At 42.2% G+C, this 115343-nt stretch carries 86 protein-coding genes and 1 tRNA gene (1 of these 87 only partly in view); 32 read left to right on the forward strand and 55 right to left on the reverse strand.

Features of this window, described 5'->3' with window-relative positions; genetic code table 11:
• Positions 1 to 519: 519 nt before the first annotated feature.
• Complete coding sequence (locus D0S24_RS08270; RefSeq protein ID WP_117019416.1) at positions 520 to 870, forward strand: helix-turn-helix domain-containing protein; 351 nt, start codon at positions 520 to 522, stop codon at positions 868 to 870.
• Positions 864 to 2180 carry a type II toxin-antitoxin system HipA family toxin gene (locus tag D0S24_RS08275; protein WP_117019417.1) on the forward strand — a complete coding sequence of 439 codons (1317 nt, stop codon included), beginning with the start codon at positions 864 to 866 and terminating at the stop codon, positions 2178 to 2180. The genes D0S24_RS08270 and D0S24_RS08275 overlap by 7 nt, the downstream gene beginning before the upstream one ends.
• Positions 2181 to 2614: 434 nt before the next feature.
• Here the strand turns inward: D0S24_RS08275 and D0S24_RS08285 are convergent, their stop codons facing one another.
• From D0S24_RS08285 to D0S24_RS08345, 13 genes are all read right to left on the reverse strand, one after another.
• Positions 2615 to 4867, reverse strand: a complete 2253-nt coding sequence (locus tag D0S24_RS08285) for a multicopper oxidase domain-containing protein (RefSeq protein ID WP_117019418.1) — start codon at positions 4865 to 4867, stop codon at positions 2615 to 2617.
• A gap of 1 nt (position 4868) precedes the next feature.
• Entirely contained in the window at positions 4869 to 6986 is a 2118-nt protein-coding gene (locus tag D0S24_RS08290; RefSeq protein ID WP_117019419.1) for a copper-translocating P-type ATPase, read from the reverse strand.
• Positions 6983 to 7537, reverse strand: a complete 555-nt coding sequence (locus tag D0S24_RS08295; protein WP_117019420.1) for a DUF2911 domain-containing protein — start codon at positions 7535 to 7537, stop codon at positions 6983 to 6985. Before D0S24_RS08295 ends, D0S24_RS08290 begins: the two co-directional genes overlap by 4 nt.
• 11 nt (positions 7538 to 7548) lie before the next feature.
• Entirely contained in the window at positions 7549 to 8262 is a 714-nt protein-coding gene (locus D0S24_RS08300; RefSeq protein WP_117019421.1) for a heavy-metal-associated domain-containing protein, read from the reverse strand.
• Positions 8263 to 8355: 93 nt separating this feature from the next.
• The gene (locus D0S24_RS08305) at positions 8356 to 8916 is read right to left on the reverse strand and encodes an AraC family transcriptional regulator (RefSeq protein WP_117019422.1); all 561 of its coding nucleotides are present in this window, start codon (positions 8914 to 8916) and stop codon (positions 8356 to 8358) included.
• Entirely contained in the window at positions 8917 to 9792 is an 876-nt protein-coding gene (locus D0S24_RS08310) for a DUF3347 domain-containing protein (RefSeq protein ID WP_117019423.1), read from the reverse strand.
• Between the two features lie 90 nt (positions 9793 to 9882).
• The gene (locus D0S24_RS08315) at positions 9883 to 10341 is read right to left on the reverse strand and encodes a hypothetical protein (RefSeq protein WP_251795752.1); all 459 of its coding nucleotides are present in this window, start codon (positions 10339 to 10341) and stop codon (positions 9883 to 9885) included.
• A 54-nt stretch (positions 10342 to 10395) separates the two neighbouring features.
• A complete protein-coding gene (locus D0S24_RS08320; protein ID WP_117019424.1) occupies positions 10396 to 11832 on the reverse strand; it encodes a type IV secretory system conjugative DNA transfer family protein in 1437 nt (478 codons plus the stop codon).
• The gene (mobB, locus tag D0S24_RS08325) at positions 11829 to 12863 is read right to left on the reverse strand and encodes a MobB family relaxase (protein ID WP_117019425.1); all 1035 of its coding nucleotides are present in this window, start codon (positions 12861 to 12863) and stop codon (positions 11829 to 11831) included. Before mobB ends, D0S24_RS08320 begins: the two co-directional genes overlap by 4 nt.
• A 1-nt stretch (position 12864) precedes the next feature.
• Positions 12865 to 13407, reverse strand: a complete 543-nt coding sequence (locus D0S24_RS08330) for a BfmA/BtgA family mobilization protein (RefSeq protein WP_117019426.1) — start codon at positions 13405 to 13407, stop codon at positions 12865 to 12867.
• A 393-nt stretch (positions 13408 to 13800) separates the two neighbouring features.
• Positions 13801 to 13998 (reverse strand): hypothetical protein, encoded by a 198-nt coding sequence (locus D0S24_RS08335; RefSeq protein ID WP_117019862.1) that lies wholly within the window; start codon positions 13996 to 13998, stop codon positions 13801 to 13803.
• Positions 13999 to 14112: 114 nt separating this feature from the next.
• Positions 14113 to 14493 (reverse strand): DUF6876 family protein, encoded by a 381-nt coding sequence (locus tag D0S24_RS08340; protein ID WP_117019427.1) that lies wholly within the window; start codon positions 14491 to 14493, stop codon positions 14113 to 14115.
• Between the two features lie 82 nt (positions 14494 to 14575).
• Positions 14576 to 14911 carry a single-stranded DNA-binding protein gene (locus D0S24_RS08345; protein ID WP_117019428.1) on the reverse strand — a complete coding sequence of 112 codons (336 nt, stop codon included), beginning with the start codon at positions 14909 to 14911 and terminating at the stop codon, positions 14576 to 14578.
• Between the two features lie 1370 nt (positions 14912 to 16281).
• Between D0S24_RS08345 and D0S24_RS08350 the strand changes: the two genes are divergently transcribed.
• A complete protein-coding gene (locus tag D0S24_RS08350) occupies positions 16282 to 16614 on the forward strand; it encodes a YegP family protein (protein ID WP_117019429.1) in 333 nt (110 codons plus the stop codon).
• 39 nt (positions 16615 to 16653) lie between these two features.
• On the opposite strand, the gene D0S24_RS08355 is transcribed toward D0S24_RS08350, so the two are convergent.
• Both D0S24_RS08355 and D0S24_RS08360 read right to left on the reverse strand, forming a co-directional pair.
• A complete protein-coding gene (locus D0S24_RS08355) occupies positions 16654 to 17196 on the reverse strand; it encodes a hypothetical protein (protein WP_117019430.1) in 543 nt (180 codons plus the stop codon).
• Between the two features lie 355 nt (positions 17197 to 17551).
• Complete coding sequence (locus D0S24_RS08360; RefSeq protein WP_117019431.1) at positions 17552 to 19354, reverse strand: ParB/RepB/Spo0J family partition protein; 1803 nt, start codon at positions 19352 to 19354, stop codon at positions 17552 to 17554.
• Positions 19355 to 19733: 379 nt separating this feature from the next.
• Here D0S24_RS08360 and D0S24_RS08365 point away from each other — a divergent pair, with 379 nt between their 5' ends.
• From D0S24_RS08365 to D0S24_RS08445, 16 genes are all read left to right on the forward strand, one after another.
• Positions 19734 to 20417: a response regulator transcription factor gene (locus tag D0S24_RS08365; protein WP_117019432.1), complete on the forward strand. Its 684-nt coding sequence runs from the start codon at positions 19734 to 19736 to the stop codon at positions 20415 to 20417.
• Positions 20414 to 21679, forward strand: a complete 1266-nt coding sequence (locus D0S24_RS08370; RefSeq protein ID WP_117019433.1) for a HAMP domain-containing sensor histidine kinase — start codon at positions 20414 to 20416, stop codon at positions 21677 to 21679. Before D0S24_RS08365 ends, D0S24_RS08370 begins: the two co-directional genes overlap by 4 nt.
• 114 nt (positions 21680 to 21793) lie before the next feature.
• Complete coding sequence (locus D0S24_RS08375) at positions 21794 to 23170, forward strand: TolC family protein (protein ID WP_117019434.1); 1377 nt, start codon at positions 21794 to 21796, stop codon at positions 23168 to 23170.
• Positions 23167 to 26310: an efflux RND transporter permease subunit gene (locus D0S24_RS08380; protein WP_117019435.1), complete on the forward strand. Its 3144-nt coding sequence runs from the start codon at positions 23167 to 23169 to the stop codon at positions 26308 to 26310. Before D0S24_RS08375 ends, D0S24_RS08380 begins: the two co-directional genes overlap by 4 nt.
• A gap of 12 nt (positions 26311 to 26322) precedes the next feature.
• Positions 26323 to 27408, forward strand: coding sequence for an efflux RND transporter periplasmic adaptor subunit (locus D0S24_RS08385; RefSeq protein ID WP_117019436.1), 1086 nt, complete (start codon positions 26323 to 26325; stop codon positions 27406 to 27408).
• Positions 27405 to 28130: a superoxide dismutase gene (locus D0S24_RS08390; RefSeq protein WP_117019437.1), complete on the forward strand. Its 726-nt coding sequence runs from the start codon at positions 27405 to 27407 to the stop codon at positions 28128 to 28130. Before D0S24_RS08385 ends, D0S24_RS08390 begins: the two co-directional genes overlap by 4 nt.
• A 68-nt stretch (positions 28131 to 28198) precedes the next feature.
• A complete protein-coding gene (gene chrA / locus D0S24_RS08395; protein WP_117019438.1) occupies positions 28199 to 29551 on the forward strand; it encodes a chromate efflux transporter in 1353 nt (450 codons plus the stop codon).
• A 64-nt stretch (positions 29552 to 29615) separates the two neighbouring features.
• Complete coding sequence (locus D0S24_RS08400; RefSeq protein WP_117019863.1) at positions 29616 to 31769, forward strand: DUF5916 domain-containing protein; 2154 nt, start codon at positions 29616 to 29618, stop codon at positions 31767 to 31769.
• 82 nt (positions 31770 to 31851) lie between these two features.
• The gene (locus D0S24_RS08405) at positions 31852 to 32859 is read left to right on the forward strand and encodes an extracellular solute-binding protein (RefSeq protein WP_220377740.1); all 1008 of its coding nucleotides are present in this window, start codon (positions 31852 to 31854) and stop codon (positions 32857 to 32859) included.
• The gene (locus D0S24_RS08410) at positions 32844 to 34400 is read left to right on the forward strand and encodes an iron ABC transporter permease (protein WP_117019440.1); all 1557 of its coding nucleotides are present in this window, start codon (positions 32844 to 32846) and stop codon (positions 34398 to 34400) included. The genes D0S24_RS08405 and D0S24_RS08410 overlap by 16 nt, the downstream gene beginning before the upstream one ends.
• Positions 34393 to 35109 carry an ABC transporter ATP-binding protein gene (locus D0S24_RS08415; protein WP_117019441.1) on the forward strand — a complete coding sequence of 239 codons (717 nt, stop codon included), beginning with the start codon at positions 34393 to 34395 and terminating at the stop codon, positions 35107 to 35109. The genes D0S24_RS08410 and D0S24_RS08415 overlap by 8 nt, the downstream gene beginning before the upstream one ends.
• Positions 35110 to 35114: 5 nt before the next feature.
• The gene (locus D0S24_RS08420; RefSeq protein WP_117019442.1) at positions 35115 to 35858 is read left to right on the forward strand and encodes a hypothetical protein; all 744 of its coding nucleotides are present in this window, start codon (positions 35115 to 35117) and stop codon (positions 35856 to 35858) included.
• A gap of 25 nt (positions 35859 to 35883) precedes the next feature.
• Complete coding sequence (locus tag D0S24_RS08425) at positions 35884 to 36855, forward strand: DUF1259 domain-containing protein (RefSeq protein ID WP_117019864.1); 972 nt, start codon at positions 35884 to 35886, stop codon at positions 36853 to 36855.
• A gap of 291 nt (positions 36856 to 37146) precedes the next feature.
• Positions 37147 to 37371 carry a hypothetical protein gene (locus D0S24_RS08435; RefSeq protein ID WP_117019444.1) on the forward strand — a complete coding sequence of 75 codons (225 nt, stop codon included), beginning with the start codon at positions 37147 to 37149 and terminating at the stop codon, positions 37369 to 37371.
• Between the two features lie 324 nt (positions 37372 to 37695).
• Positions 37696 to 38103, forward strand: a complete 408-nt coding sequence (locus tag D0S24_RS08440) for a hypothetical protein (protein ID WP_117019445.1) — start codon at positions 37696 to 37698, stop codon at positions 38101 to 38103.
• A 49-nt stretch (positions 38104 to 38152) separates the two neighbouring features.
• The gene (locus tag D0S24_RS08445) at positions 38153 to 38284 is read left to right on the forward strand and encodes a DUF1508 domain-containing protein (RefSeq protein WP_117019446.1); all 132 of its coding nucleotides are present in this window, start codon (positions 38153 to 38155) and stop codon (positions 38282 to 38284) included.
• 187 nt (positions 38285 to 38471) lie between these two features.
• On the opposite strand, the gene D0S24_RS08450 is transcribed toward D0S24_RS08445, so the two are convergent.
• From D0S24_RS08450 to D0S24_RS08555, 21 genes are all read right to left on the reverse strand, one after another.
• On the reverse strand, positions 38472 to 39083 hold the full coding sequence (locus tag D0S24_RS08450; RefSeq protein WP_117019447.1) for a thioredoxin domain-containing protein: 612 nt from the start codon (positions 39081 to 39083) through the stop codon (positions 38472 to 38474).
• Between the two features lie 244 nt (positions 39084 to 39327).
• Positions 39328 to 39409, reverse strand: a tRNA-Leu gene (locus D0S24_RS08455).
• A 178-nt stretch (positions 39410 to 39587) separates the two neighbouring features.
• The gene (locus D0S24_RS08460) at positions 39588 to 40931 is read right to left on the reverse strand and encodes a tyrosine-type recombinase/integrase (protein WP_117019448.1); all 1344 of its coding nucleotides are present in this window, start codon (positions 40929 to 40931) and stop codon (positions 39588 to 39590) included.
• Positions 40932 to 41606: 675 nt separating this feature from the next.
• Entirely contained in the window at positions 41607 to 43079 is a 1473-nt protein-coding gene (locus D0S24_RS08470; RefSeq protein WP_117019450.1) for a Fic family protein, read from the reverse strand.
• Positions 43080 to 43384: 305 nt separating this feature from the next.
• The gene (gene agaR, locus D0S24_RS08475) at positions 43385 to 44158 is read right to left on the reverse strand and encodes a transcriptional repressor AgaR (protein WP_117019451.1); all 774 of its coding nucleotides are present in this window, start codon (positions 44156 to 44158) and stop codon (positions 43385 to 43387) included.
• A gap of 153 nt (positions 44159 to 44311) precedes the next feature.
• Complete coding sequence (locus D0S24_RS08480; protein ID WP_117019452.1) at positions 44312 to 45262, reverse strand: glycosylase; 951 nt, start codon at positions 45260 to 45262, stop codon at positions 44312 to 44314.
• 16 nt (positions 45263 to 45278) lie between these two features.
• Positions 45279 to 47342, reverse strand: a complete 2064-nt coding sequence (locus tag D0S24_RS08485) for a S9 family peptidase (protein ID WP_117019453.1) — start codon at positions 47340 to 47342, stop codon at positions 45279 to 45281.
• A 23-nt stretch (positions 47343 to 47365) separates the two neighbouring features.
• Complete coding sequence (locus D0S24_RS08490; RefSeq protein ID WP_117019454.1) at positions 47366 to 48259, reverse strand: hypothetical protein; 894 nt, start codon at positions 48257 to 48259, stop codon at positions 47366 to 47368.
• A 46-nt stretch (positions 48260 to 48305) separates the two neighbouring features.
• The gene (locus tag D0S24_RS08495) at positions 48306 to 50432 is read right to left on the reverse strand and encodes an alpha-galactosidase (RefSeq protein ID WP_181938055.1); all 2127 of its coding nucleotides are present in this window, start codon (positions 50430 to 50432) and stop codon (positions 48306 to 48308) included.
• A gap of 44 nt (positions 50433 to 50476) precedes the next feature.
• A complete protein-coding gene (locus D0S24_RS08500) occupies positions 50477 to 51733 on the reverse strand; it encodes a hypothetical protein (protein ID WP_117019456.1) in 1257 nt (418 codons plus the stop codon).
• Positions 51726 to 52805: an amidohydrolase family protein gene (locus D0S24_RS08505; protein ID WP_117019457.1), complete on the reverse strand. Its 1080-nt coding sequence runs from the start codon at positions 52803 to 52805 to the stop codon at positions 51726 to 51728. Before D0S24_RS08505 ends, D0S24_RS08500 begins: the two co-directional genes overlap by 8 nt.
• A 152-nt stretch (positions 52806 to 52957) precedes the next feature.
• Positions 52958 to 55135 carry a beta-N-acetylhexosaminidase gene (locus D0S24_RS08510; RefSeq protein ID WP_147321442.1) on the reverse strand — a complete coding sequence of 726 codons (2178 nt, stop codon included), beginning with the start codon at positions 55133 to 55135 and terminating at the stop codon, positions 52958 to 52960.
• A 78-nt stretch (positions 55136 to 55213) separates the two neighbouring features.
• Complete coding sequence (locus tag D0S24_RS08515; RefSeq protein WP_181938056.1) at positions 55214 to 56023, reverse strand: PIG-L deacetylase family protein; 810 nt, start codon at positions 56021 to 56023, stop codon at positions 55214 to 55216.
• Between the two features lie 469 nt (positions 56024 to 56492).
• Positions 56493 to 58010, reverse strand: coding sequence for a SusD/RagB family nutrient-binding outer membrane lipoprotein (locus tag D0S24_RS08520; RefSeq protein WP_117019460.1), 1518 nt, complete (start codon positions 58008 to 58010; stop codon positions 56493 to 56495).
• 18 nt (positions 58011 to 58028) lie between these two features.
• Positions 58029 to 61166: a SusC/RagA family TonB-linked outer membrane protein gene (locus D0S24_RS08525; RefSeq protein WP_117019461.1), complete on the reverse strand. Its 3138-nt coding sequence runs from the start codon at positions 61164 to 61166 to the stop codon at positions 58029 to 58031.
• An 828-nt stretch (positions 61167 to 61994) separates the two neighbouring features.
• A complete protein-coding gene (locus D0S24_RS08530; RefSeq protein ID WP_117019462.1) occupies positions 61995 to 62909 on the reverse strand; it encodes a DMT family transporter in 915 nt (304 codons plus the stop codon).
• A gap of 91 nt (positions 62910 to 63000) precedes the next feature.
• Positions 63001 to 64056, reverse strand: coding sequence for a dihydrodipicolinate synthase family protein (locus D0S24_RS08535; RefSeq protein ID WP_117019463.1), 1056 nt, complete (start codon positions 64054 to 64056; stop codon positions 63001 to 63003).
• A 19-nt stretch (positions 64057 to 64075) separates the two neighbouring features.
• The gene (locus D0S24_RS08540; RefSeq protein WP_117019464.1) at positions 64076 to 65110 is read right to left on the reverse strand and encodes an NAD(P)-dependent oxidoreductase; all 1035 of its coding nucleotides are present in this window, start codon (positions 65108 to 65110) and stop codon (positions 64076 to 64078) included.
• 159 nt (positions 65111 to 65269) lie between these two features.
• Positions 65270 to 66094, reverse strand: coding sequence for a class II fructose-bisphosphate aldolase (locus tag D0S24_RS08545; RefSeq protein ID WP_117019465.1), 825 nt, complete (start codon positions 66092 to 66094; stop codon positions 65270 to 65272).
• Positions 66091 to 67047 (reverse strand): carbohydrate kinase family protein, encoded by a 957-nt coding sequence (locus D0S24_RS08550; protein ID WP_117019466.1) that lies wholly within the window; start codon positions 67045 to 67047, stop codon positions 66091 to 66093. The genes D0S24_RS08545 and D0S24_RS08550 overlap by 4 nt, the downstream gene beginning before the upstream one ends.
• 90 nt (positions 67048 to 67137) lie before the next feature.
• Complete coding sequence (locus D0S24_RS08555; RefSeq protein ID WP_117019467.1) at positions 67138 to 68292, reverse strand: SIS domain-containing protein; 1155 nt, start codon at positions 68290 to 68292, stop codon at positions 67138 to 67140.
• A gap of 269 nt (positions 68293 to 68561) precedes the next feature.
• Between D0S24_RS08555 and D0S24_RS08560 the strand changes: the two genes are divergently transcribed.
• The 4 genes from D0S24_RS08560 to D0S24_RS08575 all read left to right on the forward strand — a co-directional run bounded on the left by D0S24_RS08560 (position 68562) and on the right by D0S24_RS08575 (position 74652).
• Entirely contained in the window at positions 68562 to 69800 is a 1239-nt protein-coding gene (locus D0S24_RS08560) for an Nramp family divalent metal transporter (protein ID WP_117019468.1), read from the forward strand.
• A 304-nt stretch (positions 69801 to 70104) separates the two neighbouring features.
• Positions 70105 to 71418, forward strand: coding sequence for a Gfo/Idh/MocA family protein (locus D0S24_RS08565; RefSeq protein ID WP_117019469.1), 1314 nt, complete (start codon positions 70105 to 70107; stop codon positions 71416 to 71418).
• Positions 71419 to 71558: 140 nt separating this feature from the next.
• Positions 71559 to 72536 carry a D-cysteine desulfhydrase family protein gene (locus D0S24_RS08570; RefSeq protein WP_117019470.1) on the forward strand — a complete coding sequence of 326 codons (978 nt, stop codon included), beginning with the start codon at positions 71559 to 71561 and terminating at the stop codon, positions 72534 to 72536.
• A gap of 205 nt (positions 72537 to 72741) precedes the next feature.
• Positions 72742 to 74652, forward strand: a complete 1911-nt coding sequence (locus D0S24_RS08575; protein ID WP_181938057.1) for a PA14 domain-containing protein — start codon at positions 72742 to 72744, stop codon at positions 74650 to 74652.
• Positions 74653 to 74842: 190 nt separating this feature from the next.
• On the opposite strand, the gene D0S24_RS08580 is transcribed toward D0S24_RS08575, so the two are convergent.
• From D0S24_RS08580 to D0S24_RS08600, 5 genes are all read right to left on the reverse strand, one after another.
• Positions 74843 to 76576: an FAD-dependent oxidoreductase gene (locus D0S24_RS08580; protein ID WP_117019472.1), complete on the reverse strand. Its 1734-nt coding sequence runs from the start codon at positions 76574 to 76576 to the stop codon at positions 74843 to 74845.
• Positions 76577 to 77225: 649 nt separating this feature from the next.
• The gene (locus D0S24_RS08585; RefSeq protein WP_117019473.1) at positions 77226 to 78623 is read right to left on the reverse strand and encodes a sulfatase; all 1398 of its coding nucleotides are present in this window, start codon (positions 78621 to 78623) and stop codon (positions 77226 to 77228) included.
• A 235-nt stretch (positions 78624 to 78858) separates the two neighbouring features.
• On the reverse strand, positions 78859 to 80373 hold the full coding sequence (locus tag D0S24_RS08590) for a RagB/SusD family nutrient uptake outer membrane protein (RefSeq protein ID WP_117019474.1): 1515 nt from the start codon (positions 80371 to 80373) through the stop codon (positions 78859 to 78861).
• Between the two features lie 11 nt (positions 80374 to 80384).
• Complete coding sequence (locus tag D0S24_RS08595) at positions 80385 to 83852, reverse strand: TonB-dependent receptor (RefSeq protein WP_117019475.1); 3468 nt, start codon at positions 83850 to 83852, stop codon at positions 80385 to 80387.
• Between the two features lie 173 nt (positions 83853 to 84025).
• Positions 84026 to 85159 (reverse strand): FecR family protein, encoded by a 1134-nt coding sequence (locus tag D0S24_RS08600; RefSeq protein WP_251795753.1) that lies wholly within the window; start codon positions 85157 to 85159, stop codon positions 84026 to 84028.
• A gap of 168 nt (positions 85160 to 85327) precedes the next feature.
• On the opposite strand from D0S24_RS08600, the gene D0S24_RS08605 reads away from it, so the two are divergent.
• Positions 85328 to 85885 carry an RNA polymerase sigma factor gene (locus D0S24_RS08605; RefSeq protein ID WP_117019477.1) on the forward strand — a complete coding sequence of 186 codons (558 nt, stop codon included), beginning with the start codon at positions 85328 to 85330 and terminating at the stop codon, positions 85883 to 85885.
• Positions 85886 to 86081: 196 nt separating this feature from the next.
• On the opposite strand, the gene D0S24_RS08610 is transcribed toward D0S24_RS08605, so the two are convergent.
• The 5 genes from D0S24_RS08610 to D0S24_RS08630 form a co-directional block, all read right to left on the reverse strand.
• Positions 86082 to 86714: a bifunctional 2-polyprenyl-6-hydroxyphenol methylase/3-demethylubiquinol 3-O-methyltransferase UbiG gene (locus D0S24_RS08610; RefSeq protein WP_117019478.1), complete on the reverse strand. Its 633-nt coding sequence runs from the start codon at positions 86712 to 86714 to the stop codon at positions 86082 to 86084.
• Between the two features lie 13 nt (positions 86715 to 86727).
• The gene (locus tag D0S24_RS08615; protein WP_117019479.1) at positions 86728 to 86973 is read right to left on the reverse strand and encodes a hypothetical protein; all 246 of its coding nucleotides are present in this window, start codon (positions 86971 to 86973) and stop codon (positions 86728 to 86730) included.
• 83 nt (positions 86974 to 87056) lie between these two features.
• Positions 87057 to 87962: an NAD(P)/FAD-dependent oxidoreductase gene (locus D0S24_RS08620; RefSeq protein WP_117019480.1), complete on the reverse strand. Its 906-nt coding sequence runs from the start codon at positions 87960 to 87962 to the stop codon at positions 87057 to 87059.
• 52 nt (positions 87963 to 88014) lie between these two features.
• Positions 88015 to 88569, reverse strand: coding sequence for a TetR/AcrR family transcriptional regulator (locus tag D0S24_RS08625; RefSeq protein ID WP_117019481.1), 555 nt, complete (start codon positions 88567 to 88569; stop codon positions 88015 to 88017).
• 521 nt (positions 88570 to 89090) lie between these two features.
• On the reverse strand, positions 89091 to 89705 hold the full coding sequence (locus D0S24_RS08630; protein ID WP_117019482.1) for an NAD(P)H-dependent oxidoreductase: 615 nt from the start codon (positions 89703 to 89705) through the stop codon (positions 89091 to 89093).
• A 292-nt stretch (positions 89706 to 89997) separates the two neighbouring features.
• Here D0S24_RS08630 and D0S24_RS08635 point away from each other — a divergent pair, with 292 nt between their 5' ends.
• The gene (locus D0S24_RS08635) at positions 89998 to 90909 is read left to right on the forward strand and encodes a LysR family transcriptional regulator (protein WP_117019483.1); all 912 of its coding nucleotides are present in this window, start codon (positions 89998 to 90000) and stop codon (positions 90907 to 90909) included.
• Between the two features lie 161 nt (positions 90910 to 91070).
• Here the strand turns inward: D0S24_RS08635 and D0S24_RS08640 are convergent, their stop codons facing one another.
• Positions 91071 to 91313 (reverse strand): hypothetical protein, encoded by a 243-nt coding sequence (locus tag D0S24_RS08640; RefSeq protein ID WP_147321443.1) that lies wholly within the window; start codon positions 91311 to 91313, stop codon positions 91071 to 91073.
• A gap of 345 nt (positions 91314 to 91658) precedes the next feature.
• Here D0S24_RS08640 and D0S24_RS08645 point away from each other — a divergent pair, with 345 nt between their 5' ends.
• From D0S24_RS08645 to D0S24_RS08655, 3 genes are all read left to right on the forward strand, one after another.
• On the forward strand, positions 91659 to 94982 hold the full coding sequence (locus D0S24_RS08645) for an amidohydrolase family protein (protein WP_117019485.1): 3324 nt from the start codon (positions 91659 to 91661) through the stop codon (positions 94980 to 94982).
• A gap of 187 nt (positions 94983 to 95169) precedes the next feature.
• The gene (locus D0S24_RS08650) at positions 95170 to 95634 is read left to right on the forward strand and encodes a (2Fe-2S)-binding protein (RefSeq protein ID WP_117019486.1); all 465 of its coding nucleotides are present in this window, start codon (positions 95170 to 95172) and stop codon (positions 95632 to 95634) included.
• A 12-nt stretch (positions 95635 to 95646) separates the two neighbouring features.
• Positions 95647 to 97983, forward strand: a complete 2337-nt coding sequence (locus D0S24_RS08655; protein ID WP_117019487.1) for a molybdopterin cofactor-binding domain-containing protein — start codon at positions 95647 to 95649, stop codon at positions 97981 to 97983.
• A 133-nt stretch (positions 97984 to 98116) separates the two neighbouring features.
• Here the strand turns inward: D0S24_RS08655 and D0S24_RS08660 are convergent, their stop codons facing one another.
• The 5 genes from D0S24_RS08660 to D0S24_RS08680 all read right to left on the reverse strand — a co-directional run bounded on the left by D0S24_RS08660 (position 98117) and on the right by D0S24_RS08680 (position 106574).
• Positions 98117 to 99727 (reverse strand): sulfatase, encoded by a 1611-nt coding sequence (locus D0S24_RS08660; protein WP_117019488.1) that lies wholly within the window; start codon positions 99725 to 99727, stop codon positions 98117 to 98119.
• A gap of 354 nt (positions 99728 to 100081) precedes the next feature.
• Positions 100082 to 101536 carry a TolC family protein gene (locus D0S24_RS08665; RefSeq protein WP_181938058.1) on the reverse strand — a complete coding sequence of 485 codons (1455 nt, stop codon included), beginning with the start codon at positions 101534 to 101536 and terminating at the stop codon, positions 100082 to 100084.
• Complete coding sequence (locus D0S24_RS08670) at positions 101526 to 104771, reverse strand: efflux RND transporter permease subunit (protein ID WP_117019490.1); 3246 nt, start codon at positions 104769 to 104771, stop codon at positions 101526 to 101528. The genes D0S24_RS08665 and D0S24_RS08670 overlap by 11 nt, the downstream gene beginning before the upstream one ends.
• A gap of 128 nt (positions 104772 to 104899) precedes the next feature.
• On the reverse strand, positions 104900 to 105982 hold the full coding sequence (locus D0S24_RS08675; protein ID WP_117019491.1) for an efflux RND transporter periplasmic adaptor subunit: 1083 nt from the start codon (positions 105980 to 105982) through the stop codon (positions 104900 to 104902).
• Positions 105983 to 106136: 154 nt separating this feature from the next.
• Positions 106137 to 106574 carry a hypothetical protein gene (locus D0S24_RS08680; protein WP_117019492.1) on the reverse strand — a complete coding sequence of 146 codons (438 nt, stop codon included), beginning with the start codon at positions 106572 to 106574 and terminating at the stop codon, positions 106137 to 106139.
• 346 nt (positions 106575 to 106920) lie between these two features.
• Here D0S24_RS08680 and D0S24_RS08685 point away from each other — a divergent pair, with 346 nt between their 5' ends.
• Positions 106921 to 108798, forward strand: coding sequence for a sulfatase (locus D0S24_RS08685; RefSeq protein WP_117019493.1), 1878 nt, complete (start codon positions 106921 to 106923; stop codon positions 108796 to 108798).
• Between the two features lie 23 nt (positions 108799 to 108821).
• On the opposite strand, the gene D0S24_RS08690 is transcribed toward D0S24_RS08685, so the two are convergent.
• Complete coding sequence (locus tag D0S24_RS08690) at positions 108822 to 109670, reverse strand: ThuA domain-containing protein (RefSeq protein WP_181938059.1); 849 nt, start codon at positions 109668 to 109670, stop codon at positions 108822 to 108824.
• Between the two features lie 661 nt (positions 109671 to 110331).
• Here D0S24_RS08690 and D0S24_RS08695 point away from each other — a divergent pair.
• Entirely contained in the window at positions 110332 to 112476 is a 2145-nt protein-coding gene (locus D0S24_RS08695) for a beta-galactosidase (protein ID WP_117019495.1), read from the forward strand.
• 41 nt (positions 112477 to 112517) lie between these two features.
• On the opposite strand, the gene D0S24_RS08700 is transcribed toward D0S24_RS08695, so the two are convergent.
• Together D0S24_RS08700 and D0S24_RS08705 are read right to left on the reverse strand one after the other, a co-directional pair.
• Positions 112518 to 113867 carry a hypothetical protein gene (locus D0S24_RS08700; RefSeq protein ID WP_117019496.1) on the reverse strand — a complete coding sequence of 450 codons (1350 nt, stop codon included), beginning with the start codon at positions 113865 to 113867 and terminating at the stop codon, positions 112518 to 112520.
• Between the two features lie 281 nt (positions 113868 to 114148).
• Positions 114149 to 114430, reverse strand: a complete 282-nt coding sequence (locus D0S24_RS08705) for a pyrimidine/purine nucleoside phosphorylase (protein WP_117019497.1) — start codon at positions 114428 to 114430, stop codon at positions 114149 to 114151.
• A 176-nt stretch (positions 114431 to 114606) separates the two neighbouring features.
• Between D0S24_RS08705 and D0S24_RS08710 the strand changes: the two genes are divergently transcribed.
• Together D0S24_RS08710 and D0S24_RS08715 are read left to right on the forward strand one after the other, a co-directional pair.
• Positions 114607 to 115314: a GDSL-type esterase/lipase family protein gene (locus D0S24_RS08710; protein ID WP_117019498.1), complete on the forward strand. Its 708-nt coding sequence runs from the start codon at positions 114607 to 114609 to the stop codon at positions 115312 to 115314.
• Positions 115315 to 115342: 28 nt separating this feature from the next.
• Position 115343 carries a 1-nt sliver of a ThuA domain-containing protein gene (locus tag D0S24_RS08715; RefSeq protein ID WP_117019865.1) on the forward strand. Its footprint extends 848 nt past the window's final position, so just 1 of its 849 coding nucleotides falls inside the window; its start codon straddles the right edge of the window (only 1 of its three bases is visible, at position 115343); its stop codon lies off the right edge, out of view.

Genomic DNA, 115343 nt, shown 5'->3' on the forward strand with positions numbered 1-115343 from the left:
ACCCTTGCTTTAGGCTAACACTTCCCACTGCTAGAGCGTGTTCGGGACTTGCACCCTATAGATATCGCCCATGCTAGGCACACAAAAAAAAAGCCTCTCAAAACTGAGAGGCTTTTGACCACAAAAATAATTGTGATTAAGTACAGGCGGAGAGACTCGAACTCTCACGCCGCAAGGCACCAGATCCTAAGTCTTTCGTATTCAACCTACTTTAATTATTTTTTGAAACTTCTTCCGCAATTCTTCTGGTCAAAAAATCTGGTTTAAAAGTGATGTATCCTTTTTTGGCTAGCCTCAACTATGTTTATCTGCGATTCCGTTTTTGGACTCTTTGAATTATAATTAATACAGACCATTCACAAATCATTAATATTATCATTTTTTGAATGATAAATCATTCATTAAATACTCTTTAAGCATTTAACGCATGACATATCATAACCATATCATTTTTTTATATTATTCTTTTTTAATATATTTGAATGATAATTCATGCGTTAAATTCAAAATAACCGTATTATGAATGACAAATCAAACAAAAAATGGTATGCTAGCAGTGATAAAATGCTAAATGAGGCCGTAGGACAATTTATAAAACATCATCGCACGGAACAACAACTGACCCAGCAGGATGTGGCCAACAAAGCCAATATAAGCCGTTCCACCCTGAGTCTTTTAGAGCGGGGCGAAACGGTTACGGTAACCACTCTGCTCCAAGTGCTCAGGGTACTGAACTTATTATATATCATGGATGTGTTTACAGTACATAAAACCATAAGTCCCATTGCATTGGCTAAGGCTGAACAAGCAGAAAGACAAAGAGTGCGCGGTAAAAGCGTCCCAAATAGCAAAAAAGAATCAGAATGGTAAAAACAGCTTTTATAAAGATTTGGGGCGAAACAGTAGGTGCCGTTGCATGGGATGAACAGCAGGAACTTGGCATTTTTGAATACGACAGCACATTTTTAAAACAACAATGGGAACTCTCACCCCTTAAAATGCCAACGACTTTGGGATCAAGGATTTTTTCATTCCCGGAAAATAGGCCTACAAGAAATAGCGAATTCAACACTTTTAAAGGTCTACCGGGATTATTGGCAGATGCACTCCCTGATAAATACGGTAATCAATTGATCAACCTATACCTGGCACAGCAAGGCCGGCCGGAGAACAGTATGAACCCTGTTGAAGAATTATGTTTTATAGGCACCAGGGGGATTGGTGCTTTGGAATTTGAACCAGCTACTCTAAAAGCCAAAGCCAACGCAACAAAAATAGAAATTGACAATCTGGTAGAAATCGCCCAAAAGATGCTGCAAGATCGTGAAGCTTTCCGCACCAACTTAAAGAAAGACGAAGAGCAGGCCATTAAACAATTAATTACGATCGGCACATCAGCTGGTGGTGCGAGACCCAAGGCCGTAATAGCCTATAACGAAAAAACCAATGAGCTACGTTCCGGCCAAACCAAAGTCCCATTAGGTTTTGAGCATTGGCTTATTAAACTCGATGGCGTTAGCGACGTTCAGTTAGGTGATTCACATGGGTACGGACGTGTAGAAATGGCCTATTATCTGATGGCAAAAGAAGCCGGTATCAAAATGATGCCTTGCAAATTGTTGGAAGAAAACGGCAGGGCCCATTTTATGACCAAGCGCTTTGATAGGGACAACAATACCAAGCATCATGTTCAAACCTTCTGCGCTATAAAGCATTACGATTTTAACGAGGTCAACAGCTTCAGTTACGAACAGTTGTTTCAGACCATGAGGGAACTACGACTCCCTTATACAGATGCCGAAGAGCTTTATAGACGAATGGTGTTCAATGTACTGGCAAGGAATTGCGATGACCACACCAAGAATTTCTCCTTTCTTCTAAAAAAAGGGGGAGATTGGGAACTGGCACCCGCTTATGACATCTGCCACGCTTACCGTCCAGATAGTCAATGGGTAAGTCAACACGCGCTTAGTATCAATGGCAAACGGAAGAACATTCAGATCAGTGATTTTATAACCCTATCAAAATCCATGAATATTAAGAATGCAAAAAGGATACTTCAAGAGGTAGACCATGCAGTTTCGCAATGGGAATCATTTGCAAGGGAAGTACAGGTCGCTACCGCAAAACAGAAAGAAATCAAAAAGTCTTTGTTGCCATTGCAATCGCTTATGCCATAATGCCCTAAAAACCACTTGTATTTAACCACCCTTAATAATTGATCGGACCTCCCTATGGATCTGTTGAAAATGGAGGGATAGGTCTGCTTTCGAAAAGTAATTTTCTTTTTTTGGTTTGTCCTTTACAATAGGCTGCAATCTAAAGCATACCTTTTTATCCTTTCCATCTGCAAAAGCGATAAACTCACCTTGACTATAACTCAAATTGAATAATGGACAAAACAGGGAAAATCTACCTAAAAAACTTAAAATAAGAAATAGATATCGGATGATGTAATTGGCAACATTAACCTTTTCTCAAAAAGTTTTTATTTCCGGGCTTAGGTAGTTTTAAATAAATTTGTTCGGGCTAGACATTGAAAACTCTTTGCCAAAACCTTGGTCTACCTATTGGCTCACATGGCTTTGGCAAGTTGTTTGCTTTCATAGCACTGTCAATACATAAATGTCATTCCTGCGCCAAATCCCATATCACTGTCATAATGTGTCCTAATCCCAATATTTTTGGCAACAATATAATTCAATCCAAACATATACTCTTTGTCTGTATTTACCATAAATGCAGCTCTCATTCTTTTAGATACAGGGATGTCTTCACGCATCAAAGACAAGCGAACAATACCATCGTGGTACATTTCGGCTTGAAAGTTTACCAACATGGGAAGTGTGTACATAACCCCTAAACTCAAGGCCCCTCTCTGGTCTTTTTTGTTTGTTTGGCCAAAAAGGTTACGTTCCTGCTCATCCATTCCCATATTGCGATAACGCCAATCAAAACCAATAAAAGGCATCAACCACTGGTTCCTGCCAATATACCGCCCTATATGGGTTTCTGTTTCATATCCATGATGGTCATTGTAACCTAATCTCCATTCTGCGCCAAAACTCCACCGGGTATTTTGGAACATGGCTTCACCGTCATTACCATTTGTGGCAAAGTCATTTTGAAACATAAAGTGCAGCTCGTTACTTTCATTTTGAAGTTTTTTGTATGCCCATTGTTTATCTGGCAATAATGGATTGGGTGCTTGGTTTTCATAACTAAAAACCCGGTTCATTCCCGCCATCATGTGGTAGAGAATATGGCAATGAAAAAACCAGTCGCCCTCCAGATTGGCTTCAAATTCAATGATATTGGTCTCCATGGGCATAATATCTAGTACATTTTTGAGAGGGGCATAATCCCCTTGTCCATTGATAACCCTAAAATCGTGTCCGTGCAAGTGCATGGGGTGCCGCATCATAGAATTGTTGTACAAAGTTATTCTAACGATTTCGCCTTTTTTAATAAGAATTTTATCGGTCTCGGAAAGCACTTTATTGTCCATGCTCCAAACGTAGCGGTTCATATTCCCTGTTAGCTCAAACTTTAGTTCCCTAACAGGGGCATCTTTGGGCAATGTTGTAATGGTGGGTGATTTCAACATTGAATAATTAAGCGTTACAATGTCTGCATTTCCTAAACTGTGGTTGGAATGATCCATTTTATTCATATCCATTCCATCATCCATTTTTATTGCTTCTTTATCACCAGTAATTTCAGGGTACATCACGGTGTTCATATCCATTTGTTGTAAAGACATATCCATTCCCATATCGTTCATAGTACCATCCATGTTCATCATATCGTTCATCATTTTCATTCCTTCAAAGTACTTCAACTTTGGTAATGGGCTTACTAGTTGTTTGACCCCCTTACCAATATAAATGGACGCTGACTTTGTTCTGTCTTCAGGAGTCGCCAAAAATTCGTAGGATGTATTTTCTGCTGGAATAGTGACTATTACATCATATGTTTCTGAAACACCGATAATCAATCTATCCACTTCCACAGGCTCCACATCATTCCCATCGTTTGCTACGACAGTTATTTTTCCGCCTGCATAAGTGAGCCAAAAATAAGAAGACGCTCCTCCATTTGAAATTTGCAACCGCACCTTATCACCTGCCTTGAATTGTGAAAGTTGGTTTTCAGACGTGCCATTTATTAGAAATTTATCATAATATACATCACTTACATCCATTGCAAGCATCCGTTTCCATTCATTAGTGAGTTTGGTTTTAAAATGTCCTGCTTTTATGGCTTCTGCATAACTTTGTGTAGTCCCTTTTTTAATAGCGAACCAATCCGAAGCATTATGCAACATTCTATGTACATTTTCTGGTTTGTAATCTGTCCACTCGCTTAAAATGATTGGAACGGCAGGTAAATCGTCAATACCTTTTCTGAATGTTGGATCGTCTTCTCTTTTTTTCAAAATCATTGAACCGTACATTCCTATTTGTTCTTGCAGACCACTATGGCTGTGATACCAATGTGTGCCATGTTGGATTATTGGAAATGTGTATTTGTGTGTCGTCCCGGGTTCAATCGGCATTTGCGTTAAAAATGGAACGCCATCCTCCTGGTTGGGTAAAAACAACCCGTGCCAATGTAAGGATGTGCTTTCCTTAAGTTGGTTATGTACGTAGATTTCTGCCGTATCGCCCTCGGTAAACGTGAGGGTAGGCATCGGGATTTGCCCATTTACGGCAATTGCCCTTTTTTCTTTACCTGTAAAATTGACTAAGGTGTCTTTTACATAAAGGTCATATCGCACCACTTTTTGCGCAAACATATTTGTAGCAAACAATAGTAAAACAACTATTGGTAACCATTCTTTGAAAATATTTTTTTTAGTATACATTTTATGATTTTTGACTATTTAATTTTAACAGGCTTGCATTGATTGCAACTACGATAGTGCTAACGCTCATTAGCACCGCACCCATTGCTGGGCTTAAAACAAAGTTGGGATACAATACTCCGGCCGCAAGGGGAATTGCTATGATATTATATCCTACCGCCCAAACAAGGTTTTGTACCATTTTTTTGTACGTACGTTTTCCGAAATCAATCATTTTTGCCACGTCTCTTGGGTCACTATTTACTAGAATGATATCGGCTGTTTCAGCAGCCACATCGGTACCTGAGCCAACTGCAATTCCCACATCGGCCTGTGCCAATGCCGGGGCATCATTTACGCCATCACCGGTCATTGCCACCACCTTTCCTTTGTCTTGAAATTCTTTTATTTTCGCTTGCTTGTTGTGCGGAAGTACATTAGCAAAAAAACCGTCCATTCCCAACTCATTGCTAACTGCTGCTGCAATATGTTCATTATCACCAGTAAGCAAGAATGATTTTATATTCATTCCCTTTAAGTCATTAATTGCTTGTTGCGACCCTTCACGAATGGTATCCGCCAAGGTGATGATACCTATTACTTCATTGTCAATCAGCAAAAAATTCACGGTCTCTGCATCTTGATTTATGCTTTCAGGTATCTCTGGTATTAAGTGACCTTTGTCCTTAAAATAATTTGGCCCCGCGGCTACTACCATTTTGCCATTTACGGTTCCCGATACACCAATTCCTTGCATCAGTTGGAAGTTTTCTGACTTCCATAAATCGAGTTTTCTATCCTTTAAGCTTTGTAGTACCCCTTTTGCAATATGATGCTCTGAATTTTGCTGCACAGCTGCTGCATACATAATAATTTCATCGGCTGTGTGTTTTTCCGTTAAAGGAATTGTTTTTTGTACCCTATGTGAGCCTTGGGTAAGGGTGCCTGTTTTATCAAAAATAATGACCGACAATTTTCTGGTAGTTTCAAAAGCGGTTCGGTTCCTTATCAAAAGCCCGTTTGTGGCGGAAAGGGTGGTGGAAATGGCCACCACCAATGGGATGGCAACTCCCAAAGCGTGGGGACAAGCTGTTACCATTACGGTTACCATCCGTTCTAGTGCAAAAGCCAAATCGCCACTGACACTCATCCAATAGAGAAAAGTACCAATACCCACCGCAATGGCAATAAAGGTGAGCCATTTGGCCACCTTATCTGCAAGGTTTTGTGTGTTTGATTTTGCAGCCTGGGCATCCTGCACCAAATTGATTACTTTATTGAGATAGCTGTCTTTTCCTACTCCGGTCGCCTTAATCTTTAAAACTCCATCACCATTTATTGAGCCTGCAATAACTTTTCCATCAATCTGCTTTTTCACCGGTACGCTTTCACCTGTAAGCATACTTTCATTTACAGATGAAGCACCTTCGATAATCATTCCATCAGCGGCAATTTTCTCTCCCGGCTTAATAATAATGGTATCGTCATTTTTTAATTCATCCAACTTTATTTTGACAGCTATGCCATTGCGTTCAATAGTTACCTCATTGGGAAGTAACGCTACCAAGGACTGTAAAGCTTTGGAAGCCGCCATTTGAGAACGCATCTCCAACCAATGCCCTAAAAGCATAATGACAATCAAAGTTGCGAGTTCCCAAAAGAAATCCATTCCCGGGAAACCTAACGCCACAGCCATACTGTAAAAATAAGCCACTGAAATGGCCAGTGCCACCAAAGTCATCATTCCGATGGCTTTGGATTTAATCTCGGCAACCATCCCTTTCAAGAATGGTATACCACCATAAATGTAAATAGCAGTTCCCAATGCCATTAATACGAATCTGTCTCCAGCAAAACTAATTTGAAAACTTAACCACCCTTGAATCATATGAGACAATAATAATATAGGAACAGTGAGTGCAAGACTTATCCAAAAGCGTTTTATAAAGTCACTTGTATGATGACCTTCGTGTTTGTCAAAACCAGATTCTGAATGATTTTGGTGTTCCTTGGAGTTTTTATGATGTTGAGAACGCTCAGCTTTTGCCCCAAAAGGAACTAAATCCATTCCACAAATCGGACATTTTCCAGGTTCGTCTTTTAGCACTTGGAGGTGCATCGGGCAGGTATATTTTTTCATGTCCCTATATTTTGAAAATCAAATGATACACCCAAGTATTCCCATTTTATCTCAATTTTTCCTTTGTTGTTCTCCAATGGAAAAATCTTGTATTCTAATGCTTCCGTCAGATTTTTAGTCCTTTTCGGCTTCACTTTTATCCTAAGCACATCATTTTTGGGCGTGTAGTCATCCGCTAAATGCATGTCCCAGTCTTTGTTAAGAATAATCGTCCATTCCTTTTTGTTGGGAATGGTAAAGAAGCCGTATTTCCCTTTTGGTATAACTTGCGAATTGATTTTTACATCTTCCGAAAATTCTATCCAAGTGGCTTTGTGGGCACCTGTTGCCCATACTTGGTCATAGGCGACCAAACCGTTCCAAATATTCCGCCCCCTTACACTTGGAGAACCGTAATCAATATGTACGTGATTGTTGCCCACCATTGCCATAGCCGCAGTTCGTGAGCTTTTCGGTTTGGCGGTGCTGTCTGATTTTGAATTGTGGTGTTCGTGTTGAGCAAAACCTTGCAGCGACACAAACAAAATAGTTAAAAAGAGAATATTTTTCATATTTTAATTTTTTATAAATGATAGAATAACATTATAGCACTCATTGCTATCATCAGTGCATCTTCAATAATGGTAACGGTACTCATTGGCAAATTGAAAACTGCACCCAAACAGGCGCACTGAATTTTCTTTTTGTTTAATACCGATTGCAATACCCCTATAATACTGATAGCCATTACTAAAAAAGTCACGCCATTGGTAATGAGCGGATTAAAATTTACTAAAAAAGCAATACCTAAAACCAGTTCGGTAAACACATAAACATAAGCCCAAATGGGTAATCGTTTTGCTATTACATCATACATTACATAACTTTCAGCAAATCCTTTTAGATTGAGCATTTTAAAAAACGAAAACACTAAAAAGAAACCAGCCATAAAGTGTCGCATCCATTGCATTGCATCAAACTTTTCATTGGCAAACTGCACTAATAGTGTTACCAATGAGATATAAAAAAATATCAATATAATAGGCTTATAGGTTTCTAACCAACCTTTTTTTTCTTCTGCCATTTCGTTATGATGAAGGGCAGAAATCTGATATTTTTCCGGCAGGGCTTTTTGCAATTTGTCCAACCCAATGTGTTTGCCCATTGTGATAGTGGCTGAATGTTCCTGTTTTGAAACTTCAACGCTTACCACATTTTCTACCATCAATAAAGACGATTTTACTTTTGCTTCGCAACTTGAACAGGTCATTCCTGTTACTTGATAAGTATGTACCATAATCTTAAAATTTAAAGGTTAAAAACTATGGCACAAAGTTCAGAAGCTATCATTATACAATTGTTGTGGTATTTTGGGTTTGAGTTGTAACATTTATAAGTCTTCAATTTGTCTTCGTTTTTTTACTTTTAGTTGCTTGTAATGCGAAGGCGAAAAACCTGTTACCTTTTTGAACTGATTGCTCAAATATGCGACACTGCTATAATTCATCTGAAATGCAATTTCACTTAACGTCAATTCATCATATAGAAGAAACTCTTTGACTTTTTCAATCTTTTGATTGATAAAATATTTTTCAATAGTTGAATCTTCTACTTCTGAAAACAAATTGCTCAATGAAGAATAATCCTGTACCAATTGGCTCGACAAATAGTCTGAAAGATTGGTGCTGATTTGGGCGTTGTGATAGTGCACCAAGTCAATAATCAAAGTCTTGATTTTATCAATAACCCGGATTTTCTTATCATCAATCAACTCAAAACCAAAGTTTTTTAGGCGTTCGGCAACGACGCTTTTTTGTTGTTCAGTAATCGGTTCTACAGTTTCCACTTCGCCTAAATCTATCACAAGTAGTTGAAGCCCGAGTTTTTCCAACTCAGACTTCACCACCATTTTGCAGCGACTACACACCATATTTTTGATGTATAGTTTCATTTAATCAATTGTTTCAACTGTTTTACCACAAGTCAGCATTTGCGAACCATAGTAAGGGTTCTTAACAGCATTTTCCTTGCTCAACCAATTGGCTCCTTTGCCATTGTTCGCCATCGGGCAATGTTGGTAAAAAGTAGGTGTTTCTTGTTTGGAAACTTTTAAAAGCTGATACATATTGTCAGACAAGGTATTGAAATGGTCTCGTTGATGCCCAACAACTTTGGTTTCTTCGATATGCTCGGTATCAAACTTTAAATCTTTCATCACTTTCATCCAAACTACATGCTCTTCACTAGAAAGTTTATTCATCTGCACGGCATTAAGAGCATTTAGTAACTCTTTAGCTTCGGTAGAAGCCAATGTTCCGTCAGACTTTACAAAAGCATCTTTCAACGTAAAATAGTTGTCAAAAACAGCTTTCAATTGACTTACTTCTTGTACTGGTCCCGTTGGCTTGTCAGCTGTTACATCCATATTATGTTTAGAATGGTCTTCCATAGCTTGGTCTTTTGACATTTCCATTTTTGCAACAACTTTAGTTTTTCTTTCGTATTGGCAACATTCAGGAAGTTTAGAATAGGCATCATCTGGCGCAAGGAATTGATCACTGTCATAACCTGCCAATGCAATTCGTTTCAAGATTTCATCTTGACTGGTTTTACTTGGATCAAAAGTTAGGGCAGCCATTTTGGTATCTTTATTCCAATCAACTTGGGCTACTTTTTTTATATTTCCTGCTTTCTCGATAGTGCTTTCGCACATTGCGCAATTGCCGTAAATTTTTACGCTTTCAGTTCTAGCGTTTTTGACTTGGGCGTTACACGCTGTGAACGATAGCAATAGAATTATTGCCATCAATATTTTTATTGAGTTCATTTTTTTAATTTTTAAGTTCTTGAAAATAATTAACTCCAAAAACAAGGAATGCTTTCGGAAGGACAGACCTATGGCTGTCAAAGTAAGAGATTAGCCTATTTTTGGCGGTTGCCAAATAGATAGAAAACCAGAAGAGTAATAAGTATCTTGATAATAAAAATTGGGTTTACTCAATATCATTTTTCCTAATGAAAATTGAGCTAAAAATGGTGTTGAAAAGTTAGGGCAATGAGATGGGCATTGACAAGTTGGATTTCCACATTTCCCATCACACTGATTTTCGTGTTTCCCACATTGTCCTTTTTCTTCATTACAACAATCTTTTTTCTGTATTTCGGAATCTGACTGTTTGTTGCAAATAGTTTCGATTTTTTCAGATTTTGAATCACACGCATAGGATAGAGTAGGCGTCAAAAAGAAACCAAGTGCTGTCAAAAATACTATGTGAAAAATTCTTGCCATGGCATTAAAAACACAAAGATATGAATTATTAGTTTGTGTAGTGGCAAAAAATGGCTCTTTCGGTTTTTTGAAGTCGTCTGTTATCACTAATATGATTTACAAAGCTTTACTAATTTTGCTTTATCTTAAAGTATCTTTTTACTATTTGAACATTGATAGGGCCTCAGAGTGGATTTTCCTGTAATTGGCTTCCAGATCTGAGGGAGATACATCCATTGGAGATGGCAATGTCTTGGGAACAACTGGCCGTTTAAACCAAACCTTTCTGTCCTTCCCATCTGCAAAAGCGATAAACTCCCCTTGCCGTAATCTGAAGAACAAATCTGCTCTCCGCTTCGATACTTCCTTTTCCCCTTTTGTAATACGGCTCTCAAAACTGAGCCCACTGCTTTTACTGATGCTATGTGTAGGCTTTTTGATGATCTCAAAAAAGAGCTCATAATATTTGGCGGTATCGGGGTCATTGACCTTTCCAAAAAACTGATAGGACAAATTACTCAGTATGGCCTTACTGGCCTTGTCACCATATAGCAGGTCATTCTGTACCTTGTCCTGCATCACATACACGGTACATATATCATAGCTTCTTAGCGTTGCAGGGGCACGGTGCATGTTGGGCAATTTCAGGGTCGGTGCTTCTTCCATGAGCAAAAACGAAGATTTCCTGTCACGTACACTCATCTGTTTGATAATCGTGTGCATCACCATCGCAATCACCGGGGAATAAGCGGAATCATATTTCGGATGGTTGACAAGGGAAACCACAGAAGGGTGTTCGGGGTTATTGATATCCAAGGGGACTTCATCCTTTGATAGGACATAGAACAACTTTTGGGAACTAATCTTTTTAAACGCATTGGCCAGGGTGCTTTTGACCCCGGCTGTTTGCTTTTCCGATTCGATGCCATTGATAAAAGCACCGGCCATACTCCTAGAGGTCAAATCCGAATTCAGAAAGGCAACGAGCTTTTTGGTACTTACCGATTGGAACAAGGCAATGATATGGGGAAGCGTACAATATTCAGGATAGGTAGTTTTCATTTTCCATATCATACCGCTCAAAAGCCCCTCAACAGCATCGGAAAAAAATTTGTTGCTCCCTGTATTTTGTGATAGGTTCTGTTCCAACAGGTTTTCCATAAGTACCTTGGACACCTCATTGACACTTTCCTCATTGGCTAGATACATTGGAGCAATTGGATTTACCCGATAATGTATCACATCAAAGGCAATGGTATAGAATTTAACGTTCCTCTCCTTAAACAAGTGGTAGGCGATTTCGGTAAGTTCAAAATCCTTGTAATCATGGATGACCCCACAAAAGCCGTGCTTGCTGAAGTGTTGCAGAAAATTATAGACTACGCTTTCGGTCTTGCCACTGCCTGCCGAACCAATGACAGAAGCGCCCCGCCTTATATTGTCCGCCTTGAAACTACCGTTCCTTAACTTGAACCGTACCTTATATTTTTTATCGGTTCGTTCGCCCTTTTCACCATACAACAATCCATAGAGTACCGTGCCCACGAACAATGTTGGGACAATAATGTAAAGAATGATATGTTCAATTTGCCAGTTCATATGCCTATGGAGCCTGATTCAATAGCCTTGCCAATCCCCTTTTTCAGAGCATTGATAGCCTTCATCGTTAACTGGAGCTTATTGGTCGGAATGCTGAGCAAAGCCGTATTGACCCCTGATTTTTGAAGCAGTTTAAAAGCAACCGCCCTTTCGTTGGTCGGAAGCTTTGTTATCATGGAAAAATACATTTTGGGATCCTTTAAAAAGGTTTTACGTGCGGCATAGGTCTCTACATAGTTCCGTTTGTACCCGAACATCTTGTCAAAGGTCTTTTCTGCATTTTTGACAAAGGTGTCCCTGTCAAAACCCCGTTTGACGGTCTTGCCGTTCATTTCCACTTCAGAAGCCTTGTACTTGCTCCCAGGCGAAAGACTGTATCGGTTGGAGGCATCCTTACGGCTTACGATGATATGGATATGGCTTTGTGGTCCCGGTTTGGGCATGTCCCTTACGATACGTTTTCCATTCAGTTGATGTGGAGCTTCCCGTTCCAATCGCTGGGTGTCCTTTTGTAGTTTTTTGATATCACCCATACCTTCCCCACGCTCAATGCTTCGGATTTCCTTTTTGAGTTGCAGTATCTTGGTAGCATAGGGTTGGTTTTCGATAATCTGTTTATCGTTGCCCTTAAAAGTCCGTTGCCGTTCCACCTTGGCATAGTATTTAATATCCTCCACCCTTACAGGCCTGCCATCAATATCCCGATTGAAAGACTTGGCATATTCTTTCATGGCTTCTCGGGTATATTGCTTCAGAGCTTCGGGAGAGTCCTGTATGGCCTTCAGTTCCCGCGCACTTGGATTTAGTGTAATGGAATAAAACTTGGGCTCGGTCTTTTTGAGTTTGGCCGTGTTTCCGTCTATTTCCTCAATTACTTCCTTCGCGGATATTTCATCTCCGAACTGGTCAAAGAAATGTTCCATTTCGGGGGTAGTTTTTCCTTCGTTTTCCTTTTCGAGATAGTCCACAAAATCGGCGGCACTTTGGGCATAATTGCCCTCTAGCTTCTGTGCGGTGATGGTGATATACATTCTATAATTCTTTTTTTAGTTTTTCAAACTCGCTTTTGTCCATATCCAGTTTATAATGCCCCTTGCCAAAAGTTCCCTTAACATATGTCATTTGCTCCAACAGATCCTTCATGCAGTTTTTATAATTGCCCAGTTGTTTTTGCATTTCTTCGTAGCGGCTCCGGTAGTGTTCCAGTTCGGTATCCCGGGAAAAAGGTTCGGGCGTTCCAAAATCAAAATCATTTTCTTCCTTTTCTTCGCGACCTTCCTCTTGGGACATTTCCTGAAAGAGGGTATCCAGCATTGCTTTAGTGGGTAGAGTCTGGTGCTTCTCGATATTTTTCAGGATGGCAATGACTGCATTGATGCGTTTATTGGTCCGGTTGTTCTTGATACCAAGGTCATCGTTAGGGGAAAGATCGTTCCACTCAAAAAAGTTCATGACCGTTTCCAAGGTACTGGTATGGGAGTCCGACACCAAACGGGAAAATTCCCGAAAGCGTGCCGCCACTTCCTTTTTGATACTGATAGCGGAAAAACGATATTTTTGGTAAGCATCTTCCATTATTTACTGTAAAAAACTGCCTGTTTATAGGCGATTTGGCCGCATTTACTGTAAAAGCCCTTGATTGTCAATTATTTACTTATTATTAAATAGCTGATTATAAGCTTTTTACAGTCAAATCGATATCCGTAACACCGCTCTGCGTGTTACCCTCTTGCTCTTCGATTTCGTCTGCCAAAGGCAGACCAAAATTTTCAGACACCCAACCCATGTTGGATGCCCCATTTCTTGTTTATGGATTGGTCATTTAAGGAAAGTCAAATCACCAGATAATCTGGATTGGCAATGACCAAAAGATATTGCTGTGCAACCCTCTAAAGATACATTTTTCAACGTATTGGACATAGAAAAAGCCCATCATAATAAATGGGCTTGTTTGGTTCAATTTGGTGTTCAGATATTGAAAATATACTTGTAATTGTATAGATTTCGTATCGCTTCTTCTTCCAACAGGGTTTTGTAATTTACATAGTGTTCCCTGGCATAGTTCCTAAGTTGCTCCCCAAAGCGCTTTTCCACTTCCTTTTTGGACATGGAAAGCAAACGCTCTTGGGTCTCTGTGTCGAGGTTGTTATAATTAAGATAGACCATCATTTTAAATTTTGGGTTGCTTACAGGTCGTATAGGTCTGGGTCAAAACCATCGGGATAATCCCCGAGGTCTTGCCCATCTTCCAACCATTTTTCAAATTCAATATTTTTTATCTCAATATTCATTTGGCAACATCAACGTATCATTCACAAAGTACAACCGCAGTTCATCCAAAGGAAAATCGGTAACATTATATCTATGCTTTTCAAGTACATTGCCGTTTCCATCGCTATAAATTATTTCAGCTTCATAGCCTGCATTATCCTTTTCTTCTTCCGATAGCCTTTTAAAATCTATTGTGATAAAGCGGCTTCGGTTCAACAGACTTTTGGCGATTACGGAAACATCGGTTATTAGCCAAAAACATTCCGCTACATTGGCTAAATATTTCAACCCGCTCGTAAAGCGGGTGCGTATCAATGGGATTTGATAGAACATTTCAGAACCGTGAAAATATTGCAATCCTTCTTTTATTTCGTTAACTTGTGCTTTCATTGTTATCTCTTTTTTAGAATTAATGATGAAAAGAAGAGGGCACAAACTAATTGAAAACTGGTATTAGTGCCCTCTTTCCTTTTTACTTACTACCCAATAGCAGGATTTCATCGGCTACCACTTCGGTTACATAGCGTTGGTCGCCATCATTGGTGGTATAGGTTCGCGTCTTTAATTTTCCGACCACAGCGATTTCCTTGCCCTTTTCTGCATACTTTTCGATGATGTCGGCAGTCTTGCCCCAAGCGACAACGGTGTGCCAATTGGTGTCCGTCTGTTTCTCGCCCTTGCTGTTTTTGTAGTTTTCATTGGTAGCCAATGAGAATCGGGCTACTTTCTTGCCACTTTCAAGGTTCGTAATTGTTGGTTCCTGTCCAACATTTCCAATTAACTGTACGTGATTTTTAATTGTACTCATAATAAAAAGGTTTAAAAGATTAATAATTCCCCTATTGGTTTAAGGTTCCCATTTTCATGGGAATGCAATTAAATTTTAAGGGGTGTTTGTATGATTTCTTTCGTGCAGAGCACAATGGATGGAGTGGGTTTTGTCAAGACTTTTGGGGAACAAATCAGGAGTGTCTGCGACGTAGCAAAATCCTTGGATTTTCAAGGAAGTAGAAACCTTATTTTTACCTGAAACTTGTATAGTCTTGACAAGTTCCATAAGGGCATTAGCAATTCTTTTAAGCGCATTTGCGTTCGAGCGTACCGGCAGTTAAGCGAGAAAAGGAAATGGGGTTATATTAGAATTGGTTATGTCCTGCCTGTTTTTCGATGCCCCGAAAAACAACAAAGGCTCCATCCATTATAAACCCCTTAAAATGTATGGGGCAAAGGTTCTGTTTTTAAGAATTATCGAGCAAAGACCCAAGAAGGATTTGCCGTTAATTCTGTTAAAAAAACGAAAGCTTTGACCTTCCGATTACAAGCGGACTTAATTCACGGTTTTAGCTAGGGAACTGAGCCCTTCGGCTACGCTCAGGACAGGCTATCCTTCCCAGAGCAGCGGGAAGGGTTAGCGAAGTGGAAAGCAAAAACCGAGGATTGTGTCCAAGACTTTTTAGAGAAGCTCTTTGCCCGAAATGTAGCTTTTTGCGAAATGTAGCGGCAATGTGCTGAACGGTTTATAAAACGGAATAATCTTTTGGAGTAGGGTTTAAAGCGGACTTAATTCTCGATTTTGGCTTGGGAACTGAGCCCTTCGGCTACGCTCAGGACAGGCTATCCTTCCCAGAGCAGCGGGAAGGGTTAGCGAAGTGGAAAGCAAAAACCGGGGATTGTGTCCAAGACCTTTTTAGAGAAGCTCTTTGCCCGAAATGTAGCTTTTCGCGAAATGTAGTGGCAATGTGCTGAATGGTCTATAAATCGGATTACTCTATTGGAGGGGACAGGCTTGACGGAATGCGGGGGAATGGGCTGAGGGTACTATTAAACTATCAATTTCTGAACGGTATATAGAGCGTGAGGGGTAGCAGCGGCATCCTTTTGTGGTCTTTTTTGACCACAAAAGATATAGCGGATGACCCGACCCGCTTGCATTTTTGCGGAGGCTATTGTGCGTGGGCAGAATGCGGGCGGTGACACGCCCAAATAAATCTAAATGCCATAAATCGGAGTTGTTCGGCAATATTATATAGGCAATGGCATAGATGGTAAATTACTTTTTATTCGCCCATCCATCTTTTTAATAAGCCCGTCACCCAGGAAATCCATAAATCATGCCCGGTTGGTATAAATCAAATTTTTTTTGGTACCTTATTAGCATTAATCATAATACCAATACTTATGCAAAAATTCGAAATTTACAAGGACAGGGGCGGTGAATTCAGGTTCCGCCTGAAGGCCGCCAACGGACAGAACATCCTTGCCAGCGAAGGCTACAAGGCCAAGACCGGTTGTACCAATGGCATTGAATCCGTGAGAAACAATTCCCAGGACGACAGCAAATTCGAACGCTTGGAATCCCAGGGAGGAAGCCCCTACTTTAACCTAAAGGCATCCAACGGTCAAGTTATCGGGACCAGTGAGATGTACTCTTCTTTCAGTGCCATGGAAAACGGGATAGCATCGGTCAAGAAAAATGCTCCCGGAGCAACCGTCGATGACCTGACCCAATAGAGGCCGTGACCAAATCTGTAAAAGTTGAAAAGCTATCCCTTAAAGGGGCAGCTTTTTTTGGTTGGCACTTTCCTTGATAGCAGGTTTGCCTTCCTTAAGTTTCTGCTTAAGGGCTTTGCGCCGTTTGTCGTAAATCCATACCCTAAGCCGTTTCAACAGGATCTGCTCATAATCGGACAGGTTCTCTGGGGCAATCTCCATCATGGCTTCCATCTGTCCGGCATTCTTAAAGGTCTTGGCGTAATGAAGCCCGCACCAAGTATAGATATTGACCCATTCACCCGGCATAGGGGACTCAAAGGTCCTGGGCATCATATAGGCCACTACTTCTGTCAGGGAGGCCATCCGCTCACCCTGCATCTGTGTCAGCAGGCGGGCCAGGGTTATGTTCTTCAGGAGCAGTTGCGGTACGGCATCCTGCCAAGCGGACGGAAAGACGATGATGGGACTGCTCAGGCAGTCCATGAAGTCGAAGACAAAATCGGACTGGGCCATTTTAAAGGATTTGGGTTTGGATTTGGGTTCGGTGGTTGGCTCCACCTCAAAGCCAAAATCAAGTTGGTGCATGTTTGGATGTTCCATGATAACTGTTTTATGGTTCAACAATATTTTCAGGGATTTGCCAAACGGAAGACAAAATTTTGGAGCGGCAAGGAAACGGATATAAATAGCGAGGTATGAGCGGCTTTATGCCGTCCCTTGTCCGAGAAACATTTTGCGGGTTTACCTTGAGGAAATATTGGTGGGAATTAAACGATTCCATCAGTTCTCCCAGTTCAAAAAGGGTTTTAAAAATGTACAGTGATCTCAACCTATCCAGACATCGTCCAAAAGGTCGATTGTCATGAAGTTTCTTTTGTCTGTTGACCCTATTGAAAGACAAAAAAAAGGGAGGGTTCAAAAATCCGAACCCTTCCGATACTTGATTTATGGATGGTTATCCTGCCATGGCCTTGTCCTGTTGCTGCAGTGCTTCCACCCGTTCCTTTAGCCTTTTTTCACGTTTGCTGCGTGTCTTGGCATACCCTGCTTCTATCGTATCGATATTGGACTTATGGTATTCCTGTATGGCCGTGTAAAAGGAGCTATTGGTCAGATTGTTCATATGGTTGCTCTCCCCAAAGTGGACCTGTCTGGTCAATAGGAACCGGATGAGCCTGTTGAGGGTTTCCTCCTTGAATTCCTTCCTGAATCTGGCGACAATCTCTTCACGGGTCGTATTGGTCGTGTCCCCGAAAAATTCCTGAAAATGCTCCCGTTGATCAGAATAGCCGACATTGTTCTCGTACAGGGAGATGGAAAAAGCGACCATTTCATCAACGGACAGGGGCTTATCAATGTTGATATAATCCGTCATACGAACCATTTCAGCCACTTCCTTGAACTGTCGGTTGTTCTCGATCTGTTTCTTACGGGCCTCACGGGTATTAATCTTGATAATCTGTTCCTCTGGGGTGCATTCCGACATCTTGCGTTGTTCCAATGGAGCGGAACGTACATCTTCGATATCTTCCTGCTTTTCCTTAACCTTCACGAAAACCTCCTTGCTCTTATAGGTATCGGTATGGAGGAGGATGCCCTTTACAAATCCATGTTCAAGGGCGGTATCGTATCTCTCCCTTTCCTCCATATAAGCCTCCAAGGCTTCGTCCAGTTCTTCCTGTAGCTCTTCATCACTGTAATCGTAATGCCGGTATTCTTCCTTGATGGTGTCCAAGGTCGGTTCAATGGGTTCTTCGATGATCTCCAACGCATCGGTAAGGTGGACGGTAAGGCCCTGCTTTTCCATCTGGGCAGCCACCAGCTGGTTGTGTTCCTCATCTTTCCAATAGCGGCTTATCTTGGGAACCAACAGTAATTGTTCCGTTTTGGCCCTTTTTATAAGGTTCAACAGGGTCTTCTGTTTCTTGCTCTCAAAACAGGCCGTTCGGGTACAGACCATCTTTCCGTCCCCGAACAGGTTGCCCTGATTGGCCGCATTGAACGGACATAGGGTGCAGCCCCCTGCCTTGGGGAGCAGTTTTTTATCCGTTAGGTCAAAAGGGGCGTTGGCCAGGTCAAAGGTCCGGTTATCGACTATCCGTTTGAGCCTATTGGCATGGAACTCCCCGTCCAAGCTCTCCAACATCATCTGTTGTTCCCCTGCCTCGAACAGGGCCACGGCCACCCCTAGGGAAATGGTCATCTCCCCACTTCTCACATAGTGTTTGAAGCCTTCTATCAACCCTGCCAGTTTAAGCCGTTGCCTTACGAAGTTTTCGGTACGTCCCAACCGTTTTGCAATCTCCGCCGGGTTGTACTTATCCATTAGAAAGGCAATGGCCTCGGCCTCTTCAGTGGGTTCCACGTCCCTGCGTTGCAGGTTTTCGATGATCTGCACCTCAAGGACATCGTTGTCGGCATATTCCCTGACGATGGCCGGAATGGTCTTTTGTCCCGCCAGCTTACTGGCACGGTACCGACGCTCCCCCATCACGATGATATGATCCCTTCCGGATTTACGGACGGTGATGGGCTGTAGTACCCCATGTTCCTTAATACTTTGGGAAAGCAGTTGGAGGCTGTCCCCGTCAAAGGTCTTTCTGGGTTGCGAGGGGTCGGGAATGACCGAAGCCATATCCAGGTTCAGGATCTGTAGGACAGTGTCTTTCTTGCTCACAGCTGTTTTGGAACTGTTGGGATTTGTTTTCTTCCTTACCGCAGTTTTCCCGGTTTGCTTTTGTTTTGTTTGTGTTTCCATGATACTTGGATTTTAGTTAAACAATATTTGAGCATGGACCCAAGCGGAAGACAAAATTTTGGAGTGGCAAGGAAACGGAATAAATAGCGAGGTAGGAGCGGCTTTATGCCGTCCCTTGTCCGAGAAACATTTTGCGAGCTTAACTTTCGGAAATATTGTATTGAATACATTCTACGTACTACTTATTCTATTGGAAGTAAGGCTAAAGCAGACCTGACCCACTCCTTTTTGTGTCCTGATAATTTATTGAGAAGTGTAGTGTTCCATTACAGGTTTTCCACATTGGGTTAAACAGAACGGGAGCAAAAAGGAACGTAATAACAATCTCTAAAGTCCTGCCAGTATTTCTACAAAATTAATTACGTACTTTGTATGTGTTATGAAGTTACTTATTGTAGAAGATGAACCCCAATTGTTAAGAAGTCTGGAAGAATTTGCTTCCAAAGAAGATTTCATGTACGATACTGCGGCAGAATTCCAATCTGCCCTTGAGCGTATCGCACTCTACGATTATGACTGTATCATTCTGGACATCAACCTGCCGGATGGCAATGGGTTCGACCTGCTGAAAATCCTTCACAAAGAAGACAAGACCGATGGGGTTATCATCCTATCCGCCCGGAACTCGTTGGATGATAAACTAAAAGGTCTGGAACTGGGAGCTGATGATTATTTGACCAAACCATTTTATTTCTCCGAACTCAATGCCCGGATCAAAGCCATTATCCGGAGAAAACAATTTAAAACCAATAAGCTGGTCCGATTCGCCAACCTGATCATAGACCCAGATCAATATCTGGTAAGTATAAATAACGATAAAAGCCCTATCTCCCTGACCAAAAAAGAATATGCCATTCTTGCCCACCTGGTCAGCAATTACAAACGGGTCATCACCAAAGTAGCCCTGGCCGAATATATCTGGGGCGATTATGTGGACGAGGCCCAGAGTTTTGATTTTTTGTTCTCCCAGATCCGGAACCTGAAACAGAAGCTGAAAAAGGCAGGGGCACAGGTGGTGATCCATAACATCTATGGGGTAGGGTACCAAATTAAAGTCATATGAAGCTGCTTACCTATACTTCCCGTATTCAATTATTCTTTTTCCTGGTGCTCTTTGGAGGGTTTTCCATATTGTTCTATTTGGTATTGAGTTGGAATGTCCTGCAAAATGTTGACGAGGTATTGTATAACCGGAAAATGAACCTTCTGGCCTATCTCAAAGAAAACCCCCGGGCGCCGTTTACGGAAGATAATCCATTGGACGATTTTACTTTTTATCTTATAGACGAGGAAGCCTTTCAAAAAGGAAGGGAGATCTATGCCGATACCCTGGTCTACGAACCAGTGGACGATGAACTGGACGAATATCGGAAACTCACCACCCCTGTGGAATTGCACGGGAACTATTACCGACTGGAGATTGTAAAGCCCCACCTGGAAGTGACAGAAATTGTTGGTGCCATTGCCATTGCCCTGGGAGGGCTGTTCCTGGGAATGACCTTGTGTTACTACCTGTCGCAGCGTGTTATATCCAGAAAAATATGGAACCCTTTCTATGAAATGCTGGAGAAGTTGCGACATTATCGCCTGGATAAACAAGTCCCGGTATTATCCCATTCCCGGATCGATGAATTCCGGACACTTCGGGATGCGATCACAGAACTGATGCAAAAGAACAAGGAAGTATTTGACAGTCAAAAGCAGTTTATTGAAAATGCTTCCCATGAAATGCAAACCCCGCTGTCCGTTATCCAATCGCGTTTGGAAGCCCTGATCAGCCAGGAAGAACTTACATTGGGGCAAGCGTCCATCATAGAAAGTATCATCGGATCGACACAACGGTTAAAAAAGTTAAATAAGACCCTGTTGCTTTTGTCCAGGATCGAAAACCGACAATTTCTCCTTACCGAAGAAATTCATATAAATAAGATAGTAAACTGGTCCCTAGCCTATTATGAAGAACAGAAAGTTGCACAGCATATTGAAATCGTCATAAAAAAAGAGGACGAACTGATCGTTCAGGGAAACACCATGCTTACCGAAATACTGCTGCAGAACCTGCTTAAAAATGCCTTCCTGCACAACATCAAGGAGGGGAAGGTCATTATTTCCATAATGAAAAACAGACTTTCCATCGCTAACACGGGCTATCAAAAAGCCTTGGACAAAGAAAAACTGTTTCACCGTTTTTATAAACAATCCGGCAACCCGGACACTTGGGGACTGGGATTGGCCATTGTCCACAAAATAGCAGAGGTAAGCAGTTGGGATGTCAACTATCACCAAGGAGAGGGATTTCATATTTTTACGGTGCTTTTTGAATAATGCCACTTAGAGGCCAAAAACCTAAAACTTTCAAATCCGTATACCCTGTGATTCTTTCTTCCCAACTTTCTACAGAATTGGCCTGTACATTTGTTTCTACAAAAACAAAATAGAATGTCGACCAATTTCAAGGGATTGTTTTGGGCCCTCCTGTTATCCGGGACCGGGAGTTTTGCCCAGGAAAGCATTCCGCTAAACAAACTGTTGGAAATAGCCCTGGATAATTATCCTTCCATCCGGGCAGCTGAGCTCCGGGCACAGGCAGCCCAAAGTAATGCAAGTGCTGCCAAACAAACACTCATTCCGGATATTACCGCATCATACCAGGCCAATTATTCCACATACAACAATCTGACAGGAATGTTCTATCCCGAATATGTATTGCCCGTAAGCGGACCTCCTTCGATGGATAACAGTAGCGAAATGGTATATGGCAGCGCAGCCAGTTTATTGCTCAAATGGGAAGCCTTCACTTTTGGGCGCAGGGCCAATGCCATAAAAGCCGCGGAAAGCCAGGTACAGGAAAAAACAGGTGAGCTTGATCTTACTACCTTTAGACATCAGATCAGACTCACCGATACGTATCTGGACTTTCTCCTGGCCAATGAGGTGTTAAAGAGCCTGCAGAGTAACCTTGAACGGTCCAAAACAAACTACGGGCAATCTGTCCGGCTGGCCCAAAGCGGTTTAATTGCGGGGGTGGATACCGCCCGTTTTCAATCGGCCTTCTCCAATGCAAAGATCCGGATGCTAAATCAAAAAAAGCGATTGTTTGAATTAAAGGATCGGCTGCAATTATATATCGCATCCGAATTACCGGAAGACCTGTCGGATGAAACTTTCTTCAAGGATCTTCCCGGTTTTGATACGGATACCCCGGTATTCGACCATCCGAAGGCACGGCTGGCACAATCTGAATGGCAGACGGCACAGTATCAATACAAAACCTCGCAAAAAAGAGGAATGCCTTCCTTAAGTTTATGGGGCACGGCATATGGCAGGGGATCCGGGGTAGAAACCGATGCAAATGGCAACTTGTTTGTTGAAGATGCCGCCAGGGGTTTTGACATCAACCGGTATAACTACGGCGTCGGCCTTCAACTTTCCATCCCAATTGCACAGCAGTTTCGCTACCATTCGGAAAGTAAAGTATTAAAGTACCGGTCGGATGCCCTGGAGGAAGAATTCAAAGAAACCCGTTTAGAATTAAAGCAACAACAGAATACCGCAGATTCCACATTACAAACGGCCATCCTCGTGGCCGGGGAATTACCTGCCCAATATAAGAATGCACAGTTTTCTTACACCGCATTAAAAACACAATACGCATCAGGACTGGTCAATTTTACGGAGCTGGCCGAAGCGCAGCACGAATTGGTCGCCACAGAGATCAATTATCGAAAGACCTTTTGGGAAGTATGGAAGGCTTTGCTTTACAAAGCTGCGGTATATGGTAATCTGGAAATATTTTTAAATGAATTGAACAAATGATACGACTCATTATAAGCGCTTTACGCAAACCCATTACCGTTGTTGTAGCCCTTTTGGCCGTCGTTTTCTTTTCGGTTTTGGCCATTCGGAACATGGCAGTGGACATTTTCCCCAGACTGGGAACTCCCACCATTTATGTGGCACAGACCTATGGCGGACTGGCACCCGACCAGATCGAGGGGTTTATGACCTCCTATTACGAATATCATTTCCTTTATATCAACGGTATCAAGGAGGTGGAAAGTAAGACTATTCAGGGGGTTTCGTTGATGAAGCTTACCTTTCATGAGGGAACGGATATGTCACAGGCACTGGCAGAAACGGTAGCCCAGGTAAACCGGTCCCGTGCCTTTATGCCGCCGGGCACGGTAACTCCCTTTATTACCCGTTTTGATGGCGGAGGTGCCCCTGTGGGGCAGCTGGTTTTCAGCAGTGAAACCCGGTCCAATGCCGAAATTCAGGATCTGGCTCTTTTTAAAGTACGGCCCAAATTTGCGTCTATACCCGGGGTGTCTGCACCGCCTCCGTTTGGAGGGAACCAACGTACGGTACTTATCAAAGCCAATCCGGAAAAACTTCGCAGTTACAACATCAGCCCGGACGAACTGGTCACTGCTTTGGCCAAGGGAAATACCATTGCTCCTTCGGGGAATATCCGTACTCAGGACCAACTCCTCATTGCCAATCAGAATACGGTTGTAAGCGACATCAAAGAATTAGAGAACATTCCGCTTACTTTGGGTTCCGGAGCAGCTGTGTATGTGCGTGATGTCGCAGAAGTACAGGACGGTGCGGACGTGGCCACCGGCTACGCCCTGATAAATGGCAAGCGTTCGGTATATATTCCGGTAACCAAACGCTCCAGCGCATCCACGTGGGATGTGGTGAAGCGTATCAAAGCTGCGCTCCCCGAAATGCAGGCAGCAGTTCCGGACGATATTAAAGTAAGTTATGAGTTTGATCAATCGGGCTATGTGATCAATTCCCTTAAAAACCTCTCGTTTGAAGGTTTTTTGGGAGCTTTGCTGACCGGGATTATGGTATTGCTTTTTCTCTCGGACAAGAGAAGTGCCCTGATCGTGATCGTAACCATCCCATTGGCCATTTTATCGGCAATCGTATGCCTGTACCTCTCCGGCCAGACATTAAATATCATGACTTTGGGCGGCCTGGCCCTTGCGATCGGTATTTTGGTGGACGAATCCACTGTAACGATAGAGAACATACACCGGCATCTGGAAACGGGAAAACCCAAATCCCGGGCCATACTGGAGGCCTGTAAGGAAATTGCGCTTCCAAAACTGCTTATCCTTGTCAGCATTCTGGCTGTTTTTGTCCCGTCCTTCTTTATGTCCGGTACCCCAAGGGCCATGTTTTTGCCCTTAACCCTTGCCGTAGGTTTTTCCATGATCGCTTCCTTTATCTTGTCGCAGACCCTGGTGCCCGTACTGGCCAACTGGTGGTTGAAAGACGAGCCCTTAAATCATCAGGATGCACATGGAAGATTCAGTCGGTTCAAAGACAAATTGCTGGGATATACAAAACGTATTTTTGAATGGCGCAGGATTGTTATTCCCGCTTATATCGTTGGCCTGGCCGGTATATTGTTGCTGCTGTTCTCCATGATCGGGACCGAAATATTCCCCAAGATCGATTCAGGACAGTTGCAGGTACGCGTACGGATGCCCGATGGAACGCGGGTCGAAACTACGGAAGAAAAGACCAAGGAGTTTTTAAGTATTGTCGAAGAGGTCGCGGGAAAGGAAAATATCGAGATCACTTCTGCTTTCGTAGGTATCCAGCCCCCAAGCTACCCGGTCAATACTATTTTTCTCTGGACAGGCGGACCGCATGAAGGTGTGGTCAAGATCAAATTGAAGGACACAAAAACTGACCTGGATGAGCTCCAGGAAACCCTCAGGGAGAAAGTTCGTGAAAGAATTCCCCGAATGAGCCTTTCGTTTGAACCGGCCGACCTGGTGGACCAGGTGATGAGCCAGGGTGCAAATACCTCCATTGAAATCGCCATACAGGGCAAAAACCTGGAAGAATCAAAACAGTTTGCCCAACAGGTCAAAGATAAAGTGGATGAACTGTCCTTCGTGCGGGATGTGCAGTTTGGTATCCCATTGAATTACCCATCCATTGACCTGAAGTACGATCGTGTAAGAGCAGGGCAATTGGGGCTGACCGTTGAAGATATCAGCCGTTCGGTGACGGCCTCCACATCGTCCAGCCGTTTTACACAGCCGAATTACTGGCTGGATGCAGGTTCCGGACACGCCTACCAGGTCCAGGTAGAATTTCCCCAATACCAGGTCAATGATCCGGGAGATATAGCCGGGATACCGTTAAAATCCGACAACGGCAACACCGTATATGTCAGGGATGTAAGCAAATGGGAAGCTTCCACGATGATAGGGGAATACGATCGCCTTAACCAGCAGCGTTTTATCACTGTTACAGGGAATATCCATGCTATGGACCTGGGCACAGCTATCAAGCAAGTAAAGAAACAAGTGACCTCATTGGGTGACCCGCCTGCCGGGATGAGCATAAAATACCGCGGGTTGGCGGAAACGCTTATACAAACATTTGACGAATTAAGCACAGGACTGCTTTTGGCCGTAATAGTGATCTTCCTGTTGCTCGCTGCCAGTTTCCAGTCCTTCAGGCTGTCCTTGGCCGTACTTTCAACTGTTCCCGCCGTAGTTGTCGGTTCATTCCTTTTACTTTGGTTGAGCGGAAACACCTTAAATATTCAATCCTTTATGGGGAGTATCATGGCCATTGGGGTGGCCGTTGCCAACGCCATTCTGTTCGTAACCATTGCAGAACAGTACCGCAAAGAAAACAACCCTGAAATACAAGTGCATATCCTCGGGATCAAGGATCGTATCCGCCCGATCATCATGACCAGTTTGGCCATGATAGCAGGAATGACCCCCATGGCCCTGGGTATGGGAGAAGGCGGGGAACAAACGGCCCCTTTGGGGATCGCAGTCATTGGCGGACTGTTGTTTTCCGTATTCGCCACCATCCTGGTATTGCCCTCCATCTATTGGGTATTGACGGGCAAAAGGCCATATAAAAGCGTCTCGCTTGATCCGGACGATGAAAATCATATTAAGAGCAATTAAAATAACCGAAAAATGAAATCTAACCTTTTTTATATCGCTATCCTGGCTTTCACTACGGTGTCATGCATTAATAAAAGTACCGGGACTGTATCAAATACCGCAGAAGATGCCCCCAGGGCCATGGAAGTCATAGAAGTGCAAAGTCAACCGATTCAACAAACGCTGAAACTGCCCGGTGAACTACACCCTTTTGAAAGAGCAAATATTTTTGCCAAAGTGAAAGGTTATGTAAAAGAAGTACGGGTCGATATTGGGGATAAAGTTGAAAAGGGACAGGTATTGATGCGTATAGAAGCCCCAGAAATGCAATCTGAGTATACTGAAGCAGTAAGCGAAGCTGCTTCCGCCAGAGCGGATTACACTACGGGCAAAGACCAATATGAAAGGTTAAAGCATGCCGCAGAAACACCAGGTACCGTTGCCGCCTCAGACCTGGTACGTGCCAAAAATAAAATGGATGCCGACAGCGGCCGTATGCAGGCCCAAAACGCTAGGGTCTCGGCAAAAAGAGATTTATTGGGTTATCTCACCATTACTGCTCCGTTTTCCGGAATGGTCTCCGTCCGCAATGTAGATGTGGGGGATTTTGTAGGGGATAACGCTGACAAGGTGGTATTCGTCATAGAAAACAATACCAGGCTCCGGCTGAAAGTCCCCTTACCGGAAGCCTCTACAGGAAGTACGGACAACGACAGTATTACATTCACCGTTGAATCCCATCCCGGGAAAACCTTTCACGGCATGTTCTACAAAAGAGCACATAGCATCACACCTGAAACAAGGACAGAATTATGGGAATTTTTGGTAGACAATGAAAACGGAGAACTACAAGCCGGGCTTTTTGCAGAAACCCATATTCAGTTGAGTAGAAAAGAAAGCGGTATCTTTATTCCCAATAGCGCGGTCCTGACTACCTTAAAACGTAAAGCCGTTGCAAAAGTGCTTGGAGGCAAAATACAATGGGTTGATGTGACCTCCGGAATTAAGGATGCGTCACACACCGAAGTTTTCGGAGAGATCAAACCCGGCGACCTTTTACTCGTGAACCCCAACGAAGAACTCAAAGAAGGCTTAACCATAAAAACAGTAATAAAATGAATCGAAAAGAATTTCTGAAAAACAGTGCCATCATAGGCGGAGCGACCATCCTGCCCGTCAATAGTGTTTTTTCACAGAACGTTACCGGAAACGGCATCGACAAACTGGTGGACAACGAAGGTAACTTCATTCAACAGTCCCTTCCCTATAACAAAAATTTCCTTGAGCCTTATATGGATGAGGAAACACTGCATCTCCATTTTGAATTCCACCACGGTGGAGCGGTAAAAGGGGCCAATAAGGATCTGGAAAACATTAAAAAAAATCTACAGACCGGGGATATGGACATGTCGGACCTATGGACGAGAAAATTGGCGTACCATTTTTCCAGCCACGTCCTGCACACCATTTTCTGGACGAACCTGACTAATAAGAAAACAGAACCCAAGGCGGAACTACTTCAACAAATAGATAAGGATTTCGGGTCGTTTGACCGCCTCAAGGCCTATATTGCCAAAATTTCAAAAACTGTAGAAGGCAGTGGTTGGGGGATATTGGGATATCAGCCCTATTCCCGATCGTTGACTTTACTGCAATGCGAAAACCATCAAAAACTCACCCAATGGGGAGTTATTCCGCTTTTGGTCATAGACGTTTGGGAACATGCCTATTATCTGAAATATAAAAATAAAAGAGCAGATTTTGTAGATACCTTATTGGAGATTATCGACTGGGACAACGTGGCAGAACGGTTTGTAACCGCCAAAAAACTGCACGGATAACTTTTTGTCGAGATATAGAATTAAACCATATGGCCACGCTTGTGTCACTACCAGTATATACATAATATATGATCGATAAACAGGTTCCTTTTAAAGAAGCCCTCCGGGTATGGATCCGGGTAGCGATATATAGCTTTGGCGGACCTGCCGGCCAGATTGCCGTGATCCATAAAATATTGGTCCAGGAAAAAAAATGGATCAGTGAAAACCGTTTTCTGCATGCCCTCAATTACTGCATGTTATTACCGGGGCCGGAAGCACAGCAACTGGCCACCTATATCGGCTGGTTGCTCCACAGGACCAAAGGAGGATTGGTTGCGGGAATATTGTTTGTACTACCTGGTTTTATATCCATATTAATACTTAGTATCCTCTATGCGGCATACCGGGATATGGGAATTGTAGAGGCCATATTTTTTGGTATAAAACCCGCTGTTTTGGCCATTGTTATCGGTGCGGTCATCAAAATAGGGAAAAGAGCGCTAAAGAATGAGGTCATGTTGATCATGGCAGTACTGGCCTTTATCGCCATTTTTTTCTTCCAGGTAGATTTTCCCTATATTGTTGTGGCAGCCGGTTTAACAGGTTTTATAGGCGGGAAACTTTGGGAAGAAAAATTTCATGTGATCAAGGGACATGGAGAAAAAAGTGATGAAGAAAGTGCCTACGTCATAGACAGCCACATCCAGTCGGTAAAGCCGTCCCTGGTAAAGACCCTGAAAACCGTATTCCTCTTTTTAAGTTTATGGGCACTGCCGCTGGTACTGATCGCCCTGTGGATCGGAATGGATAATATTTTCTTTTCGGAAGGCCTGTTTTTCAGCAAAACGGCCGTGGTTACCTTTGGTGGTGCCTATGCAGTGTTGGCTTATATAGCCCAGAAAGCAATGGAGGATTACGGCTGGTTGCAAAGCGGGGAAATGCTGGACGGGTTGGGCATGGCAGAAACCACCCCGGGCCCGTTGATCCAGGTCGTACAATTTGTCGGGTTTATGGGGGCCTACCGTTTTTCCGGTACTATGGACCCTCTTATTGCCGGGGTTTTAGCTTCCCTGCTGGTGACCTGGACTACTTTTATTCCCTGCTTTTTGTTCATCTTCAGTGGGGCACCCTACATAGAGTATCTCCGGGGAAATAAAAACCTGACCACAGCACTATCCGGAATTACCGCTGCGGTGGTTGGCGTGGTATTAAATCTTGGGGTATGGTTTACCATACATACGCTTTTTGGCCAGGTCCATGAAAGCCGGTCTTTAGGGGTAAGGTGGCTGATCCCGGAATGGAGTACCCTTGACATAGCTTCCCTGCTCATAGCCCTTATAGCTTCTTTTGTGTATTTTATCTTAAAGTGGGATATGCTAAAAACCATTTTGACCTGTATTGTTTTGGGGATATTTTATCACTTTGTATTTAAGGGATAGCAAAGAGTCCGCCCATTCCAAAATTTCTACAGAATCCTTCCTTAATTTTAGCATAAAAGCACTGATGAAAAGGCTGCTGTTTAGCATAAACACTTTGATCATCGCATCTAATGCAACAGCCCAGACCAGCCAACCGGACACCATTTACGCGTATTATACACAAGATACCATACACCTGGATGGAAAGCTGGAGGAACGGGCCTGGCAGCAGGCGGTGCCTATCCGTAATTTCACCCAGCGGGAGTTGAATGTCGGGGAACCTCCTACGGAACGAACGGAAGTAGCCATCGTTTACACCGCTAAAACCCTCTATATTGGTTTTTGGGGATACGACAGTGCCCCGGATAAACTGGTCGCCCGGGAAATGAAGCGCGACTTTGACTTTGATCTGGAAGACAATTTTGAAGTGATCATAGATACCTACAACGACGACCGTAACGGATTTCTTTTTGTGATCAACCCCAATGGTGCCAGGGCCGATGTACAGGTGATCAATAACGGGGAATCCGAAAATGAATTCTGGAACGGGGTGTGGGATGCCAGGACCACAATTACCGACAAAGGCTGGTTTGCCGAAATAGAAATCCCTTTTTCTACCTTAAAATTCCGGACCGATATAGATAAACAGCTGTGGGGCATCAATTTTGAACGCAACATCCGCAGGAAACGGGAACAACTGCTCTGGCAAGGCTGGTCCCGCGATTCGGAACTGGAACTGCTGAACCGGGCTGGAACACTTGCAGGCCTGGACAGAATCAGCAGTAAGGATTTTATCGAAGTAAAACCCTATACCATAGGCGGGGGAGAGTTTACCCCGGGCCAAAAAGAGGGGCAATGGGATATTGGCGGTGATATCAACTATCTTATCACACCGACCCTGCGTATGAACCTGTCCTTTAATATGGATTTCGCCCAAATAGAGGCCGACCAGCAACAGATCAACCTGACACGTTTCCCCCTGTTTTTTTCAGAACGCAGGGAATTTTTTCTGGAAGGGCAGGATTTTTTTGATATGGGCATGGGAGATCAGATCATCCCCTTTTACAGCCGGAGGATAGGATTAGCAGAAGACCGTTCCACAGTACCCATTATTGCCGGGGCAAGGCTGTTGGGCAAGGTCAAAAATGCAACTTTAGGGATGATGTCCATCCAAACCGCAAGGCGCGATAGCATTCCATCGACCAATTATTCCGTACTGAGCTGGCGGCAGGATGTATTGGAACAGTCTTCCGTAGGCATCCTTTCGGCCAACAAATATGAGAACGGCCAGTTGCACAGTACTACCGGGGCTTACGGGTTGTATAGCACCTCCCGGCTTTTCGGAGACAAAAACCTAAATGTGGGAGCTGCCTTTACTCAGAATTACGATTCGGACGACTTCGACAGCAAAGCCAATGCACACCGCATCTACTTGAGTTATCCCAACGACAAGGTGGAGTTCGATATGGCCTGGCAGCGAAGTGCCGCTGCTTTCAATCCGGAAGTGGGGTTCCTGCGCAGGGACAACTTTCAGGAGTTTTATACAGAACTGGAGTGGAAACCCAGGCCCAAAAGCTTTCTGAAATGGATACGCCAGTTCAGCTTTAAAGGGCTGGATATCAACTATTATATCTTTGACGATACCAAGGATTTACAAAGTTTCTCTTATGAGGTCAGGCCCCTGGGATTTGAAACCCGCAGCGGGGAGTTTTTTGAATTTAACCTGCAAAGAAGAGCAGAAGGCCTTAGAGAGCCTTTTGAAATTGCAGAAGGCATCACCATACCCGAAGGCGAATACTGGTACAACCGTATGGAGATCCAGGCAGCAACTTTTGAAGGACGCATCTGGTCGACTTATACCAAAATAAACTGGGGTGATTTTTTGACCGGGAAGAGTACTGAAAGTCAATACGAACTTTCATGGAGGGCCAACCGCTATTTTAAAATCGGGGCCAACTACGAAAAAAACTGGATAAACCTTCCGCAAGGCCATTTTGATACCAGTCTGGTGGGGAGCCGTTTCGAGTATGCCGTAAATCCCAACTTGTTCGGGGCATTGTTTACCCAATGGAACAGCGAGGATAAAGAAGCGTTGCTTAATTTTCGCCTGCAATGGATCCCCATTATCGGGGCCGATTTCTTTTTTATCGTCAACCAGGCTTATGATACTTCCGGGGGTACATGGAAATTGGAACGGACCACTATTTTAGGGAAACTGATATGGAGATTTGTAATATAAAAACAGGCCATGCCTGAGATGAACAGACACACAGTAGGATGATTAAGATACACCCTTAAGGTATGGACAAAATTTTAAACACATGAAAACTATGAAATATCTATGGGTTGGCCTTATGGTCATATTTGCCGCATGTAAACCTTCGGCAGAGGAAGTAACGGTATACACATCCGTGGACCAGGTTTTCTCGGAACCTGTCCTGAAAGATTTTGAACGGGAAACAGGAATTAGGGTAAAAGCCGTATATGATACGGAGGAAACTAAATCCACCGGGGTAATGAACCGGTTGATTGCTGAAAAAGACAATCCTCAATGCGATGTCTTTTGGAGCGGCGACCCAATACGCAACGGGGTTTTGCAATCCAAGGATATTACCGAACCATACCAATCAGCGCAAACCGGGCAAATCCCGGATTATTTTAAAGAACCGGATAATCAGTGGATCGGCTTTTCGGCCCGCGCACGGGTATTGATCTATAACAAAAACCTGATCGCCCCCGATTCTCTACCCAACTCAGTTTTTGATTTTACAAAGTCCCGTTTCAAAGGGAAATTTGCCATTGCCAACCCATTGTTTGGGACTACTACCTTTCATATGGCTGCTATATATACTGCCCTGGGAGATGAGAAGGGCAAAGCATGGATGAACGGTCTCAAGACAAATGGAGTGGTAATAGCAGCCAGCAACGGAGATGTTAAAAAACGAGTGATGAACGGGGAGCTGGCCTTTGGGCTCACGGATACCGATGATGCCTTCGAAGCCAAAAAAGAAACTGACGACGTAGATTATATTTTCCTCGATCAACAAAATGGCGGCATCGGCACCCTGATCATGCCCAATGCGGTTAGCTTTATCAAAAATGCTCCGCATGCTGAAAACGGAAAGAAACTCATCGATTATTTGTTGAGCCGGGAGACCGAAGCCAAACTGGCAATATCCTGCGCACAAATACCTTTGATCCAGGGGACGGAAGTCCCCGATGATGTTCCTTCTTTAGATGATATCCAACCCATGAAAGTAGATTATCAAAAGACCTCCGATAAACTGGAAGAAATACAACCCTGGCTGAAAATATGGACCGAAGAGTAAGCACCCATATCATACGGATTGTTCCCCTGTCGCTATTGTTTATAGTACTGGTATTACCACTTATGCTGTTGCTGTTCCAATGGCTTACCGATACGGACAGAACCGTTCTGCTCTCTTTCACGGATCAGAAAACCTTGTTGTTGATCGGCAAGAGCCTTTGGATGTCTTTTACAGCAGCATTACTGGCTACGTGTATCGGGACCATTTGCGGATTTCTACTGTATAAACTTAAAATTCCATACAGCGGATTTTACAAACTGGCCTTGTTACTGCCCTTGCTCATTTCTCCCTATATTTTTGCCGTGGCCTGGAAAGACGGGCTCTTTTGGCTTTTGGGAAATTCGGCAGCGGTATATTCCGAAGCCGGTGTGATCACAGTCCACGCTTTTGTCTTTTTTCCCCTGGCTATGCTCATTACCGGAAGTGCGCTATCACAGGTTCATGCCGGTTATGAAGAAGCGGGCTTGATGGTCGTTTCAGTCCGGAGAATGGTCTTAAAGATCATTTTTCCCCTGATCCGTCCGGCCTTGACCACCTCTTTTCTGCTTATTCTGATATTCAGTCTGAGTGATTTTTCAGTTCCTGCTTTTTTTGGTGTGCGTACCTTTACTACAGAAATTTTCACACAGTTTTCCGCCTTATATGACTTTCCGATGGCTATCGGTCAATCCGTTTTACTTCTGCTGGTTTGCCTTTTACTTATGCTGACAGAACACCGTTATTTGTCGGATGCCCCTTTCTTTTCTGTATCGACAAAGGGAAGCGTCTCAAAAAAATACAATGTACAAAAACGGCAAATGCTGTGGCATGGCATCTTCTGGTTATTACTTATTGTAGTATTACTGATTCCGGTGTTCATACTGACCGTGCAGTCCCTGACCGGAAAAACATTGTTCTTTGCCAGGGCATGGGAACTGGTCTGGCCTGCTGCTGTACAATCTGTCAAACTTGCTGTGGCCGGTGCGTTACTGACCACGGTTATAGGATTATGGGTCGCTTACGAGAAAGAACGCAGGGCACATCAATTCCCCAATGTATTGCTTTTATTGACCTTCATTGTTCCATCGACAGTGTTGGGCATTGCGTTGATCCGGTATTATAACCTCCCTCTTCTGAACTTTATTTATGGGACTTCGCTTATCTTACTCATTATCTATGTGGGGAAATTTGGTTTTATCACCTCCAGGATCATCGGCAATAATATTAAGCAGATCCCTGTTTCCCTGGGAGAGGCCGCTTCTGTAATAGGCATTCCTTCCAAAAGAATATTTTTAAAGATACTCCTGCCTTTAATGATCCCGTCTTTGTTCACGGCATTTGTGCTCTCCTTTATTTTATGCCTGGGGGAATTGGGGGCCACGGTCATGGTATATCCGCCCGGTATGGAACTCATGCCCGTTAAGACATTTACCATTAGTGCCAACGCGCCACAGGCATTGACCAGCAGTATGACCCTTATAAACATGGGGCTGACAATGTTATTGATCCTGTTGTTTTTTATTATCGGAAAATGGGTGTTTAAAAAATATCAATATGCCTGAGATCACTTTGGAACATATAACACATCATTATGGGGATAAAGAGGTCTTAAAGGACTTCTCCTTTTCTTTTGTACAGGGAAAAACAACCTGTCTACTGGGCCCATCGGGTTGTGGTAAAACCACAGTATTACGGTTGATCTCAGGTTTGGAAACCCCGGTGAGCGGGATCGTGAAAATAGATGGGGCAACGGTAAGCAAAAACGGGGAGATCGCTGTCCCGCCCCATAAGCGCAATATTGGTTTTGTTTTTCAGGACCTGTCCCTTTGGCCACACTTTACGGTGTATGACAATATCGCCTTCGGTTTAAAGGAAAAAAGAGAACGGAACATTAAAGAGAAAGTGTCAGACATACTGGATTTGTTCGGTATAAGCGATAAAGCCCAGAAATATCCCCATCAGCTTTCAGGAGGCCAGAAACAAATGGTGGCCATAGCCCGTTCGCTGGTATTACAGCCGCAAGTACTCCTTATGGATGAGCCATTGGCCAATATTGATACCCATTTAAAAGAAGATATACTGGGGCATCTGAAAACGGTCCAAAAGCAACAGTTATTTGCCATGCTTTATGTAACCCATGACCACAAAGAAGCATTTCATACCGGTGATCACATCCTTGTTATGAATGCGGGGAAAATAGAAGCAGCAGGAACTAAAGAAGAAATCTGCAACTCAACATCCAATTATGTAAAATCATTTTTAAAATTTTAAAAGTCATGAAAACTAAAACACACATTTTAATATTGGTTATAACATCGGTTTTCACCGTTATGGCCTGTAAGGATTCAAAAGCGAAGCATTCCGATGCGCAAATAGAAGAAATATCTGCCCGGACACAATTTCCGGATACTGTGGATCCGGCAGAAAAAACCACGTTTGATTTTGAAAATTACACTGCTGGTGAATTGCCCAGCGAATGGTCTGAGTACCATACCGGTTCGGGAGATACCGAGTGGAAAATTGTAGACGATAACGGAAATAAAGTACTGGCACAGTTGTACAGTGACAACCCGAACAATCACTTTAATGTTGTAGTGAACAATAATATCACGGCAAAAGATATGGTACTTACAGCCCGTTTTAAAGGAATAACCGGGAATCACGATCAGGGTGGTGGTTTTGTATGGCGGTTTACGGACAAAAACAACTACTATATAGTCCGAGCCAATCCGCTTGAAGACAATATGGTACTGTACAAGGTAGAAAACGGCAAACGCACCGATTTGCCCCTAGTAGGCAAAGGAAGAACCTACGGAACGGATGTATCACCCTTGGGCAATAGCTGGCATACGATGAAATTGGTAGTGAAAGAAGATTTGTTTACTGTTTATCTAGATGACAAAAAACTTTTTACCGTACAGGACACCACTTTTGTCAGTACCGGTAAAGTTGGTTTCTGGACAAAAGCGGATGCCGTAACCTACTTTGATGATTTTGAAATCGAGAAATTCAATGAGTAAATATTTAACATTAAAAATAACAATTATGCTAATCAAAAAATTCATAACAGGGATAATAACTGTCTGTATATTGCTTTCTTCCTGTAATACCAGACAAGACCAAAAGAAAGAACCGGAGCTCCACCCACAAACGGTACAACATACTGCTAAGGAAGTGGTTCTTGACTCCCTGGATATTCCGGCCATTGAAAGTGCCCTTGACGGCCTAAAAGGAACAGAAAATAATGGGGAGTATAAGGTGACGATACCGCAAAACGATTTGGAGATTATCGTTGATGGTTTTCAGATCATCCCCCCAATGGGATTGGGAAGCTGGGCTGCTTTTGCCCCTGCAAAAGAAGGGGCTATGCTGATGGGGGACATAGTGGTTACAGAAACCGACCTTTGGCCGGTACAGCAAGAGGTAATCCGGCAAGGGCTCACGATCACAGCCATCCATAACCACTTCGTAAGAAACCGTCCCAATGTGATGTACATGCATATAGGGGGCATGGGAGATGGAGCCATATTGGCCGCCAAAGCTAAAGCTGTTTTGGACAAAGTACAAGAAGTCAGGGGAGACAATCCGGTGGATGGTCCCAAAATCGAGGTTAAAAATACTCTGGATACTGAAAAGATCGCTGAAATACTCGGTCATAGTGGTAAAATGAACCGTGGAGTGTATAAAATTACCATAGGCCGTCCAGATGTGGATTTGCGCGAACACGGGGCTCCCGTTAGTACATTTATGGGTTTCAATACCTGGGCGAGTTGGCAGGGTACACAGGAAAAAGCCGCCGTAGCAGGAGATTTTACCATGTTGGCTAACGAAGTAGCCCCCGTGATCAAAGCCCTGGTGGAAAACGGTATTGAAGTCGTGGCGGTCCACAATCACATGGTGCACGAAGAACCTCAGATCTATTTTTTGCACTACTGGGGAGTGGGTCCTGCCGAAAAACTGGCCAAAAGCCTTAAACAGGCACTTGACCAAACCGGAAATACAAAACAAAAGGAATAAAAAATAACCTTCAAATTCCCGAAAGTTTTGTGCTATTTTCGACGGGAAACATTCCCGTACCTATATAGTTTGGTATTATACGCATTAATGAGCATTTGCTCTGCCTTTTTGAGGAAAAATTTATTGGGATATGCTCGTAGCTCTTGGACAAGACGTTGACAATCTTTCCATTGGAGACAATAGTATTTTCAAGCCCTTTTCGGGGTTTCATTTGGGTGAGTTCCCATAAAGTTTCACATGGGACTTGCACCAATACCTTGTCCTGCTGTAATTTGTTTAAATACATGACAATTGAATTTTAAGTTAAACAATATTTGCAGTACCGTTCAAACGGAAGACAAAATTTTGGAGCGGAAAGGAAACGGAATAAACCTGCCGGCCGACCAAGCAGGTAGCAAGAAAGGAGTGGCTTTCCTTTGTCCCAGAAACATTTGGGACGTTTATCTTTCGGGAATATTGTATGAATATTACCACATACTACTTATTCTTTTGGAAGTATGGTTAAAGCGGACTTGACTTTAAAGATGGAGATTGGAAATGCCTGTAGAGAGCCGAAGTAGCATTTGTCCGCTCCCCGAATTTTCTTGGGAAGAAGTGGGTAAGAGGAATGGAAATCGGAATCTTTGAAGTTGTGTCCAAGGTCTTTTTCCACGAAGCGCATTTTTCTGGAATGTAGAGCAGCGGAATGCCCGCCTTTGGAACGGGCAGGCAGGGGAATGGGCTGAAATATAATCTAAATTTCGCAAAACTAAAAGTCAATTAATTACATATTAAAAGTTGTTTTGCTATTTTCTTTGGCACAGCTTTTGTTTTAATTAAAAAAATTAAAAATCAACGATCATGAAAACCAAAGTATTATTTATATCGATCATACTCTTAATGGCCGGACAGGTCTTTGCCCAGCACAAAAACAAGGACGAGTGGAAACACAGAAAAGAATACCATAAAAAGGAAATGGAACGGCAGCGGGAGCACGATAAAAAGATAGCGGAACACCATAGGGAAATGCAAAAAAAGGAATATGAAAACTATCGTGAGCTGGCAAAACATGAAAGGGAATATTACAGGGAACTAAGAAAACGGGAATTGGAGCATTTGAAAGAATGCCATACCTGTAACCATGCCTTTTACCACAATGACGATTACTATTACGAGGATGACATCTATTACTCAAGACGGACCAGAAACCCTATTACAGTGGATGCCGAAGTGGTGTTCCGAAACGGGTCAATAAAGGTGCAGCTCTGATCCTGTTTTTTTTCGTATCTTTTCAGTGTCAATCATAATACCAATATTTATGCAAAAATTTGATATTTACAAGGACAGGGGCGGAGAATTCAGGTTCCGCCTAAAGGCCTCCAACGGTCAAGTTGTCGGGACCAGTGAGATGTACTCTTCTTTCAGTGCCATGGAAAACGGTATCGCATAGGTCAAGAAAAATGCCCTAGGGGGGGCCATTGTAGATGACCTGATCTAAAATTTGTCTTTGATTGAAGGCTTTTTATAAAAAAGAAATAACCTTACCGAACCAGTTTTTTTTGGAAATGTAGCAATCGTTAGAATTCGACTTATCTCTTATGTCAACAACTTTTATGACTAGTAAAATAACATCTTCTTCAGTTTGAATTTAACTGTTTTAATGCCTTAGCAACCTCTGTTACGGGCAACTTACACATCTTATCCTGACACACATAAATAGTTGTTTGCCATTCTACCAGTTTGTTTTGCAATAGTTCAAGATTCCCTTCTTCTTTACCTCCCATAAAAAGTACTTGGGGCAAATAGTGCGCATCCATTTCTTTTCCTATCTTTTCATGATCATTGCCAAGAATGGTCACCTCATAAGGAGGGTGGATGAAATAGGATTCTACGATGCCCCAATTCGAATAAAAATGTGGGGTTTTATAAATTTCTCCTTGTACATTCACTACCATTTGTCTTGATTTATCAATGTAATCTTCATTGCATAAATAGTTGCCAAGAAACAATAGATTTTTAGCCATCTCTGAATTAGAAGCCGGTATCACATTATCCGAAATTTCCATTTTACGGGAAATCAAATTGGATTGTTCATTATGCGTGTAATAGAACATACCCGAATTTGCATCAAAAAAGTGATTGATGGTATAATCCGTTAGAAGTTCTGCTTTATTTAACCATTGTTCATCAAAAGTGGCCTGATACAAATCGATAAATGCGGAAATGACGAAGGCATAATCATCCAACATTGCAGGGATGGAAGATTTGCCGTCCTAAATTCATTCCATTTTTGGGACAGAGTGAATATAAAATTAATGGAAATACTATTGTAATTAACTCCTGCAATATTTTTTAATCTCAATTGTTATCAAATTATATTTTAACCTCAAAAATGGCAAAATGTTGTACCTATGTTGTACCCGAGCAAAAAAACAACCAAGAAATCACCCCTATTTTAACAAAAAAAAGCCGAAGATTTCTCTTCGACTTTTGTACGGGCGGGGAGACTCGAACTCCCACACCTCGCGGCATCAGATCCTAAGTCTGACGTGTCTACCAATTCCACCACGCCCGCGTTTTAACAATATTTTAAGAACCTCTATTTGGTTAACTCCTAAGTCTGGCGTGTCTACCAATTCCACCACGCCTGCATTTTCAATATTTTATTACCTTTTATTAGGATAACTCCTAAGAATAACGCGCAGCTCTAATCCTTATTTAATTGACATATGGCTCAAAATTTCCTAAAGCTTTTAAGAATTTAAAACAGCATCCAAAGCATCATCCGCATCCCTATGAATAAAATTTGCCTGATACATGATGGTCGTTTTTAAATCACTATGCCGATAAAGTTTTTGCAACATTAAGGGTGAAATGGTGTCCCCAGCAATATTCCCAAAAGAATGGCGGGCAATATGGTTAGATAAGTTTTTTGTAATCCCACATTTTTCGGCTATCTCCTTTAGGTATTTATTAAGTACAGCGGTTCCATTACGGGTCTTTACAAATACATCCCGCTTGCTATTCGGATTCGCTTTTTTTACATAGGGAAAAATAAAATCCTTATTTGACTGGCGCAACGGTCGATAAAAATCCAATATCCCCTTGACCTGATCCGGAATTTTAAGGCTCAATGGCTTTTCGTTCTTGTTCATGGTATAATAGAGACGGCCATCCATCAAATCCGACCATTTCATTTGCAACACGTCCGAAATCCTAATTCCGGCAAAATAATAAGAGAACAACCAAACATTTCGGGTGTGCCACATAGCCGTATCTTTCTCCAATTCCGCATTTTCAATACGCTTTATTTCTTCTCTTGTCAAACCGATTTTTTGTGTTGGTTTTATTCGTATACGCTCTTTTTCTCCTGCAAAAGGATAGTGTTTGGTTTCCACGATACCTTCTTTTATGGCCGCATTAAAGAGGGTGCGAATATAAATAAGATGATTAGTAACCGTTCTGGTCTTATGATCTAGATAAGAAATACAGAACACTTTAAAGTTACTTAGAAATGCCTCGGTAATGTCTTCAAAATAGAGCGAGGTTTCTTTACCAAATTCGCCTTTTACATGGTCCAAGAAATTATATCCAAACTTTCTGGACTGACCTACCCGATTTCGTCGCCGGTCTATAATTCCATTGATGACTTGTTCTCGCTCTTCAAATCTGTTCCACTTTAAAAACTCACGGATGTTAAACAACATTGAAAGTTCCCCTTTACAGGTGGAAAATGAACCTGACTGAAATTTGTTTATTACACGTTGCGACCCAAATTGAAAAAACGAAACCGTTCGACCTTTATGCTTTGCCTTGTTCTTGATTTGTTTACTAGAAATAAACTCCTTTGACCCTTCCGCTTCTAGTGCGATACTATCGACCTCGGTCAATTTTTTTAGTAGGTAATTATTCAACCTTGCTGAATTGGCGTGGGATTTTTTAACCTTACCCAAATCTTTGTCCCAATCCTTTTCCAAAATATATTGACCTGTAAATATGTATCGTGTCTTTCTATTTTGGGTAATTCGAACGGCCAATGGAAAAGTGCCGTCCTTCTTTTTATCATGTTTCCAAAGCACTATCTTTATCGAGGCCATTTTTAGTAATATATTTCCTCTAAGATACACTAATGACCACATTCTACCTAAAACATACCTAAAACATTTTGGGGTTTTATATGATTTCTGATGTTTTGGCTTTAAACGTAAGTATTTGATTATCAATTATATCATTACATATAAGACCATATAAAACCAGTATTTTTGCGACTCATAACCCGAAGGTCACTGGTTCGAGTCCAGTTCCCGCTACTAGGAAAGACAAGGCTTTCGAGAAATCGATAGCCTTTTTTTATGGACTGGGTACAACATTTTTGGTTTTTTTATTCAATCATTTTATTTGACCCTAATTGATTTCATTTCTTCTTAAATGTCATTAAAATCATAAAAATTATTCGGTTAATAGAAACCCCAAAATGTTTTTGAATAAACATTAGATGGGATATTAATCATTTTGGGCCACCTATTTATATTGGAGAAAATCTTTAAACTTAATTTTTGTCCCAAAAACACGCTTTTTTTGGGACAAATGAATTTATTATTAAAGAAACATTTTTGGGAAATCACAGCCTGATTATTACTGATGTGAATATCTGCTATTTCAAATATTTACCACTTTTTTACATTTTTGGCAATATTTTGATTTATCACTCTGTCAAAAAGTATAAAGGAGAATAAAACTTATTAAGTGATTAAAGTTCATAGTCTATTTGGTCAGAATACTAACCGAGCTTCGTCGTGTTCTTTAAAAGCATTACTTTTTTCCAGTTGGTTCTCCATAATATCTACAGAGTTTGCTTTTAGCGTACTACAAAAAAGTTGTGCTCTTTGCAACATCCCAATATATACTTCTGGGTCTGATTGTCTGGTCAATCGTCTCAAAGCCCCTAAGTAATCATCCCTGTAAACGGTAGGGATCATAATTCTAGTCTGTCCTGCCTTTACAAGTTCGGCATTCATCATCACCCTTGCTATTCTTCCATTGCCATCCAAAAACGGATGGATCTCACTGACCATAAACATAATGTAGGCTGCTTTGGCAAAAGGATCATTTAAAACATTGTAATATTCAAACCCCTTTATTAAAGTACCCCGAACCATTGTATAATCAACAAAATGTGTATTTCCTGCTCCATGGTTCTTGTCCTTAAATTTGCCTGGCTGTTTGTCCAATCTAGCTCCTAAAAGGACTTGATGTCGGTATTCCAAAATCCTCAAAAGCTCTTCTGCCGATGTAGGGAGGGTTTTCATTTCCTTCACATTGCTTACCAATTTATAAGTGCCCAATATATCGTGGGAATCCTCATTTCTATAGGGCAAAGGCTTTTCTGTACTTATAATATCTTTTGCCTCTTCAAGTTCAAATACCGTCCCTTCGATGTAATTGGAAAAATAGGCCTCAAAAAAAGCAAAGTTTTTAAATGCAGATGGCTCTAAGTTTGCATCGGGATAGCTTTTAAACTCACGTTGGTGCAATGCTAAAAATAAGGTTTCGAACAACTTGATTCTTGCTGGATCGAATGGGGTTCCGAATGCCCTGGCCATTGCTACGGGAGAGGTCAATATTTTTGAGGTATGGGTGGTCAATAAAGCACTTATCAACCTATCCAGTTTTTCAAATTCCTTTTGCATCATCAACTTCTCGGCTATGACCCTAGATCTATCCCTGAACTCATTTAAAGCATCTTCCCCATTTACCCTGACAATTTGTTCCAGTTTTTCTTCTATTTCATTCAGGGTCAGTGTTTTGGATTCGGGTCCTGGTCTTCTGGAAACTTGCAAATTTTCAAGAAAAGCCCTTTCTCTCTGGGAAACATACAATTCCCCCGAAAAAATTGTATCTCCTTCAATGGGGCCTTCTCCTTGAAGAAACCGTAAAGTTATCCCTGGTAAACTTACTTTTTTGGTATAGGTGTAGGTTATGAATATATGTCCTTTTGAAGTAGGTTTGAATTCAATAGCAGATCTATGGCTTAATAATAATCCCGGGTATAGTTTTCCGAGAATGGTAAAAAGATTTCTTATAACAATATCTTCATTGTTATCCGTAAAGTTTGAGGTATATATGCGGGATGCAATTTTCCTGATTTTCCCTTCCTTTTCCAATACCGAAATTTGCCTACTTATATTGGAATCGCTCGAAGAAAAAATGATTTCTTGGAGGTGTATGGGTAAACTATTTTCCATTATAATTAAATTAAGGAGCTAAAAATTACAAATATTTTCCATTATAATATGATATTTCATAAAATATTTCCAGTATAAAATAAAGAGAGATGAAAATATTTTCCATGAAGAAGATGCTTCATATTATTTCAAACAAATATTTTCCATTATGAGTATATTATAGCTAAATTTTTTCCACTATAAAGCATAGTTTGCCCAAAATGAATTATTCTTTTATGGAGCTCACTCAGCCCATTCCCCTCCATTTCGTGAAAAACTATATTTCTGGCGGCGTAGCCTTCCCCCTTAAAAAAATAGCAACCCATTTAAGCTACCACCACCTTTACTCCTGCATTTTCAAAAGCAGCCTTCTGTTCGTTGGTAATACCCGCATCGGTAATCAGCATATCTATTTTAGATATTGGGCCTATAAACGCTAAACTTCTCTTACCTATTTTACTCGAATCCGCAAGTACAATAATTTGATTGGACATTTCAATCATGGTGGTATTAAAATGTGCCTCCTCAATATTTGGGGTAGATAGCCCATTCTCTATGTCTATTCCATCAACCCCAAGAAACAGTTTATCACAAAAGTAGTTTCTTAGACTTTTCTCTGCGGCAGTCCCTATTAGCGAGAACGACTTTTTTCGCAAAACCCCTCCTGGCATAATCACCTGGACATTATCATTTTGATGTAATTGATTAGCTATGTTCAGGGCATTTGTAATGACCGTTAATTCCAATTTTGAATCCAGATTCCTGACAAACTCCATGGAGGTGGTTCCGGAATCGATCATGATCGTATCCCCACTACCTACAAATTTGGCCGCAGATATGCCAATTCTTTGTTTGGCCTTAATATTAATTTTATCCTTTTCCGAAATATGATAATCTATTCCCACGGGGTCCATACGGAGCGCCCCGCCCCTGGCCCGAATCAGGATATTCTTTTTTTCCAGTTGGGCCAAGTCGTTTCGAATGGTCACTTCACTAACTCCCAACTTGGAACTTAGTTCCCTAACATCGACTTTCCCATTAAAATCAAGATCCTCAATAATTAAAGATCTGCGTTCCACAGTTGAATTCTTTTTTGACATAAATTATATGATGTATTATAACATTGCCCAAAATTTAAGGCCCAAAATGATTAAAATAAATTGTCTATGTATTATAACAAAATTAAGGAAAAGCAGCCATTATAAACTACATTGACATTTATTCACCCTTGTAACAATTTAACATTAACACCTTTACTTTAAAGGCTCATATCGGTTTACCTTGTCGTGCATGGTAAACAGGATAAACTTCTCTCCATTATCTACCAGAATTGGACTGGAAAAATCCCCTTCCACAATTGGGTTCTCCTTATATTTTGTCCAATGTATCAAATCCGTAGACATAGCAACGTTGGAGGTCCATAGTGCCACCACTCCAGGCTTCATCCAATCCGGATTGGACGACCCGTGGTAGTACATAAAATATTTATCCTTGTACTTGACTATTTGATTTACAGCCACTGCTCCGGAATCATAACCTTCCGGCCCCATCTTCAACACTTCGTCATCCTGGACATTGGTCCATGTCTTGAAATCTTCGGAAGTGGCCAACCATATACCGAGGTCATTTCGCTCATAGAAAAGATATTTTTTATCCCCTTCCACCCAAACGGTCGGGGTGCCATACGGTCCCGGATCTATAGGCTCACCATTTATCTTCAAGATGGTAATGTCCCCTTCCGAAGTCCAATTTATTCCATCCTTGGATGTCAATAAATGTGTAATATCGTTCATTCCTTCCGCCAGCATATGATAGGTCTCATTATATTTGATCACATGCATATCTTCGGTCCATATATCCTCTAGGATAGGTCTCTCCGCGTATCTTGACCAATTGATCCCATCCTTGGAGGTAGCCAAACCGAGAAACCGCTTTTTGGAAATACTGTCATTATAACCTGTGTACCACATTTTATATATATCGTCCTCAAATAAGATGTACCCTCTTTCCCTTAAATTTACGTCCCATGCGCCCTCTTCCTCTGCCCCTTTAAACACGGGTTCTATGGGACTTGGTCTAAAAGAAACCATTTCGGATGGAAAAACTTCACTTTCCCCGACTTTAACCACTTCCTCCTTTTTTTCCTTACATCCCCATCCAACAACGAATACAAATAGAATTACTAGGTACTTGATCTTTCTCATATTTACAATTTTAGATTTATTGCTTTTGCATCCATTGCGATAATTCCTTGACCTCAACATACGTATCAGGAATATTAAAATTCCCGTATAGGTTTTTGATCCATTCAAAGGTAGTTGGAGGATTCCCAACCATTACCAATTCATTTGGATAATTTAGGCCTACCACTTGAGGTATGTCGGTAACCCTTAAACTATTGAGCATTTCCAAAGCCTCACCCCTTCCGGAGGGGTCACTCACAACATTTTGCGTGGGGGGCAGGTCTTTAAGCATTAAGGTCTTTACATTTCCATCCAGCAATGCGGCATAGGCCGCCACTACCGCCATTTCTCCCTGGGCGGCAATATATATGGTGTTGGATCCTATTTCCGGTATCTCCCGTATAGCCTGTAAACATCTTAACACATCATATACCCTCATAGAGGCTATGGTTCGGCCGGTCCAGGCAGCCGATCTTCTAATATGCCATTGTAAGCTGGGCGACCAACCGGTTTCGCCTACGCCCCTTGCTTCAAAATAAGCCACCTCCATATTCTTTAATGCCCCGGAAACCATAGACTCGGCAGCCCAACGTTCCTCATCAGGGTTTCTAAGAACCAGTAACAAAGGACGGGAAGTACTAGCGTTCTCAAAGTCCCTTTCCCGCAACGAGAATTTTAATCGCCATCCTTCCTCAGGAACAAAACTGTAATCCTTTCTTCGGACACCAGAGCCATCCAAGGCCCTAAATTCCAATCTTATATCCAAGGGTGCAGCCTTTTTAGGAAAAGCCCCGAATGTCTTTTCCTTTAAAAAGGAAGTGACCTCCATTTTGTAAGTATTCAAAGCTTCTAAATTAGTAATATTGGGGGCAGAAGCCAGTGCTACAAAGGAATCCTGTATTGTTTTGGTCCTGTCATCCTTTGGAGGTCCGCCGTTTCTATACGACTTCAATTCCTCATTGCTCAATTCCTTACTAGTATCTATTTTCCCTATTTGCTCTACCGACTTATGAACACCTTTGAGTTCTTTAAGAAAGAACGATAATATTTCCGGCCTCAATTCTTCATTGGATCCATAACTATGGGGACCATCGGCCTTTTTCATTATGAGATTGTTCGATTTTCCGTAAAATGAATAGATAGGTTTCACTTTTTCGTACAAAGTATGTACCGATTCTACCGAGTAGTAGAGATCGTGATTAGTTTGGGCAATCATAAACGGCCTTGGGGCAATCAAGGCTCCAATGTCGGGAAAATCGATACCATAGGTATTTATCGGCATCATACAATCACAATGGTCGTCTATGGTTCTTTGTGTTATCTGGCCTTCCAATGAGCCCGCCCCCGCTACTGCGGCCGCAGCCTTTATTCTAGGATCCACAGCCGGCAAGTACCAGCTTTGTGAACCCCCTCCGGAAATCCCCGTAACCCCTAATTTGTCCTTATCCACCTCGGTCATTCCGCTCAAGAGATCCAACCCCCTTATTCCGTTCCAAATTTCGACCCCTCCCGGATTGTAGCCCTTACTGTACCATTGGAACCAACCATTGGATTCCTGACCCAGATGCTCCCCTTTTACCTCTCCTCTTTGTATGGTTTCTATTATTAAACATACAAAACCATTTTGGGCAAAATTTTTGGCATGTGCCTGATAATGGTGTTTTTGGGTATGGGCATGTCCACAGACATACAAAATGGCCGGAACAGGCTTTTTTATACCATCCGGAATATAAAGGTTGGCCGGTACATATAGGCCTGGAAGCGATTCATAATACAATTTTTCTATGCGATAACCCTCTTTCTGTATAACTCCTGTCTTTGTAATTTTAAGCGCAGGCCGGTTTCCCTTGACCTGTTTCCCCTGAAGTCCCATCATCTCCAAAAACTGTTCATAACGTTCTCCACGAACAGCCTCCCAATCCTTAAGGTTTTGGATGTCGCTCAAGGAATTTTGGGTAATTTCACTGGCCGCCTTGCTAAGATAGCAGCGTATATTATTGGTCTGATCAAAATTGGGTGCCACTTTAAACCCTGAAACTTGTGAAAACAACGTTGTATTGCCCAAAACAAGAATCCATATAAATAATTTCACCTTTCCCATAAGTATTATAGTCTTTTTATGTCTTAACTCCTTTTTAAAGGACCTATATATTCATTGGAAACCACAATATCATCAAATAAAATTTGATCTATTTGCCCCTTTTTACCTTTTGTCATATAATAATTCAACCAAAATAAGGTCAGTTTTAATTGGTCATTATTACGCCACTGATACCCTGGGAAGGCTTTTCCTGTGTAATCTTCCTTGAAATGTCCACCTTTCCGTACCATCTTGGGAAACCCTTCCCCCAAGTGCAGTATCTTTTCGCCATCAATCCAAAAAGCCTGTTCCCCATTAAAGGAATCAAATGGAGAGTTCAATTTAATCATAAACTCTACACAAATCCATTTTCCAATAGGTATCGCTTTTTCCTTTACCGGAAAAAAAACATTCCCCCAATAGTTATCAGGTCTACCTTCCATATGCATCCAGTAGGTGTAAAATCCCCAATTCCAATCAACATTATCCGGCAATTCTATTCCGGACATAAAAAAATCCGTCCCATTTGGTCTGCGTCCTGCCAACCCCAAAGGATAGGGAACAGCGGGTTGGTACCCGCCCAATTTCACCAAATGGTGGACATGACTATTATTCGTCAAAAATTTAATGTAAAAACGGGCGTACAATACCTCATGCCCTTCCGGGAAGTTTTTAAATAAATGCGCGCCCTCGTCCTTGCCGGCCTCATAAGTCATCATTAGGGATTTTTTTCCGGTACTCCCTTTCGGGACATCGGTGGACAAAGACATGCCAGCAGCATTTTTATGATCATCCCAATTAGGAAGCACTTCCTTCAGGGAAGCTTTTTCAAAATCTTCGGTAAAAATAATATGTCCCTTGTTTTTAATAAATGGTTCACTGGAGACAAACCCGTTGTGCAGCACCATTACAAAGAGTATGGTAATAAGTATTTTCATTTTACTGTTGTATCATCATTTTAATAATGATTCATGATTATTTTTATCACTCTCCCGTCCTATTTTTGGGAACTAACTGAATTAATAGATGATCGCGAAAACCAATATTTATAAATGGGCTATCGCCGTGAACATCCGTCATTTTTCTGTTGCTGGCATAGTCATATACCTCATAGTGCACCCCTTTCATTAACCCACGCAATTCTATGGTATCCGTTTTGGACCAAAGATCTGCGAATAGGCCGTAAAAAAGCTGTCCGTCCTTTCCCACTACATGTATTTCAGGCTTATCAAAGGCTATGTCATATAGATTGGTATAGGTGGCACTACTTAATTTCTTCTCATTATATTCCTTTACCCAGCGGTTCCATTCCCCTTTTTGTACGCTATCCAAATCTGTATAAAAAGTAGTTACTTGGGCCCCGGTCCCCATGGCACTTTCAAAATCCTGTGGCACGGAAAACCCGCTCCATTCATCAGCTGGTACCTGATAACAATCCCCAACGGCATATGTGGGGCCGTGAATGGCCTTTTCCACTTTTATCCTACGTCTGGTCTGCAATAAATTTATGGGGTCGGAGGCATTTGCCAGGTCGTAATAGGGCATATTGTAAGGAGAGTGGGGTACCGCACAGATACACACCTCATGAACGGCCTCCTTATTGTATTTATCCAAGGTAGATTTTATTACCTCAAATACTCTTGGCACCTCCCTAAAAGATTCCAAAGGTGTTGTATGCCCATGTACCTCATTGAAACAGGGGGGAACGGCCGATAGCCCTCTGGTATCGGAATAAAGGCCATCATATTCCCAGTCTACTATAAAACGTTTTACAAGGTTCCGCACATGCTCCATAGCTGGCCCATAGGCCGGACACAATTGGTGTAATCCCCGCTTATCATTTGGGTAATTGCCAGCCTCATCCATTACCAAAAAATCCCTGTGATTCTTGGCCAATTGGCTCTCGGGACTAACGCCCAAAGGATACCACCATAAATTGGTCTTAAATCCCTTTTGATGGACCTTCCCCACAAAACTGACCATGTCCCCTGCTCCGCCCGGGAATTTTCCAATGGCTTTGTTTACATTCCAATCCCCGTAAAAATCGAACCAACCATCATCCAAATTGGCTACCTTAATTCCCATTTCCTTAAGTTCGGGAAGGATACCATAAATTTCATCCAAGGTAAAATCCAACTCAAAGCCCCAGCTTTTCCAATAAGGTTCGTACGCGGCTTTGGGCGATGACCTTGGAATAGCTACTCCACGCCTTCGCAAGAGGTCCCCATAAGTGCGGAGTGCATCGTAGTAATCCAACTTATGAAAAATAATGGTGCTCATAACCGTAGTATAGGATTCCTTGGGGTCCAGCCACTGTTTTAATCCTAGGCGTTCATCCGGAATTTCGGTAATACCCATTTCAACTATGCTGTCTGCATTCATCTTTACAGGAAGGGAGACCCATTCAGGTTTTTTTTCCAAATGTGCCAATGCAACTCCCATATTTTTCCCCCAAACATCAATAAAGGGCATTCCTCCGCCAATTAATTCTCCCTCTTCCGTTGGGTGCATCCCTTGAAAATTATCTTGCACAAAGCCGGGAGCAAGATCTATAACGGCATAATCCCTGCCCCATTCATTAACTCCACCTTGAAAAGAAACCAATCCTTGCCTATTGCCATTGGCCACTTGTACGGTTTTAGGAAGTTTAAGTCCCAACCGTTGACTATACACGGTATCTATACTTATTTTTTGCTTCCCCAAGTTGCGATAAGACGTCTCAAAAATGGCTGCCTGCTTAAATTCCTTTGGAAAAAGTATAGTGGTCGTCCGCTGAAGGTTTACGCCCTGTTTATCGGAAGAACCATTAATGATCCATTGGGTACATTCGCCAAATTCATTGTGATCTATCTCCTGACGAACAATCTTCTCCGTATCCACTTTAAAAGAAGAAAACAACACCCCATTGACCACTATACCCTCCTGTATTTCAGGATCAAAATAAGTCAGGGAATTGTTTGCGGCGTCCAACCATTGAATTTCTCGGTTAAAATTGGAATCGAAGCTAATCTCTATATTCCCCGAATGTAGCTTTGTGCCTTGCGCATAAAGTACATTGGCAACAAATACCGATAGTAGGGAAAAATAAATACTAATACAAACAACCTTCATTAATGCTACGTTTTTTATTGTCATAAAACTTTTGGACAACTGCCCTATTCTACCCTAAATCCTTGATGCCATCTACTCCAGGCAGACCATTGCCCATGGGTACTCTGTTGTCGGACCCTTACGAAATAAGTGGTTCCGGGGGCCAATGCCATTTTACCTTTTAAAGGCCCCAAAAATTTGCCCGTTTCGGTATTTACGGCAACCTTGTTATCTTCATTGATCAAATTGGACGCAAAGACCACTTCCTTACCATTATAGTCCGACGACAATTCTATTTTCCAATTTTTTAAGTTTCCTTCCCCATGATAATCCGTTTTCACCAGCGTAGGGTTTCTAGGACAGATAACAGGTCCAATGGGCTTTGTGGAAATAACAAAATTGTCATACCACCTTCCCTGATCTTTTATAGAGCCCTTGTTCCAGTAAGACTCGATAAAAACTGCATTAATACCATAATTGGTAAAATTGCCCCTAAAATTGAGATTTTTCCGTTCCGCTTCCAATCTCCCATCTATCCATAGCTGGTTGATTCCATCATTTTTTCCCGGCGTGTTCAACTTTGCCCTGGATTCCACCAAGACCCAATACCCTGATTCTTCAGGGGAGGTCAATGGAAATTGGGCCGTTGGACGATTGCCCAACCAGACCAGATTATCAAAATCGTTATACTTGGTGGTAATTATGCTATCGGTTTGTTCAAAAACGCCTCTTGCCGGATCCAAAGTAAGGATTGGGCCACCACCGTTCCAAACATGGGCGATCATGGCCTGCTGCCATTCTTGGGACACAATACTGGTGGCTCTTGACATTTTAGCTGGGAAACCCTCCCAGCCATGTTCATGTTTCACATAAATACGCCAATAGATCTCATTGAAAGATTGCCCTTGTTTCAAAATTGGCCCATTGCCCGGAAAATCACCAAAAGCTACCTTTCTATCTCCCAAGCCAAAAACATCCCCTTTTTTAAACCCTACATTTACCGAGCCCCCAATGGCTCCAAAATTAACTGTGGTATCAATGCCCCCTCGGGAATCCATATATGTTTTACTGGTGGAAAAATCATCATACCAAATAATTTCCTTTAGATTATCTTGATACTGATCGGAGGACATTATTACGTAATCTATATGTGGGGTTCCCACATGGAGTTCCTTAATTCCCCCAAAACCATTCCCGTTTACCTTTCCTTTTCCAAAAGACAATATGGCAAAAACGGGAACCAATAGCAAAAGGATTATTTTGATTTCCAAAGTTACCCTACCACCACTAAAGACTTTGTTTTTTATTATCCCCCTACTCACTCGGAAACATTTTTAACCATTTCCTTGCATTGTCATAGTAGATTTTATCTACCACCTCCCTAGGTAATTTTAGTCCTTGAAATTTCTCGTTTACCCTATCACTGGACATCATGTCATCGGTTACAAAGAACTGCCAATCCAACATCCAGGTTTGGTGCATTTCCTCTTTTAACATTTCGGCATCTTCTTTTCCCCCATCTGCCAGATCTGTGGCATATAGTATACGGTCTTGATATTTTATAAAAAACTCCCTTACCTTTTCCCTGTTCTCAATTGTTTGGGAAAAAACTTGACCTATACGCGCCGCAAGATCTACGGACATATTGGGAAATTTATCCAACCTTTGGGCCAATTCATCCACGCTCCACTCCAAACTGCCCATATGGGCACCAATAAATATGAGATTTGGATTCCTTTCCAGCATTCTATCCCTGGCCGTAATCTGGTCCTCATAACTAGGAAGATCCGGATGCTTGTGCATGTGGTATTGCGGATGTTCCTCATAATAGACCCTATCATTGTTGACCGACATTTCCTCCAAGGGCAACCAACAATTTTTTGGTTCCCCCAAATGGCCTATGACGGGAATTTTACGCTCCGTTAAAAATTTGAATATGGTATCCAGTTTGGGGTCGTCCACCATTACGAGCTGGCCAGTGGAATCCCGGAATACCATTCCGACATTTTTCCAGACCTTTACGGCAAGGGCCCCTTCATCAATATTCTTCTTTAACCAGGCCAAGGTTTGGTCCAACCAATCCGGATCGTCCCATTCCCCAATGGAAAATGCAGTTGCCATTTCAAAACTTTCAGGATGTTTGGTCTTTTGATATACCCTGTAGGCATATTCCTCCTCCACAAACTCCTTGCCTTTGGAGAGATCCACTACAATGTTCAATAGCTTAAAATTATCCTTCTTGGCCTGCTCCACAAAGGCATCCCTTTCGGTGGACACATGAATATGGGTATCGATCTTGTCTACTTTGTCAAAATCCTCAATAGTGTAGTAATCCGGCTTTTCATTACAGGAGAGAACAGCCAGAAAATATAAACAGGGAATAATTTTTTTCATATGTAGATATTTATTATTTTTTAGCGGTCATACCTGCCCGACTACATCGTTCAGGCGGGTGTAATTCGCATATCTTCATTCGTATTTGCAACCAATTTTAGGTCATGCTCATTTCATAACGATCAAGATTAATTCAAGGTGTTTTCAAAAAATTAAAATTTAAGTTGAAACGACATTCTGTAGGCCCTTAATTTTTCGAGATATCCCTCCATATCCAACAGTTGTTCATCATATATCAAATAACTCATATCCGGTGTTCTATTGGCAAAATGCCTAGAACGGTCCATTTTATAAAAATATTTTTTATCAGGGGTAGACATTCCTTTCGGCATTCTGGTCTTCTCCCAAACAGTTACCAGATCGGTATATACTTTTTGTCTTCGGGCCAAGCTGTTCACAATAAGTTGCTCTGCCTGTTCTAAACTTTTTAAAGTGGCCGATCGGTCTATAAACGCATTCCTATGGGCCTGGGTTATGGTATATTCCAATTCGGAAAGGTCCAAATAGGTGAGACAGGTATGTTCTATCAATTTTGCTATACTTTGATACACTTCAAAATCATAGGCGTTTCTCTCCATCTGTCCCATATTGATATCAATAATCTGCAAAGCCCTTTTCATATTCTCTTTTTGTACCCTTGACCTCTTTACTATTTCCGAATACTCGTTATTCCAATACTGGTCATATTCTACATATTGTCCTCGGGGAAGATCTGGCAAGTGCGTCTTACCAATATCCCCATGGTGCCAAACATTGCGCTCCAAGGAATGTGCATAATAATACGCGCCCTCATTGAGAAGCTCATAAAGCTCTTCCATATCCTTGACATTTGGTCCATAATAATTTTGGAAAAATGAATCTTCAAATTCCTCCAGGCCAGGCGCTGTGGCATTCCAAGAGTACTGTGCCGAAGTGACAAAACTCAGCATCCACATTTGGTTGTGCAGCCCGGAATCGTCCCATGACGTATTGATCATCCCATGAAACAGCCCGGAATTGGTCGATGATGTCAATAATTCATACGAATCCTGCAGGCTTCCCTTAACTTTCTTGGGGGTAGTTGAAATACGGTTGGAAGTCATTTTAAAATGATAGGGCAGGAAAAGTGGTTCCAAACCTGGGTTTGGGTCGTACATAAACATTTCAAATCCCATATTTTTGGCCTGCCTTGCAAATTCAAAATCAGGAGTTTCATAATGATATTCCTCCGTTAGCACCAAATCGGTATCAGGCTTCATATTTTTAATGGGTGAAGCACTGTTCTCCCATCCCATTGGTCTTTCCCACAGCATTACCTTTCGGGATTTTTTTAAGTGTTTGGCCGCCTTTTCCGCAAACAAGTGATACAGACCACTATTCCCGATTTCTTTTGCCCTTTCCCTGCATTTATCACAAACTCCCAATTCAAAAGTCTCGTCCGAACCAATATGGATATATTTGGATCCCGGGGTAGCCTCCATGGCTTCGTCCCAAAGATCAAAAAGTACTTCATAGGTACCTTCCTCCAAGGGGCAGAACTCCCAATCCGAATCCTCCACTTCCCTTAGGTCCCTGTACTGTGGCCACTTCAATATGAAGCTTACATGCCCCAGCCCTTGTACCAAAGGAGTCAATTCTATGTGGTAATCCTTGGCGTAAGCCGTAAATTCTTTCATTTCCTCTAAGGTAAAAGCCCCTGGCGCCCCTATTTCAGGATGGCTTTGGTACGCCAATTTATCTTCCCATTCCCAAACAAGCATATTAATTTTGTATTTGGCCAAATCCCGAATAAGGCTCTTTACATAACTTGCCCTATCCTGGTGGTGCTTGGTATCATAATGTGCCGCCCTTATCATTACATCCGGCCAATCCAAAATTTCCATTCCTGGTACGATCAAACCGTTTCTGTCTTTTTTTATAAGCTGCAACAAGGTCTGTACCCCATAAAACAACCCATCCCCATCCTTTGCCGCTATGGTCAATTGATTATTGAGCGTACTTAATTTATACCCTTGATCCTTTAAAGAACCACTAGTGGTATTTCCGGTAAGTACAATGGTAGCTGTACTATTTTGACCTCCAATATTCACGGTGAGTCCCCAATTTTCAGTTAGGGCTTCCTTTAAAAATTCCGCTGTCTTCCGATCCACAGCTGAAGCATTTTTATCAATAACAATATTGATTTGCTTTGGGAATATAAAATCATCACCTCCCAATTGCACTTTTTGCGGATAGGGAATTAGGTGTATTCCCAATGAGGTCAACTCCGAAACGGGAGTCTGTGCAGGTATCGTATTTACAACGGCAAAGAAAGCCAAAATAAAACTTTGAAATAATAAGATTCTTCTCATCAATACATATTTAATCGTTTCTAATATCCAATTGTATTTGTCCAAAAAAACATAGGATAAGGACAAAATTACCTTGGATTAATCTACCTTGAAAAGGGTATTGGTCTTTGTACCTGCTTTTAACACTGGCCTTAAATATACCTTTTGATCGCCAGACCTCAATCTATCCGCGGTATGTTTCATCGAATCTTCCGAATACTGTGTCTTATAGCACTGAAGTGCCAAAATAGTATTCTCCCTATCCTCCTCCGTATATGATATTTCAGTTGTAAGGTAATCATCGGAAACCCCTCTTAAAAGTTTTTCATCCTCGTCTTCCAAATGGGACGAAGGGGTGGCAACATAAAACAGATGAACATTCTTTTCCTGTTTTTTACTGAGGTACACCTGTGTAACGGAAGCTCCAACAATACGGTGATCCATATGGTTTGACCCTCCGTCCGGACCCCAGGTTACAATTACGTCAGGATCTATATCCGTAACCAAACTATCCAATTTTCGCATAATTTCCTGTATATATGGGACATGTCCAAAAAAACCATCCTTTAATTTAAGTTGGTCATGATATCCCATCCAAATCGGTTTAAGGAGTCCCATATGCCTAGCGGCACAATTTAATTCCTCATTGCGGAGTGCGGTCAATTCATCTCCCGGCTTCAGATCGGTCTGCCCCGTACCATAGCGGCCATCGGTAACGGTTACCACTTGCACCTTGGCTCCTTCCCTGGCATACTTGGCCATTATGGGACCCACATAAATTTCATCGTCCGGATGGGCAAAAACCGCCATTATAGTCTTACCCTTGGCAGAAACATCCACAGGAGTATCTGCCGATAGCTCCTTTACCTCTTTTTTATCCTCCCCGCAGGAATATAATAAAGTGATCAAAGCAAAGGATTTTAAAGTTAATACGACCCCCTTGACCAAGTTCCTGCAATTAACAAAAAGAGGAATCCCGATAGTAAAAATAATTGTGTTTTGTTTGGTTTTCATTTTGATCTGATTATGGGTTGAACAACACTTTTTCCAATTGGTCATGACCTCACCCGTCCCGATAGATCGGGACCAAGGAACAGACAGGCCAGTCCGAACGGTATGGGCGACCCTACCCATGGGTCCGAGCATCATTTGTTCTAAATACCTAAATATTTACTAAACATCCGTAGGGCACAACATTCAAGGGACTAGGCTATATGGCAAAGTTGCAGGTTATCCCCGCAACTTCGCTACATAACTAACAAACCAACTCAATATATTTAACCGCATATGCCCTGCCATAAAGCTTGAACGGATAGATCCGGTTTCCCAAGCACTGATCCAAATAAAAAGCTTATGCCCATGCAATCGGCGTTTTCAGTTATTCATATGGAGGAAACATTCCTTGCCTTGGATGGTCAAAGGGCACCCCGGCTTTGGCGTCCCACCAAATTCTTGCTCTCATTATATCCCCCCCGTCCAAACGTGCAGCGGCCGCCTCAACTCCAGGAGCATTTAGGTTATACTCTATTAACGGATAAGGAAACCTTCTGGGCAATGCATTATTGGTCTCTGCCGCAGGTTCACTGCCAATCCAAACCCTTGGATATCCCGTTCTACGGTGTTCCGCAAACACTTCATAGGAATCTCCCATCAAGGCCAAATATTTTTGGGTAATGATCATTTCCAACTTTTCCTCATCGGTACCGGAAAGGACCCCTGCCGGCGAGGCTAGGAAAGTGGTAATATCTCCTGGGTCTACCCCATACTGTTCCATGGCCAATGTAATCCCATTTTGATATAATTCATTGGCATCGCCGTTGGCCAATCCAGCCAAAACAGCCTCAGCCTTCAAAAAATGGACTTCGGAAGCCTGTATAACATTAAAATCGTATGTGGCATTTCTAAAATATTGGCTCCATTTAGCCGATTGGGGATAGATGGCCCTTTCTTCTTGGCTAAGATTAATAGCCCCACCTACGAACTCCATATCATCATTTGGTTCCAAATAAATCGTTAATCGTGGATCATCGGTACTCAACAGATTTTCAACCAATGCGAGTCCGGCCGAAATGGAAGATCCGGCCCCCGGATTTCCATTTACCACTTCTTGGTACAAAGGATTGGTATTCGATAGATCGGCAGCATCGGCTCCTTCACTGGTAATAACGGCATTTTGGGCATTGGTGGCAATCAAGTTGGACGAAAATACCTCTGCCACGTTGGTTTGGGCCAAAGAGGCATCCACATACCGCACCCTTAATGCCAATCTTAACCTTAGGGAATTGGCAAAGCGTTTCCATGCATCCGAATCACCTGCGAACATCACATCCGCAGCACCAAAACTAGCTTGTTCCGCCGAAGGGCTCAATGCCGCTGCAGCTTCCTTCAATTCCTTAAGCATATCAATATAAATAGATTCCTGGGTATCATATTTGGGATATAGTACAATATCATCAAAAGAAGTAGCTACCTCGGTATAGGGAATGTCCCCATAAACATCGGTCATACGATGGTATACCCAAACCTTCCATATCCTTGCAATGGCGTTTTGATTCTGCAACTCAGGATTATCCGCAGTAAGCCTGATGATAGCGGCCAAATTTTCAATATAAGTAGTATAATAATTAAAGGGTTCCGGAAAATCGGTCAAGGACAGCATATTCCCGGAATCGGCCCTCTTAATGTAACTGGAATATTCCCCTATACGGTCCACGTTTAAAATATCAAATCCGGACTCCTTCATTACCTTGGTAAATAACAGGGAAGGCTTTATATCATCATCGGTAATCAATTTTGGATTGGTGTTCAGTTCATCAAAACCATCGGTACAGGACAATGGTATGCACATTGCAATGAGCAACGATAAGGTTATTGGTATTCTTTTTATTGTTTTCATAGTATACTTTTTAAAATCTTAAAATGTTACGGAGAGATTAAAACCTAAGCTTCTTGTGGTCGGCATTGAAAACGATTCATAACCTTGAGCTGCCGCAGTTGGGGAAAAGGCCGTATCCGGGGCAATCCCCATTTCAACAAACTTGGAATCCCTATAAAGATACATTACATTTCTTGCCACAATGGACAATTTGGCGGAATCAAAGGGTGTGCCATTCAAAGTCTTTTTATTGAAAGAATATCCTAAAGTAACCTCTCTCAAAGAAGCATTGGTGGCATCCAATACAAATTCCTCCCCTATATTGCCCCAAGATCTGGCCGCAAAATAATCCTGTCCCAAAACATTGTTCTGGACCGAAGGGGTATAAGTCCCGTCGCCATTATCTATGACACCTTCCACGGTCAGGTTCTCCCTAACATTGGTCCACACACCGGTTCCTTTGGCATTTTGGTCATACCTGCTCCAAGAATATACTTCCCCACCCATCCTTACATCGATCAGTGCACTTAAGGACAACCCTTTATAGGTAAAAGTATTTGTAAGACCTCCCAACCAATCCGGTTGGATATTCCCTAAAATAGAGAGCTCATCGGCACGTACATACGATTTTCCATCGGCATTCACTACCAATTCGCCGGTCGGACTTCTTTTGTACTCATATCCTAAAATACTTCCATATGGCAATCCTGGTTGGGCAATAATACTGGCATTGTCCGTCGCAATAAAATTATAGCGATCTATTCCCTCTACCAAGCTTTCTATATTGGAAGTGTTTTTGGAAAAGTTAACATCCGCCACCCATTTAAAGGAATCAGCAACCTTAATCGGGGTCATGGAAACGAACAATTCCACCCCTTTATTGGAAACTTCCCCCGCATTCAAATACAATCCCCCGAATCCGGTGGACTCGGACAGGCCTATCTGCATAATTTGATTGCTGGTCTTGGAGTTATAATAGGTAAAATCGATGCTCAATCTGTTGTTAAAGAACCTTAGATCGGTTCCCACCTCAAAGGAAGTGGTCAACTCGTTCTTTAAATCCGTTGCCGGAACACTTCCATTTATTCTGGCAAAACGTTGACCCTGAAAGGTATTGCTCTGCACCGTATATCCACCTTTTGTCTGATAGGGATCCGCATCGTTCCCTGCTTGGGCGTAGGATAACCTAAGTTTGGAAAAGGTAATGGTCTCCGAATTAAAATTAAAGGCATCGGAAAGGACATAACTTAAACTGGCAGAAGGGTACATGAACGAGTAATTACCCTCACCCAAGGTACTGGACCAGTCGTTACGCGCCGTTAAATCAAGAAAAGCATAGTTTTTATAGGCCAACTGTCCGGTCATAAATACGGATTGGATCTCTTTTTGTATCAAGGTATAGGAAGGAATGACCAAATCGGCATTTTCAATGGTATACAACTCCGGGATATTCATGTTCCTGCCTATGGTCGAAGACCTTTCATAGCGACGTTTGAATTGATTGGCTCCTAGGGATAACGATCCTGTAAAATCATTGGAAAGTTTCCCGTTTGCCGTAAGCAGAACATCAGCATTGAGCTCGTTTACCTTAAAGGTGTCAAAATCCACCCGTCCGTTCACATAAGTCCCTCCAGGGGTTCCGGCACTGTACTGCTGTCTTTGGGTTTCCACATAACTGTCATTACCGACCCGACCCATAATGTTTAGCCAATCCGTAATTTTATAGGTTGCGGACAACAATCCAACAAAACGGTCCCTATTGTCCTCACTGGTCACTTCATTGATCAGCCAATACGGGTTTGTGGGACTTCCTCCCTTATAATTTCGATAACTTCCATCCTCGTTGCGCCCACCGTTCATCGCCAACCAGGCCAGATCAATATTCCTCGGCACAAGATTCAGGGATGCCGCCACGTTTCGGCCGCTGGAAACCCCTACTATAGGCCTATTATCGGCACCACTTTTTATAAAATTGGCCTTGGTCTCAACATGTAGACGATCGGAAACATCCGCCCCAAAAGTAGCATTGAAGGTATGTCTCCCAAAACTTGAATTGGGCACGATTCCCTTATTTTTCAGGGATGATGCAGATACCCGGTAATTTATCTTTTCCGATCCCCCGCCAACTGCAACGGTATTGGTGATAGTGCTCCCTACATTATAAAAATCCCTTAAATTGTCCTTGGGTTGGGAAGAATAGGGTACAGGACCTAGGTCCAATAAATTCCTTATTAAAATAAGCCTTCCATCAAACTTACCTCCCCAACTGTCCACACCACCACCTTGGGCAGGATAAACAACACCCTCGTACTCTTCAGTTCCAAAACCAAATGAGTCATCATAGCCTACGCCATAATTGTTTTGGAATTTGGGCATTATATTTACCATTTCCATAGTTGTATTGGAATTAAAACTAACACCCAATCTTTTTTTGGAAGAGGATTTTTTAGTGGTGATCAAAATAACCCCATTGGCACCCCGCGAACCATAGAGTGCAGCGGCGTTAGGCCCTTTCAATACAGAAATGGTAGCAATATCATCCGGGTTGATATCCTTTATACCATCCCCAAAATCGCGACCGGCAAAAATATCGGTCTGATTTAGGTTGTCGTTACTAATTGGAATACCGTCCACTACATACAGGGGCTGGTTATTACCGCTCAAGGAACTACTTCCCCTGATCTGGACGAAAGTAGAACCTCCAGCCCCTCCGGAACCCGAGGTTACGAATACACCCGCAACCTTACCCTTTAAGGAATTGGCCACGTTGACCTCCCTGGCTTCCGTCAAGGATTCCCCAACAATTTCTTGGGCCGAATACCCCAAAGCCTTTTTCTCCCTTTCAATACCAAAAGCGGTTACTACGACTTCCGAAAGCTCCGTATTAGAGGAATTCATCACGACATTGACCTCAGATCTAGCACCTACGGCAACTATCTGACTCTCATAACCTATATATGAAAACTCCAAGGATACATTGTTATCGGGAACCTTGATCGTATAATTGCCATCAAAATCGGCAGACACCCCAGTGGCACTACCTTTTATAACAACATTCACCCCGGGAAGCGGGGTGCCATCACTTGCATCGGTAACCGTTCCCGAGACCGATCGTTCTTGCGAAAACACTTGCAAAGTACAAAGTGTAAAAATTGCAAAAATCAAAATTTTCTTCATAGTTATTTAGTTTTGGTTAATTTAAATTGTTTTTCATCTCAAAGTGTTCAAATGGGTGATATTTCGTAAGGAATATTAATATTGACTGCAATATAATAAGTTGAACGATAATAAACAACAAAATTTTACAAATTATTTACACAAAAATAATGTTTTGAAAGTTTTTATTATAATTAATAAACCAAACGAAACTTAAAATACATAATACACAATTATTTATAAGCTATATTTTTATAATTAGCGGAGCAATGCCTTCAAAAAGGAAAAGAATATAATAAAACACCAGAATACCGCTTACCAATGCAAGGAGAGAAGCATGCCCAAAAATTTGTAATTGAAAGATGGGTAACAATCATATTTAAACTTACCCTTTACTTCACTCTATTTTAAAGAAGATTTTCTTTAATTATAGCCATTTGAAAGGTTCCATTATTTAATTTGTCAATAAATCCATATAAAATAACACCCACGTATCTAAAAACAGATTATCATTGCAAAAAACACAAACATTAAAATAACCCATATAATCTAATCCCTAATGAGGAAGAAGGCCAGCTGAGTTACAGGAATACAAATATCGATATAGTTATTGCATTTAACTTTTCTTCTTTCCATACCTTTCGAAGTAACATAAAATTTTTTGTCCCGAAAGCCAACGTGATAGGTGAAAAGTCAGTCCACACCCAAGGATAGAAGAATCTTTTGATTAAAGAAGTTTAAAATATATATGGGTCTGTCGGAGACAATAAGATGACAGTAGTTCATTTATAAGGTAAGAAAAATATTGAATATATCGTAGAAATACCTGTTTAGAACTTCAAGAATACCCTATTTATCCTTATTCCCCATTTTACCTTCCGGTTGCACCGCCAGAAGAAACGCAGCAATAACGGCCAATACAATTCCTGCAATTTTATAATGCCCCGGCATGACGCCCAAGACCAACAATGAAATAATCGAGGTCATCAAAGGCGCTCCGGCATTGGTCATTGGCGAGACTACTATTGCCTTACCGTACCTAAAGGCGAATACAAGGCAAAGGGCCCCTATGGCATTTAAAATTTGGATGGCCGCGGCCAAATAGGGGCCGTCCCAGCCCCAATTGATTTCTTGGGAAAAATCGGTCATATATAAAGCTATGGGGATGAGCATAATTCCTGTAATCATCATATAGAAAAATATACTTTCCGCACTCATGGAGTTATTTGCCAACTTCATAAAATACGCTTGTACGCCCCAGGCAACCAGAACCAGTATGGCAAGCAAGAACCACAAGGTCCCATTTTCGCCCAACTCTTCGGTGTTTATGTCCCCACTATATTCAAATAACGGCAAGGAAAGTAAGGCCAAAGAGATACCAATGACCCCCAACAAACCGGTGCGCTCCCTTAAAAAAAGAAGGGAGAGTACAATCGTTATCAGAGGGGAAAGGGATATTATCGGGAAGATCAAATAGGTTGGCCCCACCGTTACCGCATAAAAAAGAATCATTTGCCCACCTGCACCCAAAAGACCAATAATTAAACCATATACTATGGATTTTTTATCCCTTTCCAACTTCCAATTGATTCGCCATAGCACAAAAACGGCAGGAAGGATCATGGTCAGGGCCCAGACACAATAGATCAAGGTATCCGGAAATCCGTTACGGGAAGGAACCCCTGTAAATGCACCCCAAACTCCCCAAAATACCGTAGCAACGATTGCAAATAACAGCCAAGGCTTCTTCTTATTGTCTTTCATATCGTATCCAAATAACACTTTAAATTATACAACCGCCCCTTATTAATCCCTTTAAAAACAAAGGAAACAATTCCTATCCATAAATTCTATATCAGCGCATCCAATGATCCAGATTTTCCCTTACAAAATCATCATCGTTCAATTCGGGATAAAGGGCATACACCCTATCTATTTCCTTTTTTTGGCCCGGACTTAATCTCTCCTTTGGGTTAATGGTATAATTACCTTTCAATAAACCCTGTCTTATCAATACTTCATGGATCCCTGCAATGGAGCCCCGAAAACGATTCCTGGAATCGAAAAAAGCCGCATTGGCATCCGTTATTCCGATTCCTAGCGATAAAAGATCCAATGCTTCCGATGGAGGTGCATTTTTTATCCTATCAAAAAGTTCCACGGCCTTTTTATTCCAAACGGCCCAATGCCCCAACAAGCCGCCCACAATTTTTTTCTTAACGATGCCGCCAACTGTGGGAATGTTATACTCTGTTAACAAATCGGCCACTATATTGTCATCGTTCCCGGTATATAGTGCAATCTCCGAAGCCCTGCCCGATTCGGCCACACCCCGCACAACATCAATGGTGTTATACCTATCAAAAGGCGCCATTTTAATGGCCACGACATTTTCTATCCTTGAAAATTCGCGCCAAAAATCCGAATCCAAGACTCCGCCGCCAACCGAAGTCTGCAAATAAAAACCGATCACAGGTATAACTTCGGCAACTGCCCTGCAATGCGCAATCAATTCCTTGTTCGATTTTCCGTTTAAAGCCGCTAAACCAAGTAATCCGGCATGATACCCCAGATCGGCCGCAATTTGGGCCTCCCTTACGGCCTGTGCCGTATTTCCCAACACCCCGGCAACCCTAAAAACTACCTTCCCGCCTTTGTTATAAAAGGAATCTATCTCTTCCTTTCCCAATTCCAGTACAGGTTGGTAAAGCCCCGCTTCCCGAATTTCAAATTGACTGGTATGGACGCCAATGGCCAAGCCTCCCGACCCGGCAGCCAAGTAATATCTGGATAATGCCCTCTGTCTGCGCTCATCCAGTTTTAAGTCTTGGGTCAATGCGGTCGGATTAGCGGGTATCACCAACCCCTTTAGCAATAAATCCTTTAAATTCTCTGACAATACACTGTTCAATGTTCCCTGTATTTAATGATTAATACTTGCCGTCCCTTACCTCAAAATGGGTCGATTTACCCAACAAACGCTTATCGGTACCTATCCAATGGGCCGTCCATTCCACCAACTGATCCAAAGCTACTTTAGGGGCTCCCAACAGGCCTATGCTCTTGGAGACATTGACCGAAAGGGCCGAATCCGCTTCAGTGCCTCTGAACAGGACCTCCTTTCCCATTAATTGTCCAAATTTTTTGGCCACCTCGGCCACAGATATCAATTGGGTGCCGCTAATATTCAAATGCGCTGCGGGAGAAGCACAAAACTGCAAGCTTCTTAGAATCATCTCATTCGCATCCCCTTGCCAAATTACATTGGCATATCCCATGGTTACATCCACAGGTTCTTGATGGTAAACCTTGGAAGCAATATCCACCAATACCCCGTAGCGCATTTCCACGGCATAATTCAACCGAATTAGGATTACCGGGGTTCCGTTCCTTATACTTCCATATTCGAACAAACGTTCCCTTCCCAAACAGGACTGTGCATATTCCCCGACCGGCCCTGGAGTGTCGGATTCTTTGGATCCTCCAGAAGTTATATCCACTAATGGATAAACACATCCGGTAGAAAACGCCACTATCCTGGAGTTTTTATATTTTTGTGCAACCAGGCCCGGTAGAAAGGAATTCATTGCCCAGGTAAGGGACTCATTGCCGTCCGTACCAAATTTTGTACCTGCCAGATAAATAACATTATCCACTTCGGGAAGGCTATCCAAAAATTCCCGATCCAGAAGGTCTCCCTTAATGGTCTCAACGCCACTTTCCTCAAGAAAGGATTGTTGTTCCCTATCGCTAAATCTGGAAACACCTATAATTCGCTTTTCGATACCGGCCATATTACAGGCCCTTCTGGCCATACGTGCCATGGAAACTCCCATTTTACCCGCAACACCTAGCAGGATAACATCTCCTTCCAAGGCCTTGAACATGGCTACCAAGTCTGAAGTAGGCCGCGACAAGGCTTCCTCCAACTCGTTCTCGTCCCTAAAATACTTTGGATAATCCATTTTTATTCCTTTTATTATTTTTCTGAATTATTTTTATTATCTAGTGTTATGTTAAGGATGTTATGTCATTAAATTTAGGTCTCTCCCGATAGCTATCGGGATCCGCCCGACAAGTATTATTTATATAACTGATTTTAAATAATGTATATCAAACTCACGTTAATTTAAATTTCTTACAATATCCAATTTTTCCTTTACCAACTCCACAATTTCATCTGTGGCTACCGGAAATACTTTTCTAAGGTCTATTTCCTCATTGGTCAATAATTTGACTTTTAGGGCACCCATAAAAATATTCTTGATCTCCGTAGCCAGGTTTATTTTACAAATTCCCCTGTCCACCGCCTTTCTTAAACTGCTTCCCGGAACTCCAGAACCCCCGTGCAAAACCAATGCTGCAGAAGTGGCCGCTGCAATTTCCGACAACCGATCAAGTTGAAGTTCCGGCTCTCTATCATAAAAACCATGGGCGGTACCAATGGCAACGGCCAAGGCATTGACCCCCGTAGCCTCCACAAATTCCTTTGCTTCCAAAGGATGTGTAAAACCTCCCTTTTCCTTATCCTGGCCCAATTTGGCAATATATCCAAGCTCTGCCTCAACATTGGCACCGTAGCTTTCGGCCAATTTCACTACCTTGGCCGTAATGGCCACATTTTCACTAAAGGGCCTTTCACTGGCATCGATCATTACCGAATCGAAGCCCGCATCCAAACATTGGGCCACAAGATCATAGGAATCCCCATGATCCAAGTGTATCCACCCCTCCACACCATGATAATTGAGCATGGATCTGGCCATTTGATATGCCACGGGCAATCCCATATAGTCTATAGAGCTTTTGGTCAGTTGCAAAATAAGGGGCTGCTCCATAGCTTTCGCAGCCAATAAAACCCCTTTCAAGGTCTCGAAATTATAAAAATTTGTAGCCAAGACCGCCTGTTTTTTACTTCTTAACGCTATGAACTTATCTTGTAATTTCATTCTATTGACCCATAATAATTAAACCTATCCTTCGCTATTTTCATTATTTCATCAAGATTATTAAAAGCCCCGGTCCCACCGGCTTCCGTTGTAGAAATGGCCCCGATCAAATTCCCGAACTCCTGGCAATCTTCAGGGGAAGCCCCCTTTATAAACCTGGAAATAAAACCTGCATTAAAACTATCTCCCGCACCTATGGTATCGACCACGTTCTTATTCAAAAAAGGTTTTTGTGGAACCAACTTATCATCATAATACATTACAGACCCCCTGCTACCACATTTAACCACCACATAGTTGCATTTAATTCCAACACTTTCAATGGCTTGGTCAATGCTAGAAAACCCTGTCAATTTTTTAAGCTCCACTTCATTGGGAATAAAAACATCCACAAAAGGAAGCACTTGTTCCAAATTGAGCTCCCATGTTTCGGACGGGTCCCATTGTACATCCAACGAAGTCGTGATTCCCTCATTTTTTGCCATTTCAAATAGTCTATGAAGGCTATTTTTAAATCCTGGCTGAAAAAAATAAGAGGAAAAGTGAAGGTGTTCGGCCCGTCTTAACTGCTTTGGGTCAATATCATCCAGACCCATATAGGACATGGCCCCTTGGTGAGTAATCATAGCCCTTTCCTCATCATAACTAAGTGCTACCGTGGCCCCGGTCTTATATTTATCATCAATGATGATCATCGAAGTATCTACTCCCGCACTGTTTAATTCATCAATTATAAATTGCCCAAAAACATCATTGCCAAGCTTTCCTACAAAGGCCACCTTTAAGCCCAAAGAGCTTAAATTGCTGGCGCAAATGGCAGATGAACTTCCCAAGGTCAAAGTCATGTCGTTCGACAAAATTTCTTTTCCGACCTCTGGAAATCCTTGGATCTGGTTAAAAATCAAATCCACATTGAGTTCCCCTACCACTATGACATCAAATTCCCTCGCCATTGACTATATTTTCAGTGCTTTAAATATTTTCTTATATCAAATCTAAATTATCACAATTTCTTTGACTGCATAGGTAGTATGGTTTTATACCTATTTTTTATTCTTATAAATTTTAACCCCCTGAACCACTCTGTTGATAGAATTATTTACCGATGGGGAATCTGGCGAAAGACCCAGATCCAGTGATTTGAACAGTCCTAAAAGTTGACTTGGAAGTACCGCGCACACCGCAAAATATTCCTCTGGGATATTATTGGATTCGGCTACCTCAATGAACAGGTCCAAAGAAATACTTTCTTTATTTTTTATAAGCTCGCCGATTCCAATTTCGTACAACTTTTCTTTTTGCTGATTTATGGATCTCACCAAATCGTACTCATATTTATTTACAAAATCATCATTGGAAAAAAGGTACACTACCAAAGTAGATTCATTGATAACTGCTTTGGGACCATGTCTCAACCCCAGGAACGAATCGTATTTACAAACTACCTGACCATCTGTCAATTCCTGGACTTTTAAATGGGACTCCCTTGCAATTCCTTTTAGAGCGCCCGACCCAAGAAAAAACACCCTATTAAATTCCAGCGTGGCCACGACCTTTACCATTTCCGTATATTTTTCAAGAATGGTTTTCCCATACCGCACTAAATGGTCCACATATTTTTTATTCCTTTCCAACTTTTTAATATCGGACACCAGAATCCCGGCCAACAACATAGTGGTAAAGGATGACGTCATAGCCAACCCCTTATCATTTGCCCCTGCAGGCATTAACAGCACAAAAGAATTGTCCAGATCGGCCAAATTGGCAAGCTTGCCGGTAGCGTTACATGTGATTATCAAATGAAAGATCGTAGTGCAATATTCAGAAGCCAAATCGACCGTAGCAACACTTTCCGGACTATCCCCGGAACGTGCAAAGGACACCATCAATACCGGTTGTTCGGAATCCATGATATAATCGGCAGGGTGCGAAATAAAATCGGTCGATGCTATCACCTCCGTTGGCCTTCCAAATTTTTTCTGAAACTTTTTATGCAGCACTTCCCCAATAAAAGCAGAGGTACCGGCACCTGTCAAGATAACCTTCAGATTATCATAAACCAACACTTTATTCAGGAAACTGGACAATTCCTGTTTTGAAGCTACAACATCTTCATAGGTCTTTTGCCACAAATAAGGCTGACCCATTATTTCGGAAGCCGTATAACTTGAACTTGTCGCATTTTTATTTTCAATCATACTTTCAATATCAAAATTAATCTTAAAAGAAATCAAATGTAATTAAACTTTTAAGTAAACGAAAGCATTTTTTGTGATATTATTTATTATTCCTTATTATTTAATTATTATTTCGATATATTTGTTTACCATAAATTGGGCATTCATGTACCTTTATTTTAAATTTTAAATAACGGAATCGGTTTATACGAAACCAAAAACCTGCAGGCCAATTTAAATTACGTATTCCAAGGCGTTCAAATCTTGACCATGATAAAAAATAACACTTAATGAAATTAATAAAAAAGATCGACCCTAAAAGACCTGTTGAACCTGCGCCCAAATCCTTTTTTAAAAAGCTTGGTCCCGGTATTATTACGGCAGCTTTGGTTTTTGGGCCTGGCAGTTTGACCATTAATACCAAATTGGGTGCCAGCTACGGCTACAGCTTAATATGGGTTGTGGTTCTATCCATTATCCTTATGACCGCTTTTACTAAAATGTCTACCAGAATAGGCCTTTATAGTAGCGTTTCCTTAATGACACGCATTAAAACAGAAATGGGCAGGACCATTGCATTTTTAGTCGGTTTGGGCATCTTTTTAACTACGGCATCCTTTCAGGCGGGCAATACAGTTGGCGCGAGCCTTGCGTTTTCCGAAATGTTCTCATCCCCATTGGCAGTTTGGATCCTTCTTTTCACCCTATTGGCCATATCCTTATTATACTTTAAATCTTTTTACAAAATCCTTGAGAAGCTAATGATAGGATTGGTCATTCTAATGTTAAGCTCTTTTTTTCTTACTATAATAATGGTAGCGCCAAATATAGAACAGATAATCCTTGGGCTTATCCCATCTGTGCCAAGCGGGTCCGAATATTTAATCATAACCCTAACAGCCTCCAGTTTTTCTATAGTAGGTGCATTCTACCAATCCTACCTTGTCCAGGAAAAAGGTTCCGGTTTGGCGGACCTACAAGATTGTATACGGGAGAGCAGGACGGGAATCATTATTCTAGGATTGCTTTCATCGTTGGTCATGATTTGTGCCGCTTCTGTTTTAAAAAGCAATAATATAGATGTTCGTAGTGCTTCCGATCTGGGGCTGGCATTGGAACCCCTATTCGGCTCCTTTACCTCCTATGTTTTTATGATCGGTTTCTTTGCGGCTTCCTTCTCCTCTATGATAGGCAATGCCACAATTGGCGGCGTTATTCTGGCCGATACCCTATTCGGGGAGAGCAGCCTTCAAAAAGTCAGGGTTCGATCCATGATCGTACTAATAATCCTGATAGGCGCGATCATTGCCTTCATTTTTGGCGCACTTCCCCTGGAACTTATCATATTTGCCCAGGGAATAACCATTATGATAGTACCGATGACCGCTGTAATTCTATTAATGTTCGCAAACAGGAATAAAATATCCAATGAACTTAAAAATGGTAATTACACCAATGCCATAGGTGTTATTGGCATCACAGTGCTATTAATAATGTCCGTGTATAGTATTTATTATTTATTCTTTTAATATTTTAATTATTGTTGTCCGATAACATTTTTATAAATCATCATAAGTCCATTAATAACAATGATTATGAGACATTGACGCCTTTTGTACCCTGCTTTTTGATCCGATATATCTGGATAAAAAGGGATGCTTTAAATCAGCTGGTTATAATCGGATCTTTAGTCTTAAGGCTTGCAACGAAGTGGTCTTTTGTCTTTAACCGGACAATTATGTATTTTAATATTAAAATTGTACCATGGAAAGACATTCAGCATTAAAAATAAATCAAGTTTAAAATAAGCTATTAATTATAAAACATTGAATTATGATTAAAAAGGGGAGCCCGAACAGCAGAAGGGATTTTGTTAAGACCAGTGTACTGGCCAGTGGTGCCATATTCAGCGGATTACCTATTAAGGCAATGGCCAATAACAGGAGCAATACAATAAACGAACTAAAAATAGGACTTGTAGGCTGTGGTGGTCGGGGAACCGGGGCCGCCTATGAAGCCCTAAATACTTCTACAGCCGTAAAACTGGTTGCTATGGGAGAAGTTTTTGACGATAGACTCAACAGTGCCTACCAAAACTTAAAAAACGCCTTTCCCGATCAGATAGATGTCCCTGATACCCGAAAATTTATAGGGTTCAATGCCTACCTAAAAGTAATCGAACATTGCGATATTGTAATATTGGCAACCCCTGCCCCGTTCCGTCCGATTCATTTTGAGGCAGCCATTAATGCCGGCAAGCACGCCTTTATAGAAAAACCATTGTTTGTGGACATTCCCGGATATCTTAAAATAATGGAAACCAATGAACTTGCAAAACAAAAGCGTTTAAGCGTTGGCGTTGGACTTCAGCTACGGTTTGAGGGGGGGTATCAAGAGATGAAAGATAAAATTGCAGAGGGTGCCATTGGGGACATTACTTCATTGGACGTTTATTATAATGTAGGTGCTCCCGTCATATTTCCAAGACAACCGGAACAGACGGAAATGAATTACCAAATGAGAAATTGGAGGTACTTCACCTGGTTATGGGGAGGTCAGTTGGCCGGACAGGCCATCCATCAAATAGATATCATGAATTGGATAATGAACGATTATCCAAACACCGTAAATGGCTTAGGTGGCCGACAGGCCTATTCGGGACCCAATCAAGGAAATACCTATGACCATCATTATGCGGAATACGAATATTCCAACAAGGTGAAACTTCACGTTCAATGCAGAAATATTGACAATAACTGGAACAAAAGTGGCTTTCACATTCAAGGAAGCATAGGATATGCCGATGACAAATCCCAAATATTCAATTCAGCAGGCGAACTAATTTGGCGTTACCGTAATAAGGAGGAGGTTTTTGGTTCTTCCCAAAAATGTCAATCCCATTTCATCAACTCCATTTTGGAAAATAACCCCATAAATCAAGTGGAATACGGTGCCAAATCCACACTGACCACCATAATGGGAAGAATGGCGATCCACTCCGGTCAAAGGTTGAATCTGGAACAAGTCCTGGCTTCCAAAAAAACGATTCTACCCAACGAATTTACATGGGATGCCACAATGCCCGATATGCCGGGGAAAGATGGTAATTACGAAATCCCGATCCCTGGCAAAACAGAGGTTTTATAAACGCCATGTAAAGTAGGAATAGTCCAGGTTTTATCCTTTGGTTTTATCTATGCGCCGGCTGGCTCCTTCGCTAAAAAATCTACCAGACATTTTCTTTATGCTCGGCCCTGTCTTTTCCCGCAATACATCAAAACAACAATATGCTCTACAATAAATTTAATCTAGGTTTTTTTCCAACCCCTTTACATAAATTAAAAAAATTATCCAATAAGCACCCCAATTATAATCTCTTTATTAAAAGGGATGACCACACCGGACTGGCCTCTGGCGGCAATAAAACCAGAAAATTGGAGTATTTGATCAAACAGGCGCTGGATGAAAATTGCGATACCATTATTACCGCCGGAGCACAACAATCCAACCATTGCAGACAAACGGCCGCCGCTTGTGCAATGGCCAATTTGGAATGTCATTTACTGTTGGGTGGTAAAAGGCCCGAAGTTTATGAAGGCAACTTGTTGCTCTCTTCCATTCTTGGTGCCAATATTCATTTTACAGCTAAGAACAGAAAGGGGGAGGATATAGAAACCTTAAAAAACATACTGGACAAACAAGGGAAGAGGTGTTATGTAATTCCTTATGGAGGTTCTGATATCATTGGTGCCATGGGATTCGTTAATGCCGTTAGGGAACTAAAAGAGCAATTAACGGCACAACAATTGAAAATCGATTATATATTCTTTGCTTCAAGTTCCGGAGGAATGCAGGCAGGATTGACCCTAGGGAAAGAAATCTATACATTACATTCAGAGTTGATTCCGATCAGTATAGATAAGGATGAAACAAAGGGTGTTTCGCTGGAAAAAGTTGTTTTAGATATTATAAATGATGGATTTAAAAAATTTAAAATCGATAAAAAAATTCAAATTTCGGAAATTAACTTAAATAGGGATTACGACAAGGATGGTTACGGCGTGGTCACTGAAAATGAAAGAAATGCCATTTTTGAATTGGCAAGGAACGAAGGAATTTTATTGGACCCTGTTTACACTGGAAGGGCATTTTACGGAATGTTGGACTTCCTAAAAAAAGAAAAACTACCCCCTAATTCCAATGTCCTGTTTTGGCATACAGGTGGGTTGCCTGCCATGTTCACCTCCGCAAATCAACTTAAATAACTTCTGTTATGGTTGGTCCAACTTAAGAATTAGCATGTAAACTTTATTGGAAAAGCAGAAAATAGGTTTATTTAAATACCTGACATTTATATATCTTATCTTAATTATTTTTACAACTCTTAACCCTATGCAAAAAAAACTTAACTTAGGGTTAATATGCTTTTCCTTCTTAAAAAATATTTTAGCCATTATAAACAGCGTCTATATGAAACCCTTTTTTAAATGTCTTTTAGCCTTCGTAACAATAGTCCATATAGGCAGTGTGCTCCACGCGCAAAACGAAAACCCGACCTTTTCCCATACCATAAAAGAGGAATTGAAACCATGGACGAACAAGCCATTTTACAATAATCCCGATAATTTTCAATTTGCCATTGTCAGCGATAGAACAGGAGGGCATCGTGAAGGGGTATTTGGCAAGGGAATCGAAAAAATAAACCTATTGTATCCGGAATTCGTAATTAGCGTGGGCGACTTAATCGAAGGATATTCCAAGGACAATAGCCTGATAAATGCACAATGGAAGGAATTTGACAGTATTCTAAAGCCGCTTTCCACCCGTTTTTTCTATGTAGCGGGGAACCACGATTATTCCAACGAGGTAATGGCACAACAATGGAAGGAACGCTATGGCAAGGACTACTATCACTTTATCTACAAAGATGTACTCTTTCTTATCCTAAATAGCAACGATGGTGATGGGGTAATCATGGGCAAGGACCAAATTGCATTTTTAAAGGAAGCCATCGCCCAGAACAACAATGTACGCTGGACGATGGTTTTTATGCACCATCCTATGTGGGCCTACGGGGAAGCCAGTGGGTTCAATGAAGTGGAAGAAGCCTTAAGCGATAGAAAATATACCGTTTTCGCTGGCCATACCCATCGCTATTTGTTCGACGTAAGAAACGATCAAAATCATTATGTCCTAGCTACCACCGGCGGTGGAAGTAAGTTAAGGGGCCCCAAATTTGGAGAGTTCGATCATATCGGATGGGTGACCATGACGGACAATGGACCCAAACTAGCCAACATTGCCCTTTCAGGAATTCTTGATCATAACGTAAGCACCAGGCAAACAAATGAACTGGCCGTTTCGCTCATCAATGCAACCAATTTTAAAACCTTGGTCATGGCCAAGAAAACAGAAAGAAAAGCCATTCTATTGTTAGACAATACCTCCAACAAACCCATTCACTTTAAGGGCCAATTGTACCATCATCACCAGGTAAAACCCGATTCTTCCCGCTTTCAGCTTAGTCTGCCCCCCATGACTTCCTCTGAAATAGTCATAAAAACTGCCCCCATGGACGATTCCGATGCATCTACTTGGGATCCTTTGGAACTTGAATGGGAAATGAGCTACGATAACGCTTTTATGGAACCGGAATTCAGTTTGAGCGGTACCGAAATCATTGAACTAAGGCCGTCCCACACTGGTATATCCATAACGGAACAAGACATTTTTATAAAAGATCTACAAGTGGCTTTAACGCATCCCTATAAACAAGTTTCCGCCAAATTTACTTTGGACGGTAGCCAATTAAATGAAAATGCTCCCATATTCCCCGAGCGTCTGACCCTGGACAAGACCACCGTGCTTAATGTGAAACTTATGGATTCCGAAGGTTTTGAAAGTGCCGTACTCCAGAAAACCTATAAAAAGATAAAACCGGCGGAGGCAACAAAAAAATCAAGGAACGGCAAAAAGGGGCTGCAATACGCCTATTACGAAGGCAATTTTGATTCAGTACCTGATTTTAGCACCTTGAAATCGGTAAAAAAAGGCTCGGTCACCCTATTGGACCCAGACAAGATCGGTGAAAGATTGGACCATTATGCCATTCAATATAAAGGTTTCATCAGCATACCGGAAACAGGAATATATACTTTTTATTTAAAGTCCGATGATGGATCTAAACTTTATTTGGACGGTGAACTCTTAATAGATAATGACGGCTCGCACGATACCTCAACAAAAACTGGTCTAAAAGCACTCAAAAAGGGCAAGCATCCCGTTCGGATCGATTATTTTGAAGACTTTTTAGGAGAGCATTTGCAATTGGACTTCTCCGGACCTACTGTAGAAAAATCGCCAGCAATATTTTGGCATTAACTTTTAGCTCAATGTTAAATAAGGTGAAGTAGATTTTGTTATATGACAAAATTCAATTTTGCAAAATTTTCCTCAATTTTTGTCATGTACTTATGAAGTAGATTTAAAATGAAACACCCCAAATAATACGCCCATCAAGAGTTCATAACCTCTAAACGATTTTTGCGAAATAGCAAAAACACTGCCACTGCTATTCCATTTTTTCGTAAGGCCAATGGGTATCTATCCCTTGAGCACGAATAAGGCTTTGAAATTTCCGTACGGCAGTAGCATCTTTATAAACTTCTTGTGGGCTTCTCCCCAATTCCATTAAAAAAGGAACAAACATCCCTATGGCCTCCCCAATACTCCATTCCACGGGATGCAATCTATAACATCCATTGGTAAGGTGGGTGGTGCCAATATTTTTATTTACGGGAAATATATTTTCCATCCGTTGTGGAATCAACGCTCCCAAGGGAATCTGAAACGGAAGGGAAGCAAAGTCTATATAATTGTCCCCCCCACTACTGGGATGCAGATCAATGTGGTAATATCCAATCCCTACACTATCCTCAAAATTTGCAGCCCGGGCTTCGGTTTCCGGCACCCCTAGGATACCTGCTCTTTGCGTTGCCCCCACATGATGTTCGGTAACGCGAAATAACGGCTTGATCCTTCTAGATTCCCTTATATAGGGATATTTTGCCAAGCCATCATTGGTTCCCATTACGTCCGGTCTCAGTCTTATTTCCGGCCAGCCTTTTCCGCCATCGGCCCTGGGAGCTTCCGTTTGCAGCCAGTACAAGAGGGAAAGACTTAATTGCTTGGCCCTATTCACATGATATTTCAGTTCACTGTTGCCTACATCTACTATATTCCCTAAAAAATAATCGTTTTGGGGATAATTTACCAAGGTAATATCCCCCGTAAGAAACCCCTCTTCAAAATTATCCTTGGCCAGGATTCTGCGATAGTTCCAAAGGTTCAATACATTCCCCAAGCTATTGCCCCGTGGGTCGAAACCTAAATTCTTTGGCAACAGGGTACGGGGGTTGGAATAGTTGAGCTCGAGTAACTTTCCGGCCCATGGCATTTTCATTTCGGGTCTAAAGTCGCGCCAAAATCCGTACTCCTCCGGCCGGTCTATGGTCCAATCCTCCTTGGGCCTGTTATCCATAGCAAAGCAGACGGTAAATGCCTGATTGTTGGTGGGGTCCGCCATTTCGGCCGCATGCAGCTCCCCTGTATCGGATTTGGCTTCCGCTCCGCAAACGTATTCGGTACCCGTCATGGGCAATAAATCGCCCAATTCCGTGGCATCCGCAAAGAAAGGAGCCCTTAAATTCCTAATCTCGCCCGTGGGAAGGGTTTTAACGCTTACCGATTGCACCTTGTTTACAAAGGTAGTAGCCTCCAAAGCCACCGTTTCTTTTAAAAGGACCAGTTTACCGGCACTGATATAGGGATCCAACATGGTTTCCAGCACACGTAACGAAATTTTGGGCTCATGACTAATTTCGGACACGGAGGCATTACCGGGATTGAACCTTTCGTTCCCCGAAAGTTCCGGTTTCAAGGGATAGTTATTGCGATAATATTGCCTGATTTTTTTTCGAAATTCCCTGTATAAAGCAGTAGCTCCAAAATCGTTGATCCATTTATGCTCGTCCGGAGGTACGCCCTGTTGGGTCAATTGCCCGCCTATCCAATCAGTTTCCTCTGTCATTATAACCGTCAGGCCATTGCGAAGTGCCCCCAAGGCCGTGGCACACCCACCTGTTCCCCCGCCTATTATTACCAGATCTGCTTTTAAGACCCTCCCTTCTAAATTTATACTGTTGACCTTTTTGGAATTCTTCTTTTTTTGGGATGCATAAATTGGATTTAAGACCACCAACCCACTACTTGCGGCCAAATTACCTAAAAAGTTTCTTCTCTTCATGTATAGATATTTATTGTGCTTTAGCGGTCATACCTGCCCGACTTCATCGTTCCCGTCCGTACCGGAAAGGGCGGACAGGCTGGTGTAATTCGCATATCTTCCTTTGGGTTTACCGGCCAGAATGAATCTTTCGGGCCGGCGACCAAATTTTGGTCATGCTCATTTCATCGTTACTAAATTACAAAAATGCCCGTATTGCCAAATATTGAGGAATTACCAATATTAACAAGGAACTCTAAGTAAATGACAAAAATCGTCTTAACAGGGTTTCTCGGAAAATCCGTTTTACCCCAAACCCTAAAGGGAGCCTGATTTTCCTTGATTTCACCCCTGCCCGACTACTTCGTTCAGGCGGGCTTTAGGGTCGGGGTCAAAAATCGAGGAAAATCTTGCGAAATGGAATTTTGTCATGTATTAAATAAGAAAACTAAAATAGTCATTTTTCGTCTCAGGTTGAAATGTTGATGCCTATAAGACGAATTTCTATAATACCTATATGCCATTCCATTTCAACTCCATAATCCATTCATTAATTTAAGATCCAAATTCTTATTGCCGGTAAAAAAAAGAGACAACAGTTTCCCATTGTCCCTTTTTACAACTAACCTAACTCAAACTGTTTTTGGCCAAATCCGAATAACCGAATTGACTACTGCTTCATTTCCGACCGTACCGATTTTATCCAGGAACTATGTAACTGTAACAGTTCGTCCATCTTCTTTGGATTGGATTTGGTCAAATTGTTCTTCTCGCCGATGTCCTCATCCAAATTGACAAGGTACAGTTTGTCCAAATCTATTTTCTCCCTACTTCCCGATGGTTCGTTTACATTGCCTATAAGTTTCCACGGACCCTTGCGTACTGCCCATTGGGCCGTTTTGTCATCATAGTTCCCAAACTGCCAGTGCACCACCCCGTGTTCGGTTTCTTTTTCGTTGTCCATAATGATGGGCATAAGGCTTTTGCCGTCGATATTATCGGACACCTTGGAATTGGTCAGTTCCGCAATGGTGGCAAACCAATCCATTTCCATACTCAATTGATCGCGAACTTCATTAGCGGGAATTACCCCCGGATAACGTATAATGGCGGGTACACGAATGCCTCCTTCGAACAGACTAAATTTACTTCCCCTATAAGGTCCGGCATTACCCCCTCCCCAAAAGGCCCTTTCCTCCAGGGAATGTCCATGATCGGATTGAAAAACGACTATGGTATTGTCCGCTATCCCCATCTCGTCCAGATAGTCCAGCACATTCCCTATTTTCTCGTCGGTGTTGGACACAAAGGCGGCATATTCCTTTCTGGGCGTGGGGAGGTCCTTGTAATGGTCCAACCACTTTGTAGTTCCCTGATATGGATAATGGGGCGCATTAAAGGCCCAGTAAATAAAAAACGGCTTGTCCTGTCTATGGTTAATGACCTGCTTTATTTCTTCCACCATCAGATCGGAAAAATGCTGACCGTTGTAATAGACCTCTTCCGAGTTTCTGTACAGGTCGTGCTTGTTGGGACCGTCCCAATAAAAGGTATGGGAATAATTATCGATACAGCCCCGCTGATGCCCGAAGAAATAATCGAATCCCTGTCCGTTGGGCAGGTTCTGTTCCCTGTGGCCAAGGTGCCATTTACCGATGAGGGCGGTATAGTAGCCATTGGGCTTTAGCATTTCGGCCATGGTAATCTGCTCGGTAGGCAATCCATGTTCCCCGCTCATTTCCGCACGTTCCGGTATGGGCACATTGCCTTCAAGACCTGCCCTCAAATTGGTCTTGCCCGTCATTAGGGCGGCACGTGAGGGGGAACACACCGGTGCTCCTGCATAGAATTGGGTGAACCTCACCCCCTCCTTCGCCAACCTGTCCATATTGGGGGTATACAGGTCGGTAGCCCCGTAACTGTTGAGGTCTATGGATCCCTGGTCATCGGTCATAATTACAATAACGTTGGGCTGGCCTTTTACCCCGGTCTGGGAGAAAACTCCCTGGGAAAAGATTAAAAGAAGTACTGTTACGGCAAAGCCCAATGGTTTCTTGAATACTTTCATCTATTTATATTGTTTTAAATTTTACTCATCCCCATTACTATCGGGAACTACACCCTTAAAAATCATCCCCGTGTGTGAATGAGGTTCTCTTGGATGTCCTTTTTGTTACTTTGGAAATTGATTTAATTATAATAAAGAATTGCGGATAAACCTATTCTATCCAAACATTATTTCCATTCCCCCTTTTAGAACCAAAAAGAGAAATTATTCCCATTGTCCCCAATTTAAATAAGAATCAATAACCCGGATTCTGTTCCAAATTAGTGTTTAGTAAAACATCCCTATCCGGTAAAGGCCATAGGTAGTCCCTTGACGGATTAAAACTACGTTTCTCTATCACATTGCCATCTTTGTCCACACCATCCGCGTTCATAACGGTTTCTGCAGTTCGCCATCTAATAATGTCTTTATAATAGAGGCCTTCACCTGCAAATTCGACCCTTCTTTCCAAACGGACGATATCCCTAAACTCTTCCTTGCTTAAACCTGGAACAACATCCGGCATGTCTACGGAGACACGGTTCCTAACCAAGTTGATCGCATCATACGCCCTGTCCGTAGGACCGTTCAGCTCATTCTCCGCTTCTGCAATAGTCAATAAAACTTCTGCGTATCGAATCACAATTGGGTTTATTTCCGATTGGTTTGGTTGGGGGGGCGTCCTTGCCACATCATCAACATAATAGGTATATTTCTTAAAGGCATATCCCGTTAGATCTGCAAATAGTTCATCCCCTGTTACCAACTGACCATTGAACATAGATCCAATGGTAATTAAGGTGTGGGATAATCTTGGGTCTCTATTCGCACTGGGATTTTCCGGATCATAAAGGTCCGAAGTGGAGATTGGCTCTCCATCGGTCATTAAATAAGCTTCGAACAGATCTTTGAAAACATTTCCCTGTTGGAACAATTCGTGATAATTGTTGGTCGCCTCCGGAAATTGAAATTGAACATCGAATATTACTTCGTTATTACCTTCATTTTCCAAAAGAAAAAGTCCGCGATAATCAGGAAATAGGTCGTACACTTCCAAATCTATAACTGCCTGTGCGGAAGAAAGTGCCTCATCCCAATCTTCATTGTACAATGCGGTCCTGGCCTTAAAAGCCAAAGCTGCACCCTTGGTTATCCTGCCCCTATCCGAACTGGTATATGAAGTTGGCAAATCGGCCACGGCCACGTCCAAATCCGAATAGATTACTTCAAGTATTTCCGCCTTGGTATTTCGGGGCAATTGACCTTGGTCGTTATTATTGGGAGGATCCAAAATTAAAGGTACCCCTCCATAATACTCTACCAGATTATGATAATAGAAAGCCCTTAAAAAACGTGCCTCGGCCTTATATCGCCTTTTTATATTTTCGTCCATTGGTACCAAATCGATATTAGCCAAAAGGGTGTTTGTACGCCCAATTCCCTCATAGCAGATAGTATAACGGGAATTGATAAGCGGCAATGTAGGATTGTTGTCTCCCCTGGCTATGGAGGAAGCCCCACTACCATCGTCAATCTCAAATGAGTTTGGAGTTATATCCTCCAATTTCAACAACCAAGACCCTTCTCCCCTATAAGGGGCCAACAACGATTCGTAGCAACCTGTAAGTGCCGACTTGGCATTTACCTCGGAGGTCCAGAAAGTTTCTACATTGCTCTGGTCGGCAGGTTCCAAGTTTAATTGATCACTGGAACAACTGGCAGAAATTATTAGCCCACAAATTATTGCGGATATATATGTGATTTTTTTCATCGTATTTTTTTTTAGAATGACAGGTTAAGACCCATGGTATAAATCTTCGTTGATGGATAGTTGAAAAAATCATTCCCTAGCAACTCTGTTTCCGGATCAAAATCTTTCAACGAAGTAAACGTAAGCAAGTTCTGCGCGTTGCAAAAAATAGACAACTTGGTCATTCCTATTTTTCTCAATATTTCCGGATTAAAATCGTACGATAATTGGATATTTTTCAACCTAAGATAAGAGGCATCGAGCAGCCAATAATCACTATCCCTAAAAAGTGTGTTCTGGGTATCCTGATACCTTGTTATTATTGGAAAACTGGCATCCCTGTTATCCGGGGTCCAGGAATCATTGGCCCAGCCCACCGGCAAGGAAGTTCCGAACCAAAAGGGAACCCCTGACACATGCTTATTATAGGTTTGTACATCCTCAACCCCTTGCCAAAAAGTATTTAGGGAAAAGTTTTTGTACGCCAGCTTAATGTTGAACGAATAGGTATATTTGGGTATGGTATTCCCTGTAGCCTTTCTATCGTTCAGGTCTATAACCCCGTTATTGTCCAAATCCTTAAAACGTATATATCCCGGTTGGGTATCGGCACCCTGAAACGCATGGGCATCAATTTCCTCCTGTGATTGGAACAAGCCATCCGACTCATAGAGGTAAAACTGGTTTATAGGCCTTCCTTCCTGTGTAATATTGAACGGTCCCCTACCATCCGAAGAAAAATCGTCCAGAATAATCTCGCCATTGAGATTCACCACCTTGTTGGTGATGTAGGTAAGATTTCCGGAAACATCGTAGCTAAAATCACCTACAACATTTCTGTATCCCAAGGATAATTCAACCCCTTTGTTTTCAATAGTACCGATATTTCTGATCGGCCCCCCCAAAGCGCCTACCTGCGATGGAATTCCGACAGGTCTTAATACATCCTCGGTTGTTTTTTCGAAGTACTCCAGGCTGGATGATAATTTACCATTAAAAAAGGTGGCGTCCAGACCAAAATTGGTAATGGTAGTGGTCTCCCAGGAAATTTCATCATCATTGTCCACAAGAACGGCAGTGCCCGGGTTAATGGTACCGCCAAAAATGTAATCCTGACCTGGGGATATTAAATCCAGGTATCGGAACAATCCAATACGTTCATTGCCCAATTGCCCCCAAGAAGTCCTAAGTTTTAATTGGCCCAACCATTCTATATCTTTAAGGAAATTTTCCTCGTTCAACCGCCATCCGGCCGAAACGGATGGAAAGAATCCCCATTTATTTCCCTCAGCAAAGCGTGAAGAACCGTCATAGCGAAAATTGGCCTCCAACAAATATTTGTTGGACCACACATAATTGGCTCGGCCAAAGTAAGAGATCAGGCTAGATTCGGTAGTAGTACCGGATACAATTGGATTGGTACTTCCTGCATTCAACTCGAACAAATCATTACTTAGATACCCCTCATTACTTGCGTTGAAAAAGCTTCGATTGAATTTCTCAAAACTGTTTCCCAACAATATGGATAAATCGGTATTGTCATTGAAGGACCTGTTCCAGTTTAAGGTATTAAAAATGGTCCAGTTTTGTGATTCGTCGTCTCCCTGATCTACCCCTCTTTCCTGTCCTTCGAAGGTTACAAAAGGATTCCCCCCGGCTTGAATTTGGGTAGGCTCTTTGGTCTTTGCATCATAAAGGGTTATTTGGGGAGTAAATATTTTTAGCCGTTGGGCATCACTTGTGAAACCCATATTGATCTTGTACTTTATATCCAATGGCAGACTAATTTCCGCAAAGGCGTTAAGAAACAATTTTATGTTCCTGATATCGGTGCCCCCCTCATCGGTAAGGGCCAGTGGGTTCCGGAAGCGTCGGTGTCCGGGAATATCGAAGAAATTCATTCCGTAATTCCCATCCTCCAATTTGGCAGGATGATAGGATTGGGCCTTAAAGATCATTTGCATTACTTCCGGGATCCCTTGCGGGGCCCCTCCTGGAGAAATCCGGCCAACAGGCTCGTTCCTATCCTTGTAAGATACATTGAAGGTGCCCCCAATGGTAATTCTTTCGTTCATTACCGAATTAATGTTCAGGTTGGCCGTATACCTTTTGGAATCCGTACTCCTTAACACCCCATTTTGATCCAACAGACCCAAGGATAGGGCAAAAGAAGTTTTATCACTACCTCCCGTAAACCTCAGGTTATGTTCTTGGATAAACGAAGGGTCGAACATTATATCATACCAATCGTTGTTGGGGTAGGTAAAGGGATCGGTTTGCATTCCGGCCCGGTATTCATCTATTAGGCTTTGGGGAAAAACCAATGCATTTTGGCTAGTTCCAAAATTTAATTGGGCCAGGGAATACAGTTCCATCCACCTAATTGGGTCTTTCACCACCCTTGGCAATGAAATAACCTCCTGTATACCAACCGAGGTACTATAGGATATTTCCGATTTCTGTGAACCCTTCTTTGTTGTTACCAAAACTACCCCATTGGCGGCCCGAGATCCATAGATGGCTGCAGAAGCAGCATCCTTTAGAACGGTTATACTCTCAATATCGTTTGGATTTAGATCATTAATGGAAAATTCTATTCCGTTAACAAGAATCAAAGGGTTATTGTCGTTCAAGGTTCCAACACCTCTTACCCTAATGGTTGCAGCATCGTTCCCCGGCTGTCCACCAACTTGATTTATATAGACCCCCTGAACTCCTTGAAGTGCTTGACTAGCACTTGTAATTGGCCTATTCTCCAAATCCTCACTCTGTACACTCGAAACTGCACCTGTAAGGTTCAACTTCTTCTGCGTTCCAAAACCTACAACCACAACCTCATCAAGTCCGGCCGAACTCTCTTCCAAAACAACACTTAGATTGGTCTGACCGTTAACCGGAACCTCCTTGGTAGCAAAACCTATATAGGAAACTACCAATACGGCATTATCATTATTGAGGTCTATTGAAAAGTTGCCGTCAAAATCAGCCTGGGTTCCATTGGTGGTTCCCTTTTCAAGAATGTTTGCACCGGTCAATGGGGTACCATTTTCATCGGTAACCTGCCCCGATACCTGAATTTGATCCGGAACTTTATCAACATAGGATTGATCGGGAACCTCTATGGGTACTACTGGCTTTTGATTACGCGTTAAAATAATCTGCGTATCCCGAACTTTATACGTGGTATTGGTGCTTCCAAATAAAGTGGCAAGCACCTTGTTTATGTTCTCTTGGTTGGCCCTTAGCGACAATTTGCGCTGCAAGTCTACATCCTTGGTCTTGTAGATAAATCGAAAATCGGTTGCAGATTCAATATCATCTATTATGTCTCGGACCGTTGCGTTCTCGATATCCAAGGTAACCTTAGTTCTCTGCGCATAACTGTCATTGGCCTTCAACCCTAAAAGGGTCATGAACAGCAATAACGTGGTCAGTTTCATTTTTAGGTCGAATTTCAACAAAGGTATACCCAACCCCCATTGGTTAATTTGTTTTTTCATATTTTTGAATGTTAATTGTGGTTAGCATATAATTGCGCAATCACTCTTTATAACCGGGAAATGTTAGCGCATTTTCCGGTTTTTTGTTTTTATCAAAACCTTGGTGATGGCATGTTCAATAATTTTGGTTTACGTCATATATTTGGTTTTTTGGTTCAACTTCTTTGCTTGGCCTATCTGATCAAGACCTTATTGTTTTCAATTAGATATTCAATTTTATGGGTGTCATTGAAATAACTGAGCACCTTTTCCACCTCAACATTGTCAAAACTTGCATTAAAAATCTCCTGGCCCAGTTCCGTATTGGTGTTTTCAATTTCAATATTATAATGGCGCTCCAATTTGGTCAAGATGCTGTTAAATGTCAGGTCCCTGAATACCAAATGCCCTTGCATCCAAGAGGTGTATAAACTGGCATTTACCTCATTGACCGTGATACTGTCCGAATTTTGCTTGTAAGATCCCTTTTGCCCTGGGGACAGTTCTACCACATCCCCTTCTATCCGATCCTTTTTGTTCAGGTTCACACTGCCTTCAACCAACACCACATCTATATACTCATCCTCAATATAGGCCGAGACATTAAATTGGGTACCCAGCACCCTTACTTCCAAATCATCCACATTCACTATAAAAGGGTTGGATGCATTCTTAGCTACATCAAAATACGCCTCCCCGGAAAGAAATACCTTTCGTGGACCTTCACTTAAAAAATCTACGGGATATCTTAATGAACTCCCCGCATTTAGATGTACCATAGTCCCGTCCGACAGTTGGATCTGAAATTTTTTTCCCTTGGGTATTTTTAAAGTATTAAAAACCAATGCTGTCTTTTCAGCTGCCTTGGAGTAGCTGATCTGATTCTGATTTTGGGTTCCTATAACATTCCCTTTGGAGTCCTTGACTTCTATGGTTCCATTAACATCAATGGTTTGTATGGTACCATTGTCCAATTGCAGGGTGATAATTTCATCCTTGGGAACCAGTACGTTCCGGTCCTTATTTGTAAGTAAACTTTGTTGATAGAGGTACCCCAAGGCCAATAATAATACCATCGCCGCCGCATACCTTGACCAATTGGGGAACAGCTTTTTAACGGGCTTTTCATGACCACCTATCTGTTGGCTTACCTTGTTATAGGCTTGGTCAAGATTACTCTTTAAAGTGGCCAGGTTAAGATCGTGATAATCCCGAACATAGGACTCAAGTATGGCTTGGTTTTTGGGATCCTTCAACCAGCTTCTTAGCTCTAGAATTTCATTTTCGGTTATCGTACCAAGAACCAGTTTTGTTATATTTTTTTTCATTATATTTTGCCACATTTACACTGGTGCAGTGATTCTTTCAAAACCACCTTTGTTACACATTACATAATCAATACTGTAAAAAATTACAAAACCCTTAAAAGGAATTAAAAAAAAATTTGATATTCGCACTAATTGTATAAAAATCAACCCATTCAACACCCAGTTATAATGAGTGAAATTGAGGCAGTAATTGCCATGAAAAAGGGAAACCGGAGTGCTTTCAGGGATCTATTCAACAGGTTTTATGACCGACTTGTAGCGTATATCTCTACCTATACCCATGATAATGTACAATCCGAGGATATTGTACAACATGCCTTTATCCGGTTTTGGGAAGATAGGGCCAAATTGGACGAAACCAAATCCCCAAAAGCGTACCTCTATGCCATTGCCTACAACAGATATATAGATACCGTTAAAAAGGCGAAAAAACAGGAAAAACTTTTGGGTCAAATCTGGGAACGTGCTTTGGTGGACAGAATTCAGGAAGACTCGGATGTCCTGGAAGAGCGCATCCAGAAAATGAAGCAGGTAATCGATTCCCTGCCCCCGAAATGCAAGGAAATTATAATGTTGAATAAAATTCAAGGGGTAAAATACAAGGACATTGCCGAACAAATGGGAATTTCCGTAAAAACAGTGGAATCACAAATGCGGATCGCATTTACCAAAATAAGGGAGGCCTTTAAGGAAGACCCCGCCCTTCTGTTTATACTATTAAAGTGATGTTCTACTTTGTATAGTTCTGGGAGCATATCCCAGAAGCTACTAACTTGAATGGCCTTGTACGTTATTGTAATAATAGTCAAGAAGAAGCTTTAATGTTAGATATTAGAATTGAGATACTAGATGCTAGAAATTTTGACATGCCAACTTAACATTACATAGTTACCTTGGATGAAAATTTTTATCCAAAGGATCTTTATCCATTTTTCTTGCAAATAACTTTCCAAAATTTCTCAGCAGGCTTATTTCCTTTACTATTTAAGGGTTCATTTATTTCTTCGGCTACCTTCAGTCCAAATGCTCCAAATTCTTTTTCCAAAGAATTGAAGTCATAAAAAAATAGTGCTACCCCGTGTTTGGTGAGGTAGGTATTACTACTGATTTTCCCACCTTTTCCATAACGGGCATCATTTATTGAAAGCATAATAAAGACCATAATACCATTATCCTCAAGTTGATCATAACAGTCCTGGATCAATTTTGCACGCTCATTTTTTTTCAATAGATGAATTAGGGCATAGCAAAAAATACCGTGGTACCTTTCTTTGCCAAATGGCATATCAACAACAGATCCGTGATATAGTCTATACTCGCCTTTTATATGTTCTTTAGATATTTCAATGGCCGTTTTTGAAATTTCTATCCCCGTTACATCAAATCCATCTTCGATAAAGGTTTTTGCATTTCTGCCATAGCCAAAACCGGGAATTAGAATTTTATTAATGTTGTTTTCCCGAAATAAGGCTTTCACCGCCAAGGTGGTATCCGCAGGTTGCCATCCCCATATTGTTCTTTTACCCAAAAAATTAGATTCCCAAAATTCCTTCATAACTTTCTATTATTTAGTGGCATGTTTTGTCTTCCAAAATGTGGCACTCATATCCGTTTTTATTTATAAGTGAAATAATATGCTGTACGTTAATTGTGGCTCCCTCAACACGTAAAATACTATGATCACAAGGGTAGTTTACTATTGGTGCCTCTAAATCAAAATGGATCTGCAAATCCAAAAAATACGTTTTAAGCTCTTCTATCATTTGCTTTGCAAGCACTTGATTTGGGATGTTGGTAGTGAATACTTCTATCATAATATTAATTTTTACCCCCTCGGGGCAGGCCTGCCTTTGTCGGCAGACAGGCCCGTCCGAACGGCAGGATCCCTTATGTGGGATTAAAAATGTTCTTTGGTCAATTCGGCGTTGACCATTGCCCCGGCAAGATTTCCACTGGCAACGGCAGCAGCCACGGAACGCATCCTTGTGGAATTGTCGCCACAGGCATAAATGCCCGCTATGGTTGTCTGTTGAAACTCATTCACTTTGATATAGCCCTGCTCTGTCAATTCACAGCCCAAGGAAACCGGTATGTCGGAATTTTGAGAAAAGGGAAGTCCGGCATAAATGGCATCAAAGGCTAGTTTTTTCCCATTGCTAAATAGGACCTTTTGGAGGTGGCCATCCTGATGTTCTATTCCCGCAACTTCGGTTTCAATGACAGCTATCCGATGTGATTTCAGTTTTACCAATTGTTCAGAAGTGAAATCCGCCTTAGCGGTCGTCAGAATGCTTATGTCATCCGTAAGGTTGTTCACCAGTGATGCCAAATGAAAAGCACGTTCACCATTGGCCATAATAGCTGTTTTCTTATTTCGAAATTCATAGCCGTGACAATAGGGACAGTGAATCATTGAAATTCCCCAACATGCTTCAAAACCTTTAATCTTTGGGATCAGATCTTTTATCCCGGTAGCAATAATGAGTTTTTGGGCTGTAACTACATTACCTGATTGCGTGGTAATTGAGAAGCCATTTTTATTTTTTTCCGCACTCAATGCAAGATCGTTAACAAAATCTACGGTCTTGTATTGCAACAGCTGTTCTTTGGCAATTGCCGTTATTTGATGGGGTGGGACGCCATCTTGGGTAATAAAATTATGGGATTGGGGTGTCTGCCTGTTACAGGGCAGGCCACTATCTATGATCAACACTTTTCTCAGGGAACGTCCCAGTGCCATTGCTGCAGAAAGGCCGGCATAACTTCCGCCAATGATAATTACTTCAAAATTTTTAGTTCGCATTGTTTTTAAATTTAATTTGTCTCAAAAATGTGACATATTGTTGTAAATTTTTTTAAGGTGCTATAGCTTTTATATAGGAGGTCCATGCAAGGTCCTTGATTTCCTCCATACTTTTGGTTGTGACTTCCCTTGCATTTACCGTACTCTCAATTATTCCGGAATGCAAAACCTGTATCCATTCGGGTGACATTGCCGGATTTACTTTTCTGTCTTTCTGTAATTCGATAATAATATGCTGAAATTGGTTATAGATATAATCGTAATCCGCACAATTTTTATTGTTAGGGGTATGCTTGTGATCTTTGTCTTGGTGCAGTTTATAAAAAACTGAATATTTTGCCCCACATTCAATGCCTGCATAGAGCATGCGTTCCAGTTGGGTATAGGCATCATTGCTACTTTGAATGGCCGCTATCATTGCTTTCTTGCAACTCGATTCTATGGCCTGCCTACAGATGGCCACCAGTTCGTTACGATCCTTAAAGTAACGGTGCAAGGTCCTTCTGGTCACATTCGCATTATCCGCCACCTTTTGCAAAGGGGCCGACAAATCTTCATTGAAGATCCTGATCGCAGATTCTATGATTCGTTTTTTTGTATCTGTCATAAGATGAGGCAAAGATACAAATATTTCTCAAATGTGTGACATTTTTTATTTTATCTTTTCTCTTCATCGATTTCAACAAACAAAACCAGTTTATATTAAATGAAATAACCTCTCTACTCCACGCCCGAACGGGCTGTTCGGTACGGGCGGGCGGTCGAAGTGACTATCAATAGTCCGGTCGAGCGGAGTCGAGACCTGAATTCAATGACCAAACATTACAGCACCTGACAAAATTTAATTTCACTAGGTTTTCCTCAATTTCTCACCCCGACCCTAAAGCCCGCCTGTCCGCCCGTTCCGGTACGGACGGGAACGAAGTAATTGGGCAGGGGAGAAATCAAGGAAAATCAGGATCCCTTTAGGGTTTGGGTAAAACTGATTTTCCGTGAAATTTTGTGAATACGATTTTTGTGCGGTTCTTAAACCAAACATACATAACATAACACTAGGAATCGTATTACTTTTGGTTGACAAGGATAACCCATACAATTCCGATCTATTATATGTTTATAGCCAGTGCTTTAAGATTGTAGTATTGGGAGAAATTGGCCCTCAAGATGTTTTTTATAGCGTTCTTTATACGTATCTATGCGGTCCTGGGTCACGTTCTTTTCCAATTCATGAAAATGGATACCATCCATTCGTTCCAGGGATAAAAAGGCGTTCATTCTATGGAATCCGAACAATACCCCATCGTCCACGCTGGTTTGGTCAAAAAATTCCCCCGGTAGGGTAAAAGCGGTATCCGGGGCATTCCAAGTAGTAGTGCCCATATACTTTCTGTCATGCAGCAAACCCCCGGTACCATAGTTTATAGATGGATTATCGCTTTTTCGTCCGTCACTATAGTACATCCCCTTTCTATGGCCTGCCGTAAATACAAGGTCTACATATTTCTTAAGACCATACGGCATTCCAAACCACCAAACCGGAAAGTGGTAGATAATGACATCCGCCCATACATACTTACCAACTTCTTCGTTTAAATCATAGGCTTCATTGATATCGGTTGTTTTTAGTTCAAAACCGTTTTCCGGAACAAAGAATTCCTTGTCCAACTCCAACAAGGTACTATTGAATTTGCCTCCCGAATGTCCAAACTGCTGCCCTCCGTTAATCGAAAATATTTTTTTCATTTATTTAAAAATTTTTATTAATCTAAAAATGAGAGTAATAAATATTTTCTGCATAAATCAACCGCTACGCTTTACTCACGGACATATTATTTTTATTGTGTTCGTGAACCTTTCGGTTTCGCATAAACCTGCCTGCCGGCAGGAAATTTAATTGTTTTGGTCGGCATGCAAAAAATTAATTTTGTTTATGCTCATTTCATATCCTTATTTATTGTCAGGTACAAATTTCTATCATCTATTATTATTATCAAAATAACTTAAATTGTATATTTGTATCATAATTATAATAATTATGCAATGGAATCTAGAATGGTTAAGAACCTTTAAGGCGATTTATGAAAACGGAACCTTGTCCGCTGCCGCCCATGAATTATTCATCTCACAACCCGGAGTAAGCCTTCACCTGAACACCCTTGAAGCCTATGTAGGTTATAAATTATTTGACCGTTCGCCCAGAAAAATGGTACCGACGGAAAAAGGGAAAATGCTTTACAATTATATTCTTGAACCCCTAAAAAAATTGGGAGTAGCAGAACAGCATTTTCATAAGCGATCAACGCTTGAAAGGGCTACCATTAGTGTAGGGATGTGCTTTGAGACCTTTCAATATACTTTGGAAGAACATATTCCCGACCTTTCCTTTAACCTCATCATCAAATTTGGAGAATATCCGCAAATGCAGCAAGATCTCGATAATGGTTTGTTGGATCTCATTGTTACGCCACAGAAGGGCAATCAGAATAATCTAAAATATGAAGCCTTCTCAAAAGAGAGGGTCATTTTGGTGGCCGGCAAAGGAAATGATATTCAAGAATTGGAGCAATTGTTGAGTGACAGGAATATGGACAAGGTTCGCAATTTTCTTAAACAACAACTTTGGTACAGTACGGCTGCCGACATGGAGCATTTGAAAAATTTCTGGTTGAAAAATTTTGGGGAACACCCGGATTTTAGTCCCAATTACATTGTGCCCAATATCAGTTCCATTATCCGATGTCTAAGCAAAGGTAGCGGTTTTTCGGTAGTACCCGATTTTCTCTGTAGGGATGCCATTAGCTCTGGAGAGATAAAGCCGGTATGGGAAGGGAATAATCCTCTGGAAAACACACTTTATTTTGGCACCAGAAAAAAAACGATGTACCAACCGGAACTGGAGCAATTGCAAAAAATCTTTAAGGAAAAATGGGAGGATGTTGGCGAATAAGATTTTATGTCTTTAAAAAAAGGGTAATTGGTGATAAAGAATCCAATAAAGAGATATGGAAAAAATAACAAAATACCAAAACCAGGGCCCATCCCTTAAATAGTACAGAAATGCTCTAAAAGATGGGCCATAGCATAAAAGGTCAAAGACTTAATCTATAATTACTGGCACTCTGCGTAACAGGAAGCCATCATATCATTACACTCCTGAGGGGTAAACGAACCCCCGGCAATGCAGGCAGCAACCTCTGCATCGCAAAAGGCACAAGGAAAAGTAAGGGCCGTTTGTGTATCGGTATCGTTTATTAAGGCTTCCAATTCCCTATCTTGGTGGGAAGATGAGACAAATAACGTACCAAATAGGAATAGAGCAGGAAGGGCAAGTAAGAACTTTTTGTTTTTCATAATTATCTGATTTTCGTTTAACAAACTATTATACATTTTGTTAAGATATAAAAAAATCTTACTTTTTTTAAAGTAAATATCTTTCGCTGTCCCAATATTTATCACTCCAATACTTGAACTCCCTTAAACATTTCCAAAACACTCGTTGTAATGTTTTATACAACTATCTAAATGCCATTCAGGATAGTACGTTCATAAATATAATCCCACAAAGCCAGGACAATCCTACTTCAAGCAACCATCCAAAGCAATCATTTCTTCAACTGTTGGACTGCATTTCCAAAAGGCAATTTAATCCAAAGTGCTATCTTTAAATTTTTATTTCAAGCCAAAGCACACAACATTATGGAACCAACAACACCTCTTGTAAAAAACGGCATCCTTTTCGCCCTCCTTTTATGTATTTGCCAGCCTTCCTTTTCACAGGAAAAAGAAGAAGCCAAAAAAGACAAATGGGATGTCAACACCCCTGCCCTGCCCTTTAAAAAGGTCTCCATTGCCACCAATGAAGGGTCTTGGATAAGCCTGGATGTAAGTCCGGACGGGAGCCAGATCGTTTTTGATATGCTGGGCGATATCTATACCATGCCCATCAGTGGGGGCACCGCCACCCTGATACGGGGCGGACATGCCTATGAGGTGCAGCCCCGATATAGTCCGGATGGAAAACACATCAGCTTTACCAGCGATGCCGCTGGTGGCGATAATATTTGGGTGATGAACACCGACGGTTCCGAAGCCGAACAGATTACCAAGGAAGATTTTAGATTGGTAAACAATGCGGTCTGGTCCGTGGACGGAAACTATATATTTTGCAGAAAACATTTTACCTCTTCCCGTTCCCTGGGTGCTGGCGAAATATGGATGTACCATAAATCCGGTGGCAAGGGCATTCAACTTACCAAAAGAAAAAATGACCAACAGGATGTTGGAGAGCCCTGGGCTTCACCAGATGGCAAATATGTCTACTATAGCGAGGACGTTTATCCTGGAGGTTCTTTTCAGTACAACAAGGACCCCAATAGCCAGATCTATGTCATAAACCGCTATAATCTTGAAGATGGGGAAACAGAAAGGGTAACGGGCGGACCGGGAGGGGCCATTCGTCCGGTCATATCCCACAAAGGGGATGTAATGGCTTTTATTAAAAGGGTAAGAGAAAAAACAGTGCTATACCTGCACGACCTTAAAACTGGGAGGGAATGGCCTGTATACGACCAACTAAGCAAGGACCAACAGGAAGCATGGGCCATATTTGGCCCTTATACGGGTTTCAATTTTACCCCTGATGATAGTTCCATCATTATTTGGGCCCAAGGAAAAATTAAAAAAATTGAACTGAATTCCCTAAAAGCTACGGATATTCCCTTCAGGGCCACAGCCGAACACAAGATCGTAAATGCCCTAAAATTTAAAAACGATGCCGCAGCGGATACCTTTACCGCAAAGGCCATACGCAATGCGGTAACCTCCCCCGATGGAAAAACGTTAATATTCAACGCCGCCGGTTACCTATGGAAAAAAGCACTTCCCAATGGCACCCCTTCCCGACTGACCACGGGAACGGATCTGGAATATGAGCCCGCCTTTTCCAAAGACGGAAAATACCTGGTATATGTAAGTTGGAACGACGAGCAAATGGGTGCCATAAATAGATTGGACCTCACTTCCAGCAAAAACCGCCCAATTAAACTGACCACCGACAAGGCCATTTACAGGGAACCCAACTTTTCCCCTACAAACAACAACCTTATTGTTTACAGGGAAGAGGAGGGCAATCAGCATCAGGGTTATGTGCATACCAAAGAGCCCGGAATCTATCTTATGGAGGTAAGTGAATCCAGAAGATCCGGCATCACCTCCAGTAAAAAATTGATGGTGAAAGAAGGTGCATTTCCCAGCTTTAACAAGGATGCCACTAGAATCTACTACCAAACGGGAGGGTATCTTTTGGGGAATATTACCAAGACCCTAAAATCTGTCAACCTTCAGGGCAAGGAAGAACGGGAAATTGTAACATCCAAATACGCACAACGGATCATCCCTAGTCCGGACGATAATTGGTTGGCCTTTACCAATTTGTACAAGGTATATATTGCAGCCCTTCCCAAAACGGGCAATACCATTGAATTGGACGGCAAAGCCACCAATGTTCCAGTAGCCCAAGTGGCAAGGGATGCCGGTATTAACCTGCATTGGTCTCCCAATAGCGAATCGTTAAATTGGACCCTGGGCGATGCCTATTTTAAAACCGGCATCAATCAACGGTTCCCCTTTTTGGAAGGCGCTCCGGATAGCATTCCGGCCATGGATACCTTAGGCCTTAAAATAGGTCTTAGCCTGCCTACGGACAGTCCAAAGGGCAGCCTCGCCCTTAAAGGTGCCAGGATCATTACCATGAACAATGATGAAGTTATAGAGAACGGCACCCTCATAATCAACAACAATACAATTACAGCCATTGGTTCCAGCGATGCGGTGAACATCCCTGCCGATGCCAAAATTTTGGATGTTAGTGGTAAGACCATTATGCCGGGATTAGTGGACGTACATGCCCATCTTAGCCATTTTAGATTTGGCTTGAGCGCCCAAAAACACTGGCCCTATTATGCCAATTTGGCCTATGGGGTAACCACCACCCATGATCCTTCCGCCAATACCGAAGTGGTATTCTCCCAATCTGAAATGGTAAAGGCCGGCACTATGGTGGGCCCCAGAATATTCTCTACCGGAGTTATTTTATATGGAGCGGATGGCGACTTCAAGGCTACGGTGAACAATTTGGAAGATGCCAGATCGGCCATTCTAAGGACCAAGGCCTTTGGTGCCTTTTCCGTAAAAAGCTACAATCAGCCAAGAAGGGACCAAAGACAACAGATCATTAAAGCGGCCCAAGAAAAACAGATAGAAGTGGTGCCGGAAGGGGGTTCTACCTTCTTTCACAATATGTCCATGATTTTGGACGGACACACCGGAATTGAACACAACATACCGGTAGCTCCTATTTATGACGATGTCCTCCAATTATGGGCGGCCAGCGAAACGGCCTACACCCCTACCCTAATCGTTAATTACGGTGGCCTGAACGGAGAATACTTTTGGTATCAGACCACCAATGTTTGGGAAAATGAAAAGCTTTTAAAGTACACCCCAAGAAGCATAATAGATGCGCGCTCCAGACATCGGACCATGGCACCTATCAAAGAGTATGAAAACGGTCATATCCTAGTGGCCAATGCTACCAAAAAATTGGCCGATGCGGGCGTAAAAATAAACTTAGGTGCCCATGGGCAATTACAGGGCCTTGGTGCACATTGGGAGCTTTGGATGTTGGCCCAAGGGGGAATGGGCAATATGGAAGCCTTAAAAGCAGCCACCATTAATGGGGCCTCTTACCTTGGAATGGCAGAACAACTGGGCTCTTTGGAAGAAGGGAAATTGGCCGATCTGATCGTCTTGGACAAAAACCCTTTGGAAGACATTCAAAATTCCAACTCTGTAATCTATACCATGATCAACGGGCGCCTATATGATACGGAGACCATGAACGAGGCAGGAAACTACAACAACCCTAGAAGCCCTTTCTATTGGGAGATGAGCGACTATGCCCCTGCTTTTGATTGGCATGGGGAAACACATACGGGATGTTCCTGTGAGGTTGGGCATTGATCTATAGTATATGATTACAAGCGCGACGCTTGCACCAGCGAAGGAGCGTCAGCAAAGGGGAGAAGGATCAAATAGATCAATTTGTTCTATGGAAACAAGTGTACATGGTTTCTTATTTTACCATAATCGACGATTCATTTGTTTTGGAAAGGCAATTCCTTATCTTAGAAGCTAAACTTGTAAGAGCATGCCAACCTACCACCTCCATATTAATGGTTCCCAAAAAGAGATCGAGACGGAGGCCGATACCCCAATGCTTTACGTTTTAAGGGATTATTTGGAACTTAATGGTCCCAAATTTGGGTGTGGACTTTCACAATGTGGTAGCTGTACCGTTTTGATCGATGGCAAGGCTTCCACGAGCTGCCTACTGCCCATATCCTCTATTGGGGAAGCAAAAATAACCACCCTGGAAGGTCTCGCATCCCATAGCGGGAAGCTGCACGCCGTGCAACAGGCATTTGTGGACGAACAGGCTGCCCAATGTGGCTATTGCCTAAATGGTATGGTGATGACTGCGGTGGGACTCTTAAATACCAACCCAAATCCGAGTGAAAGTGAAATAAAAAATGCCCTTGAGGGCAACCTATGCCGCTGTGGGGCCCATACCCGTATTATCCAAGCCATTAAAACCGCAGCTAAAAACCTTTAATCACAATCTGCCATGACCGCCATACCCCTGAGAACCAGAAGAAAATTTCTTAAAGATTTGGGCTATATCAGCGTGGGATTTTCACTTTTAGGAGCCTGTTCAGGTGTAGAAGATCCCATGATGGCCGAGCGTATAGCCTTTGAAGGCCCACTTCCGGGAAGTATGGGAAGGGCCAAAAACGTAAACGCCTGGTTGCAAATATTGGAGGATGGAAGTATAAGGGTCCTATCCGGAAAAGTAGAACTGGGGCAGGGCATCCGAACCGCCATCCAACAGATGGCCGCAGAAGAACTGGATATGGATTTGGAAATGGTGCAGGTACATCTGGCAGAGACCAGCGTTACCCCCAACGAAGGTTATACCGGTGCCAGTGCTTCCATTCAAAACAGTGCCATGTCCGTACGCTATGCCGCAGCTACCGCCAGGCAAGAATTATTGGGATTGGCGAGTACAAAACTAAATACACCTATTACCGACCTGCTCCTATACAATGGCAAAGTTAAATCTAAACAAAGCAAGGAATCCTTGACCTTTGCCGAGCTACTTGAAGGGGTACAAATAGAAAGGGAAGTAATTCTTCCGCTCCCCATTAAGGACTTTAGGGAGCATCGCTATGTAGGAAAAGCGATCCCTAGAACGGATATATTGGACATGGTCAACGGAAAAGCCGTTTATATACAAGACCTACGTTTCCCTGGTATGGTCCATGCCAGAGTAGTAAGACCTCCGGGATATTCCTCCCAACTGATTTCCTTGGATGAAAGCGGTTTAAGGAAAGAAGTTTCAGGAGTTATGAAAACAGTAATAAAAGGCAGTTTTGTAGGAGTCGTTACCAAAAGGGAATACCAAGCCATAAAGGCAGAACAATATCTAAAGAACCACTCGGCATGGACAGCCACCTCAACTTTTCCCAAACCTGAAAACCTCTACGCACATATCAAAATGATTGCCACTGGCCCGGAAACAGTGAAAAATGAAGGTGATGTAGCGGCAGCATTTGAAAGCGCAGAAACCCTTAAAGCAACCTATTCCAAACCCTATATTAAACACGCTTCTTTGGGTCCGGCATGCGGAATTGCTTTGTTTGATGGAGAAATATTACACCTCTGGTCCCATAGTCAAGGGATATATCCCCTAAGGGAAGCCTTGGCGACAATGTTGACCATAGACGCCAATAAAATACATATCATTGGGGTTCCGGGTGCAGGTTGTTTTGGTCATAGTACCGCTGATGATGCTGCCACAGACGCCGCTATTTTGGCATTGGAATATCCTGGAAAGCACGTCCGTGTACAATGGTCCAGACATGATGAACATTCCTGGGATCCCTATGGTCCGGCCATGATTACCACCTTGGAAGCCAGTCTGGATAAAAACAATAAAATAAACGCATGGAAAACCGAGGTATGGACGGACTCCCACAGTACCCGCCCCAACAAAGATGCCGGGACGGTATTGGCGGCCAGGTATTTGGACCCTCCCCACAGGATGAAGTCGAGAGGGTATCTGGGAGGAGGACATAGAAACGGCGATCCGTATTACCGTATTCCGAACATGACCTTGAATGCACATTACTATGAAGGTCCCTTCCGCACATCCTCTTTGCGCAGCCTAGGGTCGTTTACTAATATCTTCGCCCTGGAATCCTTTATGGACGCTCTTGCCGAAAAGGCAGGTCAGGACCCCTTGGAATTCCGACTAAACCATTTGGAGGATGATAGGGCCATAGAAGTTATCCAAAAGGTGAAAGTCCTCACCGGTTCCCAAAATATATTGGATGGTGAAGGTATTGGGCATGCCTTTATGAGGTACAAGAATACGGACGCCTATATAGCGGTGGCCGCCAAAGTGGCGGTGGACAAGGACCAAGGCAATATCCGGCTGATTAAAATGTGGGCAGCGGTAGATGTAGGAGAAGTAATCAATTTGGACGGACTCACCAATCAAATTGAGGGCGGGATGATCCAGGCTGCCAGTTGGACCTTAAAGGAGCAAGTGACTTTCAATACCAATAAAATAACAAGTACTGACTGGGCCAACTATCCCATTTTACGTTTTCCGGAAGTCCCCGATGTGGAAGTGGCCATTATTGACCGTCCAAACGAAGAAGCCAAGGGTGCGGGGGAGGTCCCGGTGCCACCAACAGCTGCAGCAATTGCGAATGCCATCTACAGAGCATGCGGAAAACAGGTCTACGATCTGCCCATAACCCCAGAAAAGATTTTGAAGGCATCATCTAAGATGCTGCATAGCCATACTAATTATAGTACACCAAATCATTTCGTCAAAGCAAAGAATGAGCCACCCCTTCCGGCTTCTCCTCTGTCGAAGCCACCTTCCCCTGTTTAGGGGAAGGAGCTATTTCTTTGTTTTTCCAATTACCGTCATGGAATTAATAAGTGCCAATAATATGCTCCTTCCCTTGGATAAGGGAAGGTGGAGCCTCCGCCATCAGCGGAGAGGACGGAAGGGGTTGAAAAGCCTAATAATTCTTGGACTGTTCAATATATTTATCATCCAATTCTTTGGAATCTTTATATTTTACCCTAAGCTGGGCGAGTTTTTCCTTTAGTTCTTTCACGACACCTGCATATTCCGGATCTTTATAAACATTGTTCAATTCCTTGGGATCTTTATGGCGATCATATAATTCCCATTCGTCCACGTCATAATAAAAATGGGCCAATTTGTACTCCTTGGTCACTATACCATAATGACGTTTTACCATATGTACACTGGGGTATTCATAATAATGGTAATAAACGGCCTCCCGCTTCCATTGGTCCGATCGGCCTTTTAACAAGGGCATAAGGCTTTCCCCCTGCATATCCTCTGGGGCCTCAATTTGTGCCGCTTCCAAAAAGGTCTGGGCAAAATCCAGGTTCTGAACCATTTCCTCCTCCGTAGTTCCCGGTTTTATTTCATTGGGCCAACGAATTAGTAGCGGAGTCTTAAAGGACTCATCGTAAATAAAGCGCTTGTCGAACCAACCGTGCTCCCCTAAATAGAACCCTTGATCCGAGGTATATACCACTATGGTATTTTCGGCCAGACCACTGGTATCCAAGTAGTCCAACACCCTTCCTACATTATTATCCACAGAGCTAATACTGCCCAAATAATCCTGCATATAGCGTTGGTATTTCCAAATCATCTTTTCCCTATCCGTCAGCGAAGGCCATTTTTCCATAAAATCCTGGTTAATGGAATCCAAAATAGGTCTGTACTCACTTCGCTGGTCCTCGTTGCCGCGATTGAATTCATTGTAAACATCGGCCTGGGAATTTTCAACTACGGGCAACACCTCTCCCATAGCCTCCAAGGTTTCAGGAAAAATCTTGCTGTCATGGCTATACTGCATATGGTACAACAAATTCATTTCGGCAGTTTTGGCCGCAGTACCCCTGTTGGAATAATCATCGAATAGGGTTTCCGGCAGGGGAAAGGTTTTTTGCGTATATTCCTTAAACTTGTCCGCCCTTGGCCACCAAGGCCTGTGCGGGGCTTTGTGCAAATACATTAAAAAAAACGGCTTGTTGGGGTCCCGTTTTTTATCCAACCATTCCAAACTCATATCCGTAATGATATCCGTAACATAACCGGTAATGGTAGTATCTCCTTTTTGGGTGATAAAATCCGGGTTGATATAATGTCCCTGCCCGGGCAGGATCATAAAATCATCCACGCCCTTGGGATTGTTCCCGAAATGCAATTTCCCGAACATGGCCGTTTGGTAACCCGCCTTCTGAAAAATCTGGGGAAAGGTAACCTGGGTGGTATCGAACGGATTGTGATTGTCTATTTTCCCATTCATATGGGTGTGTTTTCCTGTAAGTATGGTAGCCCTTGAGGGAGCACAGATGGAATTGGTGACACTGGCATTTCTAAACAGCATTCCCTCTTTGGCCAAACGATCAATATTAGGGGTCTGGATCAAATGGTCGCTATAGGCGCTTATGGCCTGATAAGCATGATCATCGGACATAATAAAAAGGAAATTGGGCTTCTGGGGCTTCTTCCCTTCCTTCTCGGCACAACCGTACAATAATAAAAGACATAGGGCAACAAGGGAAAACAATGGGAATACTTTCATAGGGTCTGGTAGTTTAAATAAGACTACTAATGAACTCATTTAAACTTCTCTGATTGAAGTGAAAATCAGCAATTTTTTGTCCAATTGAAGCTCTTTTTGTGTTGCATAGCAGGGCTACGGAACACAAAAAAGGCAAAAAGTGGGCGAAAAAGAGCGATTTTTTAACCAATTGAGAAAAGTTTAAATGAGTTCAATATAAAAAACAATAAATATAATAGGTTTATGGAGAAACTTCAAATAAATTTGGGCAGCCGGTTTCAATTGGGACAGGTTAAAGGGCTGCATATAGGAAAGGCCATTCTACACCCATGTAAAATGGCTTTCCTTAAAGTAGTTCATAGCTCTCGGTCAGGTTTATCTTTCCCAGCCTCCTCCCAAGGCCCGGTACATCCCTACCTTGGCCAACATTTGGTCCTTTTTGGTCTCTACAAGTTCCTCACTGGATTCCAGGGCATCGCGCTGCGTTAAAAGTACCTCCATATAGTCTGCTCTGGCCGACTGGAAAAGTCGAATGGAAATGTCGATAGACTCCGTAAGTGCCTTCACCTGTCCCACTTTCAATGCATAGCTCCTGTTAAGGTTGTCCATATTGGACAATTGATTTGCTACCTCTATATAGCCATTTAAAATGGCCTTTTCGTACTCGTACACGGCCTGTATTTGCCTAGCATTGGCATTTCCATAGGCCGCCTTTATTGCATTTCTATTGATCAATGGGGCTACTATATCGCCTATGGCATTATACAATAGGGATTGTGGTGTAGCCGTCAAAAACTTGGGTTTAAAGGCTTCCAAACCAATACCTGCCTTTATTCCAAGGGAAGGGTAAAAGTTGGCCTTGGCCACCTTAATATCCAACTTGGCCGCAGCCAGTTCATATTCTGCCCGCCTTATATCTGGCCGGTTTTGCAGCAAATGGGACGGTATCCCCGGATGAACGGGAGCAACCTCCCTATCTATAAAACCATCGGAATTCCTCAAAATAGGCTGTGGGGACCTCCCGATCAAAAAATTGATTTTGTTTTCGGTCTCTACGATCTGCTGTTGAATGTCGTATTTCTGACTTTGATTCTTTAGTACCTCTGCCTCAAATCTCCGTACGGCCAATTCCGTTGCTCTGGCCGCTGTTTTCTGAAGTTTCACCATATCAAGGGCATTGGTTTGAATGGCCAGGTTTTCTTCAATAATGGCCAATTGACTATCCAAGGCCACCAGCTCGTAATAGGAAGCGGCTACTTCGGAAACCAGATTGGTCACCATAAAATTCTTTCCTTCCATAGAGGAAAGATATTCGAAAACCGCCGCTTTTTTGGCGTTTCGAAGCTTTTTCCAAACATCCACCTCCCAAGAAGCATATGCGCCTACCATAAAATTGGGCAATGGTTCCGGGAATTCCTCCCCCTCCCGGATCTCCAGATGCTCTTCTACCGCACCATTTCTTGTATACTCGCCCACTTTTTCAACTTCCGCTCCAGCCCTAATATTCACTGAGGGCAGATATTCCCCTTTTCTGGTCCTGATCTCATTTTTGGCCATCTCCACCTGTTGCAACATAATATTCAGTTCCTGATTCTTTATCAAGGCCGTATCTATCAATGCGCTTAGTTGGGGGTCCGAAAAAAATTCCCTCCAGTGGACACTGGCACTGTTCAGGCTGTCTTTTAACTGATTTTGATACCGGTCCGGTACCTCTGAATTTTCTTCCAACAACGTTTTTGAAGGAACGCAGGAATATACCGCTACAACTGTAAGCATAGTAAGCCCGTATACCTTGCCCTTTTTTAAGGATAATATTCTCTTATTTTTCATTATCTTTTCCTTTGGTTAGTTTTTTCAATAATTTTGTAATTTCCCTAAGTTTCACCCAAGTCCTACTTTCCCCCTCACTGGTACGCATCAATTCTTCGGAAAAGGGCTCGCTGGCCTCATCTTTGATAAGGTTCCTTCCTTCTGCCATACTACCAAAAATGTAATATAGCCCCGGTATTACCAATACCCCGAATAAGGTACCAATGAGCATTCCGCCCAAAGCCGAACCTCCAATGGTCCTGTTTCCAATGGCTCCGGCTCCGGTAGCCACTACTAGGGGAATCAAACCGGCAATAAACGCAAAGGAAGTCATCAAAATGGGTCTGAAACGGGCGCGGGAACCTTCAATGGCCGCTTCAAGAATGGTGGCGCCCTGCCTATGCTTTTGAACGGCGAACTCTACAATAAGTACGGCATTCTTACCTAACAGACCAACCAGCATAATCACCCCTATCTGGGCATATACATCGTTGGCCAGACCCATCATTTTCAGCAATGCAAAAGAACCGAAAACACCAACGGGCAACGAAAGGATAACGGCAAAAGGCAATAGAAAGCTCTCGTATTGGGCCGCCAGTACGAAATACACAAATATCAGTACAATGACAAATATGTACAGCGATTCGTTTCCTCTTTTGGCCTCATCGTAGGAAAGCCCCTCCCAAGCAATGTCATAACCTCTGGGCAAGGTTTGGGCCGCCACCTCTTTAATGGCATTTATTGCATCCCCAGTAGTAAATCCAGGTGCTGGAAGCCCATTGATCGTGGCAGAATTGTACAAATTGTAGCGTGTAATCTCATTGGGGCCCAAACGCTTTTCCATAGTCATAAAAGCGGAATAGGGTACCATTTCCCCTGCCTCATTTTTTACGAACAATTTCTCCAGATCCGATGGAAGCGCCCTATACTCGGGGGCCGACTGGGTATAGACCTTAAAGAACCTTCCGAAGAGTATAAAGCCTTGCTCGTAGGTACTACCTATCAAAATATTCAGGTTTTCCATGGCCTTACCTATAGAAACCCCTTTTTGCATGGCAATCTTATTATTGATTTTAAGTTCGTATTGGGGATAGTTGGCCGAGAAAAAAGAGAACAATCCTGTTAATTCTTCCCTTTTGGCCAAAGCATCCATAAAATCGTCGTTAATTTTTCCAAAACCGTGATAATCCGTAGAGTTGGTCTTATCTAACAAGCGCATGGAAAATCCGCCCGAAGAACCAAAACCAGGTACCGCTGGCGGCTCAAAGTATTCTATCCTTGCTCCTAAGTTTTGTGTCTCCTCTTCCAATTCCTCCATGATCTCATGTACGGAGTGATGGCGTTCGGACCAAGGTTTTAAATTGATCAGACAGGTACCGGCATTGGAACCCCTACCTTCGGTCATAATCTCATACCCGGCCAAGGAGGAAACGGATTCCACGCCATCCATCTCTTCACAGATCTGTTGTAATTTTCTGGCCACGTCATTGGTCCTTTCCAGGGTTGCCCCTGGAGGCGTCTGTATAATGGCATATATCATCCCCTGGTCCTCATTGGGAATAAATCCTGCCGGAAGGGATTCGTTCGTAAAAAATATCCCCGCGCAAAAGGCCAATAAAATTCCAAATGTGACGATTCTTCTGGTTACGATTTTATCCAATAGATTTACATAGGTTCCCGTAAGTCGCTCAAAACCTTTATTGAACCAGGCTATGAACCTATCTATGGGCGATTTCCTTTTGGGCCTCCCATGATTGTTTTTTAACATTATAGCACATAAGACCGGGGTAAGGGTAAGGGCCACAACGGCCGATATAACTATAGATCCGGCCATGGTAATCGAAAATTGCCGATAAAATACCCCTACGGGCCCGGTCATAAAGGAAATGGGAATAAATACGGACACCATCACCAAGGTGATGGCGATAATTGCCCCTCCAATCTCACTCAAAACCTCGGTAGAGGCTTTATAGGGCGTTAAATTTTGCTCCTCCATTTTAACGTGAACCGCCTCGACCACGACGATGGCGTTATCCACAACGATACCAATGGCAAGTACCAAAGCAAATAAGGTAATAAGGTTAATGGACAGCCCGAAGAGCTGCATTACAAAAAAAGCCCCTATCAAAGAAACCGGCACCGCAATGATCGGGATCAGTGTAGATCGCCAATCGCCCAAGAAAAGAAAAACAACTATGGCCACCAAAATGAAGGCATCCCTTAGCGTGTGAAGTACCTGTTCTATGGAGGCATCCAAAAAGTTGGCAACATCATAGCTGATCTTATAGTCCAAACCAGGGGGAAGGTCCTTTTTAAGCTCCTCCAATTTGGATTTGACCTCATCAATAACATCCTTACCATTACTGCCCAACGTCTGTTTCAAAATAATCGAGGCTGATGGGCGACCATCCAAATTTGAATAAATATCGAAGAATTCGCTGCCAAGTTCTACATCGGCCAAATCGCCCAAAGTAATGGTCTCCCCTTCTGCATTGGCGCGAACAATAATATCCTTGTACTGTCCTGGCTGATTGTAGCGCCCTTCATAGGTCAATACATATTCCAAAGACTGGGATTTTATTCCGGAACTCTGCCCGATCCTTCCTGGCCTGGCAATTATGCTCTGGTCTTGCATGGCCTCCATGATCTCTTCTGCGGATACATTGTAGGCCCGCATACGATCTGGTTTTAACCATACCCTCATGGCATACTTTCGGCTACCCAATATCTGGGCACTGGCAATACCGTTGATACGCTGTATTTCGGGTATTATTTTGGTATAGGCATAATTGTATAGAAACTTTTCATCGTTATTCCCGTCCTCGGCAAACAAGTTTACGTACATCAACATACTGGGCTGCACTGGGGTTATGACCACCCCTTCCCTTTGCACCAATTCGGGTAGGTTGGGCATTACCTGGTCTACCCGTGTCTTTACCATTACTACTGCCGTATTGGGGTCCGTTCCAGGTTCAAAAATAACACGCAGGGTGCCTTCACCGGCACTGGTGGCATCGGACGCCAGATAGCGCATTCCCTGTACGCCATTAATAGCCGTTTCCAAAGGAATTAGGGTGGAATTCACCAATACGTCCGCACTGGCACCCGGATACGCAATAAATATGTTAACGGTAGTAGGTGCAATTTCGGGGAATTGGGAAATGGGCAATTGTTTAATGGCCAAAAGGCCGGTAAAAACGATCATGACGGATATGACAATGGCCAATACCGGTCTTTTTATAAATTTTTTGAACATCTTTTATGAAATTAGGTTAGGGACAAAAATTAATTTCCCAAATAATTTAAGCTGCTCTCCTTATCTTTAGATTGGAAAAATGCTCCATACATTTGGCAATTAATTTTTATGGTTCCTATAGGTTTAAGTTACTCGGCGTAGAGTGACAGGTTGTTGATAACCGATTTAGGATCAATAAATTCGGTTGCTATATGATCCCCGTCCTTTACCATACGAATGCCATCCAGTATTATTTTATCCTTTTCGGAAAGTCCTTTTTCTACAATAAAAAGATTGGGCAGTTCCCCAGCAATGATAATTTCCTTTTGTTTAACTACAGTCTTATCATCAACTACAAAAACATATTTCTTGTCCAAAACCTCAAAGGTGGCTTTTTGGGGAATAATCAAGACGTCGTTATAGGGTACCTGCATAATTATGCTGCCTGTTTCACCATGTCGTAAAATACGCTCAGGATTGTCAAAAGTGGCCCTAAACGCAATATTACCGGTCTCATGGCTAAACTCTCCTTCAATGGTTTCTACAATACCGGTCTGATTAAAACGCTTATTGTTGGCCATTAAGAGTCCAACCTCCTTTTTACTTTCTTTATCCACGCTGGTAATATAGTCGAGATATTCAGCTTCCGGAACATTGAAATATACCCACATTTTACTGTTGTCGGACAGGGTAGTCAATAATTCACCTTCATCTAAAAGGCTACCTTCCCTAACATGAAGGTGGTCCATAATACCATCAAATGGAGCCTTGATATTGGTAAAGCCCAAATGGGTCTCCGCGAGCATCACTTCTGCCTTTGCCTTTTCAAAATTCGCCTTTGCCATGGCCAGTTCATTTGCAGAAACTACATTGCCTTCGGCCAACAATTTAGTATTCTCATATTCTATTTCCGCCACCTTAGCCTCAGCGGTGGCCTTTTGAAATTCCGCTTCATAGACATTTGGCATAATATGGAACATTTGTTGGCCCTTTTTTACGGATTGACCTTCATCTACAGAGATTTCCTTTAAGTAGCCCTTTTCCAATGCACGGACCTCAATGTTTCTAATACTATGTATTTGGCAGACATAGTCCTTTACGGCCGCAGTATCTTTTTTTATCGGACTGGTAACGAGATACTTGGTTTCCTCAGGTTTTTCATGTTTTTTGGAGTTACAGCTTAATTGGCTTAGAAGTATACACACGCCAATAATCATGGGGGATTTCCTCATAATCTTGATATATTTAAATGAATAATTGGTTTTTGGTAAATAAAATGAAAGGCAAGTCCACTTATAATATTTTTGGACTTACGCCATCTTGATTAAAACAGTATTAAAAAAAATAGGGGAACAGGCCTTGATAGATCAGGCCCTTCTAGGTTTTCTAAATTCTGAACACCTGAAACCGAATATACCTTTTATAAGGAGTGGTAAAGGGGTGATGGTTACTGTAAGTGGGATCTTTTTCAAGATCGGAAGATAAATGCCCCAACATTTGGGCATAAAAAATGGCAGTTGCAGAACCGCCATAATTCAAATGTGTTTCCGAAGAAAGTGAAATTTCATCGCTCTCCTCCTCCTCTTCCTCTGTATCCGTAACTTCTGCCAAATATGGCTTTTGAATTTCAAGAACAGAAGTATGTTCAAATATAATAGGAGCCAATTCCTGTTCTACCCCACAGGGCGAACTTTCAGAAGCGGCAACATTTAAAATTGAAAAATAACGATCAACTTTAAGATATGAATGGGCATAAATAGTATTGAATCCAGTTACTAAAAGGATGCAAAGAAGGAGTATATTTTTTTTTAATGCCCGATACATTCGGGGATCAAAGCTAGACCTTGGATTTTACACCTACAAATAGTAGTTGTTAAATTTAGTTAAAATTAGAAAGTAATATATTGTTTTTGTGAAAAATGAAGGTCTTCTATCCTGAAAATCAATTAATAATAATTTACAATTCCCGCTTTTGATAATTAATCAGAATTCCACCACCTAGGTCACTGGGATATCTAAAATTCAAGAACTTTATAGGTAAACCAAAAATGTTGAGCTTTTATGGACCCCTATTTTAAAAGAACATGTACGATGTATAATTTCTTATATTAGAGGCCATCGGTACAAATTGGTCCAATACCATTTACCACAGAAACAAACATAAACGCCTATGTCCATATCTAAATGTAAATTACTTTTTAAAATCTTGGCCATCTTTCTTGTGGCTACCGCGGCTATATTCCCCCAGACAAAACAAATGGAAGAGCGGCCTCCCAATATTGTTTGGATTACTTCGGAAGATAATTCCAAGCATTACCTTAAACTTTTTGATGGCAATGGCATTCCCACCCCCAATATTGGATCCTTAGCGGAAAAGGGATTGATCTTTTACAGGGCGTTTTCAAATGCGCCTGTATGTAGCGTGGCAAGATCTGCCATAATCACAGGCTGTTACGGACCACGTATCGGGGCCCAATTCCATAGAAAAATGGTAACCGTCCCTATGCCCGATTCGCTCAAAATGTTTCCGGCATATTTAAGACAGGCCGGGTATTACACCACCAACAATAATAAAGAAGATTATAATATAATTAAAGGAGAAGGTGTTTGGGACGAATCTTCCAAGAAGGCCAATTGGAAAAACAGGAATGAAAATCAGCCCTTTTTCCACGTTTTCAATATTGGGGTCTCACATGAGTCGAGCCTGCACTTTACATCTGGGGACATGGAAGCGGTATTGCCCGAAACCGAGGTTAACTCTTTTAAAATTCAGCCCAACCATCCCGATACGGACTTATTTAGATACACCAACGCCGTATACCGGGATAAAATTAGGGAGATGGATCGGCAGGTCGGGACCATTATCAACGAACTAGGGGTAGATGGAAGATTGGACGACACCTTTATTTTTTACTTTGGCGATCATGGGGGAGTATTGCCCGGAAGCAAGGGATATCTTTACGAAACCGGACTTCATGTACCAATGGTGGTCCACGTTCCCAAAAAATATGAACATCTTGTAAACCGCCCTATTGGCAGCACTGTAACCGGTTTTATCAGCTTTATAGATTTGGCACCCACTGTATTGAATCTTGCAGGAATAAGGGTACCAAAAGGAATGGATGGAAAGGCATTTTTAGGCCCGGATATCAGTAATGAAGCAGTGGACTCCCATGATGAGACCTATAGTTACGCGGATAGGTTCGATGAAAAGTATGATTTGGTGAGGGCGGTACGAAAAGGGAAATATAAATATATTAGGAACTATCAGCCTTTTAATTTTGATGGCCTCATGAACAACTATCGTTACAAGCAATTGGCTTACCAAGAATGGAAGGCTTTGTACGATAAAGGAAGCCTAAGCAAAATACAATCGGCCTTTTTTGAAATCCGTTCCCCCGAAATGCTTTTTGATATTGACGCAGACCCATATGAAACTAAGAATCTGGCCAATGACCCTAAGTACAGGGCAACGTTAACAGACCTGCGCAACAGGCTCAACACCTGGGTAAAAGGAATGCCGGACCTGTCCTTCTACCCTGAACATGTCCTTATAGAGGATGCTTTTATAGATCCTGTGGCCTTTGGGACCAAACACAAAAAGGAAATTGGGAAATATATTGAAATTGCCGATCTGGGATTATTAAATTTTAAGAAGGCTAAAAATTCCCTAACCGCGGCCCTGAACTCTTCAGATCCTTGGGAAAGATATTGGGCCATCATTGTCTGTAGTACATTTGGAGAAAAGGCCATGGCCGTGGCACCCATAATTGGACCAATGGCCACCAAAGACCCTGAGCCAATGAACAGGGTACGTGCGGCAGAATTCTTGGCAATTTCAAAAAAATCGGATCCCTCAGCAGTGATGACCAAGGCCTTGTACGGGTCGGACAAACCAAGTGAGGCCCTGCTCATTTTAAACTCGATAGCGTTGATGACATCGGGCAAATACAATTATAGATTTAATATTGAATTGGAAAAAATATCCAAAGCAGTTGCCGAAGATTCGGAAGTGATGCGTAGATTGGAATTCTTAAAACCTTTGTAGCCCATTTGGAAATGTATGCCTTATCATTCTTTTTTAGCCACCCACCTTATGCCTTCTATAAGGTGTTGTCTACCAAAATCGGTATCCAAGGAGCGGATGTCATGACCCAATTCCGTATAAAAAAATCTTCCTCCGCCCCAATCCCTGGTCCAGGCTATAGGATGATCTTTTCCCATGGGTACGCCTCCTCTAGTCTTGAAGTATTCCCTTACCGGTTCGTATGTGGATTCGTCAACCCTTAGTAAAACCTGTATTCCCGGTAAACCGGTAACCGTATTGGTGTGGTTGGTCCAATCCGCTTCATACCAGAACTCCTTGCCCATCCCCTTTACGGTAGGATGATCCGTTGCTTCGGGGTCTACGACCACTTTCGCTTTGAGAAATTCGGAATCGCTATTGAAATCACAACCTCCCAATTCCATTATCCAGGGCCAGTTATCCTGATGAACCAACAGGGCATGCAGGCCAACAATTGCGCCCCCGGCCTTGTACCATTCTTCAATACCATTACGCTGTTCCCCATTCAATACCTTATCAAGTACATTTGAATTGTTGAACAGCAAAACATCATAATTGCTTAGTTTTTCCTTGGAAAGATCTGTCCCGGTCTCACTTACATCTATCTGCATATTGTTTTCGGCACCAAGCCGAACAATCCATCCATTCACTATCGGGATATCGGGATGGCGGAACCAGCCGGTACCGGAAAAAAGCATCACCTTCAATGCAGTCCCATTTCCCATCGCATTGTGCTCGTTCATTTTCTTTTGATGGTCAACATCAAGATGTTCTTGTGCCATTAACTGAAAGCTTGATAAAAATAGCGCCCATAAAAAGATGGTTGCAGCAATTTGGTTTGTTTTGTTTTTCATGAATTTAAAATAATTTATTAATCTAAAACTATGGATAGTAAACATATGTTTTTTTGATCTTAATAGGATAAAAACCTTCCTGACCGGAACCCAAACAGACATCGTGCTTTTTCAACATTAAAAACGCAGCGCCTTCAATGTCTTAAAGTATTGAATTTCTAGATATTAAACAACAGTACGCTTGTAATTTCCAAAAATAAGATTCCTGAATTAACCTGTCCCATAGACCATTTTTATGTTTTGCTTTTCATCCTGGTCATGAACAAAAATACCTTTCCATAACCAAAAAGAAAGAAAGATATAAATATGGAAATTAAAATCTATGGCATACTATATCCTGCCATAATTAATGCTGTTCAAGTATTAATTTTTGATCCTTTACCGCTACCGCTTCACAGTATATATTTGGTAGATATTTCTTTCTGCAATATGGGATAATAAACAATAAAAATTCTTTGAAACCACCCCCTTGGCCATTCCTTTAGGAGGCTATCATTAGCAATGGTTTTATTGGGGATCGTATTGGCCATTTGCTTACTTTTAGCCTAATTACAATCCCTAGGTCCAACAGGACAGGATTCCTTAAAGGATAATCCCTTTTGAACTGTATTATTTTTTAGTGGGTTTTGATAAAATTATTACCGTTAAATTATTACTCTATATGTGTCTTCAAAATTATTTTAGCTTACTCAAAACCTTTTGGCCAACTACGGTGGCTTCTGCATTGTTGCTAACATACTTCTCCTGTTGTGAAATAGGGTCCAAATCGGCCGTAGAAGATGAACTCCATACCCCACAAACAGAGCTAATCCGTCTTGGTACACACTATGAGTTTCCTTTTGGGGGCATGTCTACCCGTCCCGAATGGATTCCAAAGGGCGAAGCTGATTGGCGTAAGGATATTGCGAAGATTAAGGAAACCGGACTCAACAGTATCCGTATCCGTATAGGCATGGATTCAGATCTGGATGAGGTGGCATCCCTACTTGATATTATTCATGAAAATGGACTTACGGTAATCTTTGGTTTTGCCACTTTTTATGTCAATGATGATTTTGTAGAAGCGTATCCGGACTCCAAAATTATAGGTAACGATGGGTCTGTTTGCCCTATCGACAAATATGACCTAAGATGGCAAAGGGCATGCATAGACCATCCCGAATATTTGAGGCAACGAAATAAAATAATAGAAGATTGCGTTATCAGATTTCAAAACCACCCCTCCATTGTGGTATGGGATATACACAACGAACCATCCTTGGGACCCTTGGAGGACCCTTGTTTTTGCAACAATTCATTGGACAAATACAGAACAGCGTTAAGAAAAGAATTCCAAGTACTGGAACATCTCAATAATGCATTCCGCACAAGCTTCAAAGATTTTGATAGTATTCGGCCGCCTTCGGTAAAAACGGATGAAAACGAGAAATTTTATTTTCACTGGAGGGCATATATGGCAAGTGATCTCAATAGTTTCTTATTGGAAGGTAGGGATATCGTCTCCAGGTACCTTCCCGATGCCCTGATAACCCACAATGTTACCGGTTTTATGGACCTAAGATCCAAAGGGCAGGATTGGTGGTTGCTAAATGATTATAATTTATTGACCATGAGTAGGTACTTGGGGGTAAACGAACATTCTGTGGGAGCAAGTATGAGCTACGAAATACTGAAGGCAATGAACCCGGAAAGGCCCTCATGGGTCACTGAATTTCAAGGTGGCCCTTTTCCACCTCCGGGACCATTGACTTTGTATAGTGGAAGGGAAGTGAAGATTGGGCTGAACAGTGTCTTGGCCCATGGTCATAAAGGTTTGTATTTCTACCGATGGGAACCCCTGTTGAACAAGGCAGAACCCATGGTCAATGGAATGGTGGAACCAGATGGGTATGATACAGATCGAAGGCTAGGATTAAAAGAAGCCATTTCGGACTTACGCCCAGATATGGATTTAATAGCCCGGGCAAAATCCATAAAACCCTCTGTAGGGATCTATATGTCCAGAAACCAGGTCTTGCGATCCGGAAATGGCGATTTAGAATCTGCTTCACAGGGTGCCTATCAACTCCTGAGCGATCTTGGGTACGAAGCCGGCTTTATAGTTCACGGAACTAAAGGACTGGATGAATACAATACAGTAGTGTTTCCATATATTACGGACTTGTCCGATCAAGAATTGCAGGATATAGAAACCTATATTGAACAAGGTGGCTCGGCCATTATTGATTTGCCCTCGGAAGATCCGGAAACTATTGATAGATTTTCCGAAAAATTTGGATTGAAAACCAACAATTCTGAAAAACTCACCTATCTCATTCAACATGGGTGGAGTTTGCGTGGAACAGGAAAGGGATTGGGTTTTTCCAAAAATGAATTTGGAGGGTACAGCTTCAATGGACGACTATTCTTGGAGGAAAAAGACGCTGTTTTGACCTATGATGACAATGGAAAAACGGCTTTAGCCTTGCCTTCCGCCTACCAAGGACGGCTAATGTTGGCAGGTTGTAGATTATTTTCAAGCTATGGCCTGTCCATGCACCATAAAACGAGACAATTGGCCGGATCCTTTCTTTCAAGTTTTGTCGAGGCGGACATAGTACTGAAAGGTGCGGATAAAGAATTCCGTCCTTATCTTGAAACAAGGGTATTGGAAGATTCAGAATCCGGACAGGGGGTCCTATTTGTAATCAACCGCTCCCCTTTCAGGCCTTATTCATTAACGGCATCGGTAAAAGGTTTTAAAACAGTACAAATAGAAGTGGCCCCCTATGATGTTTCCAGGGTGCGGCTTACAAAATTAGAATGATCATATGCAATGACCCCCGAGGTATTTAAACTCCATGAAAATCAGGGTCCCATCATATTCTTAAATGCTGCCAAGGGACAAGTAAGGGTAGTCATGTACAGCGGGTTTTGTGTATGCCCGGAAGGATGAAAACATTCAAAGGGCGCTCCGTATTCCGGTCCCTTTCTAAAATCGTTCTCCCTTAAATCTTCCACATACTCCTTGGCCAGTTGCTGGGCCAATTTAAAATTGGTTTTGGCTATGGCATAGCAGACCCATCCCGTTGGTGTCCCCCAATAAGCGCCATTCTGGTAGGTGTTTTTCTTTGCCAGAGAAAATTCCCATGCAGTGGAATCGCTAAAATCATCTGTAGTTAGTATGTGTCTTATGTTGCCCTTATAGGACAAATGGCCATTTTCATAGGCTTGGGATAGAAACCTACTTGTTTTTTTGGTCTTCTCTTCGCTCAAGATACCGTAATAAATTGCCAGGGCCGTTGACCATACGTCTGCCTGATTTCCTTTCCCGGTCGATGCTTTAAGCATGCCCCTATCATCCATAAACAATAGCGGTATGGCATCTTTGATCTTGGCGGCTATCAAGCTGTATTTTTGTGCTTTAACTTCATTGTTTAGTTTCCCGAATACATCCGCAAGCTGTAAGGCCGCCTTATATTTGAGTATGGACGGATAACAAAGATCTCCCGTTATAGTCATTACATCCCTAAATCCAAAATCTATGCCCCTAAAATGGTCCGTGGTTGTAACTATATGGTCGGTTAATCTTGCTGGTGGCACATTAAAAGCAATTTCTAGTCGGTCTATAAGGGTCATCCCATTAATTTCCTTATCCAAAATACTCACATCGGCAGTGGTCTCCACATAATAATGTGCCATATGGACAAAGAAAAACTGATCCCCATAAGGTGGGGTCCTACCGAACTCTGGAGTTCCCTGATCCTCGTAACTGTAGGTGCCAGGAAAGTATATAGGCAGACTGTCGTCCATACGAATATGATCCGCAATGGCGCCAAAGGGAACCAAAGCCCCATTTTTGGTAATCCAAGTACTATTGGCTTGGGTAGAGGCGGTCAATATTAACATATCCCTCTGCTCATGGGAAGAAACAAATCCGGTTTCCAAAGACATGGCATAATCACGTATCCAAAAAGCAGGATAACTTCCCCTTCCCCCAGGTTTTATAAGTGCCATTCCCGTATTGTTGGTACCCATCCCGTCCGCCACATGCTGTCCAGGAAAAATTCGGGAACTATCAATTATTGTTGCAGTAAGTGCTTCCAAAAAGCGATAATCCCCACTACTCAAAATAGGGTCTTGTACCATACTATTGGATTGCCCGTTACCTAACGACATTAAAGCCAAGGCGAAAATGGCTAATATTGATTTCTTCATAAAATGGATTAATAATTAACGGCAAAATGAACAACACCATTTTAACCGCTCAAAATAGAACCTACATCCGATCCTGTAAAGTAATTGGACCTTCCTATCTCCCTATTGCATTATAGGAGCAAATACTTCCATGTCAGCAACAGGGTTGTTGTTTTCCATTAATGAATTCATCTTGACTTTTTCTATTAGCTGCAAAAGCATAACTTTTAGGTTGCAAACAAAAAATCAAGATGAGTTCAATATCCCCTCATACGAAAAGGATAATCAGATATTCCTAAAAACTATTCGTATTGGCACAAATAGGAGGTTTGCCCTACCGACTTCACCTTGAAGGAACTCTGGGCGTCTACCTTAAAAGAAGAACCTGCCTTAAAAGATTGCCATTCGGATTCCCCCGGTAACAAAGCAATTAGCTCCCCTTCCACCACTATCATGTTTTCCTTGGAAGAGGTACCAAATTCATACTCCCCTGGTTCCATCACCCCTATGGTCGATTTTCCATTGGCCGAGATATACCCCAAGGATTTTACGGTTCCATCAAAATATTCGTTGCTCAAGATCATATATTTTCTTTTATTGGATAGGACACAAATATAAAAAAAGGAAATTCGGAATTTTCATTATCATCATATTTTTAAATGTACTAACCCTCCTATTTACCCGGTCACCATTTGGTTTACAAGGGAATGGTTTTTAACAACTTTGGAGTATCTTTAGGTAATCTTTATTTGTAGTAAAAATGAGAACAATTATTTTCCTATTGGTGCTAATTTCATGGGAAGCACGAACCCAAGATCCGATGGCCGAACCTAACGATTATTTAAAGGAAATCAAAGAAAAGCTAAAAATAGAATGGCCCAATAACCGGACGATCAATCTAGTATTCCATGGGCATTCGGTTCCCGCCGGCTATTTTAAGACCCCCATCGTAAACACTTTGGATGCCTACCCTTTTCTAGTACTAAAAGAAATAAAGGAACACTACCCCAATGCCGTAATCAACATTATAAACACCTCTATTGGGGGAGAGAATTCTGTTAGCGGCGCGGAACGATTTGAGGCCGAGGTCCTCGTACATAAGCCTGATGTACTTTTCTTGGATTATGCCCTTAATGATGCGGGAATTGGTCTTGAAAGGTCCAAGGAAGCATGGCGTTCCATGATCGGAAAGGCCTTGGACCAAAAAATTAAAGTAATCCTCCTGACCCCTTCCCCGGACCAACGGATAGACATTATGGAAACAGATAATGTATTGGGGCAGCACCAAAAACAGATCCGGCAATTGGCCATGGAAAATGGGGTTGGACTTGTGGATAGCTACACCTTATTTCAAGAAAAAGCGCTTTCAGGCGATAGCATTTCGAAATATATGTCCCAAGTGAACCATCCCAATAAGGAAGGCCACAAGCTCATTGCCGATGAAATACTTACCTATTTTCAGGAATGAACGGAACATGGGAACAAATACCTCGGGAA

The organism is Arenibacter sp. P308M17, assembly GCF_003426735.1.
Classification (GTDB): Bacteria; Bacteroidota; Bacteroidia; order Flavobacteriales; family Flavobacteriaceae; genus Arenibacter.

Bases quoted from the DNA above. Each gene is read 5' to 3' on its own strand.
- D0S24_RS08270 (WP_117019416.1), top strand. From the start codon at position 520: ATGAATGACAAATCAAACAAAAAATGGTATGCTAGCAGTGATAAAATG.
- D0S24_RS08275 (WP_117019417.1), top strand. From the start codon at position 864: ATGGTAAAAACAGCTTTTATAAAGATTTGGGGCGAAACAGTAGGTGCC.
- D0S24_RS08285 (WP_117019418.1), bottom strand. From the start codon at position 4,867: ATGTATACTAAAAAAAATATTTTCAAAGAATGGTTACCAATAGTTGTT.
- D0S24_RS08290 (WP_117019419.1), bottom strand. From the start codon at position 6,986: ATGAAAAAATATACCTGCCCGATGCACCTCCAAGTGCTAAAAGACGAA.
- D0S24_RS08295 (WP_117019420.1), bottom strand. From the start codon at position 7,537: ATGAAAAATATTCTCTTTTTAACTATTTTGTTTGTGTCGCTGCAAGGT.
- D0S24_RS08300 (WP_117019421.1), bottom strand. From the start codon at position 8,262: ATGGTACATACTTATCAAGTAACAGGAATGACCTGTTCAAGTTGCGAA.
- D0S24_RS08305 (WP_117019422.1), bottom strand. From the start codon at position 8,916: ATGAAACTATACATCAAAAATATGGTGTGTAGTCGCTGCAAAATGGTG.
- D0S24_RS08310 (WP_117019423.1), bottom strand. From the start codon at position 9,792: ATGAACTCAATAAAAATATTGATGGCAATAATTCTATTGCTATCGTTC.
- D0S24_RS08320 (WP_117019424.1), bottom strand. From the start codon at position 11,832: ATGAACTGGCAAATTGAACATATCATTCTTTACATTATTGTCCCAACA.
- mobB (WP_117019425.1), bottom strand. From the start codon at position 12,863: ATGTATATCACCATCACCGCACAGAAGCTAGAGGGCAATTATGCCCAA.
- D0S24_RS08330 (WP_117019426.1), bottom strand. From the start codon at position 13,407: ATGGAAGATGCTTACCAAAAATATCGTTTTTCCGCTATCAGTATCAAA.
- D0S24_RS08335 (WP_117019862.1), bottom strand. From the start codon at position 13,998: ATGGTCTATCTTAATTATAACAACCTCGACACAGAGACCCAAGAGCGT.
- D0S24_RS08340 (WP_117019427.1), bottom strand. From the start codon at position 14,493: ATGAAAGCACAAGTTAACGAAATAAAAGAAGGATTGCAATATTTTCAC.
- D0S24_RS08345 (WP_117019428.1), bottom strand. From the start codon at position 14,911: ATGAGTACAATTAAAAATCACGTACAGTTAATTGGAAATGTTGGACAG.
- D0S24_RS08350 (WP_117019429.1), top strand. From the start codon at position 16,282: ATGCAAAAATTCGAAATTTACAAGGACAGGGGCGGTGAATTCAGGTTC.
- D0S24_RS08355 (WP_117019430.1), bottom strand. From the start codon at position 17,196: ATGGAACATCCAAACATGCACCAACTTGATTTTGGCTTTGAGGTGGAG.
- D0S24_RS08360 (WP_117019431.1), bottom strand. From the start codon at position 19,354: ATGGAAACACAAACAAAACAAAAGCAAACCGGGAAAACTGCGGTAAGG.
- D0S24_RS08365 (WP_117019432.1), top strand. From the start codon at position 19,734: ATGAAGTTACTTATTGTAGAAGATGAACCCCAATTGTTAAGAAGTCTG.
- D0S24_RS08370 (WP_117019433.1), top strand. From the start codon at position 20,414: ATGAAGCTGCTTACCTATACTTCCCGTATTCAATTATTCTTTTTCCTG.
- D0S24_RS08375 (WP_117019434.1), top strand. From the start codon at position 21,794: ATGTCGACCAATTTCAAGGGATTGTTTTGGGCCCTCCTGTTATCCGGG.
- D0S24_RS08380 (WP_117019435.1), top strand. From the start codon at position 23,167: ATGATACGACTCATTATAAGCGCTTTACGCAAACCCATTACCGTTGTT.
- D0S24_RS08385 (WP_117019436.1), top strand. From the start codon at position 26,323: ATGAAATCTAACCTTTTTTATATCGCTATCCTGGCTTTCACTACGGTG.
- D0S24_RS08390 (WP_117019437.1), top strand. From the start codon at position 27,405: ATGAATCGAAAAGAATTTCTGAAAAACAGTGCCATCATAGGCGGAGCG.
- chrA (WP_117019438.1), top strand. From the start codon at position 28,199: ATGATCGATAAACAGGTTCCTTTTAAAGAAGCCCTCCGGGTATGGATC.
- D0S24_RS08400 (WP_117019863.1), top strand. From the start codon at position 29,616: ATGAAAAGGCTGCTGTTTAGCATAAACACTTTGATCATCGCATCTAAT.
- D0S24_RS08405 (WP_220377740.1), top strand. From the start codon at position 31,852: ATGAAAACTATGAAATATCTATGGGTTGGCCTTATGGTCATATTTGCC.
- D0S24_RS08410 (WP_117019440.1), top strand. From the start codon at position 32,844: ATGGACCGAAGAGTAAGCACCCATATCATACGGATTGTTCCCCTGTCG.
- D0S24_RS08415 (WP_117019441.1), top strand. From the start codon at position 34,393: ATGCCTGAGATCACTTTGGAACATATAACACATCATTATGGGGATAAA.
- D0S24_RS08420 (WP_117019442.1), top strand. From the start codon at position 35,115: ATGAAAACTAAAACACACATTTTAATATTGGTTATAACATCGGTTTTC.
- D0S24_RS08425 (WP_117019864.1), top strand. From the start codon at position 35,884: ATGCTAATCAAAAAATTCATAACAGGGATAATAACTGTCTGTATATTG.
- D0S24_RS08440 (WP_117019445.1), top strand. From the start codon at position 37,696: ATGAAAACCAAAGTATTATTTATATCGATCATACTCTTAATGGCCGGA.
- D0S24_RS08445 (WP_117019446.1), top strand. From the start codon at position 38,153: ATGCAAAAATTTGATATTTACAAGGACAGGGGCGGAGAATTCAGGTTC.
- D0S24_RS08450 (WP_117019447.1), bottom strand. From the start codon at position 39,083: ATGTTGGATGATTATGCCTTCGTCATTTCCGCATTTATCGATTTGTAT.
- D0S24_RS08460 (WP_117019448.1), bottom strand. From the start codon at position 40,931: ATGGCCTCGATAAAGATAGTGCTTTGGAAACATGATAAAAAGAAGGAC.
- D0S24_RS08470 (WP_117019450.1), bottom strand. From the start codon at position 43,079: ATGGAAAATAGTTTACCCATACACCTCCAAGAAATCATTTTTTCTTCG.
- agaR (WP_117019451.1), bottom strand. From the start codon at position 44,158: ATGTCAAAAAAGAATTCAACTGTGGAACGCAGATCTTTAATTATTGAG.
- D0S24_RS08480 (WP_117019452.1), bottom strand. From the start codon at position 45,262: ATGAGAAAGATCAAGTACCTAGTAATTCTATTTGTATTCGTTGTTGGA.
- D0S24_RS08485 (WP_117019453.1), bottom strand. From the start codon at position 47,342: ATGGGAAAGGTGAAATTATTTATATGGATTCTTGTTTTGGGCAATACA.
- D0S24_RS08490 (WP_117019454.1), bottom strand. From the start codon at position 48,259: ATGAAAATACTTATTACCATACTCTTTGTAATGGTGCTGCACAACGGG.
- D0S24_RS08495 (WP_181938055.1), bottom strand. From the start codon at position 50,432: ATGAAGGTTGTTTGTATTAGTATTTATTTTTCCCTACTATCGGTATTT.
- D0S24_RS08505 (WP_117019457.1), bottom strand. From the start codon at position 52,805: ATGAAAAAAATTATTCCCTGTTTATATTTTCTGGCTGTTCTCTCCTGT.
- D0S24_RS08510 (WP_147321442.1), bottom strand. From the start codon at position 55,135: ATGAGAAGAATCTTATTATTTCAAAGTTTTATTTTGGCTTTCTTTGCC.
- D0S24_RS08520 (WP_117019460.1), bottom strand. From the start codon at position 58,010: ATGAAAACAATAAAAAGAATACCAATAACCTTATCGTTGCTCATTGCA.
- D0S24_RS08525 (WP_117019461.1), bottom strand. From the start codon at position 61,166: ATGAAGAAAATTTTGATTTTTGCAATTTTTACACTTTGTACTTTGCAA.
- D0S24_RS08530 (WP_117019462.1), bottom strand. From the start codon at position 62,909: ATGAAAGACAATAAGAAGAAGCCTTGGCTGTTATTTGCAATCGTTGCT.
- D0S24_RS08540 (WP_117019464.1), bottom strand. From the start codon at position 65,110: ATGGATTATCCAAAGTATTTTAGGGACGAGAACGAGTTGGAGGAAGCC.
- D0S24_RS08545 (WP_117019465.1), bottom strand. From the start codon at position 66,094: ATGAAATTACAAGATAAGTTCATAGCGTTAAGAAGTAAAAAACAGGCG.
- D0S24_RS08550 (WP_117019466.1), bottom strand. From the start codon at position 67,047: ATGGCGAGGGAATTTGATGTCATAGTGGTAGGGGAACTCAATGTGGAT.
- D0S24_RS08555 (WP_117019467.1), bottom strand. From the start codon at position 68,292: ATGATTGAAAATAAAAATGCGACAAGTTCAAGTTATACGGCTTCCGAA.
- D0S24_RS08560 (WP_117019468.1), top strand. From the start codon at position 68,562: ATGAAATTAATAAAAAAGATCGACCCTAAAAGACCTGTTGAACCTGCG.
- D0S24_RS08565 (WP_117019469.1), top strand. From the start codon at position 70,105: ATGATTAAAAAGGGGAGCCCGAACAGCAGAAGGGATTTTGTTAAGACC.
- D0S24_RS08570 (WP_117019470.1), top strand. From the start codon at position 71,559: ATGCTCTACAATAAATTTAATCTAGGTTTTTTTCCAACCCCTTTACAT.
- D0S24_RS08575 (WP_181938057.1), top strand. From the start codon at position 72,742: ATGAAACCCTTTTTTAAATGTCTTTTAGCCTTCGTAACAATAGTCCAT.
- D0S24_RS08580 (WP_117019472.1), bottom strand. From the start codon at position 76,576: ATGAAGAGAAGAAACTTTTTAGGTAATTTGGCCGCAAGTAGTGGGTTG.
- D0S24_RS08585 (WP_117019473.1), bottom strand. From the start codon at position 78,623: ATGAAAGTATTCAAGAAACCATTGGGCTTTGCCGTAACAGTACTTCTT.
- D0S24_RS08590 (WP_117019474.1), bottom strand. From the start codon at position 80,373: ATGAAAAAAATCACATATATATCCGCAATAATTTGTGGGCTAATAATT.
- D0S24_RS08595 (WP_117019475.1), bottom strand. From the start codon at position 83,852: ATGAAAAAACAAATTAACCAATGGGGGTTGGGTATACCTTTGTTGAAA.
- D0S24_RS08600 (WP_251795753.1), bottom strand. From the start codon at position 85,159: ATGAAAAAAAATATAACAAAACTGGTTCTTGGTACGATAACCGAAAAT.
- D0S24_RS08605 (WP_117019477.1), top strand. From the start codon at position 85,328: ATGAGTGAAATTGAGGCAGTAATTGCCATGAAAAAGGGAAACCGGAGT.
- D0S24_RS08610 (WP_117019478.1), bottom strand. From the start codon at position 86,714: ATGAAGGAATTTTGGGAATCTAATTTTTTGGGTAAAAGAACAATATGG.
- D0S24_RS08615 (WP_117019479.1), bottom strand. From the start codon at position 86,973: ATGATAGAAGTATTCACTACCAACATCCCAAATCAAGTGCTTGCAAAG.
- D0S24_RS08620 (WP_117019480.1), bottom strand. From the start codon at position 87,962: ATGCGAACTAAAAATTTTGAAGTAATTATCATTGGCGGAAGTTATGCC.
- D0S24_RS08625 (WP_117019481.1), bottom strand. From the start codon at position 88,569: ATGACAGATACAAAAAAACGAATCATAGAATCTGCGATCAGGATCTTC.
- D0S24_RS08630 (WP_117019482.1), bottom strand. From the start codon at position 89,705: ATGAAAAAAATATTTTCGATTAACGGAGGGCAGCAGTTTGGACATTCG.
- D0S24_RS08635 (WP_117019483.1), top strand. From the start codon at position 89,998: ATGCAATGGAATCTAGAATGGTTAAGAACCTTTAAGGCGATTTATGAA.
- D0S24_RS08640 (WP_147321443.1), bottom strand. From the start codon at position 91,313: ATGAAAAACAAAAAGTTCTTACTTGCCCTTCCTGCTCTATTCCTATTT.
- D0S24_RS08645 (WP_117019485.1), top strand. From the start codon at position 91,659: ATGGAACCAACAACACCTCTTGTAAAAAACGGCATCCTTTTCGCCCTC.
- D0S24_RS08650 (WP_117019486.1), top strand. From the start codon at position 95,170: ATGCCAACCTACCACCTCCATATTAATGGTTCCCAAAAAGAGATCGAG.
- D0S24_RS08655 (WP_117019487.1), top strand. From the start codon at position 95,647: ATGACCGCCATACCCCTGAGAACCAGAAGAAAATTTCTTAAAGATTTG.
- D0S24_RS08660 (WP_117019488.1), bottom strand. From the start codon at position 99,727: ATGAAAGTATTCCCATTGTTTTCCCTTGTTGCCCTATGTCTTTTATTA.
- D0S24_RS08665 (WP_181938058.1), bottom strand. From the start codon at position 101,536: ATGAAAAATAAGAGAATATTATCCTTAAAAAAGGGCAAGGTATACGGG.
- D0S24_RS08670 (WP_117019490.1), bottom strand. From the start codon at position 104,771: ATGTTCAAAAAATTTATAAAAAGACCGGTATTGGCCATTGTCATATCC.
- D0S24_RS08675 (WP_117019491.1), bottom strand. From the start codon at position 105,982: ATGAGGAAATCCCCCATGATTATTGGCGTGTGTATACTTCTAAGCCAA.
- D0S24_RS08680 (WP_117019492.1), bottom strand. From the start codon at position 106,574: ATGTATCGGGCATTAAAAAAAAATATACTCCTTCTTTGCATCCTTTTA.
- D0S24_RS08685 (WP_117019493.1), top strand. From the start codon at position 106,921: ATGTCCATATCTAAATGTAAATTACTTTTTAAAATCTTGGCCATCTTT.
- D0S24_RS08690 (WP_181938059.1), bottom strand. From the start codon at position 109,670: ATGAAAAACAAAACAAACCAAATTGCTGCAACCATCTTTTTATGGGCG.
- D0S24_RS08695 (WP_117019495.1), top strand. From the start codon at position 110,332: ATGTGTCTTCAAAATTATTTTAGCTTACTCAAAACCTTTTGGCCAACT.
- D0S24_RS08700 (WP_117019496.1), bottom strand. From the start codon at position 113,867: ATGAAGAAATCAATATTAGCCATTTTCGCCTTGGCTTTAATGTCGTTA.
- D0S24_RS08705 (WP_117019497.1), bottom strand. From the start codon at position 114,430: ATGATCTTGAGCAACGAATATTTTGATGGAACCGTAAAATCCTTGGGG.
- D0S24_RS08710 (WP_117019498.1), top strand. From the start codon at position 114,607: ATGAGAACAATTATTTTCCTATTGGTGCTAATTTCATGGGAAGCACGA.